This window comes from Tistrella arctica (assembly GCF_039630945.1).
In the GTDB taxonomy this organism is placed as follows: domain Bacteria; phylum Pseudomonadota; class Alphaproteobacteria; order Tistrellales; family Tistrellaceae; genus Tistrella; species Tistrella bauzanensis.
Genome location: NZ_JBBKTV010000003.1, coordinates 226,145 through 338,203, shown reverse-complemented (window position 1 = coordinate 338,203; position 112,059 = coordinate 226,145). Strand labels below are relative to the sequence as shown.

General features: G+C 68.1%; 112 protein-coding genes and 1 pseudogene (2 of these 113 only partly in view). 54 read left to right on the top strand and 59 right to left on the bottom strand.

The window, feature by feature from the left end; all coding sequences use genetic code 11:
• The 5 genes from sdhA to WG924_RS08440 all read right to left on the bottom strand — a co-directional run.
• Positions 1–482 carry the start of a succinate dehydrogenase flavoprotein subunit gene (gene sdhA / locus WG924_RS08460; RefSeq protein ID WP_345932577.1) on the bottom strand. Its footprint begins 1,309 nt before the window's first position, so 482 of the gene's 1,791 nt are visible here — the first part of the coding sequence; the start codon lies at positions 480–482; its stop codon lies beyond the left edge, outside the window.
• 5 nt (positions 483–487) lie between these two features.
• Positions 488–868, bottom strand: coding sequence for a succinate dehydrogenase, hydrophobic membrane anchor protein (gene sdhD, locus WG924_RS08455; protein ID WP_345932576.1), 381 nt, complete (start codon positions 866–868; stop codon positions 488–490).
• A gap of 100 nt (positions 869–968) precedes the next feature.
• Entirely contained in the window at positions 969–1,355 is a 387-nt protein-coding gene (gene sdhC / locus WG924_RS08450) for a succinate dehydrogenase, cytochrome b556 subunit (protein WP_345932575.1), read from the bottom strand.
• 227 nt (positions 1,356–1,582) lie between these two features.
• Positions 1,583–2,650: a MaoC family dehydratase gene (locus WG924_RS08445; protein WP_345932574.1), complete on the bottom strand. Its 1,068-nt coding sequence runs from the start codon at positions 2,648–2,650 to the stop codon at positions 1,583–1,585.
• A 12-nt stretch (positions 2,651–2,662) separates the two neighbouring features.
• Positions 2,663–3,535, bottom strand: coding sequence for an HpcH/HpaI aldolase/citrate lyase family protein (locus WG924_RS08440; protein ID WP_345932573.1), 873 nt, complete (start codon positions 3,533–3,535; stop codon positions 2,663–2,665).
• Positions 3,536–3,865: 330 nt separating this feature from the next.
• On the opposite strand from WG924_RS08440, the gene pdxY reads away from it, so the two are divergent.
• Positions 3,866–4,732 (top strand): pyridoxal kinase, encoded by an 867-nt coding sequence (gene pdxY / locus WG924_RS08435; RefSeq protein WP_345932572.1) that lies wholly within the window; start codon positions 3,866–3,868, stop codon positions 4,730–4,732.
• Between the two features lie 40 nt (positions 4,733–4,772).
• On the opposite strand, the gene WG924_RS08430 is transcribed toward pdxY, so the two are convergent.
• On the bottom strand, positions 4,773–5,792 hold the full coding sequence (locus WG924_RS08430; RefSeq protein WP_372044884.1) for a zinc-dependent alcohol dehydrogenase family protein: 1,020 nt from the start codon (positions 5,790–5,792) through the stop codon (positions 4,773–4,775).
• A gap of 150 nt (positions 5,793–5,942) precedes the next feature.
• Between WG924_RS08430 and WG924_RS08425 the strand changes: the two genes are divergently transcribed.
• Positions 5,943–6,866 (top strand): LysR family transcriptional regulator, encoded by a 924-nt coding sequence (locus WG924_RS08425; protein WP_345932571.1) that lies wholly within the window; start codon positions 5,943–5,945, stop codon positions 6,864–6,866.
• Here WG924_RS08425 and WG924_RS08420 read toward each other — a convergent pair.
• Both WG924_RS08420 and WG924_RS08415 read right to left on the bottom strand, forming a co-directional pair.
• On the bottom strand, positions 6,851–7,201 hold the full coding sequence (locus WG924_RS08420; RefSeq protein WP_345932570.1) for a helix-turn-helix domain-containing protein: 351 nt from the start codon (positions 7,199–7,201) through the stop codon (positions 6,851–6,853). The genes WG924_RS08425 and WG924_RS08420 overlap by 16 nt on opposite strands.
• Positions 7,201–7,737 (bottom strand): Lrp/AsnC family transcriptional regulator, encoded by a 537-nt coding sequence (locus tag WG924_RS08415; RefSeq protein WP_345932569.1) that lies wholly within the window; start codon positions 7,735–7,737, stop codon positions 7,201–7,203. The genes WG924_RS08420 and WG924_RS08415 overlap by 1 nt, the downstream gene beginning before the upstream one ends.
• Positions 7,738–7,971: 234 nt before the next feature.
• Between WG924_RS08415 and WG924_RS08410 the strand changes: the two genes are divergently transcribed.
• From WG924_RS08410 to WG924_RS08400, 3 genes are read left to right on the top strand one after another with little or no spacing between them, the layout of a single operon-like run.
• Positions 7,972–8,760, top strand: a complete 789-nt coding sequence (locus WG924_RS08410; protein ID WP_345932568.1) for a YqcI/YcgG family protein — start codon at positions 7,972–7,974, stop codon at positions 8,758–8,760.
• A gap of 3 nt (positions 8,761–8,763) precedes the next feature.
• Positions 8,764–9,090: a cupin domain-containing protein gene (locus WG924_RS08405; protein ID WP_345932567.1), complete on the top strand. Its 327-nt coding sequence runs from the start codon at positions 8,764–8,766 to the stop codon at positions 9,088–9,090.
• A gap of 19 nt (positions 9,091–9,109) precedes the next feature.
• The gene (locus WG924_RS08400; protein ID WP_345932566.1) at positions 9,110–10,438 is read left to right on the top strand and encodes an APC family permease; all 1,329 of its coding nucleotides are present in this window, start codon (positions 9,110–9,112) and stop codon (positions 10,436–10,438) included.
• On the opposite strand, the gene WG924_RS08395 is transcribed toward WG924_RS08400, so the two are convergent.
• The 16 genes and pseudogenes from WG924_RS08395 to WG924_RS08320 form a co-directional block, all read right to left on the bottom strand.
• Positions 10,395–11,303, bottom strand: coding sequence for a LysR family transcriptional regulator (locus WG924_RS08395; RefSeq protein WP_345932565.1), 909 nt, complete (start codon positions 11,301–11,303; stop codon positions 10,395–10,397). The two genes, WG924_RS08400 and WG924_RS08395, sit on opposite strands and share 44 nt — an antisense overlap.
• 107 nt (positions 11,304–11,410) lie before the next feature.
• The gene (locus WG924_RS08390) at positions 11,411–12,016 is read right to left on the bottom strand and encodes a 2OG-Fe(II) oxygenase family protein (protein WP_345932564.1); all 606 of its coding nucleotides are present in this window, start codon (positions 12,014–12,016) and stop codon (positions 11,411–11,413) included.
• Between the two features lie 63 nt (positions 12,017–12,079).
• Entirely contained in the window at positions 12,080–13,168 is a 1,089-nt protein-coding gene (locus tag WG924_RS08385; RefSeq protein ID WP_345932563.1) for an aspartate-semialdehyde dehydrogenase, read from the bottom strand.
• Positions 13,169–13,357: 189 nt separating this feature from the next.
• Positions 13,358–14,467, bottom strand: coding sequence for a 3-isopropylmalate dehydrogenase (gene leuB / locus WG924_RS08380; RefSeq protein ID WP_345932562.1), 1,110 nt, complete (start codon positions 14,465–14,467; stop codon positions 13,358–13,360).
• Between the two features lie 108 nt (positions 14,468–14,575).
• On the bottom strand, positions 14,576–15,190 hold the full coding sequence (gene leuD / locus WG924_RS08375; RefSeq protein ID WP_345932561.1) for a 3-isopropylmalate dehydratase small subunit: 615 nt from the start codon (positions 15,188–15,190) through the stop codon (positions 14,576–14,578).
• Between the two features lie 51 nt (positions 15,191–15,241).
• The gene (leuC, locus tag WG924_RS08370) at positions 15,242–16,645 is read right to left on the bottom strand and encodes a 3-isopropylmalate dehydratase large subunit (RefSeq protein ID WP_345932560.1); all 1,404 of its coding nucleotides are present in this window, start codon (positions 16,643–16,645) and stop codon (positions 15,242–15,244) included.
• A gap of 372 nt (positions 16,646–17,017) precedes the next feature.
• A pseudogene (gene rplS, locus WG924_RS08365) lies at positions 17,018–17,392 on the bottom strand (50S ribosomal protein L19); the annotation flags it as partial.
• A 183-nt stretch (positions 17,393–17,575) separates the two neighbouring features.
• Entirely contained in the window at positions 17,576–18,325 is a 750-nt protein-coding gene (gene trmD / locus WG924_RS08360) for a tRNA (guanosine(37)-N1)-methyltransferase TrmD (protein WP_345932559.1), read from the bottom strand.
• Positions 18,322–18,843, bottom strand: coding sequence for a ribosome maturation factor RimM (rimM, locus tag WG924_RS08355; RefSeq protein WP_345932558.1), 522 nt, complete (start codon positions 18,841–18,843; stop codon positions 18,322–18,324). Before rimM ends, trmD begins: the two co-directional genes overlap by 4 nt.
• 99 nt (positions 18,844–18,942) lie before the next feature.
• Complete coding sequence (gene rpsP / locus WG924_RS08350; protein WP_345932557.1) at positions 18,943–19,323, bottom strand: 30S ribosomal protein S16; 381 nt, start codon at positions 19,321–19,323, stop codon at positions 18,943–18,945.
• A 95-nt stretch (positions 19,324–19,418) separates the two neighbouring features.
• Positions 19,419–20,774: a signal recognition particle protein gene (gene ffh / locus WG924_RS08345; RefSeq protein ID WP_345932556.1), complete on the bottom strand. Its 1,356-nt coding sequence runs from the start codon at positions 20,772–20,774 to the stop codon at positions 19,419–19,421.
• Between the two features lie 353 nt (positions 20,775–21,127).
• Positions 21,128–22,075, bottom strand: a complete 948-nt coding sequence (locus WG924_RS08340) for an IclR family transcriptional regulator (protein WP_345932555.1) — start codon at positions 22,073–22,075, stop codon at positions 21,128–21,130.
• 145 nt (positions 22,076–22,220) lie between these two features.
• Positions 22,221–22,835 carry a hypothetical protein gene (locus WG924_RS08335; RefSeq protein ID WP_345932554.1) on the bottom strand — a complete coding sequence of 205 codons (615 nt, stop codon included), beginning with the start codon at positions 22,833–22,835 and terminating at the stop codon, positions 22,221–22,223.
• Positions 22,836–22,908: 73 nt separating this feature from the next.
• On the bottom strand, positions 22,909–24,000 hold the full coding sequence (hslO, locus tag WG924_RS08330) for an Hsp33 family molecular chaperone HslO (protein WP_345932553.1): 1,092 nt from the start codon (positions 23,998–24,000) through the stop codon (positions 22,909–22,911).
• The gene (gene argF / locus WG924_RS08325) at positions 23,993–24,976 is read right to left on the bottom strand and encodes an ornithine carbamoyltransferase (RefSeq protein ID WP_345932552.1); all 984 of its coding nucleotides are present in this window, start codon (positions 24,974–24,976) and stop codon (positions 23,993–23,995) included. The genes hslO and argF overlap by 8 nt, the downstream gene beginning before the upstream one ends.
• Entirely contained in the window at positions 24,973–26,172 is a 1,200-nt protein-coding gene (locus WG924_RS08320) for an aspartate aminotransferase family protein (protein ID WP_345932551.1), read from the bottom strand. The genes argF and WG924_RS08320 overlap by 4 nt, the downstream gene beginning before the upstream one ends.
• A 446-nt stretch (positions 26,173–26,618) precedes the next feature.
• On the opposite strand from WG924_RS08320, the gene WG924_RS08315 reads away from it, so the two are divergent.
• Positions 26,619–27,512, top strand: a complete 894-nt coding sequence (locus tag WG924_RS08315) for a response regulator (protein ID WP_345932550.1) — start codon at positions 26,619–26,621, stop codon at positions 27,510–27,512.
• 31 nt (positions 27,513–27,543) lie between these two features.
• Here WG924_RS08315 and WG924_RS08310 read toward each other — a convergent pair whose 3' ends face one another.
• From WG924_RS08310 to WG924_RS08275, 8 genes are all read right to left on the bottom strand, one after another.
• Entirely contained in the window at positions 27,544–28,017 is a 474-nt protein-coding gene (locus tag WG924_RS08310; RefSeq protein WP_345932549.1) for a hypothetical protein, read from the bottom strand.
• Entirely contained in the window at positions 28,017–28,844 is an 828-nt protein-coding gene (locus WG924_RS08305; protein ID WP_345932548.1) for a HesA/MoeB/ThiF family protein, read from the bottom strand. The genes WG924_RS08310 and WG924_RS08305 overlap by 1 nt, the downstream gene beginning before the upstream one ends.
• 75 nt (positions 28,845–28,919) lie before the next feature.
• Positions 28,920–29,903 (bottom strand): cysteine synthase A, encoded by a 984-nt coding sequence (gene cysK / locus WG924_RS08300; RefSeq protein ID WP_345932547.1) that lies wholly within the window; start codon positions 29,901–29,903, stop codon positions 28,920–28,922.
• A 74-nt stretch (positions 29,904–29,977) separates the two neighbouring features.
• Entirely contained in the window at positions 29,978–30,433 is a 456-nt protein-coding gene (locus WG924_RS08295; RefSeq protein WP_188580517.1) for an RrF2 family transcriptional regulator, read from the bottom strand.
• A gap of 90 nt (positions 30,434–30,523) precedes the next feature.
• The gene (gene dut, locus WG924_RS08290) at positions 30,524–30,982 is read right to left on the bottom strand and encodes a dUTP diphosphatase (RefSeq protein ID WP_345932546.1); all 459 of its coding nucleotides are present in this window, start codon (positions 30,980–30,982) and stop codon (positions 30,524–30,526) included.
• Positions 30,979–32,310 (bottom strand): bifunctional phosphopantothenoylcysteine decarboxylase/phosphopantothenate synthase, encoded by a 1,332-nt coding sequence (locus tag WG924_RS08285; RefSeq protein ID WP_345932545.1) that lies wholly within the window; start codon positions 32,308–32,310, stop codon positions 30,979–30,981. Before WG924_RS08285 ends, dut begins: the two co-directional genes overlap by 4 nt.
• Positions 32,311–32,518: 208 nt before the next feature.
• Entirely contained in the window at positions 32,519–34,030 is a 1,512-nt protein-coding gene (gene ubiB, locus WG924_RS08280; RefSeq protein WP_345932544.1) for a 2-polyprenylphenol 6-hydroxylase, read from the bottom strand.
• Between the two features lie 91 nt (positions 34,031–34,121).
• The gene (locus WG924_RS08275; protein ID WP_345932543.1) at positions 34,122–34,970 is read right to left on the bottom strand and encodes a class I SAM-dependent methyltransferase; all 849 of its coding nucleotides are present in this window, start codon (positions 34,968–34,970) and stop codon (positions 34,122–34,124) included.
• A 72-nt stretch (positions 34,971–35,042) separates the two neighbouring features.
• Between WG924_RS08275 and mutM the strand changes: the two genes are divergently transcribed.
• From mutM to WG924_RS08210, 13 genes are all read left to right on the top strand, one after another.
• Positions 35,043–35,906: a bifunctional DNA-formamidopyrimidine glycosylase/DNA-(apurinic or apyrimidinic site) lyase gene (mutM, locus tag WG924_RS08270; RefSeq protein WP_345932542.1), complete on the top strand. Its 864-nt coding sequence runs from the start codon at positions 35,043–35,045 to the stop codon at positions 35,904–35,906.
• Entirely contained in the window at positions 35,903–36,325 is a 423-nt protein-coding gene (locus WG924_RS08265) for a hypothetical protein (RefSeq protein WP_345932541.1), read from the top strand. Before mutM ends, WG924_RS08265 begins: the two co-directional genes overlap by 4 nt.
• Positions 36,326–36,455: 130 nt before the next feature.
• Positions 36,456–37,229 carry an enoyl-CoA hydratase gene (locus tag WG924_RS08260; protein WP_188580503.1) on the top strand — a complete coding sequence of 258 codons (774 nt, stop codon included), beginning with the start codon at positions 36,456–36,458 and terminating at the stop codon, positions 37,227–37,229.
• A gap of 176 nt (positions 37,230–37,405) precedes the next feature.
• Complete coding sequence (gene rpsT / locus WG924_RS08255) at positions 37,406–37,675, top strand: 30S ribosomal protein S20 (RefSeq protein ID WP_345932540.1); 270 nt, start codon at positions 37,406–37,408, stop codon at positions 37,673–37,675.
• A 661-nt stretch (positions 37,676–38,336) separates the two neighbouring features.
• Positions 38,337–38,807 (top strand): rhodanese-like domain-containing protein, encoded by a 471-nt coding sequence (locus WG924_RS08250; RefSeq protein ID WP_345932539.1) that lies wholly within the window; start codon positions 38,337–38,339, stop codon positions 38,805–38,807.
• 106 nt (positions 38,808–38,913) lie between these two features.
• Positions 38,914–40,740, top strand: coding sequence for a chromosomal replication initiator protein DnaA (gene dnaA, locus WG924_RS08245; RefSeq protein WP_345932538.1), 1,827 nt, complete (start codon positions 38,914–38,916; stop codon positions 40,738–40,740).
• Between the two features lie 188 nt (positions 40,741–40,928).
• Positions 40,929–42,050, top strand: coding sequence for a DNA polymerase III subunit beta (gene dnaN / locus WG924_RS08240; protein WP_345932537.1), 1,122 nt, complete (start codon positions 40,929–40,931; stop codon positions 42,048–42,050).
• Positions 42,051–42,085: 35 nt separating this feature from the next.
• Positions 42,086–43,291, top strand: a complete 1,206-nt coding sequence (gene recF, locus WG924_RS08235; protein WP_345932536.1) for a DNA replication/repair protein RecF — start codon at positions 42,086–42,088, stop codon at positions 43,289–43,291.
• A gap of 143 nt (positions 43,292–43,434) precedes the next feature.
• Complete coding sequence (gyrB, locus tag WG924_RS08230; RefSeq protein WP_345932535.1) at positions 43,435–45,939, top strand: DNA topoisomerase (ATP-hydrolyzing) subunit B; 2,505 nt, start codon at positions 43,435–43,437, stop codon at positions 45,937–45,939.
• A gap of 83 nt (positions 45,940–46,022) precedes the next feature.
• Complete coding sequence (locus WG924_RS08225; protein ID WP_345932534.1) at positions 46,023–46,232, top strand: ribbon-helix-helix protein, CopG family; 210 nt, start codon at positions 46,023–46,025, stop codon at positions 46,230–46,232.
• The gene (locus WG924_RS08220) at positions 46,229–46,495 is read left to right on the top strand and encodes a hypothetical protein (RefSeq protein ID WP_345932533.1); all 267 of its coding nucleotides are present in this window, start codon (positions 46,229–46,231) and stop codon (positions 46,493–46,495) included. The genes WG924_RS08225 and WG924_RS08220 overlap by 4 nt, the downstream gene beginning before the upstream one ends.
• Entirely contained in the window at positions 46,492–47,079 is a 588-nt protein-coding gene (locus WG924_RS08215) for a hypothetical protein (RefSeq protein WP_345932532.1), read from the top strand. The genes WG924_RS08220 and WG924_RS08215 overlap by 4 nt, the downstream gene beginning before the upstream one ends.
• A complete protein-coding gene (locus WG924_RS08210) occupies positions 47,057–47,242 on the top strand; it encodes a hypothetical protein (RefSeq protein ID WP_345932531.1) in 186 nt (61 codons plus the stop codon). The genes WG924_RS08215 and WG924_RS08210 overlap by 23 nt, the downstream gene beginning before the upstream one ends.
• Positions 47,243–47,252: 10 nt before the next feature.
• Here the strand turns inward: WG924_RS08210 and WG924_RS08205 are convergent, their stop codons facing one another.
• Positions 47,253–48,077, bottom strand: a complete 825-nt coding sequence (locus WG924_RS08205) for a DODA-type extradiol aromatic ring-opening family dioxygenase (RefSeq protein ID WP_345932530.1) — start codon at positions 48,075–48,077, stop codon at positions 47,253–47,255.
• A gap of 226 nt (positions 48,078–48,303) precedes the next feature.
• Here WG924_RS08205 and WG924_RS08200 point away from each other — a divergent pair, with 226 nt between their 5' ends.
• A complete protein-coding gene (locus tag WG924_RS08200; protein WP_345932529.1) occupies positions 48,304–50,412 on the top strand; it encodes a transglycosylase domain-containing protein in 2,109 nt (702 codons plus the stop codon).
• 33 nt (positions 50,413–50,445) lie between these two features.
• On the opposite strand, the gene WG924_RS08195 is transcribed toward WG924_RS08200, so the two are convergent.
• Positions 50,446–51,702: a multidrug effflux MFS transporter gene (locus WG924_RS08195; protein WP_345932528.1), complete on the bottom strand. Its 1,257-nt coding sequence runs from the start codon at positions 51,700–51,702 to the stop codon at positions 50,446–50,448.
• A 496-nt stretch (positions 51,703–52,198) separates the two neighbouring features.
• Between WG924_RS08195 and WG924_RS08190 the strand changes: the two genes are divergently transcribed.
• Positions 52,199–53,296, top strand: coding sequence for a citrate synthase (locus tag WG924_RS08190; RefSeq protein WP_345932527.1), 1,098 nt, complete (start codon positions 52,199–52,201; stop codon positions 53,294–53,296).
• A gap of 130 nt (positions 53,297–53,426) precedes the next feature.
• Here WG924_RS08190 and WG924_RS08185 read toward each other — a convergent pair whose 3' ends face one another.
• Positions 53,427–54,587: a M20 aminoacylase family protein gene (locus tag WG924_RS08185; RefSeq protein WP_345932526.1), complete on the bottom strand. Its 1,161-nt coding sequence runs from the start codon at positions 54,585–54,587 to the stop codon at positions 53,427–53,429.
• Positions 54,588–54,669: 82 nt separating this feature from the next.
• Between WG924_RS08185 and WG924_RS08180 the strand changes: the two genes are divergently transcribed.
• The 7 genes from WG924_RS08180 to WG924_RS08150 all read left to right on the top strand — a co-directional run bounded on the left by WG924_RS08180 (position 54,670) and on the right by WG924_RS08150 (position 62,887).
• Entirely contained in the window at positions 54,670–55,191 is a 522-nt protein-coding gene (locus WG924_RS08180) for a MarR family winged helix-turn-helix transcriptional regulator (RefSeq protein ID WP_345932525.1), read from the top strand.
• A gap of 176 nt (positions 55,192–55,367) precedes the next feature.
• Positions 55,368–56,519: a type 2 periplasmic-binding domain-containing protein gene (locus tag WG924_RS08175; protein ID WP_345932524.1), complete on the top strand. Its 1,152-nt coding sequence runs from the start codon at positions 55,368–55,370 to the stop codon at positions 56,517–56,519.
• A 222-nt stretch (positions 56,520–56,741) separates the two neighbouring features.
• A complete protein-coding gene (locus WG924_RS08170) occupies positions 56,742–57,788 on the top strand; it encodes a zinc-binding dehydrogenase (protein WP_345932523.1) in 1,047 nt (348 codons plus the stop codon).
• Entirely contained in the window at positions 57,785–60,562 is a 2,778-nt protein-coding gene (locus tag WG924_RS08165) for an AMP-binding protein (RefSeq protein ID WP_345932522.1), read from the top strand. The genes WG924_RS08170 and WG924_RS08165 overlap by 4 nt, the downstream gene beginning before the upstream one ends.
• 100 nt (positions 60,563–60,662) lie before the next feature.
• Positions 60,663–61,142, top strand: coding sequence for a TRAP transporter small permease subunit (locus tag WG924_RS08160; protein WP_345932521.1), 480 nt, complete (start codon positions 60,663–60,665; stop codon positions 61,140–61,142).
• Positions 61,139–62,443, top strand: a complete 1,305-nt coding sequence (locus tag WG924_RS08155) for a TRAP transporter large permease (protein WP_345932520.1) — start codon at positions 61,139–61,141, stop codon at positions 62,441–62,443. Before WG924_RS08160 ends, WG924_RS08155 begins: the two co-directional genes overlap by 4 nt.
• A gap of 12 nt (positions 62,444–62,455) precedes the next feature.
• A complete protein-coding gene (locus WG924_RS08150) occupies positions 62,456–62,887 on the top strand; it encodes a PaaI family thioesterase (RefSeq protein WP_345932519.1) in 432 nt (143 codons plus the stop codon).
• A 19-nt stretch (positions 62,888–62,906) separates the two neighbouring features.
• Here WG924_RS08150 and WG924_RS08145 read toward each other — a convergent pair whose 3' ends face one another.
• Both WG924_RS08145 and WG924_RS08140 read right to left on the bottom strand, forming a co-directional pair.
• Positions 62,907–63,809: a 23S rRNA (adenine(2030)-N(6))-methyltransferase RlmJ gene (locus WG924_RS08145; RefSeq protein ID WP_345932518.1), complete on the bottom strand. Its 903-nt coding sequence runs from the start codon at positions 63,807–63,809 to the stop codon at positions 62,907–62,909.
• A 67-nt stretch (positions 63,810–63,876) separates the two neighbouring features.
• Positions 63,877–64,683 carry an SDR family NAD(P)-dependent oxidoreductase gene (locus WG924_RS08140; protein WP_345932804.1) on the bottom strand — a complete coding sequence of 269 codons (807 nt, stop codon included), beginning with the start codon at positions 64,681–64,683 and terminating at the stop codon, positions 63,877–63,879.
• Positions 64,684–64,869: 186 nt separating this feature from the next.
• On the opposite strand from WG924_RS08140, the gene WG924_RS08135 reads away from it, so the two are divergent.
• The gene (locus WG924_RS08135) at positions 64,870–65,844 is read left to right on the top strand and encodes a LysR substrate-binding domain-containing protein (protein ID WP_345932517.1); all 975 of its coding nucleotides are present in this window, start codon (positions 64,870–64,872) and stop codon (positions 65,842–65,844) included.
• Here WG924_RS08135 and WG924_RS08130 read toward each other — a convergent pair.
• Entirely contained in the window at positions 65,801–66,994 is a 1,194-nt protein-coding gene (locus tag WG924_RS08130; RefSeq protein WP_345932516.1) for an alkaline phosphatase D family protein, read from the bottom strand. The genes WG924_RS08135 and WG924_RS08130 overlap by 44 nt on opposite strands.
• A gap of 199 nt (positions 66,995–67,193) precedes the next feature.
• On the opposite strand from WG924_RS08130, the gene WG924_RS08125 reads away from it, so the two are divergent.
• Positions 67,194–68,990, top strand: a complete 1,797-nt coding sequence (locus tag WG924_RS08125) for a monovalent cation:proton antiporter-2 (CPA2) family protein (RefSeq protein WP_345932515.1) — start codon at positions 67,194–67,196, stop codon at positions 68,988–68,990.
• Positions 68,991–69,011: 21 nt separating this feature from the next.
• On the opposite strand, the gene WG924_RS08120 is transcribed toward WG924_RS08125, so the two are convergent.
• Positions 69,012–69,641 carry a carbonic anhydrase gene (locus WG924_RS08120; protein ID WP_345932514.1) on the bottom strand — a complete coding sequence of 210 codons (630 nt, stop codon included), beginning with the start codon at positions 69,639–69,641 and terminating at the stop codon, positions 69,012–69,014.
• Between the two features lie 271 nt (positions 69,642–69,912).
• On the opposite strand from WG924_RS08120, the gene WG924_RS08115 reads away from it, so the two are divergent.
• From WG924_RS08115 to ugpC, 5 genes are all read left to right on the top strand, one after another.
• Positions 69,913–70,650, top strand: coding sequence for a glycerophosphodiester phosphodiesterase family protein (locus tag WG924_RS08115; protein WP_345932513.1), 738 nt, complete (start codon positions 69,913–69,915; stop codon positions 70,648–70,650).
• Between the two features lie 123 nt (positions 70,651–70,773).
• Positions 70,774–72,087 carry a sn-glycerol-3-phosphate ABC transporter substrate-binding protein UgpB gene (ugpB, locus tag WG924_RS08110; RefSeq protein WP_345932512.1) on the top strand — a complete coding sequence of 438 codons (1,314 nt, stop codon included), beginning with the start codon at positions 70,774–70,776 and terminating at the stop codon, positions 72,085–72,087.
• A gap of 93 nt (positions 72,088–72,180) precedes the next feature.
• A complete protein-coding gene (gene ugpA, locus WG924_RS08105; protein ID WP_345932511.1) occupies positions 72,181–73,068 on the top strand; it encodes a sn-glycerol-3-phosphate ABC transporter permease UgpA in 888 nt (295 codons plus the stop codon).
• 41 nt (positions 73,069–73,109) lie between these two features.
• Positions 73,110–73,958, top strand: a complete 849-nt coding sequence (gene ugpE, locus WG924_RS08100; RefSeq protein ID WP_372045176.1) for a sn-glycerol-3-phosphate ABC transporter permease UgpE — start codon at positions 73,110–73,112, stop codon at positions 73,956–73,958.
• An 84-nt stretch (positions 73,959–74,042) separates the two neighbouring features.
• Complete coding sequence (gene ugpC / locus WG924_RS08095; RefSeq protein WP_345932509.1) at positions 74,043–75,182, top strand: sn-glycerol-3-phosphate ABC transporter ATP-binding protein UgpC; 1,140 nt, start codon at positions 74,043–74,045, stop codon at positions 75,180–75,182.
• 31 nt (positions 75,183–75,213) lie between these two features.
• Here the strand turns inward: ugpC and WG924_RS08090 are convergent, their stop codons facing one another.
• From WG924_RS08090 to WG924_RS08080, 3 genes are all read right to left on the bottom strand, one after another.
• A complete protein-coding gene (locus tag WG924_RS08090; protein WP_345932508.1) occupies positions 75,214–76,089 on the bottom strand; it encodes a mechanosensitive ion channel family protein in 876 nt (291 codons plus the stop codon).
• 79 nt (positions 76,090–76,168) lie between these two features.
• Positions 76,169–76,531, bottom strand: a complete 363-nt coding sequence (locus tag WG924_RS08085; RefSeq protein WP_345932507.1) for a TM2 domain-containing protein — start codon at positions 76,529–76,531, stop codon at positions 76,169–76,171.
• 184 nt (positions 76,532–76,715) lie between these two features.
• Positions 76,716–77,834: an NAD(P)H-dependent flavin oxidoreductase gene (locus WG924_RS08080; RefSeq protein ID WP_345932506.1), complete on the bottom strand. Its 1,119-nt coding sequence runs from the start codon at positions 77,832–77,834 to the stop codon at positions 76,716–76,718.
• Between the two features lie 145 nt (positions 77,835–77,979).
• Here WG924_RS08080 and WG924_RS08075 point away from each other — a divergent pair, with 145 nt between their 5' ends.
• On the top strand, positions 77,980–78,897 hold the full coding sequence (locus WG924_RS08075) for a LysR family transcriptional regulator (protein ID WP_345932505.1): 918 nt from the start codon (positions 77,980–77,982) through the stop codon (positions 78,895–78,897).
• Here WG924_RS08075 and WG924_RS08070 read toward each other — a convergent pair.
• Both WG924_RS08070 and WG924_RS08065 read right to left on the bottom strand, forming a co-directional pair.
• Positions 78,878–79,579, bottom strand: a complete 702-nt coding sequence (locus WG924_RS08070; protein WP_345932504.1) for an alpha/beta hydrolase — start codon at positions 79,577–79,579, stop codon at positions 78,878–78,880. The two genes, WG924_RS08075 and WG924_RS08070, sit on opposite strands and share 20 nt — an antisense overlap.
• Positions 79,580–79,583: 4 nt before the next feature.
• Positions 79,584–80,351, bottom strand: a complete 768-nt coding sequence (locus WG924_RS08065) for an alpha/beta hydrolase (protein ID WP_345932503.1) — start codon at positions 80,349–80,351, stop codon at positions 79,584–79,586.
• 124 nt (positions 80,352–80,475) lie between these two features.
• Between WG924_RS08065 and WG924_RS08060 the strand changes: the two genes are divergently transcribed.
• Entirely contained in the window at positions 80,476–80,907 is a 432-nt protein-coding gene (locus WG924_RS08060) for a nuclear transport factor 2 family protein (protein ID WP_345932502.1), read from the top strand.
• Between the two features lie 108 nt (positions 80,908–81,015).
• Here WG924_RS08060 and WG924_RS08055 read toward each other — a convergent pair whose 3' ends face one another.
• On the bottom strand, positions 81,016–81,255 hold the full coding sequence (locus WG924_RS08055) for an SDR family oxidoreductase (protein WP_345932501.1): 240 nt from the start codon (positions 81,253–81,255) through the stop codon (positions 81,016–81,018).
• Positions 81,256–81,398: 143 nt separating this feature from the next.
• Between WG924_RS08055 and WG924_RS08050 the strand changes: the two genes are divergently transcribed.
• Entirely contained in the window at positions 81,399–82,127 is a 729-nt protein-coding gene (locus WG924_RS08050; protein ID WP_345932500.1) for a MarC family protein, read from the top strand.
• Positions 82,128–82,513: 386 nt separating this feature from the next.
• Here the strand turns inward: WG924_RS08050 and WG924_RS08045 are convergent, their stop codons facing one another.
• The 4 genes from WG924_RS08045 to WG924_RS08030 all read right to left on the bottom strand — a co-directional run bounded on the left by WG924_RS08045 (position 82,514) and on the right by WG924_RS08030 (position 85,670).
• Positions 82,514–83,053: an acyl-CoA thioesterase gene (locus WG924_RS08045; protein ID WP_345932499.1), complete on the bottom strand. Its 540-nt coding sequence runs from the start codon at positions 83,051–83,053 to the stop codon at positions 82,514–82,516.
• A 91-nt stretch (positions 83,054–83,144) separates the two neighbouring features.
• Complete coding sequence (locus tag WG924_RS08040) at positions 83,145–83,735, bottom strand: ActR/PrrA/RegA family redox response regulator transcription factor (protein WP_345932498.1); 591 nt, start codon at positions 83,733–83,735, stop codon at positions 83,145–83,147.
• Positions 83,736–83,784: 49 nt separating this feature from the next.
• Positions 83,785–85,170 (bottom strand): ActS/PrrB/RegB family redox-sensitive histidine kinase, encoded by a 1,386-nt coding sequence (locus WG924_RS08035; protein WP_345932497.1) that lies wholly within the window; start codon positions 85,168–85,170, stop codon positions 83,785–83,787.
• Positions 85,167–85,670 carry a class I SAM-dependent methyltransferase gene (locus WG924_RS08030; protein ID WP_345932496.1) on the bottom strand — a complete coding sequence of 168 codons (504 nt, stop codon included), beginning with the start codon at positions 85,668–85,670 and terminating at the stop codon, positions 85,167–85,169. Before WG924_RS08030 ends, WG924_RS08035 begins: the two co-directional genes overlap by 4 nt.
• Positions 85,671–85,839: 169 nt before the next feature.
• Here WG924_RS08030 and WG924_RS08025 point away from each other — a divergent pair, with 169 nt between their 5' ends.
• The 9 genes from WG924_RS08025 (at position 85,840) to WG924_RS07985 (ending at position 94,030) form a co-directional block, all read left to right on the top strand.
• Positions 85,840–86,574, top strand: a complete 735-nt coding sequence (locus WG924_RS08025) for an ABC transporter ATP-binding protein (protein ID WP_345932495.1) — start codon at positions 85,840–85,842, stop codon at positions 86,572–86,574.
• Entirely contained in the window at positions 86,571–87,446 is an 876-nt protein-coding gene (locus WG924_RS08020) for an ABC transporter permease (protein ID WP_345932494.1), read from the top strand. Before WG924_RS08025 ends, WG924_RS08020 begins: the two co-directional genes overlap by 4 nt.
• Before the next feature lie 206 nt (positions 87,447–87,652).
• Positions 87,653–88,708 carry an ABC transporter substrate-binding protein gene (locus tag WG924_RS08015; protein ID WP_372044885.1) on the top strand — a complete coding sequence of 352 codons (1,056 nt, stop codon included), beginning with the start codon at positions 87,653–87,655 and terminating at the stop codon, positions 88,706–88,708.
• A gap of 150 nt (positions 88,709–88,858) precedes the next feature.
• Positions 88,859–89,929: an ABC transporter ATP-binding protein gene (locus tag WG924_RS08010; RefSeq protein WP_345932493.1), complete on the top strand. Its 1,071-nt coding sequence runs from the start codon at positions 88,859–88,861 to the stop codon at positions 89,927–89,929.
• On the top strand, positions 89,863–91,131 hold the full coding sequence (locus tag WG924_RS08005) for an ABC transporter permease (protein ID WP_372044886.1): 1,269 nt from the start codon (positions 89,863–89,865) through the stop codon (positions 91,129–91,131). The genes WG924_RS08010 and WG924_RS08005 overlap by 67 nt, the downstream gene beginning before the upstream one ends.
• Before the next feature lie 4 nt (positions 91,132–91,135).
• Complete coding sequence (locus WG924_RS08000) at positions 91,136–91,918, top strand: ABC transporter permease (RefSeq protein WP_188577662.1); 783 nt, start codon at positions 91,136–91,138, stop codon at positions 91,916–91,918.
• Between the two features lie 20 nt (positions 91,919–91,938).
• On the top strand, positions 91,939–92,283 hold the full coding sequence (locus WG924_RS07995; protein ID WP_345932491.1) for a cupin domain-containing protein: 345 nt from the start codon (positions 91,939–91,941) through the stop codon (positions 92,281–92,283).
• A gap of 171 nt (positions 92,284–92,454) precedes the next feature.
• Positions 92,455–92,784, top strand: a complete 330-nt coding sequence (locus tag WG924_RS07990; protein ID WP_345932490.1) for a helix-turn-helix domain-containing protein — start codon at positions 92,455–92,457, stop codon at positions 92,782–92,784.
• Positions 92,759–94,030: a type II toxin-antitoxin system HipA family toxin gene (locus WG924_RS07985; protein ID WP_345932489.1), complete on the top strand. Its 1,272-nt coding sequence runs from the start codon at positions 92,759–92,761 to the stop codon at positions 94,028–94,030. The genes WG924_RS07990 and WG924_RS07985 overlap by 26 nt, the downstream gene beginning before the upstream one ends.
• 187 nt (positions 94,031–94,217) lie before the next feature.
• Here WG924_RS07985 and WG924_RS07980 read toward each other — a convergent pair.
• The 4 genes from WG924_RS07980 to WG924_RS07965 form a co-directional block, all read right to left on the bottom strand.
• A protein-coding gene (locus tag WG924_RS07980) for an IS5 family transposase (protein ID WP_345932488.1) occupies positions 94,218–95,043 on the bottom strand; the annotation gives its coding sequence in 2 pieces (ribosomal slippage) (positions 94,218–94,589 and positions 94,591–95,043; 825 coding nt in all).
• Between the two features lie 197 nt (positions 95,044–95,240).
• Positions 95,241–95,921 carry an iron-containing redox enzyme family protein gene (locus tag WG924_RS07975; RefSeq protein ID WP_345932487.1) on the bottom strand — a complete coding sequence of 227 codons (681 nt, stop codon included), beginning with the start codon at positions 95,919–95,921 and terminating at the stop codon, positions 95,241–95,243.
• Positions 95,922–95,975: 54 nt separating this feature from the next.
• The gene (locus tag WG924_RS07970) at positions 95,976–96,668 is read right to left on the bottom strand and encodes a Sua5/YciO/YrdC/YwlC family protein (RefSeq protein WP_345932486.1); all 693 of its coding nucleotides are present in this window, start codon (positions 96,666–96,668) and stop codon (positions 95,976–95,978) included.
• Between the two features lie 5 nt (positions 96,669–96,673).
• Positions 96,674–97,987 (bottom strand): hydroxymethylglutaryl-CoA lyase-like TIM-barrel protein, encoded by a 1,314-nt coding sequence (locus WG924_RS07965; RefSeq protein ID WP_345932485.1) that lies wholly within the window; start codon positions 97,985–97,987, stop codon positions 96,674–96,676.
• A gap of 526 nt (positions 97,988–98,513) precedes the next feature.
• On the opposite strand from WG924_RS07965, the gene WG924_RS07960 reads away from it, so the two are divergent.
• Positions 98,514–99,734 carry an amidohydrolase family protein gene (locus WG924_RS07960; protein WP_345932484.1) on the top strand — a complete coding sequence of 407 codons (1,221 nt, stop codon included), beginning with the start codon at positions 98,514–98,516 and terminating at the stop codon, positions 99,732–99,734.
• Between the two features lie 119 nt (positions 99,735–99,853).
• On the opposite strand, the gene WG924_RS07955 is transcribed toward WG924_RS07960, so the two are convergent.
• From WG924_RS07955 to hemC, 4 genes are all read right to left on the bottom strand, one after another.
• Positions 99,854–101,317 carry a heme biosynthesis protein HemY gene (locus WG924_RS07955; RefSeq protein WP_345932483.1) on the bottom strand — a complete coding sequence of 488 codons (1,464 nt, stop codon included), beginning with the start codon at positions 101,315–101,317 and terminating at the stop codon, positions 99,854–99,856.
• The gene (locus tag WG924_RS07950; RefSeq protein ID WP_345932482.1) at positions 101,314–102,951 is read right to left on the bottom strand and encodes a hypothetical protein; all 1,638 of its coding nucleotides are present in this window, start codon (positions 102,949–102,951) and stop codon (positions 101,314–101,316) included. The genes WG924_RS07955 and WG924_RS07950 overlap by 4 nt, the downstream gene beginning before the upstream one ends.
• Positions 102,952–103,117: 166 nt before the next feature.
• The gene (locus WG924_RS07945) at positions 103,118–103,891 is read right to left on the bottom strand and encodes a uroporphyrinogen-III synthase (RefSeq protein ID WP_345932481.1); all 774 of its coding nucleotides are present in this window, start codon (positions 103,889–103,891) and stop codon (positions 103,118–103,120) included.
• A 46-nt stretch (positions 103,892–103,937) separates the two neighbouring features.
• Positions 103,938–104,948 carry a hydroxymethylbilane synthase gene (gene hemC / locus WG924_RS07940; RefSeq protein WP_345932480.1) on the bottom strand — a complete coding sequence of 337 codons (1,011 nt, stop codon included), beginning with the start codon at positions 104,946–104,948 and terminating at the stop codon, positions 103,938–103,940.
• A 185-nt stretch (positions 104,949–105,133) separates the two neighbouring features.
• Here hemC and tsaD point away from each other — a divergent pair, with 185 nt between their 5' ends.
• The 4 genes from tsaD (at position 105,134) to WG924_RS07920 (ending at position 108,382) form a co-directional block, all read left to right on the top strand.
• A complete protein-coding gene (gene tsaD, locus WG924_RS07935; RefSeq protein WP_345932802.1) occupies positions 105,134–106,246 on the top strand; it encodes a tRNA (adenosine(37)-N6)-threonylcarbamoyltransferase complex transferase subunit TsaD in 1,113 nt (370 codons plus the stop codon).
• A 95-nt stretch (positions 106,247–106,341) separates the two neighbouring features.
• A complete protein-coding gene (locus tag WG924_RS07930) occupies positions 106,342–107,055 on the top strand; it encodes an EF-hand domain-containing protein (protein ID WP_345932479.1) in 714 nt (237 codons plus the stop codon).
• A gap of 299 nt (positions 107,056–107,354) precedes the next feature.
• The gene (locus WG924_RS07925) at positions 107,355–108,071 is read left to right on the top strand and encodes an AzlC family ABC transporter permease (protein ID WP_345932478.1); all 717 of its coding nucleotides are present in this window, start codon (positions 107,355–107,357) and stop codon (positions 108,069–108,071) included.
• Positions 108,068–108,382: an AzlD domain-containing protein gene (locus WG924_RS07920; RefSeq protein ID WP_345932477.1), complete on the top strand. Its 315-nt coding sequence runs from the start codon at positions 108,068–108,070 to the stop codon at positions 108,380–108,382. The genes WG924_RS07925 and WG924_RS07920 overlap by 4 nt, the downstream gene beginning before the upstream one ends.
• On the opposite strand, the gene WG924_RS07915 is transcribed toward WG924_RS07920, so the two are convergent.
• Both WG924_RS07915 and WG924_RS07910 read right to left on the bottom strand, forming a co-directional pair.
• Positions 108,361–109,269 carry a LysR family transcriptional regulator gene (locus WG924_RS07915; RefSeq protein ID WP_345932476.1) on the bottom strand — a complete coding sequence of 303 codons (909 nt, stop codon included), beginning with the start codon at positions 109,267–109,269 and terminating at the stop codon, positions 108,361–108,363. The two genes, WG924_RS07920 and WG924_RS07915, sit on opposite strands and share 22 nt — an antisense overlap.
• A gap of 158 nt (positions 109,270–109,427) precedes the next feature.
• The gene (locus tag WG924_RS07910; protein ID WP_345932475.1) at positions 109,428–110,153 is read right to left on the bottom strand and encodes a GntR family transcriptional regulator; all 726 of its coding nucleotides are present in this window, start codon (positions 110,151–110,153) and stop codon (positions 109,428–109,430) included.
• Between the two features lie 123 nt (positions 110,154–110,276).
• On the opposite strand from WG924_RS07910, the gene WG924_RS07905 reads away from it, so the two are divergent.
• Positions 110,277–110,912, top strand: a complete 636-nt coding sequence (locus WG924_RS07905; RefSeq protein ID WP_345932474.1) for a TRAP transporter small permease — start codon at positions 110,277–110,279, stop codon at positions 110,910–110,912.
• On the top strand, positions 110,909–112,059 hold the 5' portion of the coding sequence (locus WG924_RS07900) for a TRAP transporter large permease (protein ID WP_345932473.1). The gene runs 121 nt beyond the window's last position; the window shows 1,151 of its 1,272 coding nt (coding positions 1–1,151); the start codon lies at positions 110,909–110,911; its stop codon lies beyond the right edge, outside the window. Before WG924_RS07905 ends, WG924_RS07900 begins: the two co-directional genes overlap by 4 nt.

Below are 112,059 nucleotides of genomic sequence, written 5' to 3'. Positions count from 1 at the left end.
TCGTTCTTCAGCGCCTGCTGATACAGGGTGTGCAGGATGGCGTGGCCGGTGCGGTCGGCGGCGGCGCAGGTGCGCTGGGCGCGGCCCTCGCCGAAGCGGGTGGTCATGCCGCCGAACGGGCGCTGATAGATCTTGCCTTCGTCGGTGCGCGAGAACGGCACGCCGAAATGCTCAAGCTCGATGATCGCCGGGATCGCCTCGCGGCACATGTATTCGATGGCGTCCTGATCGCCCAGCCAGTCCGACCCCTTGACGGTGTCGTACATGTGCCAGCGCCAGTCGTCCTCGCCCATATTGCCAAGCGCCGCCGAGATGCCGCCCTGGGCCGCGACCGTGTGGCTGCGGGTGGGGAACACCTTGGTGATGCAGGCGGTCTTCAGCCCCTTGGCGGCCATCCCCATGGTGGCGCGCAGGCCGGCGCCGCCGGCGCCGACGACCACGATGTCGTATTCATGGTCGATGATCTTGTAAGCCATGGTCATTGCGTTCAGCCTCCGAAGGCAAGCTTGAGCACGGAGACGACGCAGGCGAGGCCGACGATGATGACCGCGAAGGTCATGGCTGTCAGCGACGCGACCTTGACCGCCTCGTTGTGCACGTAATCCTCGATCACGACCTGAAGCCCCAGCTTGGCATGCCAGAACAGCGCCACCAGGAAGGCGATCATCAGCGCGGCCGACACCGGCGACGACAGCCAGCCCACGATCTCCAGCCGTCCGGCGCCGAGATGGGCGATGATCGAAATCACGAACCACAAGGTCAGCGGCACCATGGCGGCGGCGGTCAGCCGCTGCATCCACCAGTGATGAACACCTTCTTTCGCCGAACCCAGCCCGCGGGCGCGGGCAAGCGGATTGCGCAAGCTCATCTTGATCGTCCTCAAACCAGCCGCAGTATCTGCAGTCTTTTGTCACCCGGCAGCCATGCCCGTCATCCGCGGGGTCCGGCGTGTCGCGAACCTCGTGCGGTCAGACCGCGAGACCGATGATCCAGGCGATCAGCGTCAGCGCGACGGCGGCGACCAGCACGATACGGCCCATCTTCTCCGCCGTCTTGATGTCGAAGCCGTGGCCGGTATCCCAGACCAGATGCCGGATGCCGTTCGCCAGGTGATAGAACAGGCACAGCGTCCAGCCGAACATCACCAGCATGCCGAACCACGAGCCGAAAAAGCCCTGCGCGGTTTCAAAGGCGCCGGCGCTGGTCGCGGCGGCAATCAGCCACCAGGCGAGCAACAGGGTGCCGACACTCAACACCACGCCGGTTGCGCGGTGCGAGATCGACATGAGCGCCGTCATAGGCAGGCGATAGACCTGCAGATGCGGCGAAAGAGGTCGGTTGTCGGTCTTGGCCATGGGCTTCTAGAACCTGCACTCCAGGGGCTCATCCCGGTCCGGCGGGGCCGCCGGCCAGGTGGCTCAACGTTTATGGCTTGAAAACGCACGCCTTTCGTCACGCCGTACTGAATAGGCCCAGCCGCCGCTCAAGTCAACGAAAGCCCGGCAAAAGCGGCGCCGGCCGGGGCATATCCCCCGATGCCGGTCGCCGCCCCGCCGATTGTGGACACGGGCGGCCCGCCGTCTCAGCCACGGCGTGGCATCAGCACGGTGTAATCTAGATCAAGAACCACATCGGACAGATATTTTCCGTCGGAATCTTTCAGCGGCCAGTCGGCGGCCGCCCGGTTCTTGACGGCAATAAGACGCAATCTCAATGCGCCCAGATCACCACGCCCGGGCATCGGCTCGGCCGACAGCACCTCCGACCAGGCATGGATGGTGTCGCCGGCGAAGGTGGGGTTGGCATGGCTGCCGGCATTGATCGCGGCGATCCGGACCACATTGGCCAGACCGTTGAAGCTCAGCGCCCGCGCCATGCTGATGATGTGGCCGCCATAGATCAACCGCCGGCCGAAGCGGTTCTGCCCGGCCTCAAGCTGGTTGAAATGGACCTTGGCGGTGTTCTGATACAGCCGGGTGGCCAGCATGTGCTCGGCCTCCTCGATCGTCATGCCGTCGACATGGTCGATCCGCTCGCCGGGCTGGTAGTCCTCGAAACAATGCGGCTCGCCCGACAGCGCCAGATCGAAGCCGCGCGCGTCCAGGCCCTGCGGCACCGCCAGATCGGCGGTGGCGACGGTGGCGGGGATGTCGGTGGGGGGGCAGTTATGGGTGGCTGCAATGTCGGTGCCGGGCGCGCGGCGGCGCACCATCACCCAGCGCACGTAATCCAGCACCATCTGCCCGTGCTGGTTGGTGCCGGTGGAGCGCACCCAGACCACACCGGTCTGGCCGTTGGCATTGGGCTTCAGGCCGATGACGGTGGAGGTGGTGGCCAGCGTGTCGCCGGGAAACACCGGCACGCCGAAGCGGCCGCCGGCATAGCCCAGATTGGCGACCGCGTTCAGCGACACATCGGGCACGGTCTTGCCGAACACGATGTGGAACACCAGCAGATCGTCGATTGGCGCCTGGTCCAGCCCCAGGCCACGGGCGAATTCCGCCGAGGAATTCACCGCGAAGCGGGTGCCGTAGAGGGCGGTATACAGCGACTGGTCACCGGTGGTGACGGTGCGCGGGGTGGCATGGATGATGGTCTCGCCGAGGGTGAAATCCTCGAAGAACCGGCCGGAATTGGTTTTCTGTGCCATCAGGCGCCGTCCTCAACCCAGAGCCTTGATCTGCTCGGCCATGTCGAGCATGCGCCGGGCGCCGACCACGTGCAGGTTCTCGACCAGCTTGCCGTTGACCACGACCACGCCCTTGCCCTCGGCCATCGCGGCGTCATAGGCAGCGATGATCTTGTGGGCCTGGGCCAGATCGTCGGCGCTGGGGCCGAAGGCCTCGTTGGCGGCGTCGAGCTGCTTGGGATGGATCAGGGTCTTGCCGTCCATACCCAGCTCGGCGCCCTGGCGGCAGACCCGGGCGAAGCCCTCGGCATCGTCGAGGTCCAGATGCACGCCGTCCATGATCGCCAGATCGAAGGCGCGGCCGGCCAGCACGCACAGCGACAGGCTGGCCAGGAACGGCAGCCGCTCCGGCGTATGGGCGCAGTGCAGATCCTTGGCCAGATCCGACGTGCCCAGCACCAGCCCGGCCATGCGCGGGGTGGCGCCGGCCACCTCTTCGGCGCGCAGGATGGCGAGCGGGGTTTCCATCATCACCCACAGCTTCAGATCGTCGGGGGCGCCGGCATCGCGCAGCACCGCTTCGGCCTGTCGCACGCCCTCGGCGCCCTCGACCTTGGGGATCAGCACGCCGTCGGCGCCGCTTTTGGCGGCCGCGACCAGATCGGCATGACCCCAGGGTGTGGTCAGCGCGTTCACCCGCATGATCAGCTCGCGATTGCCATAGCCGCCTTCGGCCAGCGCCGCGACGACATTGGCGCGCGCGGCTTCCTTGGCATCGGGGGCGCAGCTATCCTCAAGATCCAGGATCAGCGCGTCGGCGGCCAGGCCGCGGGCCTTGTCGAGCGCGCGGGTGTTGGCGCCCGGCATGTACAGCATGCTGCGGCGGGGGCGATTGGTCTTGGCCATGACGAGACATCCGAAGCTTGAGGTGAGACGGTACCCGCGGCCGGGCAGGCGGATTGCCGCGCGCCCGACCAGAACGGTTCGCGCGGACTATAAACCAGCTTGCGGCATCGCGAAAGCATTGCGCCGGACCCTACCGCGACGCAATAAAGTTGCTGATGTCTCGTGCAAATTCCGCGCGGGCCATGCCCATGCGATGGTGGCGCGCCGGGGTTGAACCGGGACCAGTCCCCGTGTCAGCATCCACCCGTACCAGCATCCACCCGTACCAGCATCCACCCGTACCAGCATCCACCGGCCTGCACATCATGCATCCCTTCAGGAGTACCGCCGATGACTGTCCTCAGCATCCAGTCGCGGGTGAGCTTCGGTCACGTCGGCAACAGCGCCGCGACCCTGCCGCTCGAACGTCTGGGCCGGGATGTCTGTGCGCTGGATACCGTTCGTTTCAGCAGCAATCCGCGCTATGCCGGCTGGCGGGGCACCGTCACCGACCCGGCGGAACTGCGCGGGCTGATCGAGGGGCTGGACGCCCTGCCGGATGAAGCCGGCGGCGGGCTGGGCTTCGTGCGCGCGGTGCTGACCGGTTATTTCGGCAGCGCCGCCCAGGTGGCCGTGGCGGCCGAGGCGGTCGACCGGGTGCGCCGGCGGGTGCCGGGGGCGTTCTATCTGTTCGATCCGGTGATCGGCGACTATCCCGCCGGCCGCTATGTCCAGCCGGGTGTCGCCGAGGCGATGGTCGACGAGCTTCTGCCCCGCGCCGATCTGGTGGTGCCCAATCATTATGAACTCGACCACCTGACCGGTGCCCGCACCACCACCCGCGCCGAGGTGATCGCGGCGCTGGACCGGCTGGCCTCGATGGGGCCCGAGATGGCGGTGGCGACCTCGGTCCGGGTGGCTGAAACCGCGCCCGGCTCGGTCGAGGTGATCGCGGTGGGGCAGGCTGGCCGCTTCCGCATCGAAACCCCGCTGGTGCCGGCGCATTTCTCGGGCACCGGCGACATGTTCTCGGCCGTGCTGCTGGCCGACCTTCTGGCCCATCGCGACCTCGCCCGCGCCATCCGCCGCGCGGTCGCCGCCACCTATGCCGTGGTCGAGGCCAGCCGCAACATGGGCGGCGCCGAACTGGCGCTGGTCGCCGCCCAGGATCTGATCGTCACCGCCGATCCCGACGGGGTGGCGGTTCATCCGTTGTAGACGGCGGCTGGCGGGATCGGCGCGTTCCAGCCGGGCCGCCTCAGGGAAGTTCGATCACGACCTTGCCGAACGGGCCCCGATCGAGATGATCGAGTGCTGCCGACAGCTCCGCGAACGGATAGCGGGTATCGATCACCGGCTTGATCCCGGTCCGGTCGACCGCGCGGACAAGACGCGTCAAGGCATGACGACTTCCCGTGCCGATCCCGTGAATGGTGACGTCCTTCAGCATCAACGGCATGGCCGGCGCGCTGACGTCGAAGCCGTCGAGCGCGCCGATCTGGCAGATATGCCCGCCCACGGCGGCCACCTGCACTGACCGGGCCAGATGCGATCCGCCGATCACCTCAAGGATATGGTCGGCACCGCGATCGCCGGTGGCGGCGTAAACCGCCTCGACCCAATCCTCCCGCGTTTTGTCGATATAATGATCGGCGCCGAGCGCCCGGGCGCGCTGGCCGTTCTCCGGAGCGCCGGAGACGATGACCTCGGCACCGTTCGCCTTGGCGATCTGCAGGCCGAACAAGGCCACGCCGCCGGTGCTCGGGATGAGCACGGTGTCGCCGGCACGCACGCCTGCGCGTTCCATCAAGGCGAACCAGGCGGTCACGCCGGCGCATGGCAAGGTGGCCGCTTCCACGTCGTTCAGGGTCGCCGGGGCGCGCACGAACCAGTCTTCCGACATGGCGACATATTCCGCAAGCACGCCCGGATAATAGCCGCCAAGCGTGCGGTAGGCCGGCGTCCGCGCATCACCGGGCCGAAGCCCGTCGATCCAGTCGGGCGTGAAGGTCGAGATGACCCGGTCGCCAGGGGCAAACCGCGAGACGTTCCGGCCGATCGCCAAGACCTCTCCGGTCAGATCCGATCCCGGCGTGAAGGGGAAGCTGATCGGCAGGCCCCGCCCGCTCTCGATCACCATCTTGTCGCGATAGTTCAGGGCGACGGCCTTCACCTTCACGAGGATATCATGATCCCCCGGTGACGGGATCGCGGCCTCCTTCAGGGCCAGCCGATCGCGGCCGATGGCGTCGATCTCCCAACGCAGCATTGTCTTCATGATAAGGCTCTCCGAATGCGAACCGCCCCCGCCTGTCGGATTGGCGGGAGCAGCGGGTTGACTGATCTTCGGGAGAGCACGCTGACACAGGCGATTATAGATAATAATCCGCTATAATCAGCATGGGTTGTTGGTTCCAGAGGCATCAATATGCGGGGCGGAGACTATGTCGAACTCACGGCGTTCCTGAGCGTCGCCGAGGAGCGGAGCTTCAGACGGGCTGCGGCGCGACTGGCGATGTCGCCATCGGCGCTCAGCCATACGATTAGATCGCTGGAGGAGCGTCTGGGCGCGCGGCTGCTCAATCGGACAACGCGCAGTGTCTCGTTGACGGAAGCCGGCCAGTCATTGTTCGCGCGCCTGCGCCCGGCCATGGACGAGATCGGTGCCGCCGTGCAGGACGTCAGCGACCACCAGAGCCGGCCGCGGGGCGTGGTGCGGGTGAACCTGCCGCGCATCGCCGCCCGTCTGTTGATCGCGCCCATGCTGGCAGACTTCACGCGCCGCTATCCTGATGTGCGGCTCGACCTGGTGATCGACGACGACATCACCGATATCGTGGCGCATGGCTTCGATGCCGGCATACGGTCCGGCGGCCTGGTCCAGCAGGACATGATCGCGGTCAGGCTCACGCCCGATCTGCGCATGGCGGTTGTGGGGGCACCCGCATATGCCGTTGCGCGGCCGCCGATCCGGACCCCCCATGATCTGGTTCATCACGCCTGTCTCACCTATCGGTGGAGCGAGACGGGCATCCTGCAGCGCTGGCAGTTCGAGGGGGCCGACGGCCCTGTCACCATAAAGGTCGACACGATCGTCTCCGCCAACGAAACCGACCTGCTGCTTGCCGCCGCCGTGCAGGGCGCGGGCATCGCCTATCTTGAGGAAAGTCTCGTGGCACCGCACCTTCGGCGCGGTGGCCTGATCCGTATGCTCGATGACTGGTGCAAACCGTTTCCTGGCCTGCATCTGTATTATCTCAACAAGCCGCATATGCCGGCAGCTCTCAGGGCGTTCATCGACGTCATGAAGTCGCAGGCCCATCGTGGTCCGGATGATCACACCAGCGCCTGAACCCCTTTCTTCCGCACGATCGTCAGCAGTTTCAGGGCCGGGCCGCCTGGCTTCTTCACGCCGCGTTCCCAATCGGATATCAGGTTGCGGCTGACATTCAGATGGCGGGCGAACACCGGCTGAGACATCTGCTCGCGCTCACGCAATGCCCGGATGTCGTCGGGAGACATCGGCAGCACGGGCGCGAGGCAGGCGGTATCGAAATCGCGCATCGTCTTGCGGTCGATCGCCCCGGCGTCGTACAGAGCTTCCATGATCTCGTGGATCGCGGCGAAGGCGTCACTCTTGTATGGGCCGCTGGTGGCGGCACGCGGCCGGGGCTTTCTGGTCGCCATCACCCGCCATCCTCCCGCCGCCAGCCATCCAGGATGATGGCGGTGGACACCGATTTCACCGCCGGGTGACGGAGCATATGGGCGCGGGTGGCATCCAGCGCCGTGACCGACAGGCAATGGACCAGCACGAACACGTCGGGAGAGCCGGTCACCGCCCAGGCGGCGAGGCATTCCGGGCGCTGGCGCAGCGCCGCCAGCAGCGGGCCGTAATGGCCCGAGCGGCCGACCAGCGTGAACAGCGCGTCAACCCCGCGCGCGGCGCCGGCGGCCTGCCCCTGTTTGGGAAGGGCTGTTTCGACCGTGTAGCGGCGGATGATGCCGCGCGCCTGAAGCCGGTCCATACGCCGCTTCACCGACGGCCGCGAGGTGCCGGTCATCGCGGCCAGTGTGCTGATGCTGCGGCGGGCGTCTTCTTTCAGCAGGTCCAACAGGTGACGATCGCTGTCGGTCAGCACCGGTTCACGCGCCGATGCCGCGGGTGCATTGGTCGGGCCGGATGTCGTCGGGGGTGGGCCGTCTTTGTCCTGATCAGGCATGGGCATGGGATGATCTGTCGGGTGCACAAGGCGGGGGAATATAGACGTAGTTCGGGTGCATTCAGAACGCTTTGCTTTCATTATGGTACAGACTGTTCAATTCGGAGTCTGGTTCAGAATCACCACAGGCGGTTAATAAGGCGTTAAGACGGCTATTGCAGCCAATGGTTGAAACGCACCGGATCACGCCCGACATCGGCGCGGCCCGGCCGCTTATCGCAGGATCTGCGACCCATGTTCCCCATGCCATATCAGAGCCGTGCCGAGATTGCGGCCGACCGGGTGGACGAGGCCTGCGCGCCCTGGCAGCGCGTGGTGTTCGATGAATTCGCCGCCACCATCGCCAGTCCGCAGCGCCCGTTCCCTTGTGTGTTCGGCGTTGCCGGTTTCGCTGCCGACCAGTTGCGCTATGTGTTCATCGACGATGCCGGCCCCGATGGCGTTCGCCAGTTGGGCAAGGCGCTGCGGGCCTTCATCGCCCGGGCGCGCGGCATCGGGCCCAATACCTCGCTGGTGGCCTTCTTCCGCCCCGACGTGCCGGGCGACATCGAAGACTATCGCCGCCGGATGTGGACGGTGCTGAACGGTCTGGCCGCGATCGACGACCAGCCCTGGCCCGCGGATGTGCCGGGCGATCCCGATGATCCCTTGTGGGAATTCTGCTTCGCCGGCGAGCCGGTCTTCGTGGTCTGCAACACCCCGGCCCATGTCGCGCGCCAGAGCCGGCGGGCGAGCAGCTTCATGCTGACCTTTCAGCCGCGCTGGGTGTTCGACCGCATCCTTGGCACCGACGCGGCCGCCGATGTCGCCTTCGCCAAGGTCCGCCGTCGGCTGGCGGCCTTCGACATGCTGCCGGCCTCGCCGGATCTGGGCCGTTATGGTGCGGCTGGAATCCGCGAGCACCGGCAGTATTTCCTCGACGACGCCAACCGCCCGGCGCCCGCCTGCCCGTTCCGGGGCCAGGATAGCGCCGGCGCCGGGGCGTCGGCCAAGATGTCGGCCAGGATGTCGGAGGGGGTGTGAGCCATGGTCCGCATTCATGCCAGCCAGATCACACCCCCGGCGCTGCCAGCCCTGATCCGCCGGCTGATGCCGGCGCAGGGCAGTGTGGAGGTGCAGCATGACCAGCCCGGCAAATGCCATGACTGGCACGCCCATCCGACGGATGAGACCCTTGTCGTTCTGGATGGCGGGTTGCGGTTCTATTGGACCGGCGGCGAGCGGCTCTGCGGTCCGGGAGACGTGATCCACCTGCCGGCCGGCACCCGTCATGGCTCGGAGGCGCTGGCGGCCGGGGTGACATATCTGATCGCCCCGGTCATCGTGGCGCTGGACCCGGCCGCCGCCGCATGACCAGACCAGGGGAGGCCCCATGACTGCCAGGACCGAAACCGCGCCGTCCGACCTGCGCCGCAGCCTGGGCACGGTGAAGGGCGCCGCCGTGATGTTGAACATCGTGCTGGGCGCGGGGCTGCTGATCCTGCCCGGGCTGGCGGTGCGCCGGGCGGGCGATCATGCCCTGATCGCCTGGGGCCTGTGCGCGCTGGCGGCGCTGCCGCTGCTGGCGGTGTTCGTCATCCTGGGGCGGCGGTTCCCCGATGCCGGCGGCATCGGCCATTTCGCCGCCCGCGCCTTCGGCCCGGCGATGGCGCCGGCGGTGTCGTTCATCCTGCTGGGGGCGGTGGCGATCGGCCTGCCGTCGATCGCCCTGACCGGCGGCTATTATGCCGCTGGCGCCGTTGGCGGCGCGCCGCATCTGTGGGCGGCGGGGCTGGTGGTGGCCGGGCTGCTGTTGAACCTGCTGTCGGCGGAACGCGCGGCCCGGGTCAATCAGGCCATGGCCCTGGTGCTGCTGGTGCTTCTGGGCGCCATCGCCGTGACCGGCGCCGTGCTGGTGCCGCCATCGCCGGCCGCCCTGCCGCTGCTGCCCGAAGGCGGGCTTCGGGCGATCGACTGGGGGCTGGCGCTGGCGCCGTTCATGATGATCTTCTTCGCCTTCACCGGCTGGGAGATCGCCTCCAACCTGTCGGAGGAGTTCAGTGATCCGCGCCGTGATTTCCCGCGCGCGATGTTCCTGTCCTTCGCGGTGGCGGTGGCGCTGTATCTGGTGATGGCCTGGATCGCCCAGACCCGCGACCTTGGCGGCCGGTTCGAAACCCCGTTCGCCGCGATCATGGACGGCCGCTTCGGCGCCATCGGCGGCCGGGCGGTCGCCGCCGTGGTGGTTGTGATGATCCTGGCCAATCTGGCGGCCGCGATCTGGGGTGTGTCGCGGATGATCTTCGCGCTGGCACGCGACCGCACCCTGCCTCACGGGTTGGCGGGGTTGCGCCAGGGCCAGCCGATGCGGGCGGCGCTGGTGCTGGTGACGGTGCTGCTGGCGGTGATCGCCGCCGATGCCGCCGGGCTGACCGGGGTTGAAACCCTGCTGGCGATTGCCGGCCAGAATTTCCTGATCCTGTACGGGGTTGCCGCCGCCGCCCTGTTGAGGCTGGCCGATGGCGGCGGTATCGGCCTGTGGGCGGGCCGCCTGCTGGCCGGGCTGTCGGTGCTGCTGGTGGTGGCGCTGGCGCTGGCCCAGGGTGGATCGCTGATCTATCCGCTGGTGCTGTCGGTGCTGGGATGGCTGGCCCATCGCCATGCCCGGCGCCGCGATATCACGGGCGGAGGACGGGCAGGGCTTCGACCAGAAAATCGATGAAGGCCCGCACCCGCGCCGCCAGATGCTCGTGGCCCACATAAAGCGCGTGGATCGGCTCGATATCGCCGGGATTGTGGTCGTCGAGCACGACCACCAGCCGGCCGGCATCGATATCGGGCTGAACATGAAACCGGCCCAGCCGCGCCAGCCCCACCCCGTCCAGGCACAGCCGGCGCATGGTGGCGCCATTGTTGACCAGCAGATTGCCGCCGACCGGCCGCGACCAAAGCGTACCCGTGGCCGGGTCGCGGAACGGCCAGTCATCGGTGCTGCGGCGGAAATTGAACCGCAGGCAGTTATGCCGGTCCAGATCGGCCGGGGTCTGCGGCGTGCCGTGGCGGGCCAGATAATCGGGGGCGGCCACGATCATCCGCGGGCTGTCGAGGATGCGGCGCGCCTTCAGGCTGCTGTCGCCGAGCGGGCCTGAGCGGATCGCCACATCGGTGCGGGCATCGACCAGATCGATGATGCCGTCCGACAGCGACAGATCCAGTTCCACCTGCGGATAGCGCGCCATGAACCGCGGCACCAGCGGCACGATCTGGCTGACGCCGAAGGCGACCGACGCACTGACATACAGCCGCCCGCGCGGTGCCAGCCGGGCACCGCCCGCCACCGCGCGTTCCGCCTCGGCGATATCGGCCAGGATGCGACGGGCATGGGCCAGATAGACCTCGCCCTCGGCGGTCAGTTGCAAGGCGCGGGTGGACCGCACGAACAGCCGCGTGCCCAGCCGGTCCTCCAGCCGCGTCACCAGTTTGCTCACCGCCGATGGCGACACGCCCAGCAGCCGGCCGGCGGCCGAGAACCCGCCCTGATCGACCGCCGTGATGAACATCTCCATCTCGCCGGCGCGGTTGTCCATGACGCGTGCGGCCCCCTCAGCCGGTCACCCATGATTTCAAGTCACCATGGGCCGCCTATTCTGCCAGACAGAGGTGGGGATGCTCAAGCGGCATGTCGCCGCCGGCGTCAGACGAAGCCGGGGCCGTGGACCCAGGCGACCAGGCTGTAGCGCTGGCCCCGGGTGACCGGGGTCACCTCGTGGACGACATAGGACGGGAAGGCGATGGCGGTGCCGCGACGGCGGGGGCCGGTGATCGGCACCGCCTGCGGTTCCAGCACCAGATCGCCGCCGACATAGTCTTCGGGCGCCGATAGTTGGATCGACACGCCCAGCTTGCGGCGCCGGGCGCGGGGGCCCTCGCCGCGATCGACATGGCGGATATAGCCGCCGGCATCGTCGCCGTCATAGCGGGCGATCTGCAGGGCCTCGTCGAAACCGTAGAGCACGAAGCCGAAGCGGGTGCGGTTGAACACCGCCACCACCTCGGCCATCCGCCGGTCGATGCGTGCCACCAGCGCCGGCTCGCCGCCGGTGTCGCCATCCAGCCACAGCACCCGCGAGCGGCGGATACCGGCCGACTGCACCCCCCGGATCAGTGCCGCGCTATGGCCGCCTTCCGCCTCGAACAGCCGGATCAGCGCGTCGCAGTCGGCCGCATCCAGCACGTTGTCGAGGGCGGCGAACCCGGCCGGGCGCAGGCCGGTGGCCGGATAGACCGCTTCGTCGCGCAAGGGTGGGGCCGGAGGGGGGAGGATTGTGGCGTCGTTCGAGGATGGCCCCATCTGCGGTTCCGTTCAGGCGTCGGGGGTGGATGCATCCGGCCGGGGCGTACCCGGCTGGCCGTGGCTCAGGCGCGGGGTCAGATGATCGCGCAGCAGCGCCTCGGCGATCTCCACCGCGGTCAACGCCTGGCCGCGATGCAGGTTGTCGGCCACCAGCCACAGGTCCAGGGTGGTCGGGTCGGCCTGGTCGCTCATCAGCCGCACGACATAGACCGGAGACTCGCCCACGATCTCGATCGGGGTGGTGGGGCTGTCGGCATCGGCCTCGGCGCCGGGGGCGGGCGCCGTCACCGCCAGACCCGGCGCCGAATGCAGCGCGTTCCAGGCGGCGGCGGCGTCGACGCTGTCGCGGAAGGTGACCGACAGGCCGATGGTGTCGCCGATGAACACCGGCACCCGCGCGGTCACGACGCGCGCGGCGATCGCCGGGCCGACCACGGCGCCGATGGCGCCGGCGATCTCGTGCTCCTCGCGCGTGCGGCCGCTGGCGTCCTCGGCATCGGCGCCCAGCACGTTGAAGGCGATCTGCTTGGTGAACTGTTCCGGATCGCGGCGATTGCCGATGAAGACGTCCTTGGTCTGGGTGAACAGCTCGTCCATCGCCGCGCGTCCGACACCCGACACCGATTGCAGCACCGTGGCGGTGACCGAGGCCACCGGCACCAGATCGTCCAGTGGCTTCAGGACCATGGCGATCATCACCGCCGCCGCCGGCGGGCAGGCGACGGCGCGATGCCGGCTCCAGGCACGCAGCGCGCGCGGGTTCACCGGCACCAGCGCCTGGGGCACGCCGTCGATGGCGCGATAGGCGCCGGTCAGATCGACGACCACCGCGCCGGCGGCCGAGACCCGGGGCCCGTGAACCTTGGCGATGGCGGGCAGGCCGGCAAAGATCGCGATGGTGATGGTCGAGAAATCGGCATCGGCGAGCCTGGTCACGGAAATCTCGGCGTCGTCTCCGAAGGTCAGCGTCTCGCCCCGCTGCACCTCGGTTTCCAGTGCCCGCACCCGGTCGGTGCCCAGCCCCCGCGCCGCCAGAACCTGGAGCACTTCACGTCCGGTGGCGCCGGTGGCACCGATCACCGCGATCACGTCGGTCATCACGTTATCCTTGAAGTCGAACTTGACGTCGAAATAGGCGGCGCCCGCAGGCCACGGCCGAAGCCATGATCTGCGGGCGCCTGATGCGTCGGTCGGGGTCTGATGTGGGCGGCCCGCCCCGGTTTGGGAAGGGGCGCCCCGATCAGCGGCCGACGAATGGTGCGTTGCGGTCTGGATATCCGGCGAGGGTCAGCCGAGCTTGCCCAGTTCGCGGATAATCGCCTCACCCATCACCGTGGTCGACACCTGGGCCATGCCCGGCTGCATGATGTCGCCGGTGCGCAGGCCGCTCTTCAGCACGTTGCGCACCGCCTGCTCGACCATCTCCGCCTCGGCGTCCATGTCGAAGGAATAGCGCAGCATCATCGCGAAGGACAGCACCGTCGCCAGCGGATTGGCGACGCCCTGGCCGGTGATGTCGGGGGCCGAGCCGTGGACCGGCTCATACAGCGCGCGGCGGCGGCCGCTTTCATCCGGATCGCCCAGCGAGGCCGAAGGCAGCATGCCCAGCGAGCCGGTCAGCATCGCGGCCTCATCCGACAGAATGTCGCCGAAGATGTTGCCGGTGACGATCACGTCGAACTGCTTGGGATTGCGGACAAGCTGCATGGCGGCATTGTCGACATACATATGGCTGAGCTGGATGTCCTCATAGCCCTCGCCATGGAGCTTGATGACCTCTTCGCGCCACATCTCGGTGGTCTCAACCACATTGGCCTTGTCGACCGAGCACACCTTGCTGCCGCGCTTGCGGGCCAGATCGAAGGCGATCCTGGCCACCCGGCGGACTTCCGGCGAGGTGTAGACCATGGTGTTGACGCCACGGCGGGTGCCGTCGGGCAGGGTTTCCACACCGCGCGGGGTGCCGAAATACAGATCGCCGGTCAGCTCGCGGATGATCAGGATGTCGAGCCCGGCCACCACCTCATGCTTCAGGGTCGAGGCATCGGCCAGCTCGTCGAACACGATCGCCGGGCGCAGATTGGCATAGAGCTGCATTTCCTTGCGCAGCTTCAGCAGGCCGCGCTCGGGGCGGATCTCGAAGGGCAGCGGCTCCCATTTCGGGCCGCCGACGGCGCCCAGCAGCACCGCGTCGGCGCCCATGGCAAGATCAAGGGTCTTGTCGGCGAGCGGCACGCCATAGGCATCGATGGCGCAGCCGCCGACCAGATCTTCCTCGATGTCGAAGCCGAGCCCGCGCTCGCGCTCGAACCAGCCGATGATGCGGCGCACCTCGCCCATGACTTCGGGGCCGATGCCGTCGCCCGGCAGGATCAGCAGCTTCTTGTTGGCGGCCATGTCGCGTCCGTCTTTCTGAGAGGGGGAGAGCAGATCTTACAGGGGTAGGGAACCGGCCGCGGCGGGGGCCAGCGGCCGGTCGGTCGGCTGGTTGATCAGTTCAGCGGGTCACGAGGCATACAGCCAGGGCTGGCTGGCCTTCTGGCGGGCCTCGAAATCGCCGATACGGCCTTCAGACTTCAGGGTCAGGCCGATATCGTCCAGCCCTTCCAGCAGGCAGTGGCGGCGGAAGCTGTCGATCTCGAAGCGGATCGGATCGCGGCCGGCGGCGCGGATCTCCTGCGCCTCCAGATCGATCGTCATCACCGCCGTCTCGGGGTTTTCCGCCACCGGCATCAGGCTGTTGACCTGGGCCTCGTCCAGTTTCACCGGCAGGATGCCGTTCTTGAAGCAGTTGTTATAGAAGATGTCGGCGAAGCTGGGGGCGATGATGCAGCGGATGCCGAAATCGAGCAGCGCCCAGGGGGCATGCTCGCGGCTGGAGCCGCAGCCGAAATTGTCGCCGGCCAGCAGGATCTTCGCGTCGCGCCAGGGAGCCTGGTTCAGCACGAAATCGCCGGTCTCGTTGCCGTCGCGGTCATAGCGGACATCCGAGAACAGGCCGACGCCCAGCCCGGTGCGCTTGATGGTGGTCAGGTACTGCTTGGGGATGATCAGATCGGTATCGATATTGACCCGCGGGAACGACGCGGCGATGCCGGTCAGGGTGGTGAACTTGTCCATGGGATCGGGCTTTCTGAAGGGCTTGAGCCAGAGGGCGGACCCGGTGCGGGATCAGAGGCTGCGGACATCGGCGAGCGTGCCGGCCACGGCTGCCGCCGCCGCCATGCCCGGGCTCATCAGATGGGTGCGGCCGCCACGGCCCTGGCGCCCTTCGAAATTACGGTTCGAGGTCGAGGCGCAGCGCTCGCCCTCGCCCAGACGGTCGGCGTTCATCGCCAGACACATCGAGCAGCCGGCGTCACGCCACTCAAAGCCGGCCGCGACGAACACCTTGTCGAGGCCTTCCGCCTCGGCCTGCTTCTTCACCAGACCCGACCCCGGCACCACCAGCGCCTGCACGCCGGCCGCGACCTTGCGGCCGCGGGCAACGGCCGCCGCCTCGCGCAGATCCTCGATCCGGCCATTGGTGCACGAGCCGATGAACACCTTCTGCACCGGCACGGTGGCAAGGGCGGTGCCTGGCTCCAGGCCCATATATTTCAGCGCCCGTTCCATCGCGGCCCGGCGCATCGGGTCGGCGATATCGGCCGGGTTCGGCACCTGACCGGTGATCGGCGCCACGTCCTGCGGGCTGGTGCCCCAGGTCACCTGCGGCGCGATATCGGCGGCATCGAGGGTGATCTCGCTGTCGAAGACAGCACCCTCATCCGACACCAGACCGCGCCAATAGGCGGCGGCCTGTTCGAACAGATCGCCCTTGGGCGACATCGGCCGGTCGCGCAGATAGTCGATGGTCTTCTCGTCGACGGCGATCAGCCCGGCGCGGGCGCCGGCCTCGATCGACATGTTGCAGACCGTCATCCGGCCTTCCATCGACAGGCCGCGGATCGCCGAGCCCGCATACTCCACCACCCGGCCGGTGGCGCCGCCGGTGCCGATGCGGCCGATGATCGCCAGCACGATGTCCTTGGGGCCGACGCCCGGCGCCAGCGTGCCCTCGACATTGATCCGCATGGTCTTCGACGGCGACTGCACCAGGGTCTGGGTCGCCATCACATGCTCGACCTCGGAGGTGCCGATGCCGAAGGCCAGGGCACCGAAGGCGCCGTGGGTGGAGGTGTGGCTGTCACCGCAGACGATGACCGTGCCGGGCAGGGTGAAGCCCTGCTCGGGGCCGATCACATGCACGATGCCCTGACGGTCGTCCATGATCGGGAAATAGGGCACGTCGAAGGCGGCGCAGTTGCTCTCCAGCGTCTCGACCTGGGTGCGCGAGACCGTGTCGGTGATGCCCTGGGCGCGCTTGATCGTCGGCACGTTATGGTCGGCCACCGCCAGCAGCGTGTCGAGCCGGCGCGGCGTGCGGCCGGCGGCGCGCAGGCCTTCGAAGGCCTGGGGGCTGGTGACCTCGTGGATCAGCATGCGGTCGACATAGATCAGGGCCGAGCCGTCCTCGCGGCTCTCGACCATGTGGCTGTCCCAGATCTTGTCATACAGGGTGCGTGGGGCGGACATCGGTTCCTCGTTCACACTCGGGTGGCAGCCAGGGCAGCGCGGGGACCACGCCGGTCGCGATGAACCGCGACACTTTGCTTCACATCGGCTGCGTCGAGGGCAAGAATAATATGTTGCCGTCCACTTGGGAAGCGGAAAGAAACGTTCTAAATCATAGACTTAACTGATGGGGCGCCATTTTGGTATACCAATTGGGCATTCCGGCAACAGCCAAATGGCGCCGGCTGCCGCGATCACGCCGCCCCTGCACCCGCACACGGCCCATACGAAAACCGCCGGCCACCTCGTGCAAGGTGGCCGGCGGTTCCGGTGTCAGAGCTCCGTCCGCGATCGGTCGTGATCGCGCGGTCGCGGGCCAGATCAGTTCGCCGCAACCTTGGCCGGACGGGTGTCGCGGCGCTCGGCGATACGGGCCGACTTGCCGGTCCGGCCGCGCAGGTAATACAGCTTCGCGCGACGCACCCGGCCGCGGCGCACCACGTCGATGCTCTCGATCAGCGGGCTGAACAGCGGGAACACGCGCTCCACGCCCTCGCCATACGAGATCTTGCGGACGGTGAACGACTGGTTCAGCGAACCGCCCTTGCGGGCGATGCACACGCCCTCATAGGCCTGCACGCGCTCGCGGTTGCCTTCAACCACGCGCAGATTCACGCGCACCGTGTCGCCGGGCTCGAAATCCGGCACGGGGCGGGCGGCGGTCAGCTGCGCGATCTGCTCCTGTTCGAGCTGCTGGATGATGTTCATCGCACCCTACCTTTTTCGACGTCAGCGAGGCGGCGACGGCCGCCTGCCTCCGGCATTGTTATGGGCACCAGGGCAACCCGCCCTGATGCCAGTTTTCAGTGATCGTCCAGGTCTTCATGGTTCTGTTCCGTCCGGAACCCGGTGGCGCCGGTTGAATGACCGGTGCATCCAGGCCGCACGGCGTCAGGTCTCGCCGCCGTCCCTGCGGCGGCGCGCCTCACGCCGCGCCCACAGATCGGGCCGTCGTTCCCGGGTCGTTGCCTCCGCCCGTTCCTGTCGCCAGGACCGGATCCGCTCGTGGTGGCCCGAGGTCAGAACCTCCGGCACCGCGCGCCCCTCCCAGATGTCCGGGCGGGTATAGTGCGGATATTCCAGCAGATCGTCCTCGAAACTTTCCTCTGCCTGCGACGCATGCGCGCCCATGACACCCGGCAACAGGCGCACGCAGGCGTCGATCAGGACCAACGCCGCAAGCTCCCCACCGGAGAGGATGAAATCACCGAGGCTGACCTCCTCGAACGGCCGGGCATCCAGAAGGCGCTGATCGACGCCTTCGAACCGGCCGCACAGGACAACGACGCCAGGCCCGGCGGCCAGACGTCTGATCCGCGATTGGGTAAGCGGTTGGCCGCGCGGAGTCAAGTAAATCAAGGCCTGACCGGGACATTTTTCGATCGCGGCATCGATCGCGGGCGCCAGCACATCGGCCCGCATCACCATGCCGGGACCGCCGCCCGACGGCGTATCGTCGACCGCGCGATGCCGGCCCAGACCGTACGCGCGCAGCGCCGTCACGTCCAGCCGCCACAGATCCCGCTCCAGCGCGCGTCCGGCAAGCGACGTGCCGAGCGGCCCCGGAAACATCTCCGGATACAGCGTCAGCACGGTCGCGGTCCAGGGCGCGCCGGTATCGCTCAGCGCGGTTCCGGTCATTCCAGACCCTCGGGCGGATCGATCATCATCCGCTTCAGATCCAGATCGATCACGGGCACATAGTCGCGGGTGAAGGGCAGCATCAGCGGTTCCGCGCCGCCGGGGCGGGCAATCTCCAGCACGTCGCCCGCGCCGAAATCATGCACCGCCCGCACCTGGCCGACCGCGACGCCACCGGTATCGGTGACGTCCAGGCCGATCAGGTCGGCGTGATACCACGCCTCCTCGTCATCCTCGATCGGCGGCAGCGCCGCGCGGGGGACGTGGAGTTGCAGCCCGGTCAGGGCGGCCGCCGCATCGCGGTCGTCGACGCCGTCCACCTTCACCACCAGCCCCACCTTGTGGGGGCTGATGATGCGGATGCGGAACTGGCGCCGGCCGGTCCGGTCATAGAGCGGCCCGTATTCCGCCACCGCCTCAGGATCCTCGGTGAACGGTCTGAGCCGCAGTTGCCCGCGCACCCCTTGCGGGGCGGCGAATTCCGCGACGCAGATCAGCTCGGCCGGATCGACCGGCACGCTATCACCGGAGGCAGAACCTGCGGCGGGTTGAGCCGTGCGCGATGGTGGGCCGCTGCGGGGAGGGCGAGACATCGGAAACCCTGCCGGTCAGACGGATCAGGCCTCGGCGCCGGCCGATTCGGCGGCAGCGGCCTCGGCGGCGGCACGGGCGGCGGCGGCTTCCTTCAGGCGCTCCTGAGCTTTCGCCTTGGGCGCGCCCTTCTTAGGATTGTTGCGCTCGGTCTTGGTCACGATGCCGGCGGCGGCCAGGAAGCGGGCGACGCGATCGGTCGGCTGGGCGCCGCAGGCAACCCAGTACTGGGCGCGCTCGACATTCAGCACCACGCGCGACGGATCTTCCTTCGCGGCCAGCGGGTTGTAGATGCCGATCTTCTCGATATAGGCGCCGTCGCGGGCGTTGCGCGAATTGGCGACCACGATGCGATAGACCGGGCTCTTCTTGGCGCCGAGGCGGGTCAGGCGGATCTTCACGGACATGGGGTTCTGGTCCTGGCTTGCTTGGGTGTTTCGGAAATCGGGGTCAGGGTCGGTATCGCCGGCGGGCGATGCGGCGCGCGGGGCGCCGCCGCACATCACATCCGCGGCAGAAGGTTGCTCAGGCCGCCGCGCATCATGCCCTTCTTGCCGAGCTTGCCGACCTGTTTCATCATCTTGCTCATGTCCTGGTGCTGCTTCAGCAGGCGGTTCACGTCCTGCACGCTGGTCCCCGAGCCGGCGGCGATGCGCTTCTTGCGCGATGCCTTGATGATCTCAGGGGTCCGGCGTTCGGTGGGCGTCATCGACATGATGATCGCCTCCTGCCGCACCAGAAGCTTTTCGTCCAGCTTGGCGTCGTTCAACTGCGCCTTCATCTTGCCGATGCCGGGCAGCATGCCGAGCATGCCCTTCATGCCGCCCATCTTGCGTAGCTGGCGCAACTGTTTGGCCATATCGTCGAGGTCGAAGCCGGTGCCCTTCTGGATCTTGGCGGCCAGCTTCTCGGCCTCGTCGCGGTCGATGGTCTCGGCCGCTTTTTCGACCAGCGACACCACGTCACCCATGCCCAGGATGCGCGAGGCGATCCGTTCGGGGTGGAAGGTCTCAAGCTGATCGAGTTTCTCGCCTTCGCCCAGCAGCTTGATCGGCCGGCCGGTGACCGAGCGCATGGCAAGTGCGGCACCGCCGCGGGCATCGCCGTCGACCCGGGTCAGGGCGATGCCGGTCAGCCCGACGCGGTCCTGGAAGGTGCGGGCGATGGTCACCGCGTCCTGGCCGGTCATGGCGTCGGCGACCAGAATGGTTTCGTGCGGGCGGGTCGCGGCCTTGACGGCGGCGACCTCGTCCATCAGCACGTCGTCGATATGCAGGCGGCCGGCGGTGTCGAGGATGACGACGTCATAGCCTTCGCGCGCCGCAACCTTCATTGCCCGCTGGGCGATCGCCACCGGCTTCTCGCCGAACACGATCGGCAGGCAGCCGACCTCCGCCTGCTTCGACAGCACGTCGAGCTGCTGCTGCGCCGCCGGGCGATAGACGTCGAGCGAGGCCAGCAGCACGCGCTTCTTGTCGCGCAGGCGCAGCCGGCGGGCGAGCTTGGCCGAGGTGGTGGTCTTGCCCGAGCCCTGAAGCCCGACCATCATGATCGCGACCGGCGGAGCGGCGTTCAGGTCGATCTCGACCGCGTCGCCGCCCAGCATCTCGGTCAGATGGTCGTGGACGATCTTGATGACCATCTGCGCGGGGTTGATGCCACGCAGAACTTCCTGGCCGACCGCACGCTCGCGGACACCATTGATGAAATCTTTGACGACGGGAAGGGCGACGTCCGCTTCCAGCAGCGCGATGCGCACTTCACGCAAGGCGGCGGTCACATCGGCTTCGGTCAGCGCACCACGGCGCTTCAGGCGATCGAAGACCTCGCCAAGCCGGCCGGACAGATTCTCGAACATCTCTTTGTCTCACCGTCTCGCTCGGAGCCGGGGCCACGGGGATCGTGACCCTGTCGATGCTCCCATCGGCGGCCGGTGTCAGCCGTGAAGGATCGCTCCCTCAAGGCGCCACCGCCCGACCGGGCGTAGCGCCGGCCGATCGCCATGCCGGGGCACCAGGGCTCCCGCTCGACAATCATCCGGCGTGACGATCCGCGCAAGGCCATATGGCCGGGCCCGAACGGCCGACGCCATCCGGTTTCACGCGAAGACAGGCTTGTGACTCACTGGCCGCCATCTGTCAAGCCCCGGCAGCACTGGCGCCGACAGGTTCCCGTGAGGCCGGTAGCCGGAGGGGGCAGGCAGCGGGCGGCTCAGGTGGCGCGGGCGGCGCGGCGTTTGCGCTGGGGGGTTGCCAGGGGTTGCAGGGCCTGTTCGATCCGCCGGGCCTCGGCCGCCATCTGGGCGACGATCTGCACGCGGCGGGCGGCGTCCATGCGCTGGCTGATCGCACCCACCGTGATCGCCGCCACCGGCAGGCCCGACCGGTCGCGCACCGCCACCGCCACCGCGCACATTCCCGGCACCACCATGCCGTCGCTGATCGCGTGGCCGTCGCGGCGGGTGGCGCTGACCATCCGGGCCACATCCTCAGGCCGGCAGCCGAAGCGGGCATAGCGCTCGCTGTTGGCTGACAGCACCTGTTCCACCTCGTCGTCGCCCAGCGCCGCCAGCAGCGCGAGCGAGCCCGACGACACCCCCAGCGGCCGGCGGCCGCCGATATCCAGGCTGAGCGTGCGGATCGGGAAGTGGCCCTCCACCCGGTCGACGCACAGCGCATCCATGCCGCTGCGCACGAACAGATAGACCGTGTCGCCGGTCTGTTCGGCCAGCCGTTGCAGCGAGGCCCGGGCAATGTCGCGGATGCTGAAACGGTTGGATGCCGACGAGCCCAGCAGGAACAGTTCCAGCCCCAGATGATAGCGGTGGGTATCGGCCGATTTGTCGACCAGCCCCTGTTCCTTCAGCGCGGCCAGCAGCCGGTGGGCGGTGGCCTTGTGCAGCCCGGTCGAGATCGCGATTTCCGACAGCCGCGCACCTTCGCCGACATGGCCGGCCAGCACCCGCAAAATGGCGGCGGCGCGGGCCACGCTCTGGACATTGCCGGCATCGGCGGTGCGGCGCGTGGCGGGCGGCGGGGTGTCCGCGGCCGCCCCGCCCTCATGTGCGGCGCGCCCGGCCGCGGCCATCGGCGCCGCCACGGCTGTGCCATTGTCGCGCCTGACGCGCGTTCCCTCATCGATACCCGTCATCCGGCTCATGCCCCGGTCCTCCACACCCTCGGCCGCCGGTGACGACCGGTCAGCCGACGGTGGAATGAACCTATGGGATATGATCGCCGGTGTCAAACCACCAGAGGTTTTGTGTTCGGCAACGATAAAGTCATGACGTCCTGCAGCCATACCGTCAGAGGACATAGTCCTTCAGGGTCGTGCGCAGGTTTTCATCCAACCTCTGGTCGAGAGCCGTCATCAGGTCGCGAGTCATACGGTTGAAGGCGAGTTCCCGCGCCAGCGGCGATCCGGCGGCATCGATCGACCGGGCCAACCGCGCCTCGACCTCGACATAGGCCAGGCGCTCGCCGGTCTCCGACAGGATCTCCAGTGCCACGATCAGCGTGCAGTTGTATTTGTCGGTCGGCTCGTCGGTGAAGGTGCCGCGGATGCCGCCGGTCTGCGGCAACGGTTCCTCGACCACGCTGGCGTTCCGGATCACGAAACGCGCGGTGCCCGACACGCCGGCGGCCTCCAACCGGTCGCGGGCCCAGTCGCCGGCCGCGCGCGCGGGTGAGGTCGGGAACAGATGCTCGACATTGGGGGCCGCGCGCGGTGGCTGGTAATTGTCCAGCAACTGGACGCGGGCGACATTCATCCGGAATTTCGGCTTGTCGTCGAAGCGGATCGGCTTCGGCCCCTCGGGCAGCGGCTCGGACGCACAGGCCGTCACCAGCCCGCCGGCGGCAATGGCGGCGGTCAGGCCCAGCAGGCGGCGGCGCGACAGGGGGGACACGGGGCTTGTCATCGGCATGTCCATCATTGGGCGGGCCATCATTGGGCGGGCCGGCGGCGTCGCCGGGCCGGGTGCTCAGCGCGGGTCAGGGGTGGTCGTGATCATGCTCGCCGGCGCGCAGCCGCGCGATATCGCCCTCGTCATAGACGTAAGACGTCCCGCAGAACTCGCAGACCACGTCGACCTTGCCCTCCACCGTCAGATCGGCCAGATCATCGGCGGGCAGGCTGCGGATCAGCCCTTCCACGCGGCCGGTTGAACAGCGGCAGGCGAAGGCCAGCGCCAGTGGATCATAGACCACCACGCCGTCCTCGTGGAATAAGCGCAGCAGCACCTGATCCAGAGGCAGCGCCGGATCGGTCAGTTCGGCGTCGCGGATGCTGGAGGCCAGCAGCACCGCGCGCCGCCAGCCATCTTCCTCATCCTCGACGCCGGCGGCACCGATGCCGCCCTCGCCGGGCATGCGTTGCAACAGCAGTCCGCCGGCGCGCCAGCCGGTGGTGGTGCCATCGGCGGGCGGGGCGACCGCGAAGCGCACCGCGCTCTCGATCTGCTCCGACAGCCGGAAATAGCCATGGACCGCATCGGCCAGCCGCTCGCCATCCAGTTCGACGATGCCCTGATAGCGTTCCATGCCCTGGCCGGGGTCCAGCGTCAGGGCCAGATAGGCGCGGCCGAACAGCCGGGGCATCGACGGTGCGCCGCTGTGGCGCACCCCCGCCACCGGTTGATCCAGTGCCGCCACCGCATCGACATCGAACTGGGCATAGCCGCGCAAGGCGCCCGACGCGGTCGCATCGGCCACCATCAGCGCCACCGGCCCGTCGCCGCGCACCTGCACCGTGAACACGCCCTCGGTCTTCAGCGAATGGGCGACCATGGCGGCCAGCGTCACCAGTTCGGCCAGCACCATCGATACCGCCGCCGGATAGGCATGGCGGGTGACGATCTCGTCCAGCGCCGGCCCGATCCGCGCCAGACGGCCCCGGGCCTCTGCCCACGGCAGCCGGAAGGGCTGCGACATGTCGACATCCAGCCGGAAGGGCTGCGACATGTCGACATCCGGCCGGAACGCAGACGAGCGGTCGACCGAAGTCGACCGCTCGCCGGTCTCGCCGTCCTCGCCGCCCGCGGCCGGCCCCGCATCGGGGCCGGGGCGGGTTCGGGGATCAGTCATTGACAGGCTCCATGACGTCCAGGCACCAGGCCAGCACCGCCTTCTGGGCGTGCAGGCGGTTTCCGGCCTCTTCGAACACGACCGATGCCGGGCCGTCCATCACCGCATCGGTGACTTCCTCGCCGCGATGGGCCGGCAGGCAATGCATGAACACAGCACCCGGCGCGGCCATCGCCATCACCGCATCATTCACCTGATAGGCGGGGAAATCCCGCTGGCGGGCCTCGGCATCCTTGCTGTCCATCGACACCCAGGTGTCGGTGACCACGCAATCGGCGCCGGTCACCGCATCGGCGATGTCGGTGCCGACCCGGATACGGGCGCCGCGGGCGCGGGCCGCTTCCGCGATCGACGGCGCCGGCTGATAGGCGGCGGGGCAGGCCACGGTCAGTTCGAAGCCGAAATGCACCGCCGCCTGCATGAAGGTGGTGCACATGTTGTTGCCGTCACCCACCCAGGCGATCCGGCGCCCGGCCAGTCCGCCGGCGCCCCAGCGTTCCTCCAGGGTCATCAGGTCGGCCATCAGCTGGCAGGGATGCGAATGGCGGGTCAGGCCGTTGATCACCGGCACGGTGGCATGGGCCGCCAGATCTTCCAGCGTCTCATGCGCATGGCAGCGGATCATGATCGCGTCGACATATTGCGACAGCACGCGGGCGGTGTCGGCAATGGTCTCGCCGCGGCCAAGCTGGCTGTCCTGCGGGCTGATGATCAGGGCCGAGCCGCCCAGCTCGTTCATCCCCACCTCGAACGACACCCGGGTGCGGGTCGAGGGCTTTTCGAAGATCATCGCCAGGGTCCGCCCGGCCAGCAGCGGCGGGCGTATGCCCGCCCTGCGCCGCGCCTTCAGCGCATGGGCGAAATCCAGCATCGCGCGCAGATCGCTGGTCGCCATGGCGTCCAGGTCCAGGAAATGGCGCGGTGGCGCCCCGGCCGGCCGCAGCCGGATCAGGGTGGTCGTTTCAGCGGCCGTCATCCCGCGGCCTCCTCTGTTCCGATCTCGGCGGCAACCTGGTCACAGGCGCGCCGGATGGCGTCCAGCGCCTCGTCGATCTCGGCATCACCGATGATCAGCGGCGGCAGCAGACGCACGACATTGTCGCCGGCGGGCACGGTCAGCAGCCCGTTGGCACGGAAGGCATCGACCATGCGGCCATTGGCGGCGGCGCATTTCAGGCCCAGCATCAGCCCGGCGCCGCGCACCTCGGTCAGCACGCCCGGATAGTTGGGCACCAGTTGCGACAGCTCCCCCCACAGTCGGTCGGAGGCGCGCCGCACCTGATCGAGGAAGCCGTCTTCCAGCATCACGTCCAGCACGGCGTTGCACACCGCCATCGCCAGCGGTCCGCCGCCGAAGGTGGAGCCATGGCTGCCGGGGCCCATGACATTGGCGACTTTTTCGGTCGCAAGGCACGCACCCATCGGGAAGCCCGAGCCGATGCCCTTGGCCACCGCCATGATATCGGGGGCGATGCCGGCCCATTCATGGGCGAACAGCTTTCCCGTCCGGCCGAAGCCGCACTGGACCTCGTCGAGGAACAGCAGCAGGCCATGGTCGTCGGCAAGCTTGCGCAGGCCGCGCAGATAGTCGAGCGCCGCCGGCCGGATGCCGCCCTCGCCCTGAACCGGCTCGATCAGGATCGCCGCGGTCTCGGCCGTGACCGCGGCCGCGGCCGCGTCCAGATCGCCGAAGGGCACATGGTCGAAGCCGTCGAACACCGGATCATAGCCGTCGAGATATTTCGGGTTGCCCGCCGCCGCCAGCGTCGCCAGCGTGCGGCCGTGGAAGGCGCCCTGAACGGTGATGATCCGGTAACGGCCAGGCTGGTTGGACAGGTCGAAATAGCGCCGCACCATCTTGATGCCGCATTCGATCGCCTCGGCGCCGGAATTGGAAAAGAACACGGTATCGGCGAAGGTGGCGGCGACCAGCCTTTCGGCGGCCTGCTGCTGGCCGGGGCTCTGATACAGGTTCGACACGTGCCACAGCTTCGCCGCCTGGCCGGTCAGCGCCGACACCAGATGCGGATGCGAATGCCCGAGAGCATTCACGGCGATGCCGCTGGCGAAATCGAGGAATCGTCGCCCGTCCGCCGTGTAGAGATATGCGCCCTCGCCCTTGTCGAACGTCAGATCTGTCCGCGCATAGGTCGGCATCACGGCCGGGATCATCGTCCCTCGCTCCTCGTGTGGGGATCCGTCTGGATATCCGCACACGGACTGTGGCGGACACGACGGAAAGGGGCGAGTATCCGGTGTGGAACCGGTGCTGTCAATCGCGCAGCACAGGGCTGAAGCGGCGGATTTCCTTGGTGCGCGAACATCGCACGGTGTACGCTCACATCATATATGAAGGTCCGCCACGGATGTGTGTGGATGGTGCCTCCCTCAAGAATACACTTGATGGTTGCAGCACCCTGTCACACAGGCAAGGCCGCCGCCGAACGGTCCCCGATCCGGATGGCACCGGTCCGGATTGCCCCCATCCGGAGGGCCCCGATCCGGGCGGTCCTGAACCGGACGGCGTACCGGCGCCTGATCCGAACGGCCCTCGATCCCGGCCGGCGTTCTGTCTCCTTGTCACGGGAAGCAGGCGGCGGCGACAGTACAGGCAGATCATGACCGTCACCAGCCGCGGCCTCATCGTCCTCGCCGAGGACCAGGACAGTCTGCGAAAGCTCTATCGCGATGTGCTGGAGGCGCACGGATTCTCGGTGTTCACCGCCAATAACGGCGAACAGGCCATACAGCTGTGCATATCGAACACGCCCAAGCTGCTCATACTCGACATCATGATGCCGGGCATGGACGGTATCGAGGCCTGTGGCCGGATCCGCAAAATTCTGGGCAGCACGGTGCCGATCATTTTCCTGTCCTCGCTCGACACGCGCGAAACTGTGCGTGCCTGCCTGGAAGCCGGCGGTGACGACTATATCATCAAGTCGGAAAGCCTCGCCAAACTGATCGAGCGGGTGGAATTCTGGACCCGGCCCAAAACCCCCCATGCCCGCGAACGCCGGCGTGAGGTGCTGACCTCCGCCCGTGATGCCCTGGCCCGCCCGCAGGCGGAGATGGCCAGCCGGCAGTTGAAGCTGGCCGAGGGGCCGCCGACCATCCAGAACGATGACGTCCTGCTGCGGGTCAGCCGGGTGGTGGCCCTGGCGCGTGCGCTGGCCAATCCCGATTTCGGCAATGTCCATGCCGAACAGGTGTTCATGCTGGGCTATCTTACCGGCTCGGTCGAATACTGGGCACAGCGCACGCCCGAGGTGAAGCGCCGCTTCGACGAATATCTGCGCGCGGCTCTGCGCGACACCGGCATCGTCGACAAGGCTCAGGGCGACCGGCTGATCGCGGCGCTGATCGATTTCGTCAACGAGCAGACCTTCAAGTCCGGCCGGGCCGCCGGCCGCCGGGAGGCGAACGAGGCCGAGAACGGCGCCGGCCCGTTCGAGCCCATGGCGCTGCGCGATTTCGAGGAAAGCCGCCGCGTGCAGGACGGGCGCCGCTGACGGCCCTTGCATAACCGGTGCGCCGGCCGGATCAGATGACCACCAGCCGACCGCCGGGGCCAAGGATGCGATAGAGGGTGACCAGACCGCCCTCTTCGAACCCGATATCGGTGCGCAGCGCCGTGCGGTCCAGGCCGATGGCGCGCAGGCCCATCTCGCAGATCATGAACCGGCCGCCCAGTTCCGACACCGCCTCGATCAGATCCTCGATGCCGGCGGCGCCGCGGCTGGTGAGGCCGGCGTCATACCCGGCCGCATCGGTGGCGATGCCGGCCGCCAGCAGGTCGGCGCCCAGCGGCGCATCGGTCCAGCCGGGGCGGCCGTCGGTGCCGGCTGAGCGCAGGCTGAGCAGGGCGGCATTGGTGAAGAACAGCACCACCGGCGTCGACAGGGCCAGCGCCGCGGCAGCCATCGCCAAGCCGTAATGCACCCGGTCGACGGCACCCGATTGCAGGATCAGTCCGGTGACCGGTCCGCCGGCTGGCGTCACCTCTCCATCCGGCATCAGCCCGCCTCCTGGCCGATCCGGGTGATGCGCGGATGGCTGCCGCAGAGCGGGCAGTCGGGATCGGCGGGCAGGCGCACGCTGCGGAAGCGGTTCGACAGCGCATCGATGATCAGCATCCGCCCGGCCAGCCCCTCGCCGATGCCGGTCAGTTCCTTCACCACCTCCAGCGCCTGAAGCGAGCCCACCATGCCGGCGAGCGCGCCGATGATGCCGCCGCTGGAACAACTGGGGATCAGCCCCGGCGGCGGCGGCGCCGGATAGAGGCAGCGATAGCAGGGCAGGCGGGGGCCGCCGGTCGGGCCCAAGCGATGGCGATGCGAGGCGAAGGTATAGACCTGGCCGTCGAAGCGCAGGATCGCCGCCGACACCAGCGTCCGGCCCAGCAGATGACAGGCGTCGTTCACCAGAAACCGGGTGTCGAAATTGTCCGAACCGTCCGCCACCAGATCATAGCTGCCGATCAGGGCTTCGGCATTGGCGGCGCTGATCGGCATGTCATGGGTCTCCACCCGGGTGAGCGGGTTGAGCGCGCGGATGGCGCGGGCGGCGCTGTCGACCTTCGGCGCGCCGATATCATCGGTGCGGTGGATGATCTGGCGCTGAAGATTGCTGAGGTCGACCCGGTCGCCATCGACGATGCCGATGGTGCCGACCCCGGCCGCCGCCAGATACAGGCCCAGCGGCGCGCCAAGCCCGCCGGCGCCGATCAGCAGCACGCGGGCGCGTTTCAGCGCCAGTTGGGCCGCTTCCGAGAATTCCGGCAGGACCAACTGGCGGCTGTAACGCTCGATTTCCGCGTCGGTAAGCTCGTCGTCATCGCTCATGGCGGTGATATCGGCCTTGGTGGAGGTGTCGCGGGCGGCGGGATGGCCCGCCGCCCGCCCGCCGGGTCCGTCGGATCAGTCCAGACCGTTGAACAGGTCGGTCGAAAGATAGCGTTCGGCGAAGGACGGCACGATCGCGACGATGATCTTGCCGGCCATGTCGGGCCGCTGGGCGATCTCCACCGCGGCCGCGACCGCGGCCCCCGACGAGATGCCCGACGGGATGCCTTCGCTGCGCGCCAACAGGCGGGCATAGTCGAAGGCGGTTTCGTTGGCGATGGTCAGTACCTCGTCGATCACCGACCGGTCCAGGATCTCGGGCACGAAGCCGGCGCCGATGCCCTGGATCTTGTGCGGGCCGGGCAGGCCGCCCGAGAGCACGGCGCTGTCTTCCGGTTCGACCGCGACCATGCGGATCGCCGGGTTCTTCTGCTTCAGCACCTGGCCGATGCCGGTGATGGTGCCGCCGGTGCCGACGCCGGCCACCACCACATCGACCTTGCCCGCGGTATCCGCCCAGATCTCTTCGGCCGTGGTCACCCGGTGCACGGCCGGGTTGGCCTTGTTGCGGAACTGCTGCAGCATGACCGCGTTCGGATTGCTGTCGACAATCTCCTGCGCGCGGGCGATGGCGCCCTTCATGCCGGCCTTGGCCGGGGTCAGGTCCAGCTCGGCGCCCAGCAGCTTCAGCATCTTACGCCGTTCAACCGACATGCTCTCGGGCATGGCCAGGATCAGGCGATAGCCCTTGGCGGCGCAGACGAAGGCCAGCGCGATGCCGGTATTGCCCGATGTCGGCTCGACCAGCACGGTATCGGGGCCGATGGCGCCTTCCGCCTCGGCGGCGGCGATCATCGCGCCGGCGATGCGGTCCTTCACCGAGGCCAGGGGGTTGAAGAATTCCAGCTTGGCCAGAACCTCGCCCTTCACCTGCTTCTCGGCGCCGAGGCGCGACAGGCGCACCAGCGGCGTGTCGCCGATGGTGTCGATGATATTGTCATAGATCCGGCCGCGGCCCTGGGTGGGCGTGGGGTGCCAGGTGGCGGGTGTATCGGTCATGATCGGCTCTCCTGTCAGGGGGGCGCGGTCTCAAGGCCCGGGCGCGGCATGGCGCGCGGGTGCGGCGCGCCAGCTCAGATCGAGAAATCCATCCGGGTCATCGCTTCGCTGCGGATGCCCTGTTCCACGGCGCGCTGACACAGATCGGCGACGGTGATGCCGTCCAGCCGCGCCATCAATTCGTCCTGGACCTCCTGCCAGACCGGCCGGACCACCATGTGGCCAAGATCGGAACCGGCGGGATCGGCCATCGGGTCGTCGGCCTTCTCCATGGCGCGCACCACGCGGGCGATGTCGCCGATGGTGATCTTGCGCCGCTCCCGCGCCAGGCGGTACCCGCCGCGCGGCCCGCGCACGCCTTCCAGGATCTCGGCGTGAACCAACTGCTGCATCACCTGTTCCAGATAACGCTGTGGGATGCCCTGGCGGCGGGTGATCTCTTTGCTCTGCACGGGTTCGGCGCCGCCGTTATGGGCGATGTCGACCACGGCTTCCAACGCGAACAGCAGTTTTTTCGACAGCCTGAGCATGGGCTTGTTGTCCGTTCGATCCTGTTCGTGAACCACGCCGGCCGGCCGGTGGAAGATCCGGCCATCCGATCGGCGGCGGCGTGCGGGTGGTCAGGCCCCGGTGGAGCCGAAACCACCCGCCCCCCGCACGGTCGCGGGCAGGGCGTCCACCTCGGCCAGCAGCGGCGCCGTCACCGGCGCCACCACCATCTGGGCGATCCGCATGCCGCGGGTGATGGTGAAGGCCGCGTCGCCGTGATTGATCAGCAGCACCTTCACCTCGCCGCGGTAATCCGCATCGATGGTGCCGGGGCTGTTGAGCACGGTGACGCCATGTTTGAAGGCCAGCCCCGACCGTGGCCGGATCTGCGCCTCGAACCCGTCGGGCAGGGCGATCGCCAGCCCCGTCGGCACCAGGGCGCGGGCGCCCGGCGCCAGGATCAGCGGCGCGGCCTCGGGCACGGCGGCGGCAAGATCCAGCCCTGCCGCGGCCTGGGTTTCCAGCCGCGGCAGGGGCAGATCGCGGCCGTGATCCAGCCGGGTGACGGCGATGGACAGGGGCTGGGTCATTGGTCGGGCCTTGAACCGGGGCCGCGTCCCGACGGGTCGGGGGCGGCGAAATGATCGACGATGCGGGCAGCCAGCCGGTCGGCGACCGCCTGTTTCGACATGGCCGGCCAGCTCTCGACGCCCCGATCGTCCAGCAGATGCACGGCATTGTCGTCGCCGCCGAAGGTGCCGGTGCCGGTGGCGACGTCGTTGGCCAGGATCCAGTCGCAGCCCTTGCGCCGCCGTTTGGCGTCGGCATGGTCGAGCACGCACTCGGTCTCGGCCGCGAAACCCACCACCAGGGCGGGGCGCGTGGGGCCGGGTTCCGACAGCCGGCGCAGGATATCGGGGTTCTCGATCAGCCGGATATCTGGCGGCAGGGCGCCGCCTTGCTGCTTCTTCAGCTTCTGCCCGGCTTCCAGCGCCGGGCGCCAGTCGGCGACCGCGGCCGCGCAGACCGCGATATCGGCCGGCAGGGCCGCTTCCACCGCCGCCAGCATCTCGCGCGCCGCCTCGACATGCACCGTGGTGACACCGGCCGGATCGGCCAGACGGGTGGGGCCCGACACCAGCGTCACCCGCGCGCCCAGTGCCGCCAGACTGGCGGCGATGGCATGGCCTTGTTTGCCGGATGACCGGTTGGCGATATAGCGCACCGGGTCGATCGGCTCATGGGTCGGGCCGCTGGTGACGATGGCGTGGCGGCCCGACAGCGGCCCCGGCTGGTCGATCCGTGCTGCATCGAGGATGTCGGGGTCGCCATCCAGCCGGCGCTGACCGCCGGTGATCAGCCGCTGGCCGGGTTCCGGTGCCAGTGCCCGGATGATCGCCTCGACGATCGCCGGCGGCTCGCTCATCCGGCCGGGACCGAACTCGCCGCAGGCCATGTCGCCTTCGTCCGGGCCGACCATCAGGATGCCGTCATCGGCCAGCTGGCGCAGATTGCGTTGGGTCGCGGGATGGAACCACATCCGGACATTCATCGCCGGCGCCACCAGCACCCGCTTGTCGGTGGCCAGCAGCAGGGTCGTCGCCAGGTCGTCGGCGATGCCGCCGGCCATCTTGGCCAGGATATCGGCGGTGGCCGGCGCCACCACCACCAGATCGGCCGAGCGCGATAGCTGGATATGGCCGATCTCGGTTTCGTCCTTCAGCGAGAACAGGTCGGTGTGGACCTCTTCGCCCGACAGCACGCCCAGCGACATGGGCGTCACGAACTCGCCGGCGGCGGCGGTCATCACCACCCGCACCCCCGCGCCCGCCTTGCGCAGCAGGCGGATCAGTTCCAGCGCCTTATAGGCGGCGATGCCGCCGGTGACGATGAGCAGGATACGCTTGCCGGTGAGCACCGGACCCTCCTGACTGTGGTCCGACGGCGTGCGGGGGCCGTCATGTGGAACCTGTGCAATTGCGCAGGCCGAACTGTGGTTAAACTAGGCGTCCCGGTGCGCGGGCGCAAGTCCTCTCGCCGGAATGTTGATGGCCGGCCAGGGAGCGTTGAACGAGGCGGCGTTGAACCGGGGGCGTTGAACCGGCTGGCGGCGGGTCAGCCGGGGATCAGCCCAGGATAAGCCAGAGCAGGGCCACGCACAGCGCGCCGCCCAGTGCCGCCGCGGCGCGCCCGCCACGGGTCTTGACCGGCCAGGGGCGTTCGGGATCGGTCAGCCGCTCCAGCCGGTCGAGCGCCACAGGCAGCCGGCGCAGAAAGGCGGTGGCCTCGCGCGCTGCGGTCTCGATGCGGGCGTGGGGGCCCAGATTGGCGATCATCCACTCGCGGACCAGCGGTTCGGCCAGCACCCACATATTGGCGCCGGGGTCGAGCAGGCGGGCCATGCCTTCCGCCTGAACCATGGTCTTCTGCAACAGCAGCAACTGGGGCTGGGTCTCCATCCGGAAGGTGGCGGTGACCTGGAACAACTGGGCCAGAAGCCGGCCGATCGAAATCTCGTTCTGGGGTTTGCCCAGGATCGGCTCGCCGATCGACCGCGCCGCCTGGGCGAACAGCGGCCGGGACTGGTTTTCGGGCACGAATCCGGCGGCGAAATGCACCTCGGCCACCGCCACATAGTCGCGCGCCAGAAACGAGCGCAGCATCTCGGCCAGATACAGCCGGGTCTGGCGGTCCAGCCGGCCCATGATGCCGAAATCGATCACCGCGATCCGGCCGTCGGGCAGGATGAACAGATTGCCCGGATGCATGTCGCCGTGGAAAAAGCCGTCGCGGAACACCTGCAGGAAGAAAAACCGCGCGGCATTGGCCATGATCGTGCGGCCGTCGAGCCCGGCGGCATTTAGGGCGGCGGTGTCGTCGGCGCGCACACCCACCACCCGCTCCAGCGTCATCACCCGCGCGGACGTCCGCATCCAGTCGATTTCCGGCACCATGAAGCCGTCATCGCCGGCAAAGTTCTCGCGCAGTTCCTGGCCCGCCGATGCCTCCATCCGCAGATCGGTCTCGATCGCCACCACCTCGGCCAGCGTGCGGACCACCTCGACCGGCTTCAGGCGCCGGCTGCCGGGCAGCAGCCGTTCCAGCCAGCGGGCGATCCAGCCGAACAGCGCAAGGTCGGTGGCCAGCGCCTCCTCGACCCCCGGACGCAGGATCTTGACCGCGACCTCGCGGCCATCGGCGGTCTCGGCGAAATGGACCTGGGCGATCGATGCCGCCGCCACCGGGACATCGTCGAACCGGCTGAACAGGCTGTCCACCGGCTGTTCGAATTCGGCCTCGATGATCCGGCGGGCATCGGCGGCCGGAAACGGCGGCAGCCGGTCCTGAAGCCGGGCCAGATCGCGGGCGACGTCCTCGCCGATCAGATCGGCGCGGATCGACAGCACCTGGCCCAGCTTGACGAAGCTGGGGCCAAGGGCGGTAAGGGCGGTGGCCAGCCGGATGCCGTCGCGCATATCGGCCAGATCCCGGCGCATCAGCCGGCGCGCGGCCTGCCCCACGAAGCCGGCGGCCGGATGCTGGCTGCGCAGCTGCTCCAGCGGAAACAGCGCCCCGTGACGGGCGAGGACCAGACCGATCCGGGACAGCCGGAGCAGGTGGCGCAGGGTCGAGAGCATCGGGGTCCGATCGCGTCAGGGACGATAAGGGGAAGCGGTTGATAAGAGGAAGAGGGTCAAGTGGGGACGCGGCAGAGCCGGGCGGGTGCCGTCAGACCTTCCAGGCCGAATGCAGGGCGGCGATCCCGCCGGAGAGCAGCCGGACCTTCACCTGACGCAGCCCCGCTTCGGCGATCATGCCGGCGAAGCGGTCGGCGGTCGGAAACTTGCGGATGCTTTCCGCCAGATAGCGATAGCTGGCGGCATCGCGCGCCACCACCTGCCCGATCCGGGGCAGGATCGAGAAGGAATAGAGATCATAGAGCCGGTCGAGCACCGGCGCCTGAACTTGCGAGAATTCCAGGCACATGAACCGGCCGCCGGGCTTCAGCACCCGCCGGGCCTCGGCCAGCGCCGCCGGGATGTCGGCCACGTTGCGGATGCCGAAGGCGATGGTATAGACATCGACCGAGGACGAGGCCACCGGCAGCGTCTCGGCATTGCCCGCCACCCAGTCGAGCCCGTCGACCAGCCCGCGATCGACGCCGCGATCGCGCCCCACCGCCAGCATGGCGGGGGTGAGGTCGCAGACCGTGACCCGGGTCGGGGCGGCGGTGCCGGCGGGGGTGCGGCCGCCATTGCGGCGGCTGCGGTCGATGAAGCGGAAGGCGATGTCGCCGGTGCCGCCGGCCACATCCAGCAGATGCTGGCCCGGCCGGGGGGCCAGCCAGTCCATCATCGCGTCCTTCCACAAGCGGTGGATGCCGCCGCTCATCAGATCGTTCATCAGGTCATAGCGGGTGGCGACGCTGTCGAACACGCCGCGCACCATCCGGCGCTTGTCGCCGACCGTGACGGTCCGGAACCCGAAATCGGCCGGGCGGGCGTCGCCGGCATCGTCGCGCGGCCTTGCCGGCTGCACGCCGTCGGGACGGGAATGGCGGGGATCTGGGACTGGCATCGGGCGGTCCTTCGCAGGGCTATGCTTGCGGAACATAGCGCGGGCACCGGCATTGCGCTACCCTCACCCCCCATGCCAGAGTTGCCCGAAGTCGAAACCGTGCTGAAGGGGATCGCGCCCCGCCTGATCGGCCACCGCCTTGCCAGGGTGGAGGCGCGGCGCCCTGATCTGCGCCGGCCGCTGCCGCCGGATTTCGCGGCCCGGCTGACCGGGCGCACGGTGCTGGGCGCCGATCGGCGCGCGAAATATCTGCGTCTGCATCTGGATGGCGGGGAAACCCTGATCATCCATCTGGGCATGTCGGGCCGGCTGGTGATCGAGGATGCGCCGCCGCCGGTCGCCTTCGTGCACGGGGCCGCCACCGCCACGGCGGATGCCCCGCACACCCATGTCGTGTTCACCCTGGACGATGCGACACGGGTGCTGTTCGCCGATCCGCGCCGCTTCGGCCTGATGGATCTGGCCGTGACCGCGGCGCTCGATACCCATGACCTGTTCGCGCATCTGGGGCCGGAGCCGCTGGGCAACGGCTTTTCGGGCCCCTATCTGGCGGCGGCCTTCCAGCGACGGCGCGCGCCGGTGAAGGCGCTGCTGCTGGACCAGCGGATCGTGGTCGGCGTTGGCAACATCTATGCCAGCGAAAGCCTGTTCGAGGCCGGTATCCTGCCGCAGCGCGCGGCCGGCAGCCTGGGCGCCGCCGATTGCGAGCGGCTGGCCACGGCGGTGCGCGCCACGCTGAACCGCGCGATCCTGGCCGGCGGGTCCAGCCTGAAGGATTTTGTGGGCGCCTCGGGGGAACTGGGGTATTTCCAGCACAGTTTCCGGGTCTATGACCGCGCCGGCGCCCCCTGTTCCAGTGCGGATTGTGACGGTAGAATCGACCGGATCGTCCAGTCCAACCGTGCAACCTATTTTTGTTCCCGGTGCCAGGTATGATCTCTGCCCGATCGAAGACGCTGTTGACCGCCGCCCTGCTGGTGGCCCTGTCCACCGCCGGCCCGGGGCTGCCGGCAGCGGCGGCGGATGCGGATGCCAGTTTCCTGGCTCAGGTCGAAGATCTGCCCCTGGCGCCGGGTCTCGCCGAGGGCGATGGGGGCTTTACGTTTGACAAGCCCGACGGGCGTATCGTAGAGGCTTACGCAGTTGGTCGGGTAACCGGTGCCGAGGTGATGAGCTTCTATCGTGAGGCACTGCCCCAACTGGGCTGGCGGGAAGTGCCGGCGCGGCCGGGCGCCGTGTTTCTGCGCGGCGCCGAGCGCCTGACCATCGAGACCGCCCAACAGGCGGCGGGCCGGCTGGTGGTGCATTTCGTGCTGGCGCCTGAAGCGGGGCCGGCCGGCCGGCCCGTGGACTGACGGCGGTGGATTGACGGCGCCGGCACCACAGGACTTGCCAGACAATTCAGCCGTCGAGAGGGAGCCGCCGCCTGCGGGCGTGCCCCGCCCCTCAAGACGCCAGGCGGGATCGCGGAGGGAGCAAGACCCCATGTCCTACAAGACCATCATCGTCGACACGCGCGGCGCCGTGGGCATCGTTCAGTTGAACCGGCCCAAGGCGCTGAACGCGCTGTGTGCCGAGTTGATCGAGGAGTTGAACGCGGCGCTGGACGCCTATGAGGCGGACCCCGAGATCGGCGCGATCATCGTCACCGGCAGCGAGAAGGCATTCGCCGCCGGCGCCGATATCAAGGAGATGCTGCCGAAGTCGTTCCAGGACGTCTATATGGAAGACTTCATCTCGCGCTGGGAGCGGATCACCCGCTGCAAGAAGCCGGTCATCGCCGCGGTGTCGGGCTATGCGCTGGGCGGCGGCTGCGAACTGGCCATGATGTGCGATTTCATTCTGGCGGCCGAGAATGCGAAATTCGGCCAGCCCGAGATCAATCTGGGCACCATTCCCGGATCGGGCGGCACCCAGCGTCTGACCCGGTTCGTCGGCAAGTCGAAGGCCATGGAAATGTGCCTGACCGGCCGGATGATGGATGCCGAGGAAGCCGAGCGGGCCGGACTGGTCAGCCGGATCGTGCCGGTGACCGATCTGATGGACGAGGCGCTGAAGGTGGCCCAGGCCATCGCCGCCAAGTCGCTGCCATCGGTGATGATGGCGAAGGAGGCGGTGAACGCCGCCTACGAGACCACGCTGACCCAGGGCGTGCGGTTCGAACGCCGCCTGTTCCATTCCAGCTTCGCCCTGGACGACCGCCGCGAGGGCATGACCGCCTTCTCGGAAAAGCGCGAGCCGCAGTTCAGGAACCGCTGAGCCGCCGCCACGGCCGTGTGCTGAAAGGCCGCGGTGGCATTGCCACAGCCGGGGCCGCTCCGTCGGTGCCGGTTTCGGCTTTGCCGATAACGTCTTGACTCATGTGCGGCGCGCACCTATCGTCCGCCGCCTGAGTTTCCTTTTGTTCCCAGACCGATCCGAAGGGCCGACCCCTTATGGCCAATCATGACTCCGCCAAGAAGCGTATCCGCCGCAACGCGCGCCGGGCCGAAATCAATGGCGACCGTATCAGCCGCATCCGGACCTTCGTGAAGAAGGTCGAGAAGGCCCTGCTTCAGGGCGATAAGGATGCAGCCGTTGCCGCTTTCGCCGCTGCCGAGCCGGAACTGCGCCGTGGCGTCAACAAGGGCGTCCTGCACGCCAACACCGCGTCCCGCAAGATCTCGCGCCTCAGCGCGCGGGTGAAGGGGCTGGCCCAGGCCTGACCCGGCCCCGGAGCCGATCAGGTGCAGACCTGGTCCGGCTTCGAGCCTGCGTCAGACTATGACCTGTCCCGCGGGGCCGGCTCGGGTCCCGTCGTCGAGGCCTCTGATTTGTCGGCGGTGTCCGGTTGAATCAGGCCTGCGGTCGACTGGAATCTGCGGGCCGGACCAAGCCGTTCAACGCACGGCATGCGTTCATCGCGTGCCGTGCGTTGTCGCGTCTGGGCGTTGTCGCGTCCGGGCATCGTCTTGCGGCAAATGATCGCGTTCGCATTTCGGTCCCGTTGCCAGCCGGACGGGCGGGGGCTAGTCTAGCCCCATCGAATGCAGGTCCGTACCGATGCGGGTGTGGCCCACTGGTTCCGATGTCGTCGACGCCCTGAGCGGCCGGCAGCCTTGACCGCTATGGTCGCAGGCAGCGCGGGCGCACCGCCGGGGCATCATCCGGCATCCGGCTGCCGGCCCGGGGATACCCGGTCACAACCGGCCTGCTTCCCAAGACACCGTGGATGAAGGCGCTTCGCGGTTCGATGCAGTGGCATTGAACCTCGCCGGATATGTTTTGCCCGCAGACCGATTGCCAGTTGCCGGCTGCCGCGGCATCGTTCGGCCTATCCTTCGTCCGTTTCGTCCAGATCTGCCAGAGGAGCCACGAGGCGACGCCATGGCCAGCACCGACGACATCCGCCTGAATGCCGCCGCCCGCACCGGCGCCCATGCCGGCTACGCCGGCGACGTGACGCCTGAAGAGGCATGGTCGCTTCTTGAGCAGCATCCCGATGCTGTTCTGGTCGACGTGCGGACCCGCGAGGAGTGGATGTTCGTGGGTCTGCCGGTCCTGCAATCTCTGGGCAAGGAGCCAAGGCTGATCTCGTGGCAGGTCTGGCCGCAGATGGCCCAGAACCGCGATTTCACCGGCACTCTGGCCGAGGCCGGTATCGGCCCTGATCAGCCGGTGGTGTTTCTGTGCCGCAGCGGCGCGCGGTCACGGGCGGCGGCGATTGCCGCCACCAGCGCCGGCTATACCGCGGCCTTCAACATCGAGGGCGGCTTCGAAGGCGATGTGGGTGAAGACGGGCATCGCGGCACGGTGAACGGCTGGAAGGCGGCGGGGCTGCCCTGGTTCCAGAACTGACGCCACCGACCGTCACCGCCGCGCCGCTGTCCGGAAGGGGGCGGCGTGGTTGCCGTTCGTCCGCATGAAGCCGGGCGACCCCCGCCAATTGCGACTGCCGTTGCCCATGACCCCGGTTTCCGATCCCGCCGACTTTGCCGAATACGAGGCGCAATGGGGCCGCGTTCGTGATGCGCTCCGCAGCGAATTCGGCGACGCCGCCTTTTATTCCTGGCTGAAGCCCCTGTCGCTGGCTGCCGTGACCGAGGGCCGCGTGACGATCGCGGTGCCGACGCGGTTCATGCGCGACTGGGTCGTGTCGCATTATGCCGATCGTATCCGCGTGCTGTGGTCGTGGGAAAATCCGGCGGTCCGCCGGGTGGACATCTCGGTCGCCGGTGCCTGGGGGGCTGCCGATCCGGCATCGGCCAAGGCCGCCGCCGCCAGGGCCGCCGGTGCCAAGGCTGCCGAAGATGATGCCGTCGCTCCGGTTGTGCCGCCGGCGGCCAACGGCCCCCGCGCGGGCGGGGCTGCCATCTATAACGGTGAAGGTTACAACGGCGAGGGCCGTGGTGGCATTTCCGGCGGCTATGTGACCGGCGGCTATGGCGGTGGCGCGCCGCTGCCGCCGCGCAGCAGCAAGCCGTCGCCGGCGCCGGCCGGCCAGTCGCGGCCGGCCGGGGGGCCGGCGAACCAGCCGGGCGGCCATCAGCCCACGGGGCACCAGTCCGGAGGCCACCAGTCCGGAGGCCACCAGTCCACGGGCCATAACGCTTCGGGGCGCGGGTCTTCCGGCCATGATGGCACAGGTTCCGGTCCCGTGGCCTATGGGGCGGGCCGCAACGGCCGCAGTGGTGCCCAGGCGGCGCCGATGTCCGAGGCCGAAGCCGATGCCGAGGCCAGCCACCGCGCGGCGGAACGCATCGATCAGTGGTCGGCCGGTCTGGATCCGCGCTTCACCTTCGACAATTTCGTCTGCGGCAAGCCGAACGAACTGGCCCATGCCGCGGCGCTCCGGGTGGCGGAAAGCGAAACCGTACAGTTCAACCCGCTGTTCCTGTATGGCGGGGTCGGCCTTGGCAAGACCCATCTTATGCATGCTATCGCATGGCATATCCGCGGCCGCAACCCGCGCCGCAAAGTGGTCTACATGTCGGCCGAGAAGTTCATGTACGAATTCATCCGGGCGCTGCGCTACAAGGATACGATGGCGTTCAAGGAGCAGTTCCGCTCGGTCGACGTGCTGATGATCGATGACGTGCAGTTCATCAGCGGCAAGGATTCGACTCAGGAGGAATTCTTCCACACCTTCAACGCTCTGGTGGACCAGAACCGCCAGATCGTGGTGTCGGGCGACCGCTCGCCATCGGATCTGGACGGGATGGAGGAGCGGCTGCGCTCGCGCCTTGGCTGGGGCATGGTCGCCGATATCCACCCCACCACCTATGAGCTCAGGCTGGGCATCCTGCAGCAGAAGGCCGATCAGCTGGGTGCCGTGGTGCCGGGCAAGGTGCTGGAATTCCTGGCCCACAAGATCGCCTCCAATGTCCGCGAGCTTGAGGGCGCGCTGAACCGGGTGGTGGCGCATGCCACGCTGGTCGGCCGCGCGATCACGCTTGAGACCACACAGGAGGTGCTGCAGGATCTGCTGCGTGCCAATGAGCGCCGGCTGACCATCGAGGACATCCAGAAGCGGGTGGCCGAGCATTTCAACATCCGGGTGTCGGACATGCATTCCGCCCGCCGTTCGCGGGCGATCGCCCGGCCGCGGCAGGTGGCGATGTATCTGGCCAAGCAATTGACCCAGTCCAGCCTGCCGGAGATCGGCCGCAAATTCGGCGGCCGCGACCATACCACCGTGATGCATGCGGTGAAGAAGGTCGAGGAACTGGGCAGCCAGGACAGCAGCTTCGCCGACGATATCGAGCTGCTGCGGCGGATGCTGGAAAGCTGAGCCGCAGCCATGCGGGGAATGCCCGCAAAGCTGGCGATGCAACTGGCTTGCAGTTATACTCTCAGGCCCCGGCGGGCCTGGAGTTCCGGCCCGCCCCGAACCCCTGAACCTGCCGGCCGGGCGTGCCCCAAGCCGATTGACGTCCGTTCCCGCCACCCAAGCGGAAACAGCCCTCACCGGGAGCGCACATGAAGCTTTCCATCGAACGCGCCGCCTTGCTCCGTGCGCTCACTCACGTGCAGAGCGTCGTCGAGCGCCGCAACACCATACCGATCCTGGCCAATGTCCAGTTCGAGGCCGAGGCATCGGGCGCGTTGCGCCTGACCGCGACCGATCTGGACCTGTCGGTGGTCGAGGAGGTGCCGGCGACGGTGGTCCAGGCGGGGCGGACCACGGTGCCCGCCCATACCCTTCACGACATCGTCCGCAAGCTGCCCGACGGCGCCGAGATCGAGCTGGCGCTCGATGCCGCCAAGGGCCAGATGAAGCTGTCGGCCGGGCGCTATGCCTCGGCGTTGTCGGTGCTGCCGGCCGAAGACTTCCCCGAGATCGCCGAGGGCAATCTGCCGTTTGCCTTCCATCTGTCGGCCACCGACCTGAAACGGCTGATCGACAAGACCCGGTTCGCGATTTCGACCGAAGAGACCCGCTATTACCTGAACGGCATCTATCTCCATGTCGCCGAAAGCCCGGATGGCCGGCGGCTGCGCGCGGTGGCGACCGATGGTCACCGTCTGGCGCGGGTGGAGAGCGAGGTGCCGGAGGGTGCCGCCGGCATGCCGGGCGTGATCGTGCCGCGCAAGGCGGTGGGCGAGCTGCGCAAGCTGATCGACGAGATCGAGGACGAGGTGGCGGTGGCCTTGTCGGAAACCAAGATCCGCTTCGCTTTCGGCCGCGTGGTGCTGACCTCGAAGCTGATCGACGGGTCGTTCCCGGATTATGAGCGGGTGATCCCGGCCGGCAACGACAAGATCGTGCGCATCGACGGCAAGCCCTTCGCGGCCGCGGTCGACCGGGTGGCGACGATTTCCAGCGAAAAGTCGCGGGCGGTGCGTTTCGCGCTCAGCGACGGCCGGCTGGATCTGGCGGTGACCAGCCCCGATCACGGCTCGGCGAGCGAAGAGCTGACTGTCGATTACGAGGGGCAGCACATCGAGATCGGCTTCAATTCGCGCTATGTGCTCGATGTGGCCGGTCAGATCGACGGCGACCTGATGGAGATGGCGATCGCCGACGGAGCCTCGCCGGTGGTGATCCGCGACACCGCGGATGCCGGTGCCCTGTATGTGCTGATGCCGATGCGGATTTGATCACGTCCGATCCCACCTTTCCCGACACCCCATACATGCCTGACGGGTCTGAAACGCCCGGCAGCGCCGGCGATACCGTGCCGGCGCTGACCCGGCTGGTGCTGACCGGCTTTCGCAACTATGCGGGGCTGCGGCTGGCGCTCGATCCCCGGCCGGTGGTGCTGACCGGCGCCAATGGCGCCGGCAAGACCAATCTGCTGGAAGCGGTGTCGATGCTGGCGCCGGGGCGCGGCCTGCGCGGTGCCCGCCTGGCCGAGATGGACCGCCTGGCCGAGACGGATCATCGGGATGGGACGGGTCATGTGGGCGGGGCGGGTCATACCGGCGCCGGCTGGGCGGTGGCGGCAACGGTGCGGACCGGCGACGGGCCGGTCGAGGCCGGCACCGGGCTGGTTGGCGGCGGGGTGGAGCGGGAACGCCGGGTGGTGCGGATCGACGGCCGCAATGCCAGTGCCGCGGAACTCGGCCGGCGCTGGTCGGTCTTGTGGGTGACGCCGTTGATGGACCGGCTGTTCATCGACAGCGCCGGCAACCGGCGGCGGTTCTTCGACCGGCTGGTCTATGGCCTGGATCCCGACCATGCCGGGCGGATCGCCGCTTATGAGCAGGCGATGCGCGAACGCGCCCGGTTGTTGCGCGACGGGCGCCGCGACCCGGCATGGCTTGGTGCGCTGGAAGCCACGATGGCGGCCAAGGGGGTTGCGATCGCGGCGGCGCGGCTGGGTTTCATGCGCCAGTTGAAGGCGGTTCTGGCCGCGGGCGACGGGGCTTTCCCGCGCGCGCGGATTGCGATTGAAGGCGAGGTGGAGGCGGCTCTGGCCGTGGAACCCGCCCTGGCGGTTGAAGACCGGCTGGCCGCGAGGCTGGCCGAGTGCCGCGGTCAGGATGCCGAGGCCGGGGGTACCCGGGTCGGCCCGCACCGCAGCGATCTGGTGGTGACCCATGATGCCGGCGGCATGCCGGCCGCGCGGTGTTCCACCGGCGAACAGAAGGCGCTGCTGCTGGCGATCGTGCTGGCGGTGGCGCGGCTGAAACGGACAGTTGAGGGATCGGCCCCGATCCTGCTGCTGGACGAGGTCGCAGCCCATCTCGATGCCGAGCGGCGCACAGCACTCTATGACGTGCTGGTGACGCTCGGTTCCCAGGCCTGGCTCACCGGCACCGACCGACCGCTGTTTGCGGGGCTGGAGGGACGGGCCCAATTCTTGCGGATCGCCGATGCGTCGGCGATGCGCGAATGAGCACGCGTCACGGATGGCGGGCTTTTCGGCCGTCCGGCAGGATCATGGGCGTCTCCACGGCGGAGGCCCGTTCATGACCGGCGACGCGCGCGCATGCCCCAGACCGAGGAAGCCCCATGGCCGAGGATGATGGAACCGGTTCGATGACAGAGCAGCCCGCACACTCCCAGTCCGAGACTGCCATCGCAGCCACGTCCTATGGTGCCGACTCGATCAAGGTTCTGCGCGGCCTGGACGCCGTGCGCAAGCGCCCGGGCATGTATATCGGCGACACCGACGACGGCTCGGGCCTGCACCACATGGTCTATGAGGTGGTCGACAACGCCATCGACGAGGCGTTGGCCGGCTGGTGCGATCAGGTCCATGTGGTGCTGAACGGCGATGGATCGGTGACGGTCCGCGACAATGGCCGCGGCATCCCGGTCGATATCCACGACGAGGAAGGCGTGTCGGCGGCCCAGGTCATCATGACCCAGTTGCATGCCGGCGGTAAGTTCGACCAGAATTCCTACAAAGTGTCGGGCGGCCTGCATGGCGTGGGCGTGTCGGTGGTGAACGCGCTGTCGGAATGGCTGGAACTCAGGATCTGGCGCGCCGGCAATGAACACTATATGCGCTTCAAGATGGGCGAGGCGGTCCAGCCGCTGGAGATTGTCGGCCAGAGCGGCGACAAGACCGGCAGTGAAATCACCTTCATGCCGTCGACCGAGATCTTCACCCAGGTGAATTTCGATGCGGCGACGCTGGAGCGTCGGCTGCGCGAACTCGCCTTCCTGAATTCGGGCGTGACCATCGAATTCGTCGACAGCCGCACCGATACCCCGGTCAGCCACCGTATGCATTACGAAGGCGGCATCGAGGCTTTCGTGCGCTATCTGGACCGCAGCAAATCGCCGATGCATGGCACCCCGATCACGGTATCCGGCGAGCGCGCCGGCATCATGGTCGAAGTGTCGATGCAGTGGAACGACAGCTATCACGAGAACGTGCTGTGTTTCACCAACAACATCCCGCAGCGTGACGGCGGCACCCATCTGGCCGGGTTCCGCGCGGCGCTGACCCGCACCATCAACGCCTATGCCACGTCATCGGGTATCGCCAAGCGCGAGAAGGTGTCGGTGTCGGGCGAGGATGCGCGCGAGGGGCTGACCTGCGTGCTGTCGGTGAAGGTGCCGGACCCGAAATTCTCGTCGCAGACCAAGGACAAGCTGGTCAGTTCCGAGGTGAAGCCGGCGGTCGAGAATCTGGTCGGCGAACGGCTCGACCAGTGGTTCGAGGAACATCCCCAGGACGCGCGCGCGATCGTGGGCAAGGTGGTCGAGGCGGCGGTGGCGCGTGAGGCCGCGCGCAAGGCCCGCGAACTGACCCGGCGCAAGAGCGCGCTGGACATCACCAGCCTGCCCGGCAAACTGGCCGATTGTCAGGAACGCGACCCCGCCAAATCCGAAATCTTCCTGGTCGAGGGTGACTCGGCAGGCGGATCGGCCAAGCAGGGCCGCAACCGCGCCAATCAGGCGATCCTGCCGCTGCGCGGCAAGATCCTGAATGTCGAGCGCGCGCGGTTCGACAAGATGTTGAGTTCGGCTGAAATCGGCACGCTGATCTCGGCGCTGGGCTGCGGCATCGGCCGGGACGATTTCAACGCCGACAAGCTGCGCTATCACAAGATCATCATCATGACCGACGCAGACGTGGACGGAAGCCATATCCGCACCCTGCTGCTGACCTTCTTCTATCGTCAGATGCCTGAACTGATCCGGCGTGGTCATCTCTACATCGCCCAGCCGCCGCTGTACCGCATCAAGCGCGGGACCAGCGAGGTCTATCTGAAGGGCGAACTGGAGCTTGAAAACCACCTGATCGGCCAGTCGCTGCAGGATGCCGTATTGACCCTGCATTCGGGCGCCCAGCGTGCCGGCGGCGATCTGCGCACGGTGGTGGAGCGTGCCCGCGACGTCGCCAATCAGTTGAAGGCGATCGCACGGCGGGCGCCGCTCTGGCTGCTGGAGGAAGCGGCATTGTCGGGCGCGCTGTCTGAAGCCTCTTTCGCCGATGCGGCCGCCGCCGAACAGGCCGGCCGGATCCTGATCGCCCGGCTGGATGCGCGGTCGAACGAGCATGACCGCGGCTGGAGTTATGCGGTGGAGACCAGCGCGCCGGAAGGCGAGGCCGGCGGCACCGGCCCGGTGCCGCGCGCGGGTGAGGTGCGCCGCATCCGGGTGCGCCGCGAACTGCGCGGCATGCAGGAGAGCTATACGATCGAGGCGGCGCTGTCGCGCGGTGGCGAGGCCCGGTTGATCAGCCGCCATTTGGGCGAGCTTGCCGGCGTGTTCGACGGCCCGGCCCGCATCGCCTTCGACAAGGGCCGCGAGGTGCGTGTCGCCACGCCGACCCAGCTTTTCGAGGCGGTGCTGGAAGCTGGACGGCGCGGCATTCAGGTGCAGCGCTACAAGGGTCTGGGCGAGATGAACGCCGACCAGCTATGGGAAACCACCATGGACCCCAACAGCCGCACCCTGCTTCAGGTGCGCGTCAACCATGCCGACGAGGCCGACGAGATCTTCACGACCCTGATGGGCGACGTGGTGGAACCCCGCCGCAATTTCATTCAGGACAACGCGCTGAATGTGTCCAATCTGGATGTCTAAGGCGGTCTGATCGGCGGTGATGCGTTGTCCCTTGCGCAGTTTACGCATATATTATGTGTGTAAACTGCGCATGGAGGCTTGCGATGAGCGTCCGTTTCAACCTTGTGCTCTCCGACGACCTCAACCGCGAGATCGACAAAGTGGCCGAGGAGTCCGAGACCAACAAAAGTGAGATCCTCCGCAAGGCACTGCAACTGTATCTCGCGGCCCGTGAGGGCAAGCGGCGAGGTCTGAAGCTTGGCCTGGTGGAACCCGTGACAGAAAAACTCCAGACGGAGATCATCGGCCTGTGAACCCGATTGATCTGAACAATCCCCCCTCTCATCACAAGCTGGATCTGTCGATCCGGCCAGAGGAGACCGTCGGCGAGCGCCGCGTCCGATTATTCAAGGACGCGGCGTTGTTTGTGATGGCGTCGGGGTTTGTGGTCCTGATCGTATATGTGTGTTTTGAAACTGATTTGGCGGACGCGTCATCCGCTGACGCGAAAAAATGGGCCATGTCGGTTCTGTCCGCCGCGGCCGCGGGGTTGACCGGATATCTGGTGCGGAAATGACGGATGATGCGCTGCGGGGCGGCAGGACGTTCTTTCGGGACGCCTTGATCGTCCTCGCAGATGCATCGCGTCGATTGGAAGAGGCCGGCGTCGCGCGGCCGGTGCTTGTTGGTGGTGCGGCGGTGGAGTTCTACACCGCTTCACATTTCGTCTCGGGCGATTTCGATATCGTCATTCCCAGTCAAGCCAAGCTCGAAGCAGTCCTACGCGAGATGGGATTTGAGACACCGCGCGACGGGACACGCGGCCTGCATCACTATGCAAAGAACATCGGGGTTGAGGTGGTCGGCTCACGCCTTCTGGATGGCGCGGGTTCTATAGATCACATTTCACAGGTCGAATTTGAACCTGGCTTTTGTGTCGATTTCATCGGTGTCGAGGATCTGATCGCCGACCGTGTCGCGCAGGCCGATGCGACGTCGAGGTTGGATCGAGAGCGTCTGGCTCAGGCAATCGTGTTGTTCAAAATGCTTGCTGACAAGATCGATCGTCCCTATCTCTGTAAACAAATCAGGGAGCAGGCGCCAGGGCGGTCCCTTGAGTGGTTTGAGGCCGAAGTCGATGCGTTTTCTGGGAAATTTTGACGAATTTACCCGTGAACAGGCCCGCCGCGCCCGCGAGATCGGGCTGACTGATGCGGTCGTGCAGCGGCTGCGGACCCGCGACGACACCCGAACGCCGTCGAAGCTGGCACTGCTGGCGGCGATCCGGCGCCGCAGTCAGGACGACGACGCGCCGGTCTGGTAGCGGCGCCGCATCAGCCGAAGCGGAAGGCCGAGACCGTGGTTTCCATCACCCGGTCCAAGAAGATCCGCGTGCCCGCATCATCGCCGCCGGCGCCGGCCGCCACCATCAGCGGGATCAGATGTTCCTCGGCGCGCGGCGGATGGCACAACCGGGCCGACGGTGCCGTGTCCCACTGGGTCAGGGCACGGTTGCGGGCGGCCGGATCGCTTTCGACAGCGCTGGTCAGCCAGCCATCGAAGCTGTCGGAAATCGGGCCGAATCGCGGATCGCCATAGCCCCGCATGTTATGAAAGCTCATGCCGCTGCCCAGGATCAGCACGCCCTCGTCGCGCAGGGCGGCCAGGGCGGCGCCGGCGGCCAGGTGGGCGGCAGGGTCCAGATCATTGCGCACCGATAGCTGGATCACCGGAATATCGGCCGCGGGCGCCATCAGCAGCAGCGGAATGAACACGCCATGGTCGAAGCCGCGATCATTGTCGGTCGTGGTTGCGAAACCGCCATCGGCGAGCAGGCAGCACACCCGTGCCGCCAGATCGGGCGCGCCCGGGGCCGGATAGCGCAGCTCGTAAGTGTGGGGCGGAAAGCCGTAATAATCGAACAGCAGCCCGGGCGCCGTGCCGCCGGTGACCGCAAAATCATCGGTCATCCAATGGGCCGACACCACGATGATGGCGGTGGGCCGGGCGGGCAGGCTGGCCAGCAGGCCGCGCAGGAAATCGCCCATGCGGGCCCAGGTGTCGCGCGGCGCCCAGTCCATGAAGAAGCAGGGGCCGCCACCATGGGGGATGTACAGGCTGGGCATGCGGGTCGTGCTGGTCCTGGTCACGCTTGTCATCTCCGGGGGAACACCGGAGAGAATTATGCGCCGGCCCAGGCGCCCGGCAAAGTCGCATGAAGGTCACGACATGGGACGGGGCGTTCCGCTTACTGTCCGGCTTCATGCCTGTTCCCGTCCCGTTCCGAGATAAGCCCTGATGCGTCGTCTGCCAGCCTCCGTTCGCCGTGACCCTGTTCTGTCGCCGCAGCCCGCCGGACGTAGCGATGCGGGCGACGGGCCGTTGATGGCCGAGATCCGCCCGCGTGCCGGCCGCCGTGGCCATCGCGGGTCCGGTGGCGGCAGCGGCAGTGGCGGCGGCAACGGCAGAAGGCCCGGTGGCGGCGGGCGGCCGCCGCGGCGCTGGTGGCGGGGTATCGCCATCGCCGCCGGCGTGGTGGTGCTGGCGGCGGCCGGCTATATCGGCTGGGTGTTGCGCGACCTGCCATCGCTCGACGAATTGAACCGGCCGGCCACCGAGCCCGGCATCACGGTGCTGGCGGCCGACGGTACCGCGATCGCGGTCTATGGCCGGCTGACCGGGCGGCAGATCACCGTCAACGACCTGCCGCCGGCACTGGTGGAAGCCGTGCTGGCGACCGAGGACCGGCGGTTCTACGACCATCCCGGCATCGATGTCTTCGGCATCGCCCGGGCGGTGGTGGCCAATCTTCAGGCGGGCCGGGTGGTGCAGGGCGGCAGCACCATCACCCAGCAGCTTGCCAAGATGCTGTTCCTGACCCCTGAGAAGTCGTTTGAACGCAAGCTGCGCGAAGCGGTGATGGCGCTGCGGCTGGAAGCGGTCTACGACAAGAACGAAATTCTGGCGCGCTATCTGAACCGGGCCTATTTCGGCGCCGGCGCCTATGGCATTGATGCCGCCGCCCGACGCTATTTCGACCGGCCGGTGGAAGACCTGGATGTGGGCCAGTCGGCGATGCTGGCCGGGCTGTTGCAGGCGCCTTCGGCCTATGCGCCGACCTCGGCGGCGGCGCGGGCCGAGCGGCGGATGCGGGCGGTGCTGGCCAATCTGGTCGATGTCGGCTACCTGACCGCCGATGAGGCCCGTGCGGTGCGGGTGCCGAAGGTGGCACCCTCGGCGCGCGCCACCGTCGGCGCCACCAACCGGCGCTGGTTCGCCGACTGGGTGCTGGACCAGCTGGCCAGCCAGATCGAGCCCACCACCCGCGATATCGTCATCCGCACCAGCCTGAACCACGGTCTGCAGACCGCGGCCGAGGCGGCCGTGTCGGAGGTGCTGACCGCCGATGGTGGCAAGGTCAAGGCCGGTCAGGGCGCCTTCGTGGCGGTGGCGCCCGATGGCGGGGTGCTGGCGATGGTCGGCGGCCGGGATTACCGGACCAGCCAGTTCAACCGTGCCACCCAGGCCTGGCGGCAGCCCGGATCGACCTTCAAGGTCTTCGCCTTTCTGGCGGCGCTGGAAGCGGGCTGGGGCCCCGACAGCACGGTGCTGGACGCGCCGGTGACGGTCGATGGCTGGTCGCCGGCCAATTTCGAACCCGATTATGCCGGCCGCGTGCAGTTGATCGACGCGGCGGCCCGCTCGCTGAACACTGCCACCGTGCGGCTGGCCGAAGAGGTGGGGCGTGATCGGGTGATCGCCACCGCCCGGCGGCTGGGCCTGTCGGGCGATCTGCCCCAGGGCCCCAGCGTGACCTTGGGCACCGGATCGGAAAACCTGCTGGAGATGACCGCGGCCTATGCGGCGCTGGCCAATCAGGGCCGGCCGGTGGTGCCCTGGGCGATCGCCGAGGTGACGACGGCCGACGGCACCGTGCTCTATCGGCGCGAGGCGCCGGAACCGGCCGCCCCGGTGCTGTCGGAACGCACCGTCCAGGCCATGAATGCCATGCTGGTGCGGGCGGTGGAAACCGGCACCGGCCGGGCGGCGCAACTGCGCGGCGCCGTGGTTGCCGGCAAAACCGGCACCAGCCAGGATTATCGCGACGCCTGGTTCATCGGCTATACCGGCGCGGTCGCGGCCGGGGTGTGGGTCGGCAATGACGATGACAGCCCGATGCGCGGCGTGACCGGTGGCCGGCTGCCGGCCAAGATCTGGGCACGGGCGATGTCGGAAGGCGGCGGCCGGCTGATGCGGACCCCGCCGCCGGTGCTGCCGGTGCGCGCGCCGGTGATGGCCGATGCCGGCACCGCCGCCGCCACCAGCGACGATCCGCTGTCCCGCCTGCTGCGCGGCCTGTTCGGCGACGACACCGCCGCGCCGCAGGCAGCCGGGCCCAAGCCGGCGCCCCGCAACGATCCGGCGCCACGGCCACAGCAGCCGTCGCTGGGCAATCCGCCGGCCTATCCCGGCGACGACCGCTTCCACCCCTGACCGGCGGTGCGGGTGGCGTGGCCGGCCTCCGCCTCAGCCATTGGTGATCGGCGGTGCCGGTGTCGGGCGGACCAGCCGGACATAAGCGACCAGCGCCACCGCCGACAGCACCAGGATGGTGGCGGCGATCGGGGTGGGGGTGCCATCGGCCAAAGGTGCCGTCGCGGCGGCGACGATGCCGCCGGTGGTCATCTGTGCGCAGCCGATCAGCGCCGATGCGGTGCCGGCGATGCGCGGATAGGGCAGGATCGCGGCGGTGAAGGCCTGGGGCAGCGCCAGCCCGGCGCCGGCGAGCAGAGCCGCCGCCGACAGCGCCACGCCCAGCGGTCCGTCGATACCGGCCAGGGTCTGTGCCGCCATGGCCAGGCCGCCGAGCGCCATGATGGCGATGCCCAGCCCCAGCAGGTTCAGCGATCCCAGCCGCATCACCAGCCGACCGCCGGTGGCGGCCCCCAGCACATAGCCCGCAACCGCGAGGCCGAAGAACAGGCCGAAACGGTCCGGCGCCACGCGATAGCCTTCGATCAGCAGCACCGATGAATTCGAGACCCAGGCGAACAGCCCGCCAAAGGCCGAGCAGGTGCAGATCGCCAGCCCCAGGAAACGCCGGTCGCGGATCAGCCCGCCCATGCTGCGCAGAATGGCCACCGGCCGGATGCGGCGGATATCCCGATCGGTGATCGGCTCGGGCAGGATCAGCACGGCGCCGGCGATCAGCAGCAGGCCGATGCCGGCCAGCACCGCGAAATTGGCCCGCCAGCCGAACAGCACCTCGATCTGGCCGCCGATCATCGGCGCCACCATCGGGGCCAGCGCCGTGGCCGAGGTGATGGTGGCGAAGATCGAGCCCGCGCGTTCCGGCGGGAACAGGTCGCGGACCAGCGCCCGGCCGATCACCGCGCCCGCGCAGGCACCGGTGCCCTGCAGCACCCGCGCCAGCACCAGATCGTCGATGGTCACCGAATACAGACACAGGATCGAGGCCGCGACCTGCACCGTCATGCCGGTGATCAGCACCGGCCGCCGGCCCAGCGCGTCGGAGACCGGCCCATAGACCAGTTGCGCCAGCGCCAGCCCCCACATATAGCCGGTCAGCGTCAACTGGGCAGTGGCGGCATCGGTGCCCAGATCGCGGCCCATCGCCGGCAGCGACGGCAGATAGAGATCGGTCGACAGCGGCCCGAGCGCTGTCAGCGCGATCAGGAACAGGATGATGATCCCGCTGGGCCCGGAGGCCGGGGGACGGCCGGTTGCTGACGGATGGCTGGTCGGGGGCTGAGGCTCTGCCATGTCGGGTGGCGCCGATCTGAAAAGGGCATCTGTCGGGGAGATGGGCAGGCCACAGCTTACCGGCGCCCGCGCCCCGCTGGTTATAGGCGCCCGCGCCCCGGTGGCCAAGCAATCCGGAGGAACGGCCGGGCGGGCATTTCGTTTCGAAATATGAGACACATTTTCGCCGCATCCGGTACCGCGCAGGGCCATCCGCAGACGAAAGCATTCATACGCGAGCATCCGCCGGTTGATCATCCGGCGCCGGCATCAAGCCTTTGTTCCGAAGAGTCGTCGGTTTACAATATGTTCGCCTTTCCTGGGGCGTCCGGTGCTGATCCGGCGACGCATCGCCCGGTTATTGCGTGTCGCGCGGGTCTATCGTGTCAGGGTGATATGGCTTACGCCGATAATCGCGAATAAATTGACGCAACCACGCTGCAGGTATATATGTCCCCCACATATCAAGGGCCAATCGACCGGCGGCCATCCGCCCGTAGCTGGAGAGGATTTGAGCGTGACGATCAATGCAGGTCTGGAAGGGATTGTCGTCGCTGAGACGGATCTGTCGCTTGTCGACGGGACCAACGGATATCTGGTTTATCGCGGGAACTGGGCGAAGGATCTTGCCATCTCGCGGACGTATGAGGACGTCGTTCATCTTCTCTGGCGCGGTCATCTGCCCAGTGAACAGGAATCGGAAGCCTTCCGCGCTGAACTGGCGGCGCGTCGCAAGCTGCCCGACTATCTGAAGACGATCATCGCGGCGCTGCCTCCTGAGACCGACACCATGAGCGTCTTGCGGACCGCGACGTCGGCGATCGGGAATCGCGGCTATGCCTGGCCGCCGACCTTCGAACAGGCATCGGATATTCTGGCCAAGGCGCCGACGATCATCGCCTATCGCCATGCGCTGAACACCGGCCGCGACCCGATCGAGCCGGATGAGAGCCTCGGTCATGCCGCGAACTATCTCTATATGCTCCATGGAGAGAAGCCGACCCGTGTGCATACCCGCGCACTGGATGCCTATATCATCCTGACCGCGGAACACGGCCTCAATGCCTCGACCTTCACCGGCCGGGTGATCACGTCCACCCGCTCCGACATCGCCTCGGCGATCACCGGCGCCATCGGTGCGCTGAAGGGCCCGCTGCATGGCGGCGCGCCGTCGGAAGTCGACACCATGCTGGAAGAGATCGGCAGCAAGGACAATGCCGAGCCCTGGCTGCGCGGCCAGATCGAGGCCGGCGAACGGCTGATGGGCTTCGGCCACCGGGTCTACAAGACCATGGACCCGCGCGCCGTGGCGCTGCGCCTGGTATCCGACAGCTTCGCCGGCGAGGATCCGTGGTTCGACCTGTCGGTGCATGTCGAGGAAACCGCGGTGCGGCTGCTGAAGGAATACAAGCCCGGCCGCAATCTGTACCCGAACGTCGAATTCTGGGCGGCGGCGGTGCTGCGCGGCGTGCGCATCCCAACCGACCTCTACACCCCCACCTTCGGTCTGGCGCGCATGGCCGGCTGGTCGGCCCATATTCTGGAACAGGCCGACAAGAATCGCCTGATCCGGCCGGAATCGACTTATGTCGGCGAGATGCCCAAGGCGTCCTGACCTCCGGCATCACCTGCTCCGGCAGTGACATCCGAGACAGCGGCCGGCCGCACCTCGTCAGGGGTGCGGCCGGCCGTTGTTGTGTGCGCGCCAGCCGGGATCAGGCCAGCCGGGACCAGGCCAGTCGGGTTCAGGCCAGTCGGGCCTCAACCAGCCGCACCAGAGCGGTTGCCACGATCGGGATCAGACGATCGTCGAAATCGTAATGGGGGTTGTGGACCATGCAGCCACCTTCGCCCCCCTGGCCGAACAGCAGATAGGCGCCGGGGCGTTGCTGAAGCATGAAGGCGAAATCCTCCGCCGCCATCAGCGGGGCGAAGTCGGGCCGGAACCCGTCGTTGAACAGGCCGGCCAGAACTGATGCGGCAAAGGCGGTCTGGTCGGGATCGTTGATCAGCACCGGATAGCCGCGCTGATAGCTGACCTCTGCCGTCACGTCCCGGGCCGCGGCAACACCTTTGCAGACCCGGGTGAGGCCGCGTTCAAGCAGGCCGCGGGCCTCTTCATCCAGCGCGCGCACCGTTCCGCCCAGCCAGCCCGCATCCGCCACCACGTTATGCGTGGTGCCGACATGGATCTGGGTCACCGACAGCACCGCCGCCGCATGGGCGCTGACCTCGCGGGAGACCAGCCCCTGCAGGGCGCAGGCGGCTTCGGCCAGGGCCAGGGCCGGATCGCGGGTGGTGTGCGGCATGCCGGCATGGCCACCACGCCCGGTCATCACCACCTTGAACTCGTCGAAGGATGCCATCGCCGGGCCACTGCGGACGCTGGTGGTGCCGAAGGGCAGAAGCGGCATGTTGTGAAAGCCGAAGATGCTGTCGCAGGGGAAGCGATCGAACAGGCCGTCCTCGACCATCCGGCGGCCGCCGCCCAGGCCTTCCTCGGCCGGCTGAAAGATCACGGTCAGCGTGCCGCGAAACTGGCGGGTCTCAGCCAGGTGGCGGGCCGCCGCCAGCAGGCAGACGGTGTGGCCATCATGGCCACAGCCATGGAACAGCCCGGGATGGCGCGACGCCCATGGCCGCTCGCCTTCCTCGGTCATCGGCAGGGCATCCATATCGGCGCGCAGGCCGATCGACGGGCCGTCGCCGGCGCGCAAGGTGCCGACCACACCGGTCTCGGCGATGCCGGTGGTGACGGTGAAGCCCGCCGCCCGCAATTGCGTGGCCACGAAGGCCGCCGTGCGCTTTTCGTTGAAGCCGATCTCAGGATGGGCGTGCAGATCGCGCCGCCATGCGGTATGCGTCGGGTGCTGGTCGTTCAGGGCAGGGATGATCTGCGGGCCCATGGCATCGTGCCTCCGGGGTTGCGGGCAGGGCTGGATAGTCAATATAGTTTACTAACTGGATGATGAGGGCAAAGCAAGCGACATGGATGGCGACATTCAGGACTGGGAGATGCTGCGGGGCGACGATCTGGAGCATTTCCGGCAGCGCAATCTGGGGCGGCTGCTCGATGAGGTGCATATGGCCTTCGACCGCCGCGCGCTGCACTATCTGCGCGAGAGCGGCTATCCGATGCTCAACGCGGCCCATACCCATGTCCTCAGGACCATGCGGTTTGAAGGCGCCACCATCACCGACATGGCGGCGCGGGCCGGCATTTCGAAGCAGGCGATGAGCAAGCTTGTGGCCAGCTTTGAAGACCATGGCTTTGTGTGCTTCGTCGCCGATCCCGATGATGCCCGCAGCCGGATCGTGACCGTGACCGACGCGGGCGGCGTTCTGCTGGCGATGGGCATTCGCGCGCTGAAGCGGGCCGAAGCCGATATCGGCGCGGTGATCGGCGGCGACCGCCTCGACACGCTGGTGGAGTTGCTGTCGCTGGCGCGTGATGCCGGTATCGACACCTCGATCGGCCAGGGCGCCAGCCATCGCCGGCGGCGCAGCTAGAACGCGGGCCATGAGGCGCCGGCCCTCTGGTGTCGGCCCCGAGGCGCCGGGACGTAAGGCCCTGTGGTCCTGTTCGAAAATCACATAGTCAATATTGTTGACTTTCTTTTCGGGCTGGGCGCAAATGGATCATGCGATGCCGGAGCAACCGGCACCTATCCTGACAGGGAACTCTGATGCGCCATCATGCTACCGCGTTGCGCGGCCGCAAGCGTGCCCTCATGCCCGGGGGGCTGGCAGCCGGTCTTCTTGCCGCAGCCATGGCCGTCGCCCCCCCGGCGGCGGCGGACAGTTTCACCTATGGTTCGGGCGTGCCTGAACGCTCCGCCGCCAATGGCAAGGGCGTCCTGCCGATCCTGGACCAGATCGCCGAGGTCACCGAGGGCCGGGTCAGCTTCACGCCCATTCTGGGTGGTCAGCTTGTCTCGATCCCCAATGCCTTTGACGGCATTCGCGATGGTGTGGTCGACAGCGGCTTTTTCATCACCCAGTTCAGCGCCACCCAACTGCCCTATTCGTCGCTGATTTCGGAAATGACCGGTCTTGGCGGTGATCCCTATGCCACCATGGGGGCGATCAACGAAATTCTGTTCGTCGGCTGCCAGAACTGCCGCGACGAGATGCGGGTCGCCGGTATCGTGCCGCTGCTGATGCAATCGGCGTCGCCGCTCGCCACCATGTGCACCAAACCCGTTGCCAGCGCCGCCGATCTCGCCGGCCTCAGGGCCAGCACCATCGGCTCACCAGAGGCGCGCTGGGCCACGGCGCTGGGGATGACGCCGATGCGCACCAGCATCGTCGACATCCTGCCGGCCCTGCAACTGGGGCAGAGCGACTGCACCATCATCGGCACCTCGTGGATCCGCAGCTATGGTCTTGAGGACACGGTGAAGGGCGTGATCGACATGCCCCAGGGCATCATCGCAGGTGCGGCACCGATCACCTTCAACCGCGACAGTTGGGGCCGGATCGCCAAGGAGGATCAGGCGCGGATCATCGGGCTGATGCCGGCGGCGGTGTGGGATTATGTCACCAACGCCTATCTGCTGCCGGATGCCGAGGTGAAGGCCGCCTTGTCGGCCAGGATCCCCTTCGCGCCCGGTGATGACGAGATGCACCGGCGCTGGACCGGCTTCCAGGAGGGTGAGGTCGCCGCCCTGAAGGCCCTGGCGCGGGATCGCAAGCTGGCCGATGGCGATGCCGTCGTCGACCGGATGGTCGCGACCTTCCGGATCTGGCATGAGCGCCTGCTGCCCGCCTTCAAGGGCGACCGGGCGAAATTCGAAGCCGTTCTGAATGAGCGGGTGTTCTCGAAATACCCGTTCTGACGCAGCCGGCCTGAGCGCGCGCCCGCGCCGCGCGCCCTCCCCAGCGCCGCGCGGCCTTCCCCCCCCTCGCGCTTGGGCCGCTGCGTCTCCGCCGCATCCTCGCGGCCATCACATCCCCCGCCACAGGCAGTCCCCGATCGTGCCGCTGGTCAGACCGGCCGGCGCTGACGGGATGCCGCGCGCTGTTCTCTCCGATCTGTCGCCGCCCAGGAGCCGCCTGCCATGAAAGCCGTCTATTTTGAGAACCATGGTCCGCTCGACGCCCTTATCTATGGCGAGATCGACGATCCCGCCGTGCCCGACGGCTGGGTCAAGGTCAAGGTCGGTGCCTGCGCGCTCAATTATCTCGATGTGTTCTCGCGCCGTGGCATGCCCGGCATCAAGGTCGACCTGCCCGGCATCACCGGTGGCGATTGCGCCGGCACCATTGCAGCGCTTGGCGCCGGGGTGGAAGGCTGGGAGATCGGCGCGCGGGTGCTGATCAACCCGGCCCATGTCGACGACACCAGCGGCCATTTCGAGATGATGGGCGAGACCCGGCGTGGCGCCATGGCCGAATACTGCATCTGCCGGGCCGAGCAGTTGATCGCCATTCCAGACACGGTCGGCGACGATGCCGCCGCCGCGCTGCCGGTTGCCTATGGCACCGCCTACCGGATGCTGTTCACCCGCGGCAAGCTTCAGCCGGGGGAGCGGGTGCTGATCCTGGGGGCCAGCGGTGGTGTCGGCACCGCCTGCGTGCTGCTGGCCCGGATGGCGGGCGCGCATGTGATCGCGGCGGCGGGATCGGCCGGGAAATGCCGGCGGCTTGAGGCGCTGGGCGCGCACGAGACCATCGACTATTCGGTGGACAGGATCGACGCCTATACCCGTGCCAGGACCGGCTCGCTGTTCCGGGGCGGCGGCTATGAGGTGGTGGTGAACTTCACCGGCGGCGACAGTTGGGTGCCGTCGCTGCGGTCGGTGAAGCGCGGCGGCCGGCTGCTGACCTGCGGCGCCACCGCCGGCTATGCGCCGCCCACCGATATCCGCTTCATCTTCATGGCCGAGATGTCGATTCTGGGGTCGACCGGCTTCACCCGCGACGACATCGCGGCCTGCCTGGACCTGGTGGCCGAAGGCCGGCTCGATCCGGTGATCGACCGCGTCCTGCCCTTGTCGGAGGGGCGCGAGGCGGTGCGGCTGCTGGAGGACCGCGAGGTTTTCGGCAAGGTGATCGTCAGGCCCGACCTGGATGATGCCGATGCCACCGGCGCGGGTGCGGCATGACCGGCGATGTCCTGAACCAGACCGGTCCGGCGCCGCTGCCATTGCACCCCTTCCACGGCGCGGCCGATATCGCGGCCATCGAGCGCCGGCCGATCGAAGACTACCTCACCGGGCGCACGGTCACCGCCATGCTGGCCCATGCCGCCGGCCGCTTCGCCGGGCGGACCGCCATGCGCTATCTTGAGGCGCCGGCCGATCTCTCGCGGCCGCCGGTCGATATCGGGTATGCCGACCTGTTCGAGCGGGTGATGCGGGCATCGGCCCTGTTCCAGAGCCTGGGTGTCGGGCGTGACGGGGTTGTCGCCACCCTGTTGAGCGGCCTGCCCCAGACCCTGGAGATCGCCTGGGGCGCCGCCGATGCCGGAATCGCGATGCCGGTCAATCCGTTCCTCGATCCGGGCATCATCGGGGCGATGCTGGCACGGGCCGGCGCCGCTGTGCTGTGCATCGAGGGACCGTCCGGCCATGACGGCACCTGGGAAAAGCTGCCCGCGATTCTGGCCGCTGCCCCCTGCATCCGCCATGTGCTGGTGGTGGGCGAGGATGCCGGGCCTGTGGGCGGGGATGCGGCTGGGGGCCTTGCCCGCCATTACGAGCCCCTGCGTGATGCCATGCGCCCGGCCGCGGTCAACCGGCCCGGCGCGCCGGCGCCCGACGACATCGCCGCCTATTTCCACACCGGCGGCACCACCGGTCAGCCGAAGATCGCCCGCCTGACCCATCACAATATCGCCTGCATGTGCGTGATCGCCGGCTTCGGGGCCGGGTTGCGGGCCGGCGATGTGGTGGCCAACGGCATGCCGCTGTTCCATGTCGGCGGGCTGATGATGGGCGGGTTCACGCCCGTTGCCCATGGCTGCACCATCGTGCAGATGGGGCGGCGCGGCTATCGCGATCCGGCGGTGATGGCGGGCCTGTGGGCGATCGTCGGCGCCACACGGCCCGATGTGATGATCGGTCCGCCGACCGTGGTTGCGGCCGCCACCCAGACTTTTGATGGTCTGGCGGGTGCGACCGGTGTGCGCGGCTGGATTTCCTCGGCATCGGCCCTGCCGGTCGAGGTGCAGCGCCGCTTCACCGCCCGGACCGGCATTCCGATCCGCCAGGCCTGGGGGCTGACCGAGGCAACCCTGGTGCTGACCTACATGCCGGCCTCAGGTGATCCGGTGCCCGGACTGGTCGGGCTGTGCATGCCCTGGTGCACGCTGAAGGCGGTGCGCCTGACGCCCGACGGGCGGATCGCGCAGGAGATGCCGGCGGGGCAGCCGGGCACGATCATCGCGCGCTCGCCGGCGCTGTTCGCGGGCTATCTCGATCCGGCGGCCAATGCCGGGGTGTTGCTGCCCGATGGCTGGCTGAACACCGGCGATATCGGCCTGATCGATGCCGACGGCTTCGTGGCGATCACCGGCCGCGACAAGGACATCATCATCCGTGGCGGCCACAATATCGATCCGGTGATGATCGAGGAGCCGCTGAACGCCCATCCGGATGTGGCGCTGGGGGCCGCGGTCGGCCAGCCCGACGGCCGGGTCGGCGAGGTGCCGGTCGCCTTCGTGATGCTGAAGGTCGGGGTCGATCGCGACCCGGCGGCGCTGCTGCGTGAAGTGAGCGCCCTGATCCCCGAACGTGCGGCGATCCCCCGCTGGATCCGCATCCTGCCCCGGCTGCCGATGACGGCGGTCGGCAAGGTTCACAAGCCGACCTTGCGGCGCGAGGCGGCGCGTCTGGCCGCGGCCGCCCTGCTCGCGATCCGCGAAGAGCGGATCACGGCCGATGAGGGCGAGGGCGGGCGCATCCGCATCGGATTGCCGTTGAACGCGCAGGCGCAGGCCTTCGCCGAGGCCCGCGATCTGCTCGCCGAACTCGGCCTCGACGCCGTGGCAGATCTGCCCGCCAATGCCGTCACGGCGATCCTCGACGTCGACCATCTGATGGTTCGTGCCGGTGATGCGGTTGCCGCCGGCGACGGCTTCGCGCGGCTGGGTTTCACCGTCACCGCCCGCTCAGACATGCCCGGCCTGTGCAACCGGCTGATCTGTTTCGATGCCCTGATCGACGGTGCCTGCAATTACATCGAGATCATGGAACTGACCGATCCGGCCAAGGCGCCGCCGCCGATGCCCCGGGTTCTGGACGCGCCCGACGGGCCGGTCTCGACCGTGATGAGCACCACCGATGCCGACCAGACCGCACGACACCTGCAGGCGCTGGGCATGCGCCTGCCGCCGCCGCTCGGCATCACCCGCGACTGGCCGATCGGCGGCGGGGAGGTCATCTCGCCCTCGTTCCGTGTGGTGATCCCTGAGCCGGAGCAGGCGCCGTTCTACTGGAATGCCTGCCAGCATCTGACGCCGTGGCACTACATCCGGCCCGAGGTCATCAGCCATCCCAACCACGCCCGCCAGATGGTGGCGGTGATCGCCAGCGCCGCCGATCCGCTGGCGGCGGCCGCTGTCTATGGCGCGCCCTGGACGGCGCGGATCGAGGGCACCGACCCGGTTTCGGTGCGCGTGGGCGGCCCGGCGGCCGGTGGCCATGTGGCGCTTGTGATCTACAGCCCGCGCGCGCTGGCCGATGCCTTCCCGGGGGTTTCGGTCGCGCCCGGCCCCGACCGGCTGATCGGCTTCGTGGTCTCGACCGATGATATCGAGGCCAGTTTCATATGGCTTGCCGCCGCCGGTGCCGCACCGGAGCGCGGCGAACGTGGCCTGGTCGTGCGGCCAGAACACGCACAGGGCTGCCTGATGATCTTCGAGGCGATCGATGACTGACGCGGCGACCTCTTCCGGCTCAGGTCCACCCCGCTCTGATCCACCCCGCTCTGGTCCACCCGGCCTTCGGCTGATCGACATCACCGGCTGGCTGGGGGCCGTGGCCATCCTGCTGATGGCGGCGCATGTCTGCATGGATGTCGTGGCGCGCAATCTGGCCGCCACGCCGCTGACCGGTACCACCGAGGTCGTGTCCTACTGGTACATGGTGGCGATCGTGTTCTGCACGCTGGGCGGCGTTCAGGCCCGGGATGCGCATATCCGGGTCGATCTGGTCAACATCGCCATCGGACGGTGGCGGTCCGCCCCCCGGATCGATGGCGCGCTGACGGTGCTGACCGCGCTGCTGTTCCTGGCCGCCTGCCTCGGCCTCGTATTCTATACCGGCGATCAGGCCCTGACCGCGACCCTGCGCGCCGAACGGGTTGAATTCACCAGTCACGCCCTGCCGGTCTGGCCCGGCCGCTGGCTGGTCCCGCTGGGCTTCGCGCTCACCGCCTGGGTCTCGGCCTGTGATCTGGTCAGGGCGATCCGATTGATGATCAGGGCTCATGTCCCGGCCGGGCAGGGTGCCCGATGAGCCCGGTGCTGCAAGGCTGCCTGACGCTGCTGGCGATCCTGGTCCTGATCGGCCTGCGGGTGCCGGTGGGGCTGGTGCTGGGGCTATGCGCCTTCATCGGCACGGCGGCGCTGTTGCCGCTGCCGGCGGCGATCAGTGTCATGGGCCGCGTGCCTTATGAATTCACCGCCAGTTGGGAATTCTCGGCGGTGCCGCTGTTCCTGCTGATGGGCAACATCGCCTGGCGCAGCGGCCTGACCGACGGCCTGTTCCGGATTTTTGAACTGGGGCTGGCGCGGTTGCCGGGCGGGCTCGCGGTGGCGACCAATCTCGCCGCCGCAGGCTTTGGCGCCGCATCCGGATCCAGCCTGGCCACCACGGTCTCGATCGGGCGGATCGCCATTCCGCAGATGTTGAAAAGCGGCTATCAGCCGGCCCTGGCCGCCGGGGTCTGCGCCTGTTCGGGCACGCTGGCGGCGCTGATCCCGCCCTCGATCCCGCTGATCGTCTACGGCATTCTGGCGGAACAATCGGTGGCGCGGCTGTTTTTCGCCGGCATCGTGCCGGGCATCCTCACCGCCATCGCCTATACCGTGATGATCGTGCTGCGCTGCCGGTTTACTCCCGGTCTGGCACCGGCGGCAAGGCCTGTGGCGCAACCGGGCGAGGTTGGTGACCTGCTCCGGCGCACCTGGCCGCTGCCGGCGCTGGCGGTGCTGGTGCTGGGCGGTATCTATGGCGGCTGGTTCTCGCCTGCCGAAGCCGGCGGCGTCGGTGCGATGCTGGCCATGCTCTTCGCTGGTCTGCAAGGGCGGTTGCGGGCGGCGATGCTGTGGCAGGCCTGCGTGGATGCGGCCCGCACCACGGCGGTGATCCTGTTCATCGCCATCGGCGCCTTCATGCTGACCCGTTATCTGACCCTGACCGGCCTGCCGGCGGCGGTCGCCTCCACGGTCGCGGCACTCGACCTGTCACCGGTGCTGATGCTGGCGGCGATGGCGGTGGTGTTCCTGGTGCTCGGCATGTTCCTCGACCCGTTCGGGGTGATGCTGATCTCGATCTCGGTGCTGCTGCCGCTGTTCGAGCGGCTGGGCTATGACCTGATCTGGGTCGGCATCATCGTGGTCAAATATATCGAAATCGGCCTGATGACCCCGCCGGTGGGGCTGAATGTCTTCGCGGTCCGCTCGATCGCGCCCGACATCAGCCTGCCGGTCATCTTCAAGGGCGTGCTGTGGTTTCTGCTGGCCGAGGCGGTGGTGATGATCCTGCTGCTCGGCTTTCCCGGCCTCACACTCTGGCTGCCCGGCCTGCTGATCTGACGGAGCCCCCTGATGACCTTCGACGACCTGAAATCCCTGATCGCCTCGGCCGAATTCCACAAGACCCTGAGGGTCGAGCCGGTCGCGGCCGATGCCGAACGCGGCATCGTGGTGCTGCATCTGGGCTTCGACCCGGCCTATACCATCTTCGCCAAGGCCGGCAATTATCATGGCGGGGTCACCGCCTCGCTGGTCGACGTGGCCGGCGCCATGGCCTGTTCGGTGATGCTGGGCTATCCCACGCCCACCATCAATCTGCGGATCGACTATATGCAGGCGCCGCGCAAGGTGGATCTCATCGCCCGCGGAGAGGTGCGCCGCATCGGCAAGGCGATCGGTGTCGCCGACGTCACGATCAGCGATGCCGAGGGCACGGTCTATGTCATCGGTCGTGGCACCTTCAGCACCAGTGATCCGCGCGCCCCGCTGATGACACCGGGCTGAGGATGCGGTGCCGCCGCCGTCAGTCCCGCGTCAGTGCCGTCACGCTGGCATGGCCGGGGCGGGCCGGGTCGCGCGCCAGCCGCTGCGCGCACCAGTCGAGCAGCGGCGCCAGCCCCTCTTCGACCGGCCAGGCCGGGTTGATGGCGATCAGCCCGGTGGTCGTCAGGCCGGTTGCCAGGGCGCTGCCGGCCGTCAGGCCGCGCGGCACCACCGACAACTCGGCGCGGAGCGCGGTCACATGCTCGGGCAGGGCATAGGCGATCCGCGTGGCCAGGTCGTCGGCCGCCAGCACATCCTTGACCGGATACCAGATCAGATAGCTGCCGCTGGCCCAGCGGATCAACGCCTCCTCAATCGCGCGGCCCAGCCGGTCGAACTCGTCGCGGTCCTCGAATGGCGGGTCGATGATCGCCAGCCCCCGGCGCTCGCCCGGCGGCAGGCAGGCTTTCAGCACGCTGTAGCCGTCATGGCGCAGGGTCTCAACGCGGGGCCCCGGCCGGGGCGCACGGGCGGCCAGCACCCGGTCGAGCCGGGCGCGCACCGGATCGACGGTTTCGGCGGCGATCAGCCGGTCGCCCGGCCGCATCGCCAGCGCCGCGATCAGCGGCGACCCCGGATACCGCCGGCGCAAGCCGGTGGGGCCACGGCCGTCATCGACCAGATCCAGCACCGCGCGCAATGCCCCGATCAGCGCCGGCTCGCCCGGCTCCGGCCGGTCGGCCAGCCGGCCGATGCCGCCGGCCGCCTCGGCGCTGCGCAGGCTTTCGGGCGATTCCAGATCATAGAGACCGCTGCCGGCATGGCTGTCGATCACCACAAACGGCTTCGCCTTGCGCGCCAGATGGGCGACCGAGGCGGCAAGGGCCGCGTGCTTGACGATGTCGGCGAAATTGCCGGCATGGAAGTCATGGGCATAGTTCATCGAGGGGCGTCGGGCCTTCTGACAGGGGGCTTGCTTGACGGTGTGGGCGTATCGGTCCGTTCGTGGGTCAGCGCGCCACCAATGGCGTGAAGAACAGATGCGCGCCGCCATCCACCAGCAGGGTTTCGCCGGTGACGTGGGTCATGTCAACCAGGCCCAGAATCGCGCGGGCCACGTCTTCGGGCTCGGCCGTGCGGCGCAGCGGCGTGGTCCGCTCAAGTTTCGCCTTCTGGGCGTCATAGCGGTCGGCACCCATGCCCTCGCGCAGCCAGCGGCCCTGGATGAAGCCGGGGCAGACGGCATTGACCCGGATTTCCGGCCCCAGCACCCGGGCCAGCGACAGGGTCATGGTGTTCAGCGCGCCTTTCGATGCCGCATAGGCCACCGACGAGCCCACCCCGGCAACGCCGGCGATCGACGACACGTTGACCACAGCCCCCTGGCCCGACCGTTTCAGCGCCGGGGCGCAGGCGCGGGTCATCTGGAAACTGCCGACCACGTTCACGGCATACAGATCCAGGAAATCCTGTGCGTTAAGCCCCTCCAGATCGGCGTGGTCGCAGAACCGGGTGGTGCCGGCATTGTTGACCAGGCAGTCGATTCCGCCGAACGCCGTCTCGGCGCCGGCGGCGATCCGCCGGCAATCCTCGTCGCTGGCGATGTCGCCCATGATCACCACCGCCTGCCCGCCGGCCGCGCGCACCATGGCGGCGGTTTCCTCGGCGGCATCATGGCTGCGGGCGGCATTCACCACCACATTGGCGCCCCGCGCGGCAAAAGCCAGCGCCACCGCCCGGCCGACGCCGCTGCCCGACCCGGTCACCACCGCAACCATCGGCCGCGCCGTTTCCATGTCCCGCGTCTCATCCATCATCGTCACTGCCCGGCATCCTCCCAAGGGCGCGGCACGCGGTGCGATGTCCGCGGGCTCGTTGATCCACCAACGGTTATCGCCGACCCGGGGCTCAAGGTCCAGTCCCGGCCTCGCCAGCCCGCATCACCGCTGCTATCATCAATCTCTATGCTGACGACCGTATCATCACGGCTGGAGATGATGGCCATGTCGCCCCTCGACCTCGCCCGCGCCGGGCTGCCCGGCCGTCCCGATCCGGTGCTGCCGGCGATGGATGTCGACCTGCTGCGTGCCCTGGTCGCGGTGATCGATTGCGGCGGCTTCACCGCGGCGGCCGACCGGCTGAACCTCACCCAATCGGCGGTGTCGATGCAGCTCCGGCGGCTGGAAGACCGGCTGGGCCGCAAGCTGGTCGACCGCGAGCGCCGCGGCGTGCGGCCGACCGCCGATGGCGAGGTGCTGATCGGCTATGCCCGCCGCATCCTGGCGCTGAACGACGAAGCGGTGCTGCGCCTGCTCGACACCGGCGCCCGCGGCCGGGTGCGGATCGGTGCGCCCGACGATTATGCCAGCATCTTCCTGCCGCCGATCATCGCCCGCTTCGCCGCCGCCAATCCCCGGGTCGAGATCGAGGTACGCTGTGCCCTCAGCCCCGATCTGGAAGCCGAGATGGACCAGGGCGCCCATGATCTGATCCTGGTCACCCGGCGCGAGGGCCATGGCGGCGGCACCCTGATCCGCCGTGAGCAACTGGTCTGGGCGGCAGCCCCCGATCACCGCCCCGAAACCATGACCCCGCTACCATTGGCGCTGTTTCCCGATGGCTGCGCCTTCAGGCCCCATGCGCTTCAGGCCCTGGATCGCGCCGGCCGGCCGTGGCGGGTGGCACTGACCAGCGGCAGCCTGGCCGGCATTCAGTCGGCCGTGGCCAACGGTCTGGCGATCACGGCGCTGGCGCGCAGCACGGTGCCGGCGGGCTGGCGGCTGTTGGGCGCGGCCGAGGGATTCCCGCCATTGCCGGCGGTCGAGATCGCGTTGAAATCCGCCGGTCAGCCGTCCGAGCCGGTGCGGGTGCTGCTCCGCCACCTGCTCGACACCCTGTCGGTGCCGGATCCGACGCCTGACGGGCCGACGGCGGTCAGGCCAGATCCGCGATCCGCAGCACAGCCTGCCGCCGGGTGATGCCGCCGTCATCCACCACCGCCAGCGTCACCGTACCCTGCCACCAGTCGATATCGATCCGGCCCCAGTTCTCCATCGGCCAGACCCGCCCCAGCCGGTTGGGGCCCGGCTCGTCGGCGATCGCCAGATTGGGCAGGTTGACGCTGCTGGCGGTCAGCTCGGTCACCGGATAGGGCGGCCCTTCGGTCTCACCAGTCCCACCGGCGCTCGGGCCGGTGCGGTACAGCGCGCCCAGATGCCGGTCGCCCGACAGCAGCACCACGCCGCGCGCGCCGGTGTCGCGGATCAGCCGCCACAGCCGGGCGCGCTCATCGGCCATCAGCCGCCAGCTTTCCCAGCCATGGCCATCGGCGATCACCTGAATGGAACTGACCACCAGCCGCAGCTCGGCGGGCTGGCGCAACTGATCGGCCAGCCACGCCCATTGGTCGGCGCCCAGCATCGCCCGCCCCGGCCCCGACGGCACATAGCGGCCACCACCGGGCGCCTGGCCTCCCCGCGTCGGGATCAACGGGCTGCGGAAGCTGCGGCAATCCAGCAGGATCACCTGCACGCGTCGGCCCTCCGGCCCGGTGATCGCTGCATGGTACAGGCCCGCGCGACTCCGGCGCGGATCGTCGGCCGACACGTCCCAGAAATCCTGGAACAACGCCTTGGCCGCCGCTTTGTGGGGAAAATCGGCGCCGCCATCATTGATGCCATAGTCATGATCGTCCCAGATCGGCATCACCAGCCGGTCGCGGCGCAGCGCCGTGAACGCCGGCCGGGTAGCGGCCAGGGCATAGGCGGCGGCAAGCTCGGTCATCTCGGGGCCGCTGACATCGCCATAGACATTGTCGCCGGCGAAGATCGCGATATCGGGGTCGTATCCCACCACCAGATCCAGTGCCGGCGCCGGGCGGGCCTGATGAATGCACGACATCAGCGCCACCCGTGTCACCGGCCGCGCCGGCTGCGGTATCCGCGCCCCCGCCGGTGCCGGCAGCCCCGCCAGCATCAGCCCGGCGACGCCGGCCTTCAGGATACCGCGCCGGGGAATGGCGGGGGATGCGGCCGACTGCGCCGTGGCGGGCAGAACAGGGGTCGTGTCGGGGCGGGTGGGAAGGATCGGTGCGCGCAGGTCGGCGGAGCGCGGGGAACGGCTGGTCATGACACACCATGGGGTGCGGGGTGACGGGTGCCGGGGCATGATGGCACAGCACCACGACAGGGTGATGACGCAGGTGTCACAGCGGACGACGAGATGTGGCCCACAGGGTGCTGACGGTATTTTGCGGTTGACGCGGCGGTGCCCAACCGGTTCCTGATCATCTGATCCCGCCACACCTTGCCTTGAGAGCCTTCAGCCGATGACCGAACTCTCACCGCTGGTCGATATCGTCACCGCCCTTGCCGCCGCCGTGGTGATCGTGCCGCTGTCGATCCGGATCGGAGCCTCGCCGGTTCTGGGCTATCTGGCGACCGGGCTGGCGGTGGGGCCCCATGGCTTCGGACTGGTGGATGAAGGCCCGGCGCTGCATCTGTTCGCCGAATTCGGCGTGGTGTTCCTGCTGTTCTCGATCGGCCTGGAATTGTCGTTCGAACGCATGCGCGCCATGCGCCGGCTGGTGCTGGGGCTGGGCCTGACCCAGGTGCTGGTCACCGGCGCCATCGCCGCCGGCATCGGCATGGCGCTGGGGCTGGCGCCGGTGCCGGCTGCGATCATCGGTGGCGCGCTGGCCTTGTCGTCCACGGCCGTTGTGCTGCAATTGCTGGTGGAACGGGGCGAGCAGGTCACCCGCATCGGCCGGGTGGCGATCGCGGTGCTGCTGTTTCAGGATCTGGCGGTGGTGCCGATGCTGGCGGCCCTGCCGCTGCTGGCGGCACCCGGCGGCGACGCCTTGGCGGCGCTGGGGCTGGCGGTGGCAAAAGCCGCCGTGGCGCTGGTCGGCATCTCGCTGGCCGGGCGCTATCTGTCGCAGCCGGCCTTCCGGCGGATCGCGGCGCTGCGCAACCCGGATGTGTTCATGGGCGCCACCCTGCTGGTGGTGCTGGGCACCTCGCTGCTGACGGCGCTGGCCGGCATGTCGCTGGCGCTGGGCGCGTTTCTGGCCGGCGCCCTGCTGGCCGGCACCGCCTTCCGCCATCAGATCGAGGGCGATATCGAGCCGGTGCGCGGCCTGTTCCTTGGGGTGTTCTTCCTGTCGGTGGGCATGGGGGTCGATCTGGGGGTGGTGGTGGCCGAATGGCCGCTGGTGCTGGCGCTGACCCTGGGGTTGCTGGTGGTGAAGACACTGGTTCTGGCGGGGCTGGGCCGGGTCTTCGGCCTGCCCATGCCGCTGGCGGCACGCAGCGGCCTGCTGCTGGCCCAGGGTGGAGAATTCGCCTTCGTCGTCATCGGCACCGCTGGCGCGCTGGGGCTGGTGGCGGGGGCCGACGCGGCGCCGGTCACGGCCGCCGTCGCCCTGTCGATGGCGGTGACGCCGCTGCTGGACGCCATGGGCCGTCGGCTGGAGCGCCGGCTGGCGCCGCCGGCCGCCGCCCCCGCCGACCAGTTGGGTGAAGAGGCAGCCGACCTTGAGGCCCATGTCGTGATCCTGGGCTTCGGCCGCGTCGGGCGCACGGTCGCGCATGTGCTGGAGCACAGCCGCAGCCCCTATCTGGCGCTGGATCTCGACAGCGATCAGGTGGCCGATGGCCGGCTTCAGGGTCACAACGTGTTCTTCGGCGATGGCGCGCGCCGCGACGTGCTGCGCGCGGCCGGCATCGAGCGCGCGGCCGCGGTGGTGGTGACGGTCGATCACGCGGCGGCGGCCGAGCGCGCGGTGCGCGCCATCCGCCATGCCGCCCCCGGCGTGGCCATCGTCGCCCGCGCCCATGATGCCCATCACGCCGAGCGGCTGCGTCATGCCGGCGCCGGCCGGGTTCTGCCCGAGACGATCGAGGCGAGCCTGCTGCTGGCGGCGGCCACACTCGACGAGGTCGGCCGCGAGTCCGAGGATATCGAAGCCTGCCTGGGCCGGTTGCGCGCCGATGGCTATGCCCAGTTGCTGCCGCTGGTGGTGGGCCGCCGCACCGATGGCGATCACGATGGCGAGGCCGTCACCACCACGGCCCCTCCGGCGCCCCGCCGGCGGCGCTGGCTCAGGCGCGACCGGCGGGGGTGAGGTGCTGCCGTCCGCTCCGGGTCAGAGCGGCAGGAAGGCCTCGGCCTCGCGGTCATAGGCCAGGATGCGGGCATTGGCGATGTCGTAATACCAGCCATGCAGGCGGATGGTGCCGGCGGTCAGCCGGTCGGCGATCCAGGGGAATGTGGCCAGATTGGCCAGGGACACCTTGATCGATTCCAGCTCGCACAGATGCTGGTGCTCATGGGCATCGACATCGGCGTGGTCGTGCAGGATCCGCGCCCGGACATCGGCGATCTGCGACATCCAGACGTCGATGAAGTCGTTGTTGGGCTGGTCGGGGTCGCGCTGCACCAGGGCGCGGATGCCGCCGCAACTGGCATGGCCCAGCACCACCACATGCTGCACGCCCAGTCCGTTGACCGCGAATTCCAGCGCCGCCGAGGTGCCGTGGCGGGCGCCGTCGGGCTCAAACGGTGGCACCAGATTGGCCACGTTGCGCAGGATGAACAGATCGCCCGGATCGGCCGACGTGATCAGCGCCGGATCGACCCGGCTGTCGCAACAGGCGATCATCATCACCTTCGGTGTCTGTTCGCGGGCAAGCGATGCAAACAGTGTCGGGTTGTTGCGCATGCTGTCGTCCCGGAACCGCCGGAACCCTTCGATCACCTTGTTGAGCGCGTCCATTCCGTCTCCTCAGGGTCTTTACGCCGCGAACATGGCCGATATACGGCTTCTTATCCGTGATCCTAGATACCACCACAGCCCCGGTCGTGAAAGTCCGCGCGCCGTGCATGGAAGCACTGCCATGGCCGCGCGATATCACAGCCCAGTCATCGGGCTGCCACGAAACCGTCAAATACCGGGGGTACAACCCGGTCACGTCGGCGATCGTGGCCTGCCCGCCAGTTGAACCCTCGTCGATGCATCGGACCTATGCCTCATGAACACACATCCCATGTCGGATCCTCGCGTTATCGGCCATCGCGGCGCCAGCGGGTCCGCGCCGGAAAACACGCTGCCCGCCATTTCCCGCGCCGCCGATATGGGTGTGGCGATGGTCGAGTTCGACGTCAAGCTCACCCGGTGCGGAACGCCGGTGCTGATGCATGACGATCTGGTCGATCGCACCTCCGACGGCCATGGGCCGGCGGCGGGGTTCGATCTGGCGGCGCTTCAGGCGCTGGATGCCGGGCGCTGGTTCGACGACCGTTTCGCCGGCACCCGCGTGCCGACCCTGGCTCAGACCATCGATCTGCTGGTGGCGCGGGATCTGGACGCCAATGTCGAGATCAAGCCCTGTCCCGGACGCACGGCTGAAACCGCCCGGCAGGTGGTCGAGATGCTGATGCGGCTGTGGCCGGCGGACAAGCGGCCGCCGCTGCTGTCGTCGTTCGAGATCGAGGCCCTGGCCACGGCCCGCGACCTCGCCCCCGATCTGCCGCGCGCGCTGCTGTTCGAGACCCTGCCGAGTGCTGCCGAGATGGACCGGTTGACGGCCGATCTGGCGCCGGTGGCCGTGCATCTGTGGGAACGGCCGATCGACGCCGATGTGGTGGCGGCGGTCCATGGCCGCGGTCTGGCGCTCAGGGCCTGGACCGTCAACGACCCGACCCGCGCCGTTCATCTCGTCCGGCTGGGCGTCGATGCGGTGTTCAGCGATTTTCCCGACCGGATTCTCGACGCTCTGGCCTGACCGGCCGGCGGGGCTGGTTCCCGTCGGTGGTTGCGCTGTCGTCTCCGATCCGGTCGCCCGCCTCAACCGAACCGTCAGGATCGCCGGTGCCGACCCGGCCGGTCCCTTGCAGGGAGCGTCGACATGAACAAGACCTGGATCGTTGCCGCCGCCGTGGCCATGGGGCTCGCCAGCCCCGCCGCCGCCGCCACCAAGGTGGAATGGTGGCATGCCATGGGTGGCGAACTTGGCCAGAAGGTCGAGGAGATCGCCCGCAACTTCAACGCCACCCAGTCCGATTACGAACTGGTGCCGGTCTATAAGGGCACCTATGCCGAGACCATGACCTCGGCGATCGCCGCCTTCCGCGCCGGGCAGCAGCCTGCGATCGTGCAGGTGTTCGAGGTTGGCACGGCCACAATGATGGCGGCCAAGGGCGCCGTGAAGCCGGTCTATGAGGTGATGGCGGAAGCGGGCGAGCCCTTCGATCCCAAGGCCTATCTCCAGGCGGTGACCGGCTATTACAGCACCACCGACGGCCGCATGCTGTCGATGCCGTTCAACAGCTCGACCCCGGTCATGTATGTGAACCTCGACGCCGCCGCCAAGGCCGGCATCGATCCCAAGACCGATCTTGCCACCTGGGAGCAGGTCGGCGACTACATCAAGAAGGCGCAGGCTGCCGGTTATACCTGCGGTATGACCACCGGCTGGCCCAGTTGGACCCAGATCGAGAACCTGTCGGCCTGGCACAATCTGCCCTTCGCCACCAACGAGAACGGCTTCGCCGGCCTCGACACCGTGCTTGAGATCAACGGCCCGCTGCAGGTGAAGCATCTGGAGACCCTGGGCGAATGGCAGAAGACCAAGGCGTTCGATTACGGCGGACGCCGCAGCGACGCGCGGCCCAAGTTCATCTCGGGCGAATGCGTGCTCTATATCGACAGTTCGGCCTCGCTCGCCGGCATCCGCAACGCGGTGCAGGATTTCAAGTTCGGCGTCAACATGCTGCCTTACTGGGCGAGCGCGGTTGAAAAGCCCCAGAACTCGATCATCGGCGGTGCCACCCTCTGGGTGCTCAGCGGCAAGTCGGCGGAAGAATACAAGGGCGCCGCCAAGTTCTTCACCTATCTGTCCTCGCCCGAGGTTCAGGTCGACTGGCATCTGTTCACCGGCTATCTGCCGATCACCACGGCGGCCTATGAGCTGGCCAAGAAGCAGGGCGCCTACGACAAGAATCCGCTGGCCGAGGTCTCGATCCGTCAGATCAATCTGAACCAGCCGACCGCGAACTCCAAGGGTCTGCGCCTGGGCAATTTCGTCCAGATCCGCGACGTGATCGAGGAAGAGATGGAAGCGGTCTTCGCCGGCACCAAATCGGCCAAGGATGCGCTGGACAGCGCCAAGACCCGCAGCGACGACCTGCTGCGCCGGTTTGAGCGCACCGCCGGCAACTGATCGCGATCATCCGATCGGATCATTCGATCCGGCACCGGCATCTGCTGCCGGTGCCGGATCTGTTCCTGACGCCGATGGAAGCCTGCCTCACCCATGGCCAAACGCACCCTGTTTCGCGGCACCGCCCTGCCGCTCGCCCTGGTGGCGCCACAGATCCTGATCACCATCCTGTTCTTCGTCTGGCCGGCGGTGCAGGCGCTGAAACAGTCGATGCTGATCGAGGACGCCTTCGGCTTCGGCTCGGAATTCGTCTGGTTCGAGAATTTCGAAGCGGTGCTCGCCGATCCCGGTTATCGCCACGCCTTCGGCGTCACCGCCGTGTTCAGCACGGGCGTGATGCTGCTGTCGCTGACCGGCGGGCTGTTGCTGGCGGCGCTGATCGACGGGGTGACGGATAAGCGCACGGGCAGCCTCTACCGCGCCATGGCGGTGGCGCCCTATGCCATCGCGCCGGCCGTGGCCGGGGCGCTCTGGTTCTTCATCTTCAATCCCACGGTCGGCATCGGCGCCCATTGGCTGGATCTGGTCGGGATCGACTGGAACCACGTCCGCAACGGCGATCAGGCGCTGCTGCTGGTGGTGCTGGCCTCGGCCTGGAAGCAGATCGCGTATAATTTCGTGTTCTTCCTGGCCGGCCTGCAATCCATCCCGCGCTCGCTGCTGGAAGCGGCGGCGATCGATGGCGCCGGGCCGCGCCGGCGGTTCGTCTCGATCGTGCTGCCGCTCTTGTCGCCCACCGCCTTCTTCCTGGTGGTGGTGAACCTGGCCTATGCGTTCTTCGACACCTTCCCGGTGATCCACGCGGTCACCCAGGGCGGCCCCGGCGTCGCCACCGAAACCCTGGTCTACAAGGTGTTCAAGGATGGCTTCATCGGCCTCGACCTTGGCCGGTCCGCGGCCCAGTCGGTGATCCTGATGGTGCTGGTGGCGGGGATGACCGTGATCCAGTTCCGCTATGTCGAGCGCCGCGTTCACTACTGACCAGATGATCAGACCGATCCGAAGGAATTGATGCCATGGCCATGGTCGAAGGCACCGCGCGCTCCCGGGTGATCCGGCATGCGCTGATCATGATCGGTCTCGCGACCATCGCGTTCCCGGTTTATATGGCGCTGGTCACCTCCACTCACGAGGCCGCGACCATGGTGCGGGGGGTGGTGCCGCTGCTGCCGGGAACCGAACTGGTCGATACCTATTCGCGTGTGCTGGCCACGGGTATTCCCACCTTCGGCAGCATGTCGGTGCTGGCGATGCTGGGCAATTCGCTGGTCATGGCGCTTGGCATCGCCATCGGCAAGATCGTCATCTCGCTGCTGTCGGCCTATGCGATCGTGTTCTTCCGGTTTCCGCTGCGGACGCTGTGGTTCTGGATGATCTTCGCCACCCTGATGCTGCCGGTCGAGGTCAGGATCGTGCCGACCTTCCAGGTGGTCGCCGATCTGGGGCTGCTGAACAGCTATGGCGGGCTGGTGGTGCCGCTGCTGGCATCGGCCACCGCCACCTTCCTGTTCCGTCAGTTCTTCCTGACCATCCCCGACGAGCTGGTCGAGGCGGCGCGGGTCGATGGCGCCGGACCGATGCGGTTCTTCTTCGACATCATCCTGCCCCTGTCGCGGACCAACATCGCGGCGCTGTTCGTGATCATGTTCGCCTATGGCTGGAACCAGTATCTGTGGCCGCTGATCGTGACCAGCGATCCCGCCTATACCACGATCATGATCGGCATCCAGCGCGCGCTGTCGGGCAGCGACGAGCTGACGCCGTGGAACCTGGTCATGGCCATGACCATCCTGGCCATGCTGCCGCCGCTGGCGGTGGTGCTGGGCATGCAGCGCTGGTTCGTCAAAGGCCTGGTCGACAGCGAAAAGTAATACCGGCCTCGCAAGGCCGTACCGGCTTGGTCATGCCCACCGGTCATACCGTCCTGCCCACTCACTCCGGAAGAGTCTTACCCGATGAGCACGCTCACCCTGCGCGGCCTGCGCAAGTCATATGGCGACACCCCGGTCATCCATGGCGTGGAGCTGGACGTCGCCGATGGCGAATTCGTGGTGCTGGTCGGCCCGTCGGGGTGCGGCAAATCCACCCTGCTGCGGATGGTGGCCGGGCTTGAAACCGTGGGCGAGGGCCGGATCGAGATCGACGGCCGGCTGGTCAACGATCTGGAGCCGCGCGACCGCGACGTGGCCATGGTGTTTCAGAACTATGCGCTCTACCCGCATATGACCGTGTTCGACAACATGGCCTATGGCCTGAAGATCCGCGGCCAGAGCAAGGACCGGATCCGCGCCCGCGTCGACGAGGCCGCCGCCATGCTGGGCCTGGGGGATCTGCTGAACCGCAAGCCGCAGGCGCTGTCGGGCGGCCAGCGCCAGCGCGTGGCCATGGGCCGTGCGATCGTGCGCGAGCCCAAGCTGTTCCTGTTCGATGAACCGCTGTCGAACCTGGATGCCAAGCTCAGGGTGCAGATGCGGCTGGAAATCAAGCGCCTGCATCAGCGCCTGGGCGTCACCAGCCTGTATGTCACCCATGATCAGGTCGAGGCGATGACCCTGGCCGACCGGCTGGTGGTGATGCATGGCGGGCGGGCCGAACAGATCGGCCGGCCGCTGGATCTGTATCTGCGCCCGGCGACCCGCTTCGTCGCCGGCTTCATCGGCTCGCCGGCGATGAACTTCATGCCGGCGGCTATCGCGGCCGACGCGGTGCTGGTTCAGGGCGACCGCCCGATCCGGATCGATCCGGCGGCGGTGGGACTGGGCGGTATGACCGGGGATGACAAGAATGGCGTTCTGGGCATCCGGCCGGAAGACCTGCACCGCGCCGGCGCCACGGTGCTTCAGGGGGCGGCCACCCTGGACATCGCACTGGATGTGGCGGCGGTGGAACCGCTGGGGGCCGATACCCTGATCCATGGCCGGCCATGCAGCCCCTGTGGCGCCGCCCTGGCCGACCCGGCCGGAGAGGCGCGCGGCCTGATGACCGCGCGTCTGGCCGGGCCGGTGGATGCGATCGCCGGCAGCCGCCTGCCGCTTCAGGCCCGGCTGGACCGCCTGCACGTCTTCGGTGCCGATGGCCGCAGGCTGGGGGCCTGAGGCCGCAACCGGCCCACCGGATGCCGGCGGCTCAGCCGGCCATCTTCGGGTCGTCGATCACCTTGACCGCGATCTGCTTCGTGTCGACCAGATGCAGGTCGCGCTGTGGGAAGGGGATGCTGCAGCCGGCGGCTTCCACCGTCAGCTTGGCGCCCTTGATCATGTCCCAGCGCAGGTTCCAGTAATCGCCCAGCGTCGCCCAGATCCGGAGCGTGATGTCGACCGAGCTTTCGCCCAGATTGGTCACCATGGTCTGTGCCGCCGGGTCTTTCAGCACCCGGTCGTCGGCATCGGCCATGGCTTTCAGAGCGGTCAGCGCCGCGTCGATATCGTCGTCATAGGCAATACCCACCACCACATCCATCCGGCGCACGGGGTTGCGGCTGTAATTGGTGATCGCCTGCCCCCAGACCTGGCTGTTGGGCAGGCTCATATACACGCCATCGGCCATTTTCAGCTCGGTGGTGAACAGGCTGACATGGATCACCGACCCGGCACGGCCGCCGGCATCGATGAAATCCCCCACCCGGAACGGGCGCAGGAACAGCAGCATGATGCCTGCCGCCACGTTCGACAACGTGCCCTGAAGCGCCAGACCGATGGCAAGACCGGCGGCGCCCAGAATGGCGATGATGCTGGCGGTCTGCACCCCGAACTGGCCCAGCACGATCACGACGGTCAGGATGATGATCGCATAGCGGATGATGCTGGCGATGAACGGGCGCAGCGTCGGGTCGATGCTCGACAGCCGGCCCAGCGCGCGGCTTACACCGCGTTCGGCCCAGCCGGCGACCAGCCAGCCGCCGATCAGGATGGCGATCGCCCCCAGAACCGCCATGCCATAGGTCACGGCAAGGGCGCTCAGGGTGGTGACAACGGCATCGAGTTCCGTCGACATCTGCTCCATGCGGTCGGGCATCTTTCGGTCGGGGTGGACAGGGTGATGGCCGCCCTGTGAAGGCGGCCATCGGTTCGGCTCAAGCGGATCAAGTGGTCAGGCGGCGGATCAGTTCCTCGTTGCGCCGACGGACGATGACCGGGATCAGGAACAGATCCAGCAGCAGCCACAGGAACAGCAGGATGAAGCCGATATAGCCGATGAACACCACGGCCAGCAGGGTGCTGACACCGTTCAACGCCAGCATCAGCAGACCGCTGACCCAGGCCCCCAGATACATCCGGTGCACGCCGAACACGCCGAGGAAGAACCACAGCAGATAGGCGATCAGCAGGCTCTTCTTCTCGTTGTCATAGCGCATCATCATGGCGCTGCGGTCCTGGCCGCTCCAGGCGCCGTCGCCGGAGGCTCCGCGTGGCCGGTCGCCCAGGAAATCCTCGTCTCTGCTCATTGCGACAGTCCTGCCTTCCTGCGGTTCCCTCGGGCCACCGGCCGCGTGGATGCGACCGGCCTATGTTTCACATGGAACCATGCGGGGCGCGATGCCGCAACCATGCTGCCCGACATGGGACAGTTGCGTCAGGCGACGGCCGTTGGTCATGCCGGCACTACCAGTATGGCCGGTGCGACCAGCGCTAGCGCGTGCCGGGCCTGCGGGTCAGGGCGGCGCGCATCTCGCGGCCCAGGGCGGCCACCAGCTCTGCCACGGCAATACCATCCAGGCGTACCAGCCCGGCGCCGGCACCCGCCCAGTATGCCTGCGCCTCGGGCACTCCCGCCGCATCGGCCGCGGCCCGGATCGGTCTGGTCAGGCCATGCTGGGCCGGGAAGGCCGCCAGCGCCGCCGGCTCGGGCGGTATGGCCTCGCCCGCCGACAGCAGCTTGCGGGCATAGCGGCCGGTATAGCTGCGGGTCAGCACGGTCATGGCGCCACCCGCCCGGGCGGATGCCTGCAGCAACTGGCGATGACCGGGTTTGGTGCCGGCCTCGGCCGTGGCCATGAAGGCGGTGCCGAGCTGGGCGCCGGCGGCACCCAGCGCCAGCGCCGCCGCCACGCCGCGCCCGGTCATGATGCCGCCGGCGGCGATCAGCGTCATGCCCGCCGCCTCGGCCTCGGGCGCCATCGCCTCGATCAGCGACGCCCAGCTCTGCGACGGCGGCGGACCGTCGGCCGAGAACATGCCGCTATGGCCGCCGGCCTCGGCGCCCTGAATGCAGATCATGTCGATGCCGGCCGCGATCAGCCGGCGGACCTCGTCGGCGGTGGTGGCCGTGCCGATCAGGGCGATGCCGCGGCGCCGGGCCTCTTCCACCAGCCCGGCCGGCGGCAGGCCCATGGTGAAGCTGAGTGCCGCAGGGGCCTCGTTCAGCACCGCCTGGATCTGGGGGCCAAGCGGCGGTGCGGCGTCCGACACGTCGTCGGGCAGGTCGGCGCCGACCCGTGCGGCCAGCGGCGCCAGGGCGGCACGGGCGGCGGCGATCTCGGGCGCCGTGGCGGTGCGGCCCTGATGGAAGAACAGATTGACCGCGAATGGCCGGTCGGTGAGGGCGCGGATCGCGCGGATCGCCGCCGGCAGATCCTGTGCCGGGGTGTAGGCCGCGCCCAGCGCGCCCAGCACGCCGGCATTGCTGGCCCCGGCAACCAGTTCGGCCGTGGTCGGCCCGCCGGCCATCGGCGCCTGGATGACCGGCAGGGTCAGCCCGAAGCGGCGGGTGAGCGCGGTATCGACAATGGCGTTGGGCGGCGTGGTCATGGCGGCAACCTCGGACGGGTGAAGGGCAGGGCAGGGTGAAACACCGGGCCCTGTCGATCATGGGTCCGGTCACGCTTGCACGCCAGCGACAATCGGTCGATGCTGCTTGCAGATATGGTGCAAACAGCCTGAACGGACGACCTGCATGGATCTGGTGGATCTGGCGGCGGTGAAGGCCGTCGCGGAACTGGGCGGTGCCAGCGCCGCCGCCGAGCGGCTGAACTGCGTGCCATCGGCGGTGACCGCGCGGATCAAGCGGCTGGAAGCCGATCTGGGCGTGGCGCTGTTCCGGCGCCGGTCGCGGGGGCTGGACGTCACCGATGCCGGCCGTCGGCTGGCGGATTATGCCGACCGGCTGCTGATGCTGGCCGAGGAGGCGCGCCGCGCGGTCAGCCCGGGTGGCGACGGTCATACCGGGCACCGGTCGGCATGGCCGGTGCGGATCGGCACCATGGAGACCATCGCCGCCACCCATCTGCCGCAGATCCTGGCGCGGTTCCGGGCCGGCCCCGCGGGCGGTGGTGTGATCAGCGTGACCGCCGGCACCACCGACGAACTGGTGGCGGCCCTGCTGCGCCACCGGGTGGATGTGGCGCTGATCGCGGGCCCGCTGGACCATCCGGCATTGAGCGCCCGGCCGGTGTGGAGCGAGGATCTGGTGCAACTGCGCGTGGCCGGCACCGACCCGGACGCGCCGTCTGAGGCCGCGTCGGGGCCGCTGCCCCTGATCGGCTTCCGCAGTGGCTGCGCCTATCGTGCCCGGGCCGAACGGCTGCTGCGCGATGCCGGCCGGCTGCCGGTGACGGTGCTGGAACTGGGCACGCTCGACGGCATCATCGGTTGTGTCGCGGCCGGGCTGGGCTTCACCATTCTGCCGGCCAGCATGATCACCGCCGCCAATCTGCCGGCAGGGCTGGAGATCCGCGCCATCGACCATCCGGCAACCCGGGTGCAGGTGCTGGCCGCCTGGCCGCGCGGCCGCAACGAGCCGGCGGCCATGGCCTTCGCCGATGCCGCCGTCCAGGCCGACAGCGACTATCCGTTCAGCCTGGCAGGTGCCTGACAAGGAAAGCCGCCGCTGCCTCGGCACCGGCCTGATCGATGCCATGGGCGAGCCCCGGCCGGCGCAGAACATCGACCGCGATGCCGGCATCCTTCAGCTTCGCGGCGGCATGGCCCGAGGCTTCCACCGGCACCACCGGATCGGCGGCACCATGGATCAGCAGCACCGCCGGGCGCGTGGCCGCCACCGGCACCGGCGGCACCGGCCCCAGCAGCGCGCCGGAAAAACCGACGATCGCCGCCGGCGCCGGGTTGAGCGCCAGCCCCACACCCAGCGCCATCATCGTGCCCTGCGAAAACCCGATCAGCGCCAGCCGGTCGGCCGTGAGGTCGTGGGTTTCCAGCGCCGCCGCCAGGAAACTGCGCAACGGCCCGGCCGACCGGGCGACGCCCGCCGCCATTCTGGCATGGGCGGCGGCCATGTTGGCGGGTTCCCGGCGCAGCAGATCGGGGTCGTAGTCATCGAGCCCGAACCATTGCCGGCCGAAGGGCGACATCTCGCAGGGTTCGGGCGCATCGGGGGCATAGAAGGCGGTGCCGGGCAGGGCCTGGGCAAAGAACGGCGCCAGGCCGATGAGATCCTGGCCGTCGGCGCCATAGCCGTGCAGGAACACGACGACGCGCCGCACCGTGCCATCGGGGGGCAGCAGTTCGGGGCCGGTCAGGCCGGGTTGCGCGGTCATGATATCAGTCTCCGGATGTGACCATGGCCGGATCGGCCGATGGCAGGTGATGGTCGATGAAGCTGGTGGCGGCGGCAAGCCCGGTGAGGTCGACCCTATGATCGAGCCCCGGCCGGGACAGCAGATCGACCGGAAATCCGGCCGCGGCCAGTGTCGCCTGCACATAATGCGCCGCCGCAATGGGCACGATGTCGTCGGCCTGGCCGTGCACGAGCAGAACCGGCGGCAACGATCCGGTCCGCGGCGGCTGAACCGAGACGGCCTGAACCGGCCCCAGCAGCGTGCCCGACAAACCGACCACCGCCGATGGCGCGGGACGCCCGGCCCTGAGCCGGCCCAGCATCAGCGCCAGCGACATCATCTGGCCCTGCGAGAACCCGGCCAGGGCCATGTGGCGGGCATCCAGCCCCAGACGGTCGAGCACCGCATCGATCCGGGCATCCAGCGCCGGGCAGGCCGCGGCCGCGGTGGTGGCCATGCGGGCATGGCCGGCGGCATCCGCGGCCGGCATCGCCGCCGGATCGCCGGCAACGAAGCCCGGCTGGTAGCCTGGGGTGGCGAACCATTGCAGCCCGGCCACGCCATCGGGGCAGAGCTCGGGGCCATCGGGCGTGAAGAAGGCGGCATCGGGCATCCGCCGCGCCATCCGGCGGGCAAAGCCGGCCATCTCGCGGCCATCGCCGCCATAACCGTGGAGCAGAACCACCAGCCGGCGTGCCGGGCCATCGGCGGGCCGCATCAGGGCGGGCAGATCGGATATGGGCAGCGGCATCGGGCGGTCGGGCTCCGTGATCGCGGATTGCGGGCTCACCATCGGCCAAGCCCCGCACCATATGTCAGGATCATCCGCCGCACCGCAACCCCGGACAACCCCGCAGAGGAAGGCCGACCCGCCCATGACCGACGACACCGACAGCCGCCGCCGTGCCGATCTTCAGGCGGTGATGACCGCCCATGCCGCGTTCTATCAGGCCTTCATCGACCGGAATTTCGGTGCCATGACCGCCGCCTGGGCGGCGCGGCTGCCGGTCGCCTGCATCCATCCCGGCTGGGGTGCGCTGGTGGGGCATGAGGCGGTGATGACCAGTTGGCGGGCGATTCTGGCCAATCCCAACGCGCCGGCGGTGACGGTGGACCTGGTCGATCTGGCGGTGCTGGGCGATCTGGCGCGGGTGATCGCCTATGAGCGGATCAACGACGCGGTGCTGATCGCCACCAACCTGCTGGCGCGCGAGGATGGCGCCTGGAAAATGATCCATCATCAATCCGGCCCGACCCCGCCACCCACCGAGTATGCGAGCCCGGTGCCGCCGCACCGGCTGAACTGAGCGTATGGGGCACTGGCCCGTCATGAGCAGTGACCCGAGTTGAGCAGTGACCCGAGTTGAGCACTGGCCCGACGCAGCCTGATCAGGATTGGTCCGGGTGCAGTCGCTTCACCACCCGGGCCGCCAGTTGCGGTGGCGCCAGCCGCGACAGGATCGCGCCCAGCCGGTTGGCCCGTCCCGACACCACCAGCGGCCGGCCGGCGAAGTGGCCTCCAGGCCGATGCGTGCCACCTGCCCGGCGGTCATCAGCAGATCATGGCCACGCGTCGCCAACCCCAGGGCGATCTCGCGGCCAATGCCGCCGCTGGCGCCGGTGACGATAGCGAGGGGCCGGGGCGGTGCGGTCATGGCACGGGCATCCTGTTGGTGACGGGGGCGGAGGTGGGGCGGGTGGTTGCCGTCACCGTCACGGGCGTGACATCGTGGCTCTGATAGGATCTGGTATCAGGCGAACCACGCCATCACGGTCCTGATCACCAAGGGAGCCACCGATGATTGAACTCGCGATCAGCGCCTTCGTCACCCTGTTCGTGATCATCGATCCGGTCGGACTGGCGCCGATGTATGGCGCGCTGACCCGCGACCATGGCGAGGCGGCCCGCCGGCGCATGGCGATCCGCGGCGTGGCGGTGGGCGGGCTGGTGCTGCTGGGCTTTGCGGTGGGTGGCGAGGCGTTGCTGGGCGCGATCGGCGTGTCGCTGGATGCCTTCCGGGTGGCGGGTGGCGTACTGCTGTTTGTGGTGGCCTTCGACATGGTGTTCGAACGCCGCACCGAACGCCGCCGTCGGCAGGTGGAAGCCGCCCACGCCGCCGATATCGGCGCTGGCGCCGCCGCGATGCTGGCGGCGGAAAGCGCCTTCGCGGCGCCGGAGATCATGGATGACGCCCTGACGCATGAACATGAGGACGTCTCGGTCTTCCCACTCGCCATTCCGCTGATCGCCGGCCCCGGCGCGATCACCTCGACCCTGCTGCTGACCACCCGCGCCGGCGGCGACTGGCTGGCGCTGGCGCTGGTTCTGGGCATTCTGGCGCTGGTTCTGGCGCTGACCCTGGGCGCGCTGCTGATCGCCGGGCGCCTGAACCGGCTGCTGGGCGAAACCGCCGCCGCCGTGATCAGCCGGGTGCTCGGCATTCTGCTGGCGGCCCTGGCCGCGCAATTCATCCTCGACGGCGCGGCCGCCCTGGTGCTGGACGTGATCCACCGGGGGGGCGCCTGAACCCGAACGCAGAAATCTGAACCCTGCCGGCCTTGGCCGGGCCGCCGATGGTGCGCCCGGACAATGGTTCCGTGCTGTTGGGGGAGCGCTGACCCACGTCCTGCGCCCGGCTGGGGTCCGGCTTATCGAGGTGGGACCGTCACATGGGCAGGCGGGGCGGTCAAGTCACGCTCCCGCACGGGGAGCGAGCCCCCCCCTTTAATAGCCTGATTTCATTGGCTGAAAAAGCGCGTTTGCGCGAACCTCCCCGATGACTCATTCCATGGCATGCGTGACGCAACATTCAAAAAATTGAACCTTTGAAGTCGCTTGCGAACTGGCTCCGCGAACCTCCCGGGGTTTTTGTGTGGGCTTGGGGTTCGCGGAAGTCCGGGCGGGGTGCGCGGTCAGGCTGCCGGTTCGCGGGTGGCGAAGCGGTTGAGCGACTGGCGGAGGTCTTCGGGCACCTGGGCGGGGCGGCGGGTGGCGCGGTCGATGGCGACGCAGACGCTGTCGCTGTCGGCGATCAACACGCCATTGGCGTAGAGCGCCTGGGGGATGGTGATCGAGCTGCGGCCGATCCGCTGCACGCCGGTGGCGATCATCACCAGCCCCGGATAGCGCAGTTCGGCCTTATAGCCGATGCGCAGTTCCGCCTGGACCATCACGGTCGGGGCTTCCTGGTCGTAGCGGGTGGCGAGGCCGCACAGGTCGAACAGGCGGGTGCGGCCCAGTTCCAGCCAGCGTGCATAGACCGCGTTGTTCACATGGCCCAGCATATCGGTTTCGCCGAAGCGGATGCGTTCGGGGATCCACAGCCGGAAGCGCCCGGCGCCGGGGCCGATCTCCGCCGGGTCGATTGGCGGTGGCACGGTGTCGATCAGCAGGTCGGCGGCGGTATAGGGCGTGCTGGTGTCGGCTGTGGTCGCGGCGTCGGATACGGTCATCGCGGGGCCTCGGCAGTGTTTTGAACCGGCGGGCGCCACAGCTTGTGGTTTAGGCGCCCCGGCCCAGTTTACACAGCGAGGCACATCGGGGCTATTGCGGCGAGCGCTTGGCCAGGATGCGTTGCAGGGTGCGGCGATGCATGTTCAACCGGCGGGCGGTTTCCGAGACATTGCGGTCGCATTGCTCGAACACCCGCTGGATGTGTTCCCAGCGCACCCGGTCGGCCGACATCGGATGATCTGGCGGCGGCGGCAGGCTGCCCGAACGCGACAGCAGGGCACGCTCCAGATCGTCAGGATCGGCGGGCTTGGCCAGATAATCGAGCGCCCCGGCCTTCACCGCCGCGACCGCGGTCGCGATATTGCCATAGCCGGTGAGCATCACGATCCGGGCGTCGGCGCGGGCCTCGCGGATCAGTGGCACCAGATCGAGACCGCTGCCGTCATCGAGTCGCATGTCGAGGACCGCGAAGGCCGGCCTCAGTGTTTGCAGGCAGTCGCGCGCCTCGGCCAGCGAGCCGGCGGCGGTGACGTCGAAGCCGCGTCGCTCCATCGCCCGCGCCAGACGCTGCCGGAAGGCCATGTCGTCATCGAGGATCAGCAGCACCCGGTCTTCGGGGGCGGCGGTCGCCAGATCGATCAGGCCGGCGTCTTCGGCGTCGGCATGTGGGGGCGTGGACATCGACACGGTTTCCTTCCTCAACACCCAAGGTGCCGCCCGGCCGGCGGCCTTAGAACGATACCGGACGGGCGGCACCCTGGCCATGGCCGGCCAGGGCATCGCGCGACCAGCGCATCGCCACCACGGCGCCACCATCGGGCCGGTTGGCGAAGCGCAGATCGGCGCCCGTGCGGGCGAGCAGGGTTTTGGCGATGAACACGCCAAGGCCCATGCGGCCGGCCTCACGCCGGGTCGACATGTAAGGCTCGCCCAGCCAGGGCAGCAATTCCGCCGGAAAGCCCGGCCCGTCATCGCGTACCTCGACCGTGATATAGCGCGGATCGACGCTGAGCCAAAGCGTCACCCGCGCGCGCGCGAACTGCGAGGCGTTCTCGACCAGATTGCCCAGGCCGTGGATCAGCTCGGGCACCGGTGCCGCATCGGGCATCTGCGCGCGGTCGGTGGCCGGGTCGATCTCGACCACGATCTCAGGTCCGGCGGCGCGGCGATATGGGGCCGCGGCGCTTTCCAGCAATTCCGGCAGGCCCAGGCGCTTGAAGGCAGGGCTCGCCGCTTCCGGCGCCCGGGCCAGACGGGCCAGGATCTCGCGGCAGCGGGCACTTTCCGAGACCAGCAGGCCCAGATCCTCGGCATGGGGGCCGTCGCGGCCAAGCTCGCGTTCCAACTCACGCGCGACGATGGCGATGGTGCCGAGCGGCGTGCCCAGCTCATGCGCCGCCGCCGCCGCCAACGCGCCCACCGCCGACAATTGCTGTTCACGCGCCAGCGCCATCTGAGTGGCGGACAGGGCATCGGACATCCGCCGGGCCTCGGCGGCGACGCGCGAGGCATAGACGATCAGGAACAGCAGCCCCAGTACCAGCGCCGCCCAGACGCCCGCCACATAGAGCGGCGGCAGTGCAAGCGGGCCGCCCTCGCCATCCCAGGGCAGCGGCCGGTGCCAGAAGGCCAGCACCGTCACCACCACCAGCGACAGCCCGGCCAGTACCACGGTTGAGCGCAGCGACAGCACGGTGGCGCTGATCGTGGCCGGCGCCACCACCAGCAGCGCGAACGGGTTGACGAGGCCGCCGGTCAGATGCAGCAGCACGCCGAGCTGGGCGATGTCGAAGCCAAGGAACAGGGCCGCCTGACCATCGGACAGCCGGGCATTGGCCGGCCGCGCCAGCGTGGTCGCCAGATTGAGCAGCGCCGACGCCACCACCGCCGACAGGCATTCCAGCATCGGCAGTGGAAATTTCAGCCCCTGCGACACCAGCAGGATCGCCGCCATCTGCCCGGCGATCGCCAGCCAGCGGATGGTGACCAGGGTATGCGCGCGTACCCGGCCGCCATCGGGGGCGGGCGGTGGTGGCGGCGGGCGCACGGCGCCGGGGGGCAGTCCCGCCAGCCCTTTGGCCGCCAGCGATTTGGTGCCGGGGCTTCTGGTGGTCATGCCGCCGCCCCGGCCGCGCGCCGGTAGAGGTGATAGCGGCCGGGCTGGACATCTGCGGGCAGGGCCAGGGCGATGAGGCGCGGATCGGCCAGGGGCTGGTCGGCGGCGACCACGGCGCCGGGCGCCAGCAGGTCGGGCAGCACCGCCGCCACCCGCGCCGCGTTCCGTGCGGTGGCCTCGACATCGCCGCTGCCGATATCGGCATGGGCCAACGCCGCCGGCCGGCCGATGCGGGCCATGGCAACGGGCAGGGTGGCGGCCAGATCGCCCAGGATCAGATGGGCGTCGTCGGGAATGCAGTCGGGATGGGCGGCGACCTGACGCTCGAACACGAAGATGTCGCGGCCGGGCAGAATATGGCGGAGATGGTCGTAGGTGCGGCCGTTGCCCAGGCCCAGTTCCAGCACCGGGCCGTCGAGATCGCCGATCAGGCCGGCGGCGCGGTCGAGGCAGGCACGTTGGGCGGTGAGGCGGCGGATGAAACTGTCGAGGCGGCTCACGGGGCAACTCCGGCTTGTGCGGGGCGGGCGAGGGCGGGCGATCGCGGTGGCGGCCACCGACCATGCTTGACCGGCGACCATGCTTGACCGGCACTGGCGGCCGGATCACCTTCGGTCAGGTCGATGCGCGGCCGATTGCGGGCCGCGCGTTCATCCTGTCCGGGTATCCATGACCGAGATCGTCCTTGCCGTCGAGCATCTGCGCAAGAGCTATGGCCCTGTCGAGGCCGTCGGCGACCTGAATTTCACCGTCGGCGCGGGGGAGACCGTGGCCCTGCTGGGCGGCAATGGTGCCGGCAAGACCACCGCCATGTCGATGATCTTAGGGGTGGTGACCCCCAGCGCCGGGCGGGTGTGGCTGTTCGGCCGCGATGCCACCCGCGACCGCCGCCACGCTCTGCCGCGGATGAATTTCTCGTCGCCCTATGTCGATTTGCCGCACCGGCTGAGCGTGCGCCAGAATCTCGACACCTATGCCCGGCTGTATGGTATCCGCCGGCCCGGGCAGCGGGTGCGCGAGATATCGGCCGCCTTCGACCTGAATGCGCTGCTCGATCGGCCGACAGGGCGGTTGTCGGCCGGGCAGAAGACCCGGGTGTCGCTGGCCAAGGCGATGCTGAACAGCCCGGATCTGCTGCTGCTCGACGAACCCACCGCCTCGCTCGATCCCGATACCGGCGACCGGCTGCGCGGGCTGCTGGAACGGTTCCGAGATCTTTCGGGCGCCGCCATCCTGCTGGCCAGCCACAATATGGGCGAGGTGGAGCGGCTGGCGCATCGGGTGCTGATGATGCGCGCCGGCCGGGTGGTCGATGACGGCACACCGGCCGAGCTGCTGGCGCGTTATGGCCGCTCCAGCCTTGAGGACGTGTTTCTGGACGTTGCCCGCGCGGAGGATGCATGAACACGGAACGTATGGCGAAGCCCACCGCCGCCATGGAAGCGGCGCTTGGCCACACGCCCGAGAGGGTGACCGGCGCGCATGCCTCGATGATGCGCATTCATGCCCTGACCTTGCGGCATCTGCGGCTGTTGTTCGGATCCTGGGCGCGGCTGCTGGAAATCGTCTACTGGCCGACGATGCAGATGCTGCTGTGGGGCCTGATCACCCTGTTCCTGGCCGCGCGGACCGACTGGCTGGCGCAGGCCGCCGGGGTGCTGCTCTCAGGATTGCTGCTGTGGGAGGTACTGTTCCGATCGCAACTGGGCATCAATCTGGCGCTGCTCGAAGAGATCTGGGCGCGCAATCTCGCGACCCTGTTCGTCAGCCCGATCCGACCATGGGAAATGGTCACCGCGATGGTGTCGGTGGCGGCGATCCGGGTGATGATCGGCACGGGCGCCGCGGCGCTGCTGGCCTGGCCGCTGTATCATTTCAACCTGCTGGCGCTGGGCTGGTCGCTGCTGCCCTTCCTGGCGGCGCTGATGATCATGGGCTGGTCGATCGGGCTGATGGTCGCCGGCCTGCTGCTGCGGGTGGGGCTGGGGGCCGAGGGACTGGCCTGGGCGGCGATCTTCGTGCTGCAACCGATCTCGGGCATCTATTACCCGATCGAGGTGCTGCCCGAATGGTTGCAGCCGGTCGCCTGGGCGCTGCCCTCGGCGCATATCTTCGAGGGCATGCGCCAGGTGCTGATCGACGGCAGCACGCCCTGGCGGCATCTGGCGGCGGCCTTCGCGCTGGATGCGGTGCTGGTGGTGGTGGCCGGCTGGACCTTCGCCCGGGCGATCCATGCCGCCCGCCGCGACGGGCGGCTGTTCGGGTCGGGGGAGTAAGGCGCGGACTGGCGGCGGAACCGCCCCTGTGAAGCGCGGGGGCATTCGGGAACACGCCATGAAAATTCTTGCAGTGCCCCCGAAAAGATGCAGCAATTGCGGTCCTTGGGGCCATTCGAGATCACCAAGTCGCCATGGGGAGCGTGGCTGGTGATCCCTGTCCCGAGGGGGGCGAGGCCGAGGGAAGCCAAGGGAGGCTGTTCCTGATGACGACTGCATTTGGAAGACTTGCGACCGGCGGCGTATTTCTGGCGGGGCTGTGCGTCATGGCGGCCCAGCCGTCGATGGCGCGGGATCTGACCGTTGTCTCCTGGGGGGGCAATTATCAGGACGCGCAGCGCGAGATATACTTCAAGCCCTTCTCCGAAAAGACCGGCAAGCCGGTGCTGGACGAGTCGTGGGATGGCGGTTTCGGCGTGCTGCAATCGAAGGTGAAGGCCGGCGCGCCCAACTGGGATGTCGTGCAGGTCGAGGCCGAGGAACTGGCGCTGGGCTGCTCCGACGGGCTGTTCGAGACGATCGACTGGGCGAAGATGGGCGGCAAGGACAAGTACCTGCCCCAGTCCGGCAGCGATTGCGGCGTGGGCGCCATCGTCTGGTCGACGGCGATGGCCTATGATGCCGCCAAGCTGGCCGAGGGCCCGACATCCTGGGCGGATTTCTGGAACGTCGAGAAATTCCCCGGCAAGCGCGGTCTCCGCAAGGGCGCCAAATACACGTTGGAATTCGCCCTGCTCGCCGATGGCGTCGCCAAGGACGAGGTCTATGACGTGCTGTCGACGCCGGAAGGCGTGGACCGCGCGTTCAAGAAGCTGGATGAACTGAGCCCCAACCTGGTCTGGTGGGAAGCGGGCGCCCAGCCGCTGCAACTGCTGGCATCGGGCGAAGTGGCGATGACCTCGGCCTATAACGGCCGCATCACCGCGATCAACAAGAGCGAGGACCGCAAGTTCAAGGTGGTCTGGCCGGGCAGCATCTATGCGATCGATAGCTGGGTGGTGCTGAAGGATGCCGAGAATGCGGCGGCGGGCCAGGATTTCATCGCCTTCGCCAGCACGCCCGACAACATGATCAAGCTGCCGGCGGCGATTGCCTATGGCCTGCCCAACACCGAGGCGGCGGCCAGGGTCGACCCGCAATATGCCGCCGACCTGCCGACGGCGGAGGCCAACATCACCGATGCCATCCCGCTCGACGTCGATTTCTGGATCGACAATTCCGAGGAACTGACCCGGCGCTTCAACGCCTGGCTGGCACGCTGATCCGCCGGAGCGGTTTGCCAGGGCGGCTTGCCCGGGCGGTTTGATGACCATCGTTACCCGATCAGGTGGTGCCGCCTGATCGGGGCTTCCCCCGCACGACCATCCGCCCGCCTCCGCCGCCCGATCACGAGGTTCCGTTGGAGGACGCCGTTGGCCAATCTTCGTATCCGTTTCGACCGGATCAGCAAATCCTATGGCAATCTGCGGGTGGTCGACGATCTGTCGCTCGACATCGCCGAGGGTGAATTCGTCAGCCTGCTGGGGCCATCGGGCTCGGGCAAGACCACATTGCTGATGATGCTGGCCGGGTTCGAACAGCCGAGTTCCGGCACGATCCTGATCGACGGCCAGCCGATCAACGATCTGCCGGCGCACCGGCGCGACATGGGCGTGGTCTTCCAGAGCTATGCCCTGTTCCCGCATATGACCGTGGCGGAAAACGTCGCCTTCCCGCTTCAGATGCGCGGCACCGGCCGGGCGGAGATCCGCGAGCGGGTGGCCCGGGTGCTGGACATGGTGCAGTTGCAGACGCTGAGCGATCGCCGGCCGGCGCAATTGTCGGGTGGTCAGCAGCAGCGGGTGGCGCTGGCCCGGGCCCTGGTGTTCGAGCCCCGGGTGGTGCTGATGGACGAGCCGCTGGGCGCGCTGGACAAACAATTGCGCGAACAGATGCAGTTGGACATCCGCGCCCTGCACAACCGGCTTGGCCTGACCATCGTTTTCGTCACCCACGACCAGTCGGAAGCGCTGACCATGTCGGACCGGATCGCGGTGTTCAACCGCGGCCGGATCGCCCAGATCGGCAGTCCGCGCGCGATTTACGACGAGCCGCGCAGCCGTTTCGTGGCCGAATTCATCGGCGAGACCAATCTTGTCGAAGGCACGGTCGAGGCGGCCGGCGCCACCGAGGCGCGCATCGCCCTGGCATCGGGTGGCCATGTGACGGCCGCGATCGCCGATCCGGTTTCGGCCGGCCAGCCGGTGCTGCTGTCGATCCGGCCCGAGCGGATCGAGCTTGCCGACCAGCCGGCGCCGACCGGCAACACGCTTGCGGCACGGGTCACCGACTGCATCTATCAGGGCGACCATCTGCGGGTGCAGCTTGATGGCGGCGGCCATGGCTTCACGGTGCGCCTGGATCGCAAATCGCGCGAATGGCAGCCGGGCGCGCAGGTCCATGCGACCTTCCAGCCGGCCGATTGCCGGGTGATCGCGCCATGAGCGGCGGGCGACCCAAGATCGCCGGCGCCGGTCTGCTGATCGCGCCCCTGCTGCTGTTCCTGGCGGTATTCTTCGTCTGGCCGCTGGTGACGATGATGTCGCAGGCGGTGTCGGACCCGGCGGTGCTGCGCATTCTGCCGCGCACGGCGGATGCTGCCGCCGGCTGGGATGGCCAGTCGCCGCCGACGCCGGCCATGCAGGCGGCGATCGTCGCCGATCTGGCGGCGGCGACCGATACCCAGGCGGTGGGCGACATGGTCCGGCGGCTGAACAGCGCCCAATCTGGCTTCCGCACCCTGATGTCGAAAACCATCGGCGCCGTGCAGGACGGCACGCTGACGGTGGCCGACGAGGCCACGGGCGGCACGGTGCCCGATCTTGCCGCCATTGACCGGCGCTGGGACCAGCCGCGCTACTGGCGGGCGATCGCCGGCGCGCTCACGCCCTATACCGACCGCAACCTGCTGGCCGCCGTCGATCTGGTCCGCGATCCGGCGGGTGAGATCGTCTCGATGCCGGATGAAGCCTCGGCCAACCGGGTGATCATGCTGCGCACCTTCTGGATCGCGGCCCTGGTCACGATGGCCTGCGCGGTGATCGGCTATCCTTACGCGATGCTGATCGCCGCCGCCGAGGGCTGGCGGCGCAACCTGCTGCTGGCGGCGGTGCTGCTGCCGCTGTGGACATCGCTGCTGGTGCGCACCGCCGCGTGGTTCGTGATCCTGCAGGAAAACGGCTTGATCAACGACACGCTGCAAAGCCTGGGGCTGATCAGCGAACCGCTGCCGTTGATCTTCAACCGGCTGGGCGTGGTGATCGCGATGACCCATGTGCTGCTGCCATTCATGGTGCTGCCGATCTATAGCGTGCTGCTGTCGATTCCGAAGAATCTGGTGCCGGCGGCGCAATCGCTGGGCGCCAATCCGTTCAGGGCCTTCGTGAGAGTTGTGCTGCCGCTCAGCGCCCGGGGCCTGGCATCGGGCGCGTTGCTCGTGTTCATGACCGCCATCGGCTATTACATCACCCCGGCGCTGATCGGCGGCCCGAGCGACCAGATGATCAGCTCGGTCATCGCCTTCTATGCCACCGGATCGGCCAATTGGGGCATGGCGGGGGCTCTGGGGCTGGTGCTGCTGGTGGTGACCATCCTGCTCTATGCCGTCTATGGCCGTCTGTCGGCCGAACAGCCGGGGAGGGCGTAAGGTCATGCCCGCACCGATCCGGTTCCTGTTCGCTGTGGCGGTGGTGGTGTTCCTGATCGCACCGCTGATTGCCATCCTGCCGCTGGCCTTCACCTCCAGCGTCTTCCTGTCCTATCCGATCCCCGCCTTCTCGACCCGCTGGTTCGACGAACTGGTGACCGCGGCGGCGTGGCAACGGTCGATCGTCAACAGCCTGATCATCGGCGGCGGCGCCACACTGCTTGCAACCGTGCTCGGCACCGCCGCGTCGCTGGGCCTGCGCAACCGTCATCTGCCGCTGGCGGGGGTGGCGCGCACCCTGTTCCTGCTGCCGATGGTGGTGCCGGCGGTGGTGCTGGGGGTGGGCATGCAGGTGCTGTTCGTGCGGCTTGGCATCGCCAGCAGCTATATCGGCGTGATCATCGCCCATGCGGTGGTGGCGATGCCGTTCGTGGTGGTCAGCGTGACCGGCGCGCTGTCCGGCATCGATCGCCGGGTGGAACGCGCGGCCCAGAGCCTGGGCGCCACACCGCTGACGGTGTTCCGCCGGGTGACCTTGCCGCTGGCCCTGCCGGGTGTGCTGTCGGGGGCGGTGCTGGCCTTCGCCACCTCGCTCGACGAGGTGGTGCTGACCCTGTTCGTCGCCGGCCCCAATCAACGCACCCTGGCCCGGCAGATGTTTTCGACCATCCGCGAGAACATCAGCCCGGCGATCGCCGCCGCCGCCTTCCTGTTCATCGTGGGCACGGTCGCGGTGGCCCTGATCCTGTTCCTGATGAAGCGGCGCGGCCCTGCCGCCGCGCGCTGACCGATCGAAAGCCAGCCCTCATGACGCGGTTCTTCACGATGCAGACCGGTGATATGCCGCCGGAGGAGTCCGCTCCCAACCCGGACGCGGTGATCTCGGGCGCCCCCCGGTTCAAACTCTGGGCGCTCGAAGATCTGAGCGACGGCGTCTCGGCCGGTATCTGGGAGGCGACCCCCGGCACATGGCGCTTCACCAGCGACCACTGGGAATATTGCCGCATCCTCGCCGGTCGCTCGGTGATCACCGAAGATGGCGGCACCCCCCGCGAGGTGAAAGCCGGCGACAGCTTCATCCTGCGCGCCGGCTTCACCGGGACATGGTCGGTGATCGAGACCACGCGCAAGGATTATGTGGCGCGGGATTGACGGCGATCCTGATCAGGGAGGTGTGGCGTGCTTTTGTCGGTCATATGATATGTTTACAGATCTTTTTCACGATAATGATCTGTAAAGGCATCATGCAGACGTGACCTGATCTCACGACAAGGATATCGTTGCAGATCAGATCATGCGGACGTCACAGTTCCGGGGCGCTTGATGCGATCATCATCGGACATGCTCCGTGACATCGGCCGACGCCTCGGCGCGGCAAGGATGGATGCGGGGCTGACACAGGAACAGGTTGCCGAACTGGCCGGCATATCGCGCCCTCGGTATCGCGATATCGAAAAGGGCACTGCGGCAGCGCGTGCCACGACGCTGGTCAACATCGCGCGCGCGCTCGGGCTGGAAATGATGCTGGTTCCGCAGGCCATGGTTCCCGCCGTCGAGGCTTTGATGCGGCCCGATGACGACGATGATCTGCCGGCCTTTGTTGTGCAGGCAGATGATGAGGACGACCATGGCCCGCCATCCTCACGCGCCTGACCCTCACGCCTCTGGCAGGGTCGAGTCGCTGGACGTGTTTCTGAAGATGATCAAGATCGGCACGATCATCAGAACGCCCGGCGATTTCACCGCGTTCAGCTTCGACGCGGCTTATCGTGCAACGGGAGGCTCACCGGTCCTGAGCCTTTCCTTTCGGGCGGCAACAGGGGGGTTGCGGAAAGATCCCAAGCCTCTGGCCGGAGCGCTTCCGGCATTTTTCGCCAACCTGCTGCCAGAGGACAAGTTGCGCACGGCGATGGAAAGATATCATGCCGGTGATGTTCGTCCGGGCAATGATTTCGATCTTCTGGCGGCGCTCGGTGCAGACCTGCCGGGGGCCGTGCGGGTTCTGCCCAGTGGCGGGCCCAAAGCAGTCCGAGGGACGCGCATAGGGACATCGCCCAAAGCACGATTTTCTCTTGCAGGCGTGCAGATGAAACTGTCGGTGATGAAGAACACCGGGAAAGGCGGTGGACTGACAGTTCCGCTGGGGAATGATCAGGGCCAGTATATTGCCAAATTTCCATCCACAACGTTTCCGGGTGTATCCGAAAACGAGTTTGTCAGCCTCGCCCTTGCTGCGGCGATCGGCATGGATGTTCCGGAGCGTGAATTGGTCGAGAAGGCGGATTTCGAGGGAATTCCGGAAGAGCTCGATGTGCGGGCAGATGGCAGGATATTGGTGATCCGGCGCTTCGACCGCGATGCCGATGGCGAGCGAACACATATTGAAGATTTTGCCCAGGTATTCGGCGTCTATCCTTCCCGAAAATATGAGGGCGCCGCCTGTCACGATATCGCGGCCGCCTTGGTAGCGGCAGTCTCGCCTGCCGCGGCGCTGGAATTTGTGCGCCGGCTCGCGCTGGCGGCCGTGACCGGCAATGGCGACATGCATCTGAAGAACTGGTCGTTGATATATCCGGACGATGGCAGCAGGCCAGCGCTTGCCCCGATATATGATGTGTTGTCGACCGTGCCCTACATGCCTGCCGACGCCATGGCGCTTTCGCTCGGCGGAGAGCGGTCGTTCAAGGCGCTGTCGGCACCGCGTTGGAAGGCCTTTGCCAACCGGGCACGGTTACCAGAGGCGGCGGTCATGAAGGCTGTGGTCGACACCGTCGCTCTGGTCAATGCGTGCTGGTGGCGCCTTCCGGAACGGGACGTGGTTCCGGCGTCTGTGATCGAGCGGATCGACGCGCATGTGAGCATGATGACACCGATCCTGATGACATGTGCCGAGCCATAAGCCTGAATGCCGGTGCCTTGTCGGCTCTCTGGGCAGGATAGAATCTTACGGGAAGGTTCATGATGGCGACGCTACGTCGGTGATTCTTGTTTTTCACCTCATATGAGGTAGAAAAACCGGAATTTGCCTTTCGGAGATTTCAATGCTGGCAACCTTGTCCACATATTCTGAGAGTCCGACTCGAAACTCATGATGAACGTGCGAGGCGTCGGATCAGGAGGATGACGGAGGCAGCGTAGAGGAAGGTGGTTGCCGAGGCGACGAACGCCTCGAAGTCCTTGGCGAGGCGTCGGCTACGATTGATCCATGCGAAGAAGCGCTCGACCAGCCAGCGGCGCGGAAGGCTCTGGAAGCCGACCTGACCGGCGATCTTCTTGACCACCTCAATGGCGATGCAGGTCGCGTCCCCGACCCGTCGGGCGTTGTATGCGCTGTCGACGAAGGTCAACTCGATGAAGGCCAACTTGATGAAGGGGAACGAGCGCCGCGAGGCCTGCAGCAGCGGGACAGCGCCATCACGATCCTGGATGTCGGCCGGATGGGCGTGGAGAACCAGCCCCCCGACCGTTGGTGTCGACCATGGCGTGGCGCTTGCGGCCCTTGATCTTCTTGCCCGCGTCATAGCTGGGATCGACGGCCTCGATCGTTTTGACGCCCTGGCTGTTGATTACGGCTGCTGGTGGGTTGGCCTCGCGCCTGACCCGCTCGCGGTCGAGTATGACCAGATGGTGGTTGAGGGCCTCGAACAGGTGCTCGCGGCGAAAGCGCAGGAACCAGCCGTAGACCGTGCTCCCTGGCGGGACGTCCTTCGGCAGCCGACGCCATGCGCAGCCGGCCCGAAGCACGTAGAGGATCGCGTTTATGATCTCGCGCATCGGCCATGCGCGCGGCCGCCCCGTTCTCGCCGGCTGCGGCAGGAACGGCGCGATGATCTCCCATTCACCATCTGTCAGATCGCTTGGGTAAGACAGGTGACCGCGGCTATGCTGCCGCCGGGTGGTCGGCGTCCACATGAGGCTCTCCAGACTGGCTTCGACAACCGTTTGGAATCACATCTGAACCCGGCCATCCACCACTATCATCCGTTTCGAGACAGCCTCTAACAAGCGGCATAAAATCTTGATCGTAGGATGACGAACGGCGCCTATAAAAAGACGCCGCCGCGACAATCTCCCCCAAGTTGTCGCGGCGGCCCCGGGCGTGGCAACGGTCAGTGGCTGATGACGCCGTAATAGAAGTCGTGGAGCTTGGTCCACATCTTCGATCCGGTTTCCACCACCTGCCGGCCTCGCCATTCGAAGTTCGGCGCCTCATGGGCGTATTTGACGATCAGATCCTTGGCGTGGGACGAGTGCTCGATATCGGCCTCGCCATGGACCAGGAACCATTCAAGCGCATGGTCGTCGAGCTGGAAGGTCGGACCCAGCGCGCGATACATCTTCATCGCACTTTCCGAGGTCTGGCTCTCGTTCACATAGATCGACAGGATGCCATAGACGAAATGGTTGTTGCGGCAATGGCCGACCAGATAGGTGACGAAATCCCAGACTTCCGGGGCCACCGGCGTTGCCTTGATTTCCGCGTCCGTGGCGCCCAGCGCGATGGCGAAGCGCTTCATCAGGTTGTAATGGCTCTCGCTGCCATCGGCGATGTCGGTTTCCTCGGCGATCAACTGTTCCATCTCGAAGGCGCGGACGTCCTCGTACCAGGCATTGGCGTGGATACCGCTGTAACAACTGTTCTGAAGATAGACCTGATGATATTTCTGAATTGCCCAGCGCTTCATCTGCTCGCGCGTCACACGGCCGGCTTCGATTTCGGTCACGAAGGAATGGCGGGAATACTTGTTGGCCTGGATGATACGGTCGAACTCTTCGAAGTAGTCGGACATCACTCATTTCCCCGATGGTCTGCTGCGACAGTCATATGCATCTGAAATGTAAGGTCAGATGCCGGTCCGGGACCGGAAGTCCGCGAGGCTTTGCTCGATGTATTCGTGGTTCACGCCTTTGCGCCGGAAGGTGAAATTGGTCAGATTGACGATGCTCGTCGCCAGTTTCTGATCGTTCCGGTATTTGGCGTCGCCCTTCTCGTGCCAGAAATCCACCCCCTCCAGAACCGGAGGCTGGACGTCGGCGAAGGTGTAGCGATTGCCGGTCGACGAGATGTTGCCCGACGAGCCGACCAGCAGCAGATCCTCGGCCAGCCCCTTTTCCACCAGCTTCTCGACGAAGGCGCCGGTCCGGATGAAGGTGGCGACGGTGCCGTTCTCGCTGCACTGACGCCGCACATGAGGGGTCAGCCGGTTGAACAGGCGGCTGTCGGGGTTGAGTCGGTTGATGACCGCGAGCGTGGTCATCTCCGACACCTCGGCGATCCAGTCGAGCAGTCGCGGGTCCAGCGGAATCACCAGATCGCGCAGCACCTCGATATTGCCGATGGTGATGCAGGGATTGGTGAGCGGCCGGCCCTTCACCTCGTACATCCGCCGGATCGAGCGTTCGGTATGGCCGATCAGCCCATAGCCGATATTCGCTTTCAGCAGGGTCAGGCCGCCGCCACGGATCACGTCGAGCACATGCTCGACCTCGGCATCGTCGATGATCTCGTCGTCGGGTTCGCCAAGTGCTACCTGCATCGGTCTCACGCTCCTTGAATGTCATGGGCAGCCAACTGGCGGTAGAGCGCCACCAGATCGGCATTGTCGTTGAACCGCTCAGGGTCGGGGCTGCGCATCACCGCCTGATAGACCGCTTCCAACTGGTCGGGGGCGAAGTTGATGCCGGCCTCGGTCAGCCGGGAGCGCAACACCGCGCGCCCGGAATGGCGGCCGATCAGGATCCGGCGCTCCCGTCCGAAATCGGCGGGGTCCAGGTATTCGTAAGTGATCGGGTGGTTGAGCAGGCCATGCTGATGCAGGCCGGCGGCGGTGCCGAAGACGTAATCGCCCAGCACCGCCTTGTTGCGACCAAGATCGACCGCCAGCGCCGCGGCGATGTCCTGGCCGGCTTCCGACATCAGGGCCAGATCGATGTCGTGGACAAGGCAGGTGTGGTCGGGGCGATAGCGGATCGCGGTCGCGATCTCTTCCAGCGCCACCAGTCCGGCGCGTTCGCCCAGGCCGCCGATGGCGCCCATCACGCCGGTGGCACCGGCGCCGATGGCCGCCAGCGCATTGGCGGTGGCCAGCCCCAGATCATCGGCGGGGGCGGCGATCACCGCGACATCGGGGCCGGCGAGACTGCGCAGCACCGCCACCGCGGCGGCGGTTTCGACCGGCAGCATCCGGCCGGTGGTATCGGCCAGGATCAGGCTGCGGGCGCCGTTCAGCAAGGCCGCCTGGACCATGGCCCGCAGGCGGTCGGGGGCGGCCGTGGCCAGGGCGGCGAAGACGACATGCACCTGTGCGATCCCGCGCAGCACGGCCACGGCATGGCCAAGCCCGCCCACCGGATCGGCAGCACCCGCCACGCCCCGATCAAGGGCCGGATCCGCGTTGCACTCCACCAGTGCATCGACCGGCGGGTCGCCGGCTGCGGCGGTGGCGGCTGTGTCGCGAAGAATGCCGGCCAGAGCTTCGGCATCCTCAGGGGCCGTGGCGCAGATGCGGATGATCTGCCGGCATATCCCGCGGCTTTCGGCCAGCAGCGCGCGATCGGCCGGGCGTACCGCCGGATAGCCGATCACGGCGGCATGAACGCCAAGCCGGTCCAGACGGACCAGAACCTGCTGGCGGCATTGCGTCGATGCCATCGCACCCCGGCCATCGGCCAGCGCGGCATCGACCAGCCAGGCATCGCGCATCCGCGACGCCTGGGGAAGATCGTGATGCATGTCGTCCACCCCTGCCCGGGCGTGTTTGATCATGAGCGCCGGCTGCCCGCCGCGATCATGCCCAAGACCCTCGCCCACCGTGGTCCAGCTCACCTTGTGCCGCGCGTCCTGCGCCATCGGCATCGGGGCCGATCCGCTGGGTTCCGTTCGGCTGTGCCGCCGCGACACCCGTGATGCCGGCCATGGTTGATCCATGGTCCGTACATGGCTGCCCTGATGTCGCGGGCGGTTTCAGGCATGTCTGTCCAGCCACCGGCCCCCCACGGGGCCGGCTGCCGTCGTGTGCTTCTACGGCTCTGTCACGTCGTATATGGTATGTTGGTTGATCTGATTTTCTGTAGATCAACCTAAAGCATCGCTATCTAAACGGCAAGCAGTTTGCTCAACCTGGGCGCGTGGCTCTGCCGAGCCGGTACCGTATCGCGAAACCGCCATCGCTATGGTTGCTCAGTCAGGATATACACCCGTTATTTCGCGTATAGAATGATCGTAAAAATTGACAATACCGTTTTCGGCAATCATTTTTGGTTGGAGTGAGCCATGGATATTCGCGCACAAGGTGATATGTCCGAGCCGTTTCAACATGTGAGACGGACACCGGGGGTGTCACGCGGTACAAGCCCGGCATCAAGCGAGGCGGAGCAGTCCGATGACCTATCAGTCCGTTCCGAACCAGGAACAGCGCGGCGCCTTTGCGTCCGCCGAAAAGAAGCACCCGTTCATCGATGCGGATTCACATATCGAGGATCATGACGGAATTTTCGAGCATCTCGACCGCGCATTCTGGCACCGGCGGCCGAAGATCGTCCATATCGGCGACATGATCGCACACCGCACCCAGCGCAACTATGCCTGGCTGATCGATGGCGAGATGCGCCCCAAGATGCAGGGCTATCAGGCATCGTGCCATGCCAGCCCGATCACCACCGATTATGCGCGGCTGAAACCGGTCAGCACCGCCATTCAGGGCATTCTGGACATCGACGCCTATTGCGCCAAGATGGACGAGATCCAGCTGGACGTGGCGACGATCTATTCGACGCTGTTCCTGCAGCCGCTGACCCGCGATCCACTGTTCGAGGATGCGCTGATGCGCGCCTATAACAGCCATATGGCGGAAACCTGCGGCCAGCGGCCCGACCGCCTGAAATGGGCGGCGCTTCTGCCGATGCGCCTGCCGCATCTGGCGGTGAAGGAAGTTCATCGTGCCAAGGCGCTGGGCGCCAGCAGCCTGATGGTGCTGGGCACGGTGGGGTCGGTGCTGCTGCACGACCGGCGCTTCGATCCGGTCTGGGCCGCGGCCGAAGAGGTGGGCCTGCCGGTCTGCGTGCATGTCGGCTGGGCGCATGACGGCATCGGCGAGGGGCTGGACAGTCCGGCCGCGGCTTTCATCCTGAATTTCGAGCTGACCATCGTGTTCGGCTTCTTCAGCTTCCTGGGCGGCGGCATCCTCGACCGCTTCAAGTCGCTGAAGGTGGGCTTCCTGGAAGGTGGCGCGAGCTGGTTCCCGACGGTGATGGACCGGATGGACAAATGGCGGGTGACGCCCGCGGCCGAGGTCTGGCCGGCCGAGAAGTCGCCGATGGAGTATATCCGCGAGCGTGAGATCTATTTCACAGTCGAGGGTGACGAGGCCAACCTGGCCGATTTCACCAATCTGATCGGTCCCGACCGCATCCTGGGGGCCGCGGATTTTCCGCATACCCATTATGCCGGCGGCAAGCTGGGCGAGGCGTTCAGTTCGATCCGCGAGCGCGACGACGTGCCCGACGATCAGAAAGACCTGATCTTCGGCCCGAATGCGATGCGCTTCTATGGCTTCAAGCCCGAGGACGTGTATTTCGGCAAGGCCGGCGCTGCCGCGCGCTGATCTGCCGGACGTCACATCGCTGCCTGGCGGCCCTATCGCCGCCTGACCGTCACATCATCACCTGATCGATCAAAACCCCGCCATGCCGGCCATTGCCGGGGTGGCGGGGTTCGTCGTGGTCAGGCGGCGGCCGGTGGCCGGCCCGGTGTGGGTGCTGCCGCGTCGAGCGGCGGGCGGATATCGGTCGGCGCCGGAGCCTCGGCACCTGATGACGGGGCTGGGTTGGACGACCGGGCGGGGTGGCCGGTGGTGCCGGACGCCGCCGGTACCGGCGCGCGGCCGGTGGCGACCGTCGCCGCCGCCGGATGACGCCAGGCGACCGTGTCGAAGCTGCCGCAATGATCGCAGACCGCCTCCCAGCGCCGGTGCATGGTGCCGCAACTGCTGCACAGCCAGCCGGGTGCCGGGCGGGCATCGGCGGCGCGCTGCCAGGCCTGGGCTGAGGATTGCCAGTCGCCCTCGGCCTCGGCGGCGCGGGCGGCGACGCGTTCGGCGCGGGTGTCACGATCGGCGACCGCGATCTTGTTGGCGGCATCGCGCGCCACGCCAAGAATGCCGGCATCCAGCGCGGTTTCCGCCACCAGCAGCCGGCTTTCCGGCAGATTGGGGGCGATCTGGGCAAGATCCCGGGCCCGCTTCGCCCGATCGGTGGCGTTGCTTTCGGTGCCCAGCAGGTCGACATACAGCCGGCCCAACTGCGGATGCGCCGCGGCGGCCCAGTTCTGTTCGATCATCTTGCGGGCATTGGGCAGCTTGCCGGCGGCGATCGCCACCTCGACCTGGGTGATCGCGGCTTCCGGGCGCTCGGGCGCCAGCCGGATGGCGGCGCGTGCCCGGTTCATCGCGTCGTCATGGGCGCCGGCGGCGCTTTCGGCCCGGGCCCGTTCAATCTCCAGGGCCGCCTGCCGGCGGCGCGACTGCTCGCGGTCGAGATGCTTGTGACGCTCAAGGGCGGTCAGCGCCGCCTCGGCTTCGGCCCAGTCGCCCTCGTCCAGCTTCACCTCGAACACCGTCTCAAGCGCCCAGCGCGTGCCGGGGCGCTTTGCCAGTGCGTCCCGCGCCCGGGCCACGGCGGTCGTGCCATCGCCCTGCCGGCGGGCCAGAGCGGCCAGACCGCGCAGGCCCAGTTCGGCGGTTTCCTCATGCTCCAGCATCCGCGTCCAGCGACGGGTGGCCTCGGTTGGGTCTTCGGCCAGTTGGGCCGATTGCGCGGCCAGCATATCGGCCAGCGGCTGGGCATCGAGCAGTCGTTCGGCGCGGGCCGACATGCGACGGGCATCGCGCGCATCGCCGGCGGCCACAGCGGCCAGCCCCTGGGTCATCGCCTTCAGTCCGCGCTGGCGGCGGCGCTCGGCGCGCCGGCGCATATAGCTGCGCGGGCCGGTGACCACCGAGGCCACCAGCCGCCAGACCAGGGCCAGCGCCACCAGCGCCAGCAGGGTCACCGCCAGGGCCACCGCGACGGTGGTGTCGATCCGCCAGCCCAGCCAGTCGAGGGTCAGGGTGCCCGGATGATCGGCCACCCACGCGCCTGCAAGGCTGAGGACGATGATGACCAGTACCAGCAGAACCACACGGATCATTGAGCGGCCTCACCTTGGCTGTTGGCGTCGGCACCGGATGCCGGTTCGGAAGCTGGTGCCGGCTCGAAAGCTGGCGCCGGTCCGGGCTCCGGGGCTCCGGACGGGGCGGCGTCCGGGGCTGAGGGCATGGACGCGGTTTCACGCGCGCCGGCCTCGAAGCTCGCCGACACGGCGTCGCCCAGAGCGGCGGCGGCGGCTTCCGCCTCCACCCGCGCGCGGGCGGCGTCGAGCCAGTCCCGGGCGCGCTCCTGCGCCGCGGGCGGCAGGTCGCCGGACCGGGCGATGGCGCCTTGCAGGTCGCCGGCGGCGATGCGCCGTTCCATCGCGGCCAGGGTCAGATCGGCTTCGGCCGCGGCATCGCTGCCGCCGGCGGCCTGCTGGCCGGTGCGGCGCACCGTGACCAGCCCGCGCAGTTCCGACAGCACGCCGCCCACCACGTCGTCGGCGGCGGGGCGGGTCTCGGCGGCCTGCAGGATGTCGGGCACCAGCGCCTTGAAGCGGCTTTCCAGATCGGCGCGGGTGGCGACACCCGCCGCCGCCATCGGCATCAGCCGGTCGGCCGCGTCGATGATCGCCGGATTGCCCCGGCCAAGGGCGCGGATCGCGCCCAGCGGCCCCTCGAAGGCGCGCCCGGCATCGAGTGCGTCCGATAGCTGGGCATCGGCCAGGGCCAGCGCGGTCAGGCGCATGGCATCGGCGGTGGGCGTGTCGGCCAGCCGGCTTTCGGCCAGGGCGGCGCGGTCCGACAGATTGCGGGTGGCACCTTCGACCGTGGCCAGCCGGTTCTCCACCGGCCCGATCCGGGCGGCGGTGTCGGCGGTGCGGCTGAGCTCGGCCTCAAGGCGCTGCACGGTCTGGGCCAGCGCCTCCATGCGGGCGGTCGCATCTTCCAGCGCCGCGACCCGCTCGGCCAGCCGGTCGCCGTTCAGTGACTGAAGCCCGCTTTCCACAGCGCCGAGCCGCTGTTCCAGCGCGGCCGTGTCGGGCGGCCCCTGATCCAGCCGTTGCTCAAGCGCGCTGATCCGGTCGCCCAGCGCCGGCTCCACGCCCGCCGGAGCGGCATCGATCAGCCCGCGCACCCGATCGGGGGCGGCGGTGACCACAACGCCTGCGATCACCACCAGCATCAGCGCCAGAACCGACACACCCAGCGCCACGCGGCCGGCACCGCCGGACCGGGCCGGGCCGCCGGCCGGCTGCGGCGTCACCAGCCGGCCGGCCGGCTGCGCGGCCGCTGGCTGGGTGTCGGCCGGCGGCGACAGGTCCGCCTCGGTCTTGCCAGTCGTGGTCTTGCCGGCCGTGGTCTTGCCGGTCGTGGTCTTGCCGGTGGCGGCCTCGTCGGTCGCAGTCTTGCCGGTCGCCGAGCTGTCTGGCCGGGATGCGCCCGTGGGCGGCACGCTCGCCGCCGGCCGGGTGGTTGCGGGCGGGGGTGTGGCGGGTGAGGACGCGCCACCATCGGCACCGGTTCCGGGAGCACTGGATGCGGACGCGGATGCGTCGGCGGCGGGGGGCTCGCCCCCGGCGGTCGGATCCTGGGTCACGGCTGCGGCCCTGGCCGCCTCAGTGTCTTTGGCATCTGTCTTCGCGGCATCGCTGCCGGTCTTTCCCGGTTTCGGCGTCCGGCTGTCGGTCATCGGGCGGTCTCCGTCTGGTCGGCATCCCCCGCCGAGGCGGTCGGCTTGCTCCCTTTGTCGCCGATCGGGCACGTCGAGGCAAGCCGCGTGGCCTCAACCACGCGGCTCCCCCATCCGGTTCCGATGTCTTGTCGCGTTTTCGCGCGCGGGCGATGCCGGCCGCGAGTCAGCCGCGGCCAGCCGGTTCATGGGCGGGCTCGTGGCCGGGGGGCGGCGTGCCGTTCGGGCCGGCATGGTCGATCAGCGCCAGCATCGCCTCTCCGGCGGGTTCGGCCGCGATCAGCAGCCGCCGCCAGGGCAGGCCGCGCGCCATCTCGGCCACGGCCGGGCTGAGGCACAGTGCGTCGATGCGGGTGAAACGGCTGGCGATGCCGATCCGCTCGATCTCGTCGAGGAACAGCCGCGCGGTGCGGGGCGAGAACAGCATCACGGCCGGGATCTGCCCCTGCGCCAGCCCGTCGGCCACCGGCGGCGGCAACTCGCCGATCGCGGCGGCGTCATAGCCCACCCGACGCTCGACCAGGAAGCCCAGTGCCGCCAGCCGTTCACCCAGCCGGCCGGTGACCACGCTGCCGGCGATATGGGCAAGCGGCCCTTCCGCCGGGTTATAGCGCTGGGCGCACAGCTCGGTCAGCCGGTCGGCGTCGCCGCCGGCCACGTCGATGCGGGTGAAGCCGGCGCGGCGCGCGGCCTCGGCCGTGGCGCGGCCGACGGTGGCGAGCTTCAGATCGCGACGATCGGTGGCGCGGGCCAGCGATCGGGCGCCGTTGGCGCTGGTCAGCAGCACGCGCTGCGCCCGGTCGAGCACACGCTCAAGATCGGGGATCGGGCGATAGCGCACGGTCATCAACGGCGCGATCATGGCCTGATGGCCCATGCGGTGCAGATGCTCCGCAAGGTGCTGCGCGTCGTCGATCGGTCGGGTCACCAGAATGCGCATGGCGGGATCGGGAGCTCCGTTGCGATAAGGACCGGGTGGTGTCCGGTCAGGCGGGGCCGCTGCCCGGCACCCATTGACCGGTGACGCCGGCGGCCCAGCGGGCGATATCGTCTCCGGCACGGTCGCGCAGGGCCTGCCCCACATGCCGGCCAAGCGCCAGGGCGGCGGCGGTGTCGCCCTGGCCGACCACGTGGGTCAGGGAGTCCTCCAGCACCGTGGTGCCGTCGGGGCTGGCAACCCGGGCGGTCAGGGTCATCGCCTGCGCGTCGCGGCCGGGCGCGACCGATCGCACCGCCAGCGCCGCGATCGGCGTGCGGCACGAACCGTCCAGCACCGCCAGCAGGCCGCGTTCGGCTTCAACCGCGACCGCGGTTTCAGGGTCGTTCAACGCCCGCACCCATCCGGCCGTGCGATCGTCGGCAGCACGGCATTCGATGCCGATGGCGCCCTGGGCCACCGCCGGCAGCATCACCGACGGGTCGATCGGGCTGCGGGCGACCTCGGTCAGCTTCAGGCGGTTCAGGCCGGCCATGGCCAGCAGGGTGGCGTCCATCCGCCCCTCGCGCAGCCGTTCCAGCCGGGTCTGAACATTGCCGCGCACCGGCACCACCACAAGATCGGGCCGGGCGGCCAGAAGCTGGGCCTGACGGCGCAGGCTGGCGGTGCCGACCACGGCGCCGGCGGGCAGGTCGTCGAGGGTGGCGGCGGTCAGCGACAGAAACGCATCGCGCGGGTCTTCCCGCGGCAGCAGCGCGCCGATGATCAGCCCCGGCGGCAGCTCGGTCGGCATGTCCTTCATGGAATGCACCGCCAGATCGATGGCGCCGCCGATCAGCGCCTCCTCGATCTCTTTGGTGAACAGGCCTTTGCCGCCCAGTTCCACAAGGGTGCGGTCCTGCACCCGGTCGCCCGTGGTGCGGATGATAACGACCTCGACCGCACCCGTGCGGGCGAGGTCGGGATCGATGGCGGCCAGCCGGCCGCGCACCTCGTTCGCCTGTGCAAGGGCGAGCGGGCTGCCGCGGGTGCCGATACGGAGAAGCGGATGCGTGACCATGACGGGCCTGTGTTAGTGCCTGAATTGCGGTTTGGGAAGTGGTAATCGGCGCCGGGAGCCGCTACCTCTTGCCGCGGATGACCGGCCATGACCGGCCGACATTGCGGGAAACCTGCCTGATGACCGCCCGGACCGCCACATATACCGTCGGGAATGCCGACGGAGAGACCCATTCCACCCCGTCGATGCGGCCGCTGATCTGCCTTGGGATCGAGAGCAGTTGCGACGAGACCGCCGCCGCGGTGGTGGTGTCGGATCCGGAGGCGCGCGCCGGCGAGGGCCGGCCGCTGGGCCATATCCGCGCCCATCTGGTGCTGTCGCAGATCGACGAACACAAGGGTTTCGGCGGCGTGGTGCCCGAAATCGCCGCCCGCGCCCATATCGACCATCTCGACCGGCTGGTGGCGGCGACGATGGCGGAGGCGGGGATGACGCTGGGCGGGCTGGATGCGATCGCGGTAACCAGCGGCCCCGGGCTGATCGGCGGCGTGATGGTGGGGCTGATGACCGCCAAGGGCCTGGCGCTGGGGGCGGGGGTGCCGCTGGTCGGCATCAATCATCTGGAAGCCCATGCCCTGACCGCGCGGCTGACCGACGGGGTGGATTTCCCGTTTCTGCTGCTGCTGGTATCGGGTGGGCACTGCCTGATCGCCGAGGTCACCGGCCATGGCCGCTATCGCCGCCTGGGCGCCACCATCGACGATGCGGTGGGCGAGGCCTTCGACAAGACCGCGCGGCTGCTGGGGCTGGGCTATCCCGGCGGGCCGGCGGTGGAGCGGGCGGCCGCGACCGGCGATCCGGCGCGCTTCGCCTTTCCCCGGCCGATGATCGGCCGGCCGGATTGCGATTTCTCGTTCTCGGGACTGAAGACCGCGATCCGCCAGGAGGCGCAGCGGCTGAAGGTTCTGTCGCATCAGGATGTGGCCGATCTGGCGGCGAGCTTTCAGGCGGCGGTGGCCGACAGCATCGCCGACCGGGTGGGCCGTGCGGCGAAAGCCTTCGTCGCCGGCCATGGCCGCGGCCGGGCGCTGGTGGTGGCGGGCGGCGTTGCGGCCAACACCGCGCTGCGCACCCGGCTGGCCAGTGTGGCCGTGGCCCATGGCCTGCATCTGGTGGCGCCGCCGATGCGGCTGTGCACCGATAATGGCGCGATGATCGCCTGGGCGGGGATCGAGCGGCTGATGCAGGGGCCGGTGGATGCGGACCAGGGGCTGGATCTGGTGGCGCGGGCGCGCTGGCCGCTGGACCCGAATGCCGAACAGGTCGCGGCCGGGGGGCGCGGCCGGCATCGCGGCTGATCAACCACGGTTGATGCACCGGTGCGGTTCTATCGCCCCGGCTGTGGCTTTTCGGGATAGAGTTAAGACTATCTTAACCTTGTCCGGGATGTCCGATGCCGCGTTTCACTCCCCTTCGTGCGGCCGCCCAGCGCGTGGCCATGGTCAGCGGTCTGACGGCGATCGCAGCCCTTGGCGCCTGCGCCCCTCAGACCGGATCGCAGCCCCTGAGCGGCGGTGCCGCGCCCACGGTTTCGGCGATGGCGCCGGCGGCGGGTGCCGCGCGCGTGCCGGTGATGATCAACGTGGTGCATGGCGGCCAGCCGGTCAGCGGCGCCACCTGCCTGATCGGCAATGATCGCGGACAGGTGCGGGTGACGCCGCCGGCGGTGGCCGAGGTGCCGGTTTCGGCGGCGCCCTTGCGGGTGGCGTGCAGCGCCGCCGGTCTGGTTCAGGCATCGACCCTGGTTCTGGCACCGGGGCCCGCCAGCGACACCGTCTTGGCGGCACCGCTGCTGGCCTGGGGGCCGCAGCCGGCATCGGCCACCACCACGACGGCCGCCACGGGCTATCCCGGACAGGTGATCGTGCCGCTGGCGCGCGTCGACGCGGTCGCCGCCGCCGCGCAACGCGGGTCCAGCCTGATCGATGCGGGCTTCGCCGCCGCCGACAGCGATGGCGACGGCCGGATCAGCCGCGCCGAATACGATACCGCCCTGGCCACCCTGGCCCGCGCCGGCCTGACCCCGCCCGCCACCGCCTTCACCGGCGCCGACAGCGATGGCGATGGCAGCCTGACACTGGCGGAGGCGCGGGTGCTGGGCAGGTGACGACGGTGGACGCCGATCGGGCGGGGCCGGCCGGACCGGGCGGCATCTGGGCCGCTTCGAGCGGCAGTCGGTGACAGCGCCGTTTCCGCATGGATCACGCATTCCTGCCCGATCGGGGTCTGCTTCATCAATTATCTTGATGGGCATTGTTATATTTATCGCTTCAAAGACACGGACGCTTTCCTGATAGTCGTCGAGCGGACAATCTCAGGCAGATCCGTCGGTGACGGCGTTGCCGATAGAAGAATATCACCGAACACGGATCAATCTCTCATTTCATCATGAGCGGGCGCGAAACCATGCGCGAACAGAAGGTGGATGAGCCGGCATCGGCGTGTATCCGGGGCGTGCGGATCAGCATGCCGATCGCGATCAGCTCCGGAATTCTGGGGATCGCATATGGGGCGATGTCCAACGCTCTGGGGATGCCGTTCGAGACCGCGCTGGTGTCGTCGCTGTTCATCTTCACCGGCGCAGCTCAATTCGCGGTCCTCATGTCTCTGGATGGCGATGTCGGCATATCGACGCTGTTTGTTTCGATTCTGGTCTCGCTTCGTCTGTTTCTGATGGCGGGCTCGCTCGGCGGGCACTTTCGGGGCCTGCCACTGTCGCGCCAGCTCGCAGCGCTGCCTCTTGTCAGCGACGGGTCGTGGGCGACGGCGATCGCGGAGCCTGACGGCGCCCGGTTTCGCTGGCATGTGTTCATGGCGGCCGGTGTCTCGATTGTCTCTCTGTGGACGCTCGGCACCGCGGCCGGACATCTGGTGTCGGCCATGTTGCCGGAGGCCTCGGTGGAGGCGCTCATGGCGTCGGGAACGATCTTTCTCGCCCTGTTGCTGCTGGTGGTGACCAGGGGGGTGGCCCGGTCCCTGTCGTCGGCGCCCTGGTTGCTGTCTCTGATCACCGCGGCCATCGCCAGTGGCCATATGATGCCCCTGTATGCCACGCTCCTGGGATTCGCCGTGGGCGGGGTGACGGCGCTGGTCGCGATCGGACGGCGTGGCGTGGGCGTATGACGATGTCGGATCCGTGGAGCGTCTTCTTTCTCACCCTGGCGGGTGTGACACTGTGCCGTCTGTCCGGCTATGCTCTGGGGCGATGGCTTCCCCGGTCACCTGAGGTGACGAAGGCACTCGACACATTGCCGGCCTGCGCCCTGGCTGCCGTGCTTGCGCCGCAGCTTGCGGCCCTCGAACCGCTGGGCATGGCGGCGACGGTGCTCGCCATCGGCCTTCTTCTCATGCGGGTGGGACTTCTTGCCTCGTTCACCTTCGGCTGTCTGGTTCTTCTGTCGCCGGTTATCCTTCAGGCGGTCAGGGAGGGATGATTCGGGCCGGGCTCTGGGCCGAGCGCCCTGAACTGCGCGCGCAGGAAAAGATCAAACGCCCTGACCGCTCCCCTGCCAGCGGAGGGCGCGCGCAGCAGCCTGATCTCGAAATCGGGGAGAGCGGGGAGACCATCAGACGCGCCGAGGATGCTTAGATCATCCGGCAGGGTGACATCCTTGAACACGGAGACGCACCAGCCCGCCCGGACGGCGGCCGTGACCGCCCCGACACTGGTGCTGACAAGGCCGGTATGCCACCGCCGCCCAGATCGGTCCAACGCGGCGGTCGCCCATGTCCTGAACAGGCAGCCGTGGCGGGACAGCGCGACCGGGAGCACCTGATGTGCGTGCGGGTCGAATCCCGGGGCCGCGCCCCAGACGGTCTTTCCCCGGTAAAGCAGGTCTCCCCCGATGAAGTCGCGTCCGGTCATGATCACGAGAATGTCGAACCGGGAGCCGAGCATATCAATGAATTCCGAGGTCAGGCCGGTCTCCACCTCGACGAGGACGTCCGGATGATCCTTGTGGAAGCGTCCGAGCAGCGGGGCCAGACGGGTTGTGGCGATATCTTCCATCAGGCCGAGACGGATTTGCCCGGAGACCTGCCCGGAGCGGATGTCCTCAAGTGCTGTGTCGTTGAGCGACACCAGCTCGCGCGCGTAAGACACCAGCTTTTCGCCCGCCGGCGTCAGCGTCGGCGGGCGGCTGCCGCGATCGAACAGATCCGCGTCCACCAGTTCCTCAAGCCGTTTGATCTGCATGCTCAGGGTGGACTGGGTCCGGTTGAGCCGGCGCGCGGCGCGGCTGAAGGTACCGGCATCGACGACAGCCACGAAGGCACGCAACAGAGATGGGTCCAGGTCTCTCACGGGGCCGTTCTTGTTCATGGCTGTTGAATCTCTCACCAGTGTCTTCAAATTTATTGAACCCTGGCGCGATGGCATGAACAAGTGCCGGCCGGTCTGCCGGACCATCAGAATTTCGGGATGCGACCATCAAGTAACTTGAAGATGAGGTGCCGGCCGATGAGGGCCGGTCATCGCGGTCATGTCGCCGCCGCGCCCGCCGGAGCCTGCAGATCGCCATTCTCGTCCAGGGCGCGCACCACCGCCTGGGTGGTGTGTTCGATGTGGCGGCGGATGACGTCGGCGGCGCGGTCGACGTCGCGGTCGAGGGCGGCGTCGAGCAGGGCGCGGTGTTCCAGGTGGATGTCGCGGGTCATCACCGTTTTCGCGCGGGACAGCCGGCGATAGCGTTCGTGGTGGCGGAACATCATCGCCCGCATGCGCAACAGCCAGGTCGAAGCGCAGGCCGCGACCAGCGCCTCGTGAAAATCATGGTTGAGCCGTTCCCACTCGGCCATCTGCTCCACCCCCTGGCGGTCGCTGAGCTCGATCCGCTCCAGCCGGTGATAGGTGGTGATGACCCTCTCCTCCCAGGCGACATCGCCGGCAGGGATCGACTGGCCGAGGGCGTCGGCTTCGAAAATCTTGCGCAGATGGCCGATCTCGCGGGCATCGGTGACCGACATGGGCGCCACCACGAAGCCGCGCTGGCCCAGCATCGTCACCAGATGCTCGCCCGACAGCCGGGCCAGCGCCTCGCGCAGCGGCCCCGCGCCGATCTGATAGCGATCGCGCAGCATCTCGATCTTCAGCTTGAGCCCGGGCGCCAGCGCGCCGGTCACAACCTCTTCTCGCATCAGCCGATAGGCACGCTCCGCATGGGTCTTTTCTTCAGGCGCGGGCCCGGCGGGCAGTCGCTTGTCCATGCGGCTTCACTATCCCCCTGCGATTGAACCGCCTTGAAGGCTAGTTCGCTGCCCTGAAAATATCAATTTCCAAATTGACAGGCCATAAATATCGATATTTTATGGCCGCAGGGAGGAATATCGATGAGAAAAAATCCTCAAGATGCCGGGACGTCCGCCAAGGCGAACCCGGTTGGTCAGCGCGGTGCGCCTGGCCCGCTCAGCGCATTGGGCCGGCTCAGCCACACGATCGCCACCGCCGAGGGTATCGGCGCGGGGCTGTGCGTCGCCGTGATCTTCGGCCTGCTGCTGGCCAATGTGGTGTCGCGCGGCCTGGGCAAGCCCCTGATCTGGACGGATGAACTCGCGGTGTTCCTGATGGTCTGGGCGGCGTTTCTGGGTGCATCGCTCGGCATCGCGCGCCGCCAGCACATCGCCATCACCCTGCTGCCGGATATGGCGGGGGCATCCACGCGGCGCGCCCTGGCGCTGGCGGTGGATGTGGCGCTGCTGGTGTTCCTGCTGGCGCTGTCGGCGCAGATCTGGCGGTGGTTCGACCCGATCACGCTGTGGCGGTCGGCATCGGCCGAGGCGTTCAGCCTGGCGACCTTCAATTTCATCTATCAGGAACCGACGGTGACGCTGGGTATGCGCAAGATGTGGTTCTGGCTGGTGCTGCCGCTGTTCTGCGTGACCGCGACCATCCATGTTCTGGCCTCTCTGGCCGGGCGGTTGAGCGGCGGCGATCTGGCGGGTGACGGCGGGGAGGCCCGGACGTGATCGCCGGCCTCTCGTTCCTTGCCCTGCTCACGATCGGCATGCCGATCGCCTTCGCGCTGGCGGCGCTGGGCATGATCTATATCGCGGCAACCGGCAACCTGATCCTGCTGCAATCCTATGGTCAGCAGATGTTCGGCGGGCTGGAGAATTACGGCCTGCTGGCCCTGCCGCTGTTCATCCTGCTGGGTGAGTTCATGAATGCCGGCGGCATCGGCCGGCGGTTGATGGCGCTGGCGCTGGCGATGCTGGGCTCGATCCGGGGCGGGCTCGCCTATGTCAACCTGATCGCCAATATGATGATGGCCTCGATCCTGGGCTCCACCGTTGCCCAGATCACCATCATGTCGCGGCTGGCGGTGCCCGAGATGGAGAAGGCGGGCTATCCGCGCGACGTGTCGATGGCGATCACGGCGGCGGGCGGTTTGCTGGCGCCGATCATCCCGCCCTCGATGCTGTTCATCATCTTCGGCGTGATCGCCCAGATCCCGATCGGCGACCTGTTCATCGCCGGCATCGTGCCCGGCGTGCTGATCTTCCTGGCCTTCATCGGCGTGATCATGTGGTTGGGCCGCCGCCACGGCTTTCCCACCACCCAGGCGATGCCGGCGCGGGCAAGGCTGCGGGCGGTGCTGGACGCGCTGCCGGCGGCGGCCATTCCGGTGATCGTGGTCGGCTCGATCCTGGGCGGGCTGGCGACACCCACCGAGTCGGCCGCGATCGCCAGCCTGGCCGCGATCCTGATCGGGCTGTTCGTCTATCGCGAGATGACGCCGCGCGACATCTGGCCGGCCTTCCTTGCCGCCGCGCGCGGCTCGGCGACGGTGCTGTTCCTGATCGCGGCCGCGCAGGTGTTCAGCTGGGTGATCACGTTTGAAAACCTGCCGGCGATCGTCGCCGCCGCCATGCAGGCGATGACCACCTCGCCGGTGGTGTTCCTGCTGCTGATGAACCTGCTGCTGCTGGCGCTGGGCATGATCAGCGACCCGATCCCCGCCATCATCCTGATCGTGCCGGTGTTCCTGCCGGTGGCGACCGAGATCTATGGCATCGATCCGTTCCATTTCGGCGTGGTGCTGTGCCTGAACCTGACCCTGGGGCTGCTGACCCCGCCGGTCGGCACGGGGCTGTTCGTGGCGGCGCTGATGGG

Coding starts and splice junctions, on each gene's coding strand:
- ugpB (WP_345932512.1), top strand. CDS start 70,774: ATGAACAAGACCTGGATCGTTGCCGCCGCCGTGGCCATGGGGCTCGCC.
- sdhC (WP_345932575.1), bottom strand. CDS start 1,355: ATGGCCAAGACCGACAACCGACCTCTTTCGCCGCATCTGCAGGTCTAT.
- hslO (WP_345932553.1), bottom strand. CDS start 24,000: ATGACTGATCCCCGAACCCGCCCCGGCCCCGATGCGGGGCCGGCCGCG.
- WG924_RS07970 (WP_345932486.1), bottom strand. CDS start 96,668: ATGCAGGTAGCACTTGGCGAACCCGACGACGAGATCATCGACGATGCC.
- WG924_RS07925 (WP_345932478.1), top strand. CDS start 107,355: ATGCGCGAACAGAAGGTGGATGAGCCGGCATCGGCGTGTATCCGGGGC.
- sdhD (WP_345932576.1), bottom strand. CDS start 868: ATGAGCTTGCGCAATCCGCTTGCCCGCGCCCGCGGGCTGGGTTCGGCG.
- WG924_RS07920 (WP_345932477.1), top strand. CDS start 108,068: ATGACGATGTCGGATCCGTGGAGCGTCTTCTTTCTCACCCTGGCGGGT.
- WG924_RS08115 (WP_345932513.1), top strand. CDS start 69,913: ATGTCGGATCCTCGCGTTATCGGCCATCGCGGCGCCAGCGGGTCCGCG.
- WG924_RS08385 (WP_345932563.1), bottom strand. CDS start 13,168: ATGACCGACGTGATCGCGGTGATCGGTGCCACCGGCGCCACCGGACGT.
- WG924_RS08065 (WP_345932503.1), bottom strand. CDS start 80,351: ATGCCGCTGCCCATATCCGATCTGCCCGCCCTGATGCGGCCCGCCGAT.
- WG924_RS08185 (WP_345932526.1), bottom strand. CDS start 54,587: ATGGGCCCGCAGATCATCCCTGCCCTGAACGACCAGCACCCGACGCAT.
- WG924_RS08205 (WP_345932530.1), bottom strand. CDS start 48,077: ATGACAAGCGTGACCAGGACCAGCACGACCCGCATGCCCAGCCTGTAC.
- WG924_RS08400 (WP_345932566.1), top strand. CDS start 9,110: ATGACTGCCAGGACCGAAACCGCGCCGTCCGACCTGCGCCGCAGCCTG.
- WG924_RS07930 (WP_345932479.1), top strand. CDS start 106,342: ATGCCGCGTTTCACTCCCCTTCGTGCGGCCGCCCAGCGCGTGGCCATG.
- WG924_RS07955 (WP_345932483.1), bottom strand. CDS start 101,317: ATGATCCGTGTGGTTCTGCTGGTACTGGTCATCATCGTCCTCAGCCTT.
- WG924_RS08335 (WP_345932554.1), bottom strand. CDS start 22,835: ATGACAAGCCCCGTGTCCCCCCTGTCGCGCCGCCGCCTGCTGGGCCTG.
- leuB (WP_345932562.1), bottom strand. CDS start 14,467: ATGGCCGCCAACAAGAAGCTGCTGATCCTGCCGGGCGACGGCATCGGC.
- ubiB (WP_345932544.1), bottom strand. CDS start 34,030: ATGCTCTCGACCCTGCGCCACCTGCTCCGGCTGTCCCGGATCGGTCTG.
- WG924_RS08225 (WP_345932534.1), top strand. CDS start 46,023: ATGAGCGTCCGTTTCAACCTTGTGCTCTCCGACGACCTCAACCGCGAG.
- WG924_RS08155 (WP_345932520.1), top strand. CDS start 61,139: ATGAGCCCGGTGCTGCAAGGCTGCCTGACGCTGCTGGCGATCCTGGTC.
- leuC (WP_345932560.1), bottom strand. CDS start 16,645: ATGTCCGCCCCACGCACCCTGTATGACAAGATCTGGGACAGCCACATG.
- WG924_RS08035 (WP_345932497.1), bottom strand. CDS start 85,170: ATGACCACCAGAAGCCCCGGCACCAAATCGCTGGCGGCCAAAGGGCTG.
- WG924_RS08120 (WP_345932514.1), bottom strand. CDS start 69,641: ATGGACGCGCTCAACAAGGTGATCGAAGGGTTCCGGCGGTTCCGGGAC.
- WG924_RS08005 (WP_372044886.1), top strand. CDS start 89,863: ATGGCAGCCGGGCGCGCAGGTCCATGCGACCTTCCAGCCGGCCGATTG.
- ugpE (WP_372045176.1), top strand. CDS start 73,110: ATGGTCGAAGGCACCGCGCGCTCCCGGGTGATCCGGCATGCGCTGATC.
- WG924_RS08425 (WP_345932571.1), top strand. CDS start 5,943: ATGCGGGGCGGAGACTATGTCGAACTCACGGCGTTCCTGAGCGTCGCC.
- WG924_RS08340 (WP_345932555.1), bottom strand. CDS start 22,075: ATGAGCCGGATGACGGGTATCGATGAGGGAACGCGCGTCAGGCGCGAC.
- WG924_RS08090 (WP_345932508.1), bottom strand. CDS start 76,089: ATGGAGCAGATGTCGACGGAACTCGATGCCGTTGTCACCACCCTGAGC.
- leuD (WP_345932561.1), bottom strand. CDS start 15,190: ATGGACAAGTTCACCACCCTGACCGGCATCGCCGCGTCGTTCCCGCGG.
- WG924_RS08250 (WP_345932539.1), top strand. CDS start 38,337: ATGGCCAGCACCGACGACATCCGCCTGAATGCCGCCGCCCGCACCGGC.
- WG924_RS08180 (WP_345932525.1), top strand. CDS start 54,670: ATGGATGGCGACATTCAGGACTGGGAGATGCTGCGGGGCGACGATCTG.
- WG924_RS08040 (WP_345932498.1), bottom strand. CDS start 83,735: ATGTCCACGCCCCCACATGCCGACGCCGAAGACGCCGGCCTGATCGAT.
- WG924_RS08020 (WP_345932494.1), top strand. CDS start 86,571: ATGAACACGGAACGTATGGCGAAGCCCACCGCCGCCATGGAAGCGGCG.
- rpsP (WP_345932557.1), bottom strand. CDS start 19,323: ATGTCCGTGAAGATCCGCCTGACCCGCCTCGGCGCCAAGAAGAGCCCG.
- WG924_RS07990 (WP_345932490.1), top strand. CDS start 92,455: ATGCGATCATCATCGGACATGCTCCGTGACATCGGCCGACGCCTCGGC.
- WG924_RS07965 (WP_345932485.1), bottom strand. CDS start 97,987: ATGCCGATGGCGCAGGACGCGCGGCACAAGGTGAGCTGGACCACGGTG.
- WG924_RS08405 (WP_345932567.1), top strand. CDS start 8,764: ATGGTCCGCATTCATGCCAGCCAGATCACACCCCCGGCGCTGCCAGCC.
- ugpC (WP_345932509.1), top strand. CDS start 74,043: ATGAGCACGCTCACCCTGCGCGGCCTGCGCAAGTCATATGGCGACACC.
- trmD (WP_345932559.1), bottom strand. CDS start 18,325: ATGACCGGAACCGCGCTGAGCGATACCGGCGCGCCCTGGACCGCGACC.
- WG924_RS08015 (WP_372044885.1), top strand. CDS start 87,653: ATGACGACTGCATTTGGAAGACTTGCGACCGGCGGCGTATTTCTGGCG.
- WG924_RS07985 (WP_345932489.1), top strand. CDS start 92,759: ATGGCCCGCCATCCTCACGCGCCTGACCCTCACGCCTCTGGCAGGGTC.
- tsaD (WP_345932802.1), top strand. CDS start 105,134: ATGCGGCCGCTGATCTGCCTTGGGATCGAGAGCAGTTGCGACGAGACC.
- WG924_RS08200 (WP_345932529.1), top strand. CDS start 48,304: ATGGCCGAGATCCGCCCGCGTGCCGGCCGCCGTGGCCATCGCGGGTCC.
- dut (WP_345932546.1), bottom strand. CDS start 30,982: ATGACCCAGCCCCTGTCCATCGCCGTCACCCGGCTGGATCACGGCCGC.
- WG924_RS08175 (WP_345932524.1), top strand. CDS start 55,368: ATGCGCCATCATGCTACCGCGTTGCGCGGCCGCAAGCGTGCCCTCATG.
- dnaN (WP_345932537.1), top strand. CDS start 40,929: ATGAAGCTTTCCATCGAACGCGCCGCCTTGCTCCGTGCGCTCACTCAC.
- WG924_RS08060 (WP_345932502.1), top strand. CDS start 80,476: ATGACCGACGACACCGACAGCCGCCGCCGTGCCGATCTTCAGGCGGTG.
- WG924_RS08415 (WP_345932569.1), bottom strand. CDS start 7,737: ATGCCTGATCAGGACAAAGACGGCCCACCCCCGACGACATCCGGCCCG.
- WG924_RS08420 (WP_345932570.1), bottom strand. CDS start 7,201: ATGGCGACCAGAAAGCCCCGGCCGCGTGCCGCCACCAGCGGCCCATAC.
- WG924_RS08045 (WP_345932499.1), bottom strand. CDS start 83,053: ATGACCGTATCCGACGCCGCGACCACAGCCGACACCAGCACGCCCTAT.
- WG924_RS08305 (WP_345932548.1), bottom strand. CDS start 28,844: ATGAGCGATGACGACGAGCTTACCGACGCGGAAATCGAGCGTTACAGC.
- WG924_RS08000 (WP_188577662.1), top strand. CDS start 91,136: ATGCCCGCACCGATCCGGTTCCTGTTCGCTGTGGCGGTGGTGGTGTTC.
- WG924_RS07910 (WP_345932475.1), bottom strand. CDS start 110,153: ATGGACAAGCGACTGCCCGCCGGGCCCGCGCCTGAAGAAAAGACCCAT.
- WG924_RS08085 (WP_345932507.1), bottom strand. CDS start 76,531: ATGAGCAGAGACGAGGATTTCCTGGGCGACCGGCCACGCGGAGCCTCC.
- WG924_RS08260 (WP_188580503.1), top strand. CDS start 36,456: ATGTCCTACAAGACCATCATCGTCGACACGCGCGGCGCCGTGGGCATC.
- gyrB (WP_345932535.1), top strand. CDS start 43,435: ATGACAGAGCAGCCCGCACACTCCCAGTCCGAGACTGCCATCGCAGCC.
- ffh (WP_345932556.1), bottom strand. CDS start 20,774: ATGTTCGAGAATCTGTCCGGCCGGCTTGGCGAGGTCTTCGATCGCCTG.
- WG924_RS08150 (WP_345932519.1), top strand. CDS start 62,456: ATGACCTTCGACGACCTGAAATCCCTGATCGCCTCGGCCGAATTCCAC.
- WG924_RS08315 (WP_345932550.1), top strand. CDS start 26,619: ATGACCGTCACCAGCCGCGGCCTCATCGTCCTCGCCGAGGACCAGGAC.
- WG924_RS08080 (WP_345932506.1), bottom strand. CDS start 77,834: ATGACCACGCCGCCCAACGCCATTGTCGATACCGCGCTCACCCGCCGC.
- WG924_RS08195 (WP_345932528.1), bottom strand. CDS start 51,702: ATGGCAGAGCCTCAGCCCCCGACCAGCCATCCGTCAGCAACCGGCCGT.
- WG924_RS08070 (WP_345932504.1), bottom strand. CDS start 79,579: ATGACCGCGCAACCCGGCCTGACCGGCCCCGAACTGCTGCCCCCCGAT.
- hemC (WP_345932480.1), bottom strand. CDS start 104,948: ATGGTCACGCATCCGCTTCTCCGTATCGGCACCCGCGGCAGCCCGCTC.
- WG924_RS08170 (WP_345932523.1), top strand. CDS start 56,742: ATGAAAGCCGTCTATTTTGAGAACCATGGTCCGCTCGACGCCCTTATC.
- mutM (WP_345932542.1), top strand. CDS start 35,043: ATGCCAGAGTTGCCCGAAGTCGAAACCGTGCTGAAGGGGATCGCGCCC.
- WG924_RS08075 (WP_345932505.1), top strand. CDS start 77,980: ATGGATCTGGTGGATCTGGCGGCGGTGAAGGCCGTCGCGGAACTGGGC.
- WG924_RS07915 (WP_345932476.1), bottom strand. CDS start 109,269: ATGAACAAGAACGGCCCCGTGAGAGACCTGGACCCATCTCTGTTGCGT.
- cysK (WP_345932547.1), bottom strand. CDS start 29,903: ATGACCGATACACCCGCCACCTGGCACCCCACGCCCACCCAGGGCCGC.
- ugpA (WP_345932511.1), top strand. CDS start 72,181: ATGGCCAAACGCACCCTGTTTCGCGGCACCGCCCTGCCGCTCGCCCTG.
- WG924_RS08440 (WP_345932573.1), bottom strand. CDS start 3,535: ATGGCCAAGACCAATCGCCCCCGCCGCAGCATGCTGTACATGCCGGGC.
- WG924_RS08165 (WP_345932522.1), top strand. CDS start 57,785: ATGACCGGCGATGTCCTGAACCAGACCGGTCCGGCGCCGCTGCCATTG.
- argF (WP_345932552.1), bottom strand. CDS start 24,976: ATGACGGCCGCTGAAACGACCACCCTGATCCGGCTGCGGCCGGCCGGG.
- WG924_RS08210 (WP_345932531.1), top strand. CDS start 47,057: ATGCGTTTTCTGGGAAATTTTGACGAATTTACCCGTGAACAGGCCCGC.
- WG924_RS08445 (WP_345932574.1), bottom strand. CDS start 2,650: ATGGCACAGAAAACCAATTCCGGCCGGTTCTTCGAGGATTTCACCCTC.
- WG924_RS08410 (WP_345932568.1), top strand. CDS start 7,972: ATGTTCCCCATGCCATATCAGAGCCGTGCCGAGATTGCGGCCGACCGG.
- WG924_RS08050 (WP_345932500.1), top strand. CDS start 81,399: ATGATTGAACTCGCGATCAGCGCCTTCGTCACCCTGTTCGTGATCATC.
- WG924_RS08295 (WP_188580517.1), bottom strand. CDS start 30,433: ATGCTCAGGCTGTCGAAAAAACTGCTGTTCGCGTTGGAAGCCGTGGTC.
- WG924_RS08320 (WP_345932551.1), bottom strand. CDS start 26,172: ATGATCCCGGCCGTGATGCCGACCTATGCGCGGACAGATCTGACGTTC.
- WG924_RS08395 (WP_345932565.1), bottom strand. CDS start 11,303: ATGGACAACCGCGCCGGCGAGATGGAGATGTTCATCACGGCGGTCGAT.
- WG924_RS08135 (WP_345932517.1), top strand. CDS start 64,870: ATGTCGCCCCTCGACCTCGCCCGCGCCGGGCTGCCCGGCCGTCCCGAT.
- WG924_RS08055 (WP_345932501.1), bottom strand. CDS start 81,255: ATGACCGCACCGCCCCGGCCCCTCGCTATCGTCACCGGCGCCAGCGGC.
- recF (WP_345932536.1), top strand. CDS start 42,086: ATGCCTGACGGGTCTGAAACGCCCGGCAGCGCCGGCGATACCGTGCCG.
- WG924_RS08265 (WP_345932541.1), top strand. CDS start 35,903: ATGATCTCTGCCCGATCGAAGACGCTGTTGACCGCCGCCCTGCTGGTG.
- WG924_RS08310 (WP_345932549.1), bottom strand. CDS start 28,017: ATGCCGGATGGAGAGGTGACGCCAGCCGGCGGACCGGTCACCGGACTG.
- rpsT (WP_345932540.1), top strand. CDS start 37,406: ATGGCCAATCATGACTCCGCCAAGAAGCGTATCCGCCGCAACGCGCGC.
- WG924_RS08140 (WP_345932804.1), bottom strand. CDS start 64,683: ATGATGGATGAGACGCGGGACATGGAAACGGCGCGGCCGATGGTTGCG.
- dnaA (WP_345932538.1), top strand. CDS start 38,914: ATGACCCCGGTTTCCGATCCCGCCGACTTTGCCGAATACGAGGCGCAA.
- pdxY (WP_345932572.1), top strand. CDS start 3,866: ATGACTGTCCTCAGCATCCAGTCGCGGGTGAGCTTCGGTCACGTCGGC.
- WG924_RS08145 (WP_345932518.1), bottom strand. CDS start 63,809: ATGAACTATGCCCATGACTTCCATGCCGGCAATTTCGCCGACATCGTC.
- WG924_RS08130 (WP_345932516.1), bottom strand. CDS start 66,994: ATGACCAGCCGTTCCCCGCGCTCCGCCGACCTGCGCGCACCGATCCTT.
- WG924_RS08125 (WP_345932515.1), top strand. CDS start 67,194: ATGACCGAACTCTCACCGCTGGTCGATATCGTCACCGCCCTTGCCGCC.
- WG924_RS08430 (WP_372044884.1), bottom strand. CDS start 5,792: ATGAAGACAATGCTGCGTTGGGAGATCGACGCCATCGGCCGCGATCGG.
- WG924_RS07950 (WP_345932482.1), bottom strand. CDS start 102,951: ATGACCGACAGCCGGACGCCGAAACCGGGAAAGACCGGCAGCGATGCC.
- WG924_RS08025 (WP_345932495.1), top strand. CDS start 85,840: ATGACCGAGATCGTCCTTGCCGTCGAGCATCTGCGCAAGAGCTATGGC.
- WG924_RS07905 (WP_345932474.1), top strand. CDS start 110,277: ATGAGAAAAAATCCTCAAGATGCCGGGACGTCCGCCAAGGCGAACCCG.
- WG924_RS07960 (WP_345932484.1), top strand. CDS start 98,514: ATGACCTATCAGTCCGTTCCGAACCAGGAACAGCGCGGCGCCTTTGCG.
- WG924_RS07945 (WP_345932481.1), bottom strand. CDS start 103,891: ATGCGCATTCTGGTGACCCGACCGATCGACGACGCGCAGCACCTTGCG.
- WG924_RS07995 (WP_345932491.1), top strand. CDS start 91,939: ATGACGCGGTTCTTCACGATGCAGACCGGTGATATGCCGCCGGAGGAG.
- WG924_RS08215 (WP_345932532.1), top strand. CDS start 46,492: ATGACGGATGATGCGCTGCGGGGCGGCAGGACGTTCTTTCGGGACGCC.
- WG924_RS07975 (WP_345932487.1), bottom strand. CDS start 95,921: ATGTCCGACTACTTCGAAGAGTTCGACCGTATCATCCAGGCCAACAAG.
- WG924_RS08275 (WP_345932543.1), bottom strand. CDS start 34,970: ATGCCAGTCCCAGATCCCCGCCATTCCCGTCCCGACGGCGTGCAGCCG.